We start from the raw sequence: 115,343 nt of genomic DNA, 5'->3' as shown, positions 1-115,343 counted from the left end.
CAGCTGCCGGAGCCGCTCAGGCAGCTCGCCGACTCCCTGTGGGCCGAGCACACCAACGACTACGACTACGCGGTGCCACAGGAGACGGTCGACGAGGAACAGGCCGCCGCACGCGCCCAGTTCACCTCGATCAAGTACCGCACGGTCCACCCGGTGGTCCGGGTGCATCCGCTGACCGGCGAGCGCGGCCTGTTCATCGGCGGGTTCGCCCAGCGCGTCGTGGGCCTGTCGCCGGCCGAGTCGCGCAAGATCCTCGACCTGCTCCAGTCGTACGTCACCCGGCCGGAGAACATCCTGCGTCACCGCTGGTCGGAGAACCAGCTGGTGCTGTTCGACAACCGCATCACCCAGCACTACGCGGTCGACAACTACGACGGCCGGCCCCGCCGACTGCACCGGGTGACGGTCGCGGGCGACATCCCGGTCGGCGTCGACGGCAAGGAGAGCTACTCGATCGAGGGCGACGCGACGCACTACACCCCCGTGGCGGCCTAGCCCGGGCCCTCACCCGGCGCGGCTGTTCCCCGGCCGCGCCCCGCCCAGATCCGTCGGCCCCCGCGTGGAGACACGTGGGGGCCGTCCTCTTGCCCGCGACCCCCTTCTTGTTGCTAGCCTGCACTTGCAAGTCAGATGCAACAAGAAGTTCGAGGGGACTCCGGCTTGTCCCGTCCGGATGTCCTGCCGGTCGCCCCCGAGGCGGCCGTGACGTCCTGCCTCGTGATCGTCTTCTCACCCTTCGCGGCGGCAGGCGGAGTGAGGGTGCGGCCCCGCGAGGACATGACTCGCGGGGCAAGCACCCGCGTGCGCCGCTCCCGTACGCCCGCGACGGGGGCTTCCCAAGGGACGGCGTTCCGGGCGACAGTGGCCCGCATGGGTCTTCCGAAAAGGCGTTGCCCCAACTGCGGGGACACCGAGCAGCACTTCCGGCGCCTGCACGACAGGGAGCAGGTCTTCGCCCTGAGCCAGGCCACGGTGCGGGTGCACCGGGCGGATCTCCACAAGTTCCGGCGCTGCACCCGCGAGGGCTGTGTGCGGGTGCAGTCCTACTTCAACTGGCGACTGGGCTTCGATCTGCCGGAGGAGTTCCGGGCGCCCGCGCGGCCGCCCGTCTGACCGGGGGCTTCCCCCTCCCGCGGGTCCGGCGATCGGCGGACGGCGGGTTCCACCGACACCTCTGTCCGGCGCCTGTTCACCAAGCTCGACGCCGCAGGCGGAGCCGTGGTGTCCCTACCCCGTCATGGCGTCCGCGGTGCCCCGCGAGCGGCGCTCGCGGGGCATTCCGCCGTCACAGGTTGCTGAAGTCCGGGCCCTTGGTGCGGGAGCGCTTGATCTCGTAGAAGCCGGGCACCGAGGCGACGGCGAGGGTGCCGTCCCAGAGGCGGGCGGCCTCCTCGCCCTTCGGCGCGGGGGTGACCACGGGACCGAAGAAGGCGATCTGCTCACCGTCGGGGCCGGGGACGGCGATGACGGGGGTGCCGACGTCCTGGCCGACCTTCTCGATGCCCTCCTTGTGGGAGGCGCGCAGCTGGGCGTCGAACTCGAAGTCCGACTGCTCGGCGTACTCGATCAGGGACGCGGGCAGACCGACGTCCTCGAGCGCGCCGGCGATGGCCTCCACGGTCGGGCCTTCGCCGTTGTTGTGGATGCGGGTGCCGAGCGCGGTGTAGAGGGGGCCGAGGACGTCGGCGCCGTGCAGCTGCCAGGCGGCGGTGACCACGCGCACCGGCTGCCAGGCCTTGACCGCGAGCATCTCGCGGTACTCCTCGGGCAGCTCGTCGATCTTGGGCTCGTTGAGGACGGCGAGGCTCATGATGTGCCAGCGGACCTCGATGTCACGGACCTTCTCCACTTCCAGCACCCACCGGGAGGTCATCCAGGCCCACGGGCACAGCGGGTCGAACCAGAAGTCGACGGGGGTCTTCTCCGACATGTCTCTCCTCGAGCAATCCTCATGAGATAAGCCTTTCTCCCTCGAACACCGCCGTCCCCGCCGCACATTCCCTGCTGCCCCGCGTCAGGGGCGCGTGGCAGGATCACTCCTGTCCGAAAGCCCGTGCTCAACACACTCAGGGAGTACCGCCGTGCCCGGTGAGAACCTGTCCCGCGACGAGGCCCGGGAGCGGGCCGCCCTGCTGTCCGTCGACGGGTACGACGTGTCCCTCGACATCCGGTCTGCGGTCGGCGACCGGACCGGGGACGAGCCCCGCACCTTCCGGTCGGTCACCACGATCCGCTTCCGTTGCAGCGAGCCCGGTGCGTCGAGCTTCGTGGACCTGATCGCGCCGAGCGTGACGTCCGTCTCCCTGAACGGCCGCGACCTCGACCCCGGCGAGGTCTTCGACGGCACCCGGATCCTGCTGGAGGACCTGGCCGCGGAGAACGAGCTGATCGTCGACGCCCGGTGTGCCTACTCCCGTACCGGCGAGGGCCTGCACCGCTTCGTCGACCCGGAGGACGGCGAGGTGTACCTCTACACCCAGTACGAGCCGGCCGACGCCCGCCGGGTCTTCGCGGGCTTCGAGCAGCCCGACCTCAAGGCCCCGTTCCGCTTCGAGGTGCGGGCGCCCGAGGAGTGGGTGGTGTGGAGCAACGGCGTCGGCGAGCGCGCCGACGGGGTGTGGCGCTTCGCGGAGACGAAGCCGATCTCGACGTACATCACCTGTGTGGTGGCCGGTCCGTACCACTACGTGACGGACACGTACACGCGCGACCTGGGTGACGGTACGACGCTGGAGATCCCCCTCGGCGCGATGTGCCGCAAGGGTCTGGCGCCCCACTTCGACTCCGCGGACGTCTTCCTCGTCACCAAGCAGGGCCTGGACTTCTTCCACGACCACTTCGACTACCCGTACCCGTTCGGCAAGTACGACCAGGCGTTCGTGCCCGAGTACAACCTCGGCGCGATGGAGAACCCGGGTCTGGTGACCTTCCGCGAGGAGTACATCTTCCGGGGCAAGGTGACGCAGGCGTCGTACGAGGCGCGGGCGAACGTCATCCTGCACGAGATGGCGCACATGTGGTTCGGCGACCTGGTCACCATGGTGTGGTGGGACGACCTGTGGCTGAAGGAGTCCTTCGCCGACTTCATGGGCACGTTCGCGAACGTCGGCGCGACCCGCTTCACCGACGCCTGGATCACCTTCGCCAACCGCCGCAAGGCGTGGGCCTACCGGGCGGACCAGCTCCCCTCCACCCACCCGATCACCGCCGACATCCGCGACCTCCAGGACGCGAAGCTGAACTTCGACGGCATCACGTACGCCAAGGGCGCCTCCGTCCTGAAGCAACTGGTGGCCTACGTCGGCCAGGACGCGTTCCTCGAGGGCGCGCGGCGCTACTTCAAGCGGCACGCGTACGGCAACACGCGCCTCGGCGACCTGCTGTCGGTGCTCGCCGAGACCAGCGGCCGTGACATGGCCGGCTGGTCCCGGTCCTGGCTCCAGACGGCGGGCGTGAACTCGCTGACCCCGCAGGTGCTGCTGGACCCGCAGGGCCGGATCGACGAGCTGGCCGTGCTCCAGGAGGCCGACGAGGCGTACCCGGAACTGCGCCCGCACCGGGTGGCCATCGGCCTGTACCGCCGCGAGGACGACCGTCTCGTGCGGTACGCGCGCGCCGAGGCGGACGTCGACGGTCCGCGTACGGTGGTGACGGAGCTGGCCGGCGCCGAGGCCCCGGAGCTGGTGCTGGTCAACGACGACGACCTGACGTACTGCAAGATCCGCTTCGACGAGACCTCGCTGGCCACCCTGCGGGAGCACCTCGGTTCCATGACCGACCCGCTGGCCCGGGCGCTGTGCTGGTCGGCCCTGTGGAACCTGACCCGGGACGCGCTGCTGCCCGCGCCCGACTTCGTGGACCTGGTGACGCGGTTCGGGCACCACGAGTCCGACATCGGCGTCCTGCAGATGCTGCACGCGTGGGCCGACTCGGCGCTGGTCCACTACGCGCCGCGGTCCTGGCGGCGGGCGGGCGAGGAGATGCTGGCCGACACCGCGCTGCGCAATCTGCGGGCCGCCGGGCCGGGCAGCGAGCACCAGCTGGCCTGGGCACGCTTCTTCGCGGCGGTGGCTTCCTCCGACGCCGACTTCGAGCTGCTCCGGGGCCTGCTGGACGGCACGGAGAAGATCGACGGCCTGGAGGTGGACCAGGAGCTGCGCTGGGTGTTCGTCGAGCCGCTGGTCGCGCACGGCTACGCCGACGAGAAGGCGCTGGCGGCCGAACTGGTCCGCGACGACACGGCGTCCGGCAAGCGGCATCAGGTGCGCTGTCTCGCGGCCCGTCCGTCGGCGGCGGTCAAGGCGCAGGCATGGGCCCAGCTGGTGGAGTCGGACTCGCTGTCCAACGCGCTGGTGGAGGCGACGATCGCGGGATTCGCCCAGCCCTCTCAGCGGGAGCTGCTCGTGCCGTACACGGAGAAGTACTTCGCGTCGATCGAGCGGATCTGGGCCGAGCGGTCGATCCAGATCGCGATGACCGTCGTCAAGGGCCTGTTCCCCGCGCTCCAGGACTCCCCTCGGACGCTGGAGGCGACGGACGCGTGGCTCACGGCGCACGAGTCCGCGGCCCCGGCGCTGCGCCGGCTGGTGCTGGAGGCGCGCGACGACCTGGCACGGTCGCTGCGGGCACAGGCGAACGGCGCGGAGGCCCAAACCGCCTAGAGCTTTGGCCATGAATTCCGCTGACGGTCACCGTTACGGAATTCAGGCAATCCGACCCGTAACCCCTGGCTCCCCTATTCGGGACCAGGGGTTTTCGGCGCCCCATCGGCATCCGAACACCCGTCCTTTAGGACGAGCTTGTCCGGATTTGTCGACGGGCGTGTAACAGCGGTTACGACCGGGTCCGGATGCGGAATCCCCGTTGCATGAACCACCACAACACCCCGCTCCCCCAGGTTCCCCCCGCGTCCCCTCGCCCCGTCCGCCACCTGTCGGACGTACAGCGCCGCGTCACCACCGCGGGCCGGCTCCGCTCGCAGGGCGTCGCCCCGGCCGAGGCGAACGAGCAGTGCCGTCCGGGCGGACCCTGGCAGCAGCTCCTCCCCGGCGTGTACCTGCTCCACCCGGGTCCGCCGACCAGCGAGGAGCGGCTGCACGCGGTGCTGATGTACGCGGGCCGCGACACGGCGACGCCGCCGCCCGGGGTGCCTGCCCAGCCGGGCGCCGGGGACCCGCACCGGCCGGTGTACAAGGAGGCGATGATCACCGGGCTGGCGGCCCTGAACCTGCACGGGCTCTCGTCCGCTCCGCCGCTGCCCTCCCTGGAGCACATCGACGTCCTGGTCCCGCGGCTGCGCCGGCTGCGCTCGACGGGCTGCGCCCACGTCGTCCGTACGGGCAGCCTGCCGGCGCCCGAGCAGGCCACCGGGGTGCCGGTGGCGCCCGTGCCCCGCGCGCTCGCCGACGCCGTGGCCCAGCTGACGGACGCGGGGACGGTACAGCGGCTGCTGTCGGAGGCGGTGCGCGGGGGCCACTGCGAACCGGCGGCGGTGGTCAGGGAGTTGAACAACGCCAAGCTGCTGAGCCGCCCGCACGTGGTGGACGCGGTGGACTCGCTGCTCGCGGAGGGACGGGCGTTCGCGGAGGACCGGCTGTACACGATGGTGTGCGAGTACGGCCTTCCCGACCCGGTCTGGAACGTGGACCTGCGTCTGCCGGGCGGCCCCCACCTGGGAGGTCTGGACGCGTACTGGCCGGAGCAGGCGGTCGCGGTCGAACTGGACACCCGGGCGCCGCGGCAGGACGAGGACGCGCTCTGGTCGGAGTACGCCCGCAAGCGCGAGCATCTGGAGCGGCTCGGCATCACGGTCGTGTACGTCACGCCGAAGAAGCTGCGGGACGCGATGGAACAGCAGGCGGCGGTGGTGCGCACGGCGTTGATGGCGTCGGGCGACAGGGACCCGGCCGCGTATGTCGTGGTGCTGCCCCGGTAGTGACGGACCGGGGCGGGAATCGGTGCCGCGGTGCCAGGAGGGGAGAGGAGGGGGCCGACGGGTGCGACCCGACGGCCCCCTCCTCATGCCGTCACGCCGTCACGCCGTCATGCCGTCATGCCGTACGCAGCGGGCAGCCGGTGCCGACACGGTCGGCGAGTTCGGCGCGCAGGGCGGCGAGTTCGGCCATGCGGGCGTCGACGATCCGGATCTTCTGCTCGAAGAGGGCGGAGAGGGCGGCCGCGGAGTCGGGGGCCTCGCGCAGTTCCTCGCCGTGCCGGGCGATCTCCGCGAGGGTGAACCCCAGCGTCTGCGCGGTACGGACGTAGGCCAGCCACTCCACCGTCTCCGGTGCGAAGTCGCGGTACCCGTTGGACAGTCGGCTCCCCTCGACCAGGCCGACCTTCTCGTAGAAGCGGATGGTGTCCCGGGTGGTGCCGGTACGGGCAGCCAGCTCGCCGATGCGCATGCGGGAAGCCTCCGTCAGGTAGCGGTCCGACGCTTGACCTTGGAGCGTAGTCCAGTGTTTAGCGTCGCCCCATGACCTCCGCCGCACCCACACCCGCGTCCTCGTCCGTACCCGCACACACACTCACACCCAGACCCGCATTCGCATCCGCCCGCCCCTGCGCCCAGGGCCCCTCGTATCTCCGTGTCGTGCGCGCGAGCGCCTGGTACGACCTCGTCGTCACGGCCGGTTTCGCGACGCCGTGGACGTACGCGCCGGTCCACGACCTGCTGTCGTCGTGGAGCGGGGCGTGGGGGCTGGGCACGTTCCCGCGGACCGACCCGGTTCAGACCCTGTTCGCGAACCTGATGGGGTCGGTCGTGATCGTCTGGGCCGTTCTGCGCCTGGTCAGGCCGCTGGCGGTGCACGGACTGCTCGACGGTGTCGCCCGCACCCTGTTCACGGCCTGGATGGCGTACGCGCTGGCCCAGGGCGCCCCGGGGGTGCTGTGGCTGTTCCTCGGCGTGGAAGCGGTCTGGGGCGTGGCGCAGGGGGTGCCGTGGCTGCGGAGGACGCCGAAGGGGTGACCCTCAGGGGCCGGTCGTCGGGGGTACCGTCGCCCGGCCGTCGACCGGCCGTTCACGCCACAGCTTCAGCGCGACGTCGACCAGCCGGACCCGGGTGAGGGCGGGGACCGCGTCCAGGTCGTGCCAGGCGGCCAGGTCGGTGGAGCCGTTCACCTCGTTGCGCAGGTCGCCTCCGACGACCCGGCCCTCGTAGACGACCCGTACCCCGTGGTGGTCCACGGGGCCGCGCAGCCCCCCGTGCCGGAAGGTGTGGTGGAAGGAGTCGATGCCGAGCAGACCGGTGACCTCGACGCGGTAGCCGGTCTCCTCGTCCAGTTCGCGCACGACGGTGTCGAGGGGATCCTCGCCGTGTTCCATGCCGCCGCCGGGCAGCACCCACTCGGACCCTAGGCCGTCGGCGGCCGGCGAGCGGGCGAGCAGGAGCTGTCCGTCACGGACGCAGACGGCATAGGCCGCCACCCTCGACTTCTTGCGCATGGAGGGACGTTAACCGTTCCGGTCCGGGTGCGCAGGGGGATATTCCGGCACGGACCGGAGTGGACCGGCGCTGATCGTCGCGGACCGGCGCACACCAGGCACCGGCCGCGTGACCCGGCCCCCTCTCATCGAAGGCAGAGGGCGGGTGCGCGCGCGTTAACCGGTCACGTACTCTTGAACGGTTAGTACGGAAGGAGCCCCGATGTCCGCCACGACCACCGCCCCCGATCCCCGCCCCCTCAGCGGCGAGCCCCTCGCACTCGACCTGCTCAACACGCGGTGGGTGCGGGAGGGCGCCGCGCAGGACCTGCTGCGGGACCCGGCGGGGCTCGCCGTGTGGTTCGCGGCGAACGGGCTGGACGGGCGGTTCACGGCCGACGCGGCGACCCTGCGGCACACCCTCCAGGCGCGTGACGCGCTCCAGGCAGCGGTGGACGGCCCGGCGAACGGCCCGAGGGACACCGTCGGTGTCGACACCGTGCTCGGACACGGCCGGATCCGGCCCACCCTCACCCCCGAAGGGCCCGGCGAGCGGCCCGAGTTCAGGGACGACGCCTGGGGACCCGGCTGGCTGGCCGCCCGGAACTACCTGGAACTGCTCTCGGCCGCCCCCGACCGGATCCGCGGCTGCGCGCACGAGGCCTGCGTCCTGCACTTCTTCGACACCTCGCGCAACGGCACCCGCCGCTGGTGCTCCATGGCGGCCTGCGGCAACCGCGCGAAGGCCTCCCGGCACTACGCCCGCGCCAAGGACGCCTGACCGAAACCCGCACAACCGGCGGACAGGTCGCACACAGGGGGCTCGTAGAGGGTTTTCCCCATACATCCATATCGATTCGGTCAACTCTCCCCAAACAGCTGTCCCTTAGGTAAAGCTTTGCGGTCATCCGGGATCGCATTCCGGACGACCGTGATCAGGCAGGAACGGCCTGGTCACGTGGTGCTCGTTCCTTTACCTACAAGGGATGCCGATGACCCTCACCCCCCAGCGTGAACCGATATCGGGCGCAAGACGTGTGGCCCGGATAGCCGTGGCCGCCGGCCTGGTGGCCGCCCTGTCCGCGGCCGGGCCGATACCCATGGCCTTCTCCGCAGACTCCGGCCAGACCCCCGCCGCGGCCGACCCGGGCGTGAAGTCCGCCCACGACAAGCTCGGCTCCGACGACGCCGACCTCCTCGCCGAGGCCAAGGCCGCCGGCGACAAGAACGTCACGCTGATGGTCGCGACCGCCCCCGGCCAGACCGAGCAGGTCGCCAAGGAGCTGGACGCGGTCAAGGGCGGCTCCGTGGGCCAGTCCTACGACAAGGTCGGCTACGTCCGCGCCACCGTCCCGACGGGCAAGGCCGACTCGGCGATCGCCGCCGCCGCCAAGCTGTCCTCGGTGCACGCCATCGACCTGCGGCAGGACATCGTCCTCGACGACCCGACGCCGAGCGCGGACACCGCGAAGGGCACCAAGTCCGCCGCGACGACGAAGACCTACGCCGCGCCGAACAAGAACACCCCCGCCGAGAACCCGTACAACCCGTCCTTCGAGACGGGCGCCGTCGACTTCGTGAAGAAGAACCCGAAGGCGGACGGCCGCGGTGTCACCATCGGCGTCCTCGACTCCGGCGTGGACCTGTCGCACCCCGCGCTCCAGAAGACCACCACCGGCGAGCGCAAGATCGTCGACTGGGTGACGTCGACCGACCCGATCATCGACGGCGACGCCTCCTGGCGCGCGATGACGACCTCCGTGTCCGGGCCCAGCTTCACCTTCGGCGGCCGGACCTGGACGGCGAAGGCCGGGGCCTACCAGGTCAACCTCTTCCGGGAGTCCGCCACCGCGGGCGGTGACGCCAAGGGCGACGTCAACCGCGACGGCGACACCACCGACGCGTGGGGCGTCCTGTACGACGCGGCCGCCGGCACCGTCACCGTGGACGTGAACAACAACGGCGACTTCACCGACGACACCGCGATGAAGCCGTACAAGGACGGCTACCAGATCGGGTACTTCGGCACCGACAACCCGGCGACCGACGTCGCCGAGCGGCAGCCGTTCGTCGTGCAGATCCGCAAGGACGTGCCGATGGACCCGTACGGCGGCGACTGGGTCGGCAAGACCGCCGACTTCGCCAACATCGGTCTCATCGCCAGCGAGCACGGCACGCACGTCGCCGGCATCACCGCCGCGAACGGCCTGTTCGGCGGCAAGATGAACGGCGCCGCGCCCGGCGCGAAGATCGTCTCCTCCCGCGCCTGCGTCTTCGGCCCGGGCTGCACCAACGTCGCCCTCACCGAGGGCATGATCGACCTGGTCGCCAACCGCGGTGTCGACATCGTCAACATGTCGATCGGCGGTCTGCCGGGTCTGAACGACGGCAACAACGCGCGCGCCGAGCTGTACACGCGCCTCATCGACACCTACGGCGTCCAGCTGGTCATCTCGGCCGGCAACGAGGGCCCCGGCGCCAACACCATCGGCGACCCCGGTCTGGCCGACAAGGTGATCTCGGTCGGCGCGGCCATCTCCAAGGAGACCTGGGCCGCCAACTACGGCTCGCAGGTGACGAAGAAGTACGCGCTGCTGCCCTTCTCCTCGCGCGGACCGCGTGAGGACGGCGGCTTCACGCCGACGCTCGTCGCCCCCGGCGCCGCGATCAACACCACGCAGACCTGGCTGGAGGGCGCCCCGGTCGCCGAGGCGGGCTACCCGCTGCCGGCCGGCTACTCCATGCTCCAGGGCACCTCGATGGCCTCCCCGCAGGCCGCGGGCGCCTCGGCGCTGCTGATCTCGGCCGCCAAGCAGGCCAAGGTCGCGCTCACCCCGGCGATCCTGCGCACGGCCCTGACCTCGACCGCCGACCACATCAAGGGTCTCCAGGCGTACGAGGAGGGCGCGGGCGCCATCAACATCGTGGACGCCTGGAAGTCCATCAAGAAGGGCGCGACCGCCCACGACTACGCCGTCAAGGCGCCGGTCGACACCGCGCTCGACTTCGCGCTCAAGACGCCGGGCTTCGGCACCGGCATCTACGACCGTGAGGGCGGCCTGAAGGCCGGCCAGAAGAAGACGTACGACGTCACCATCACCCGTACGTCCGGCGCCGACAAGGCGATCCGCCACGAGCTGCACCTCGAGAACAACGCGGCCGGCACCTTCAAGATCGTCAGCTCGGACGAGGTCAAGCTGCCGCTGAACAAGCCGGTGACGGTCAGGATCCAGGCCCAGCCGAAGGCCGCGGGCATCGCCAGCGCGATCCTGGAGGTCGACGACCCGAAGACCGAGGGCCTCGACAAGCAGATCCTCAACACGGTCGTCGTCTCGACGCCGGTGAACTACACGTTCCACGCGTCGAACACCGTGCAGCGCAACAGCTCGCAGTCCTACTTCCTGACCGTCCCCGAGGGCGCCAAGGCGTTCGAGGTCGCGATCAGCGGACTCGAGGACAAGAGCCAGACCCGCTTCATCTCGATCCACCCGTACGGTGTCGCGGTCGAGGACAGCTCCACGATCTACTGCTACAACAACTACCTCGACGGCAACGGCTGCAAGCCCGACGCCCGCTCGTACCAGAACCCGCAGCCCGGGGTCTGGGAGATCGAGGTCGAGTCGCGCCGCACCTCTCCGCTGCTCGACAACCCGTACAAGCTGGACGCCACCGTCTACGGCGCGGTCTTCGACCCGGAGACCGTGACCGTGCCCGAGGCGAAGGTCGGCACCCCGGCCCCCGTCTCCTGGAAGGTGACGAACAAGTTCGCCGCCATCGACGGCAAGCTGGCCGGCGGCCCGCTCGGCTCGTCCAAGGCGACCCGCCCGACCATCGCGAACGGCGCGACCGCGACCACCACGGTCGAGGTCCCGGCCGGCGCCAAGTCGCTGGACGTCTCCATCGGCAACGTCTCCGACGCCTCCGCCGACCTGGACCTGACGGTCTTCGACGCGGCCGGCAACCAGGTCGCCCAGCAGGCCGACGGCGACTCCGAGGAGGCGGTCTCCATCCCGTCGCCCGCCGCCGGCACGTACACCATCGAGGTCGCGGGCTACTCGGTCCCGGCCGGCACGACGGCGTACGACTACCTGGACGTGTTCTTCTCGTCCTCGCTCGGCACCGTCACCGTCGACGAGTCGACGCCGGTCAAGCTCGGCACGGGTGCCTCGGCGTCGGTCTCCGCGACCGTCACCGCCGCGGCCGCCGCGCCCGAGGGGCGGGCCTTCTTCGGCCAGGTCCAGCTGGTGAACGCGCGGGGCACCGTCGCGGGCATCGGCAACGTGGCCATCGAGAAGGTCACTCCGTAACCGGTAGCGGTTGAACGGCTCGACCGGAAGCGGTCGACAGGGGCGGGCGTCCACCAGGGCGCCCGCCCTTCGCCGTGTCACCGCGTGGCCCCGACCCGGGCCTGTCGTGCGCCCGCGGCCCGCCGCGTGATCCACCCGGCAGGCCCTATTCGCAGGTGATGCCCTCCGTCTCGGGCAGGGCGCGGTCGAGCGCCTCTCGTTCGGGGGCGATGTCGGCCTCGCCGACCGCCCAGACGTCGGGGGTGGTGGACCCCTTCGACAGGGCCACCAGGACGTGGTCGCCCTCGCGCAGCAGCGGGTCCATGTCCGCCTCCATCAGGAAGTCGACCTCGGGCCCGCTCCCGGCGGGCCGGTAGGCGCGGGTGACGTGCAGGGTGACCCGCTCCCGGGTGCCGCCCGCCACCCGCCCGACCGCGGTGACGTCCCCCTCGACGACGAGCCGGGCGCAGGCCAGGTAGCCGGGGTCGTCGAGAAGGCTCGCGCCACCGCCCGCCGACGCCTCGGCCTTCTCGTCGGACCCGGCGGCGCTGTCGGCGCTCTTGTCCGACTGAATGCCCGCCACCCCCTGGCCGACCTGGAGCACCACCCACCCGCCCCCGAGCACCAGCGCACCGGCCGCGGCCACGCCGGCGAACCGCAGGGCGAGGGGCCGGGCCCGGCGCGACGGGCGCGGCCGCCGTACCGGGGCGGGCGCGGGGGCCGGCGTCCGGTCGGGCACCGGCTCCGCCAGGACGTCCGCGAGGACGCCGAGCTGCTCGCGCAGGAGCGCCACGTCGGCGGTGGCCGAGCGGTGGGCGGCCAGAAAGGCGGGATCGGCGCGGGCGTCCTCGGACAGGCGGGAGAGGGGCACATCGAGGACGGCCGCCATCAACGCGTCCATACCGTCATCCCCCTCCTCCCCGACCGGCCCTTCGTGCCCGTGCCCGTGCTCGTACTCGTGCTCATGCCCGTACTCGTCGAGGCGCTCGTCCCCGCCGTGGCTCTCGTGGTCGTTCCGGCTCCCGTCGTGCGGTCCGTAGCCGGATCCGGGGCCGTGCCCGGGTCCTCGGGCGGTCACGTCACACCACCTCGTCTTCGTGCAGGCGGGCGCGCAGGGCCCGTACCGCCGTGTGCAGGCGGCTCTTGACCGTGCCCTCCGGGACGCCCAGTTCCCGGGCGATCGAGCGCACCGGCAGGTCGGCGTAGAAACGCAGGACGAGGACCTGGCGCTGGGCGTCGGGCAGGTCGTCCAGGCCCTGCGCGACGGCGAGGGAGAGCACCCTGGTGTCCTCGCCCGAGGGATGCTCGTGCTGGCGCAGCGAGGCCAGCCGCTCCCCCAGCCGCTCCTGGCGGCGCTTGGCGCGGTGCCAGTCCATGGCGAGGTTGGAGGCGACGACCGCCGCCCACGCGGAGACGTCGCGCGGCGTCTCGTACCCCTTCGCCGCGCGCTCCAGCAGCCGCAGGCGGACCTGCTGTACCCCGTCCGGCAGGTCCGCCTGCGGTACCCCGCCCAGTGCGAGCACCGCCCGCACCCGGCGTTCCTGCGCCGCGTCCAGCGGGTCGTCGCCCTGTCCGGCCCCGTCCCCCCGGGCGCGCCGGGCTTTTCTGCGCAGCACAGCACCCCTCCCTACCGCGTTTCCTCTACGACGCCGCGGGGCGCCGAAACGTTCGGCTCGACCGCGGAGAATCCTTCCGAGGCGTACGTCACACCTGCGGGCGTCCCAGTCCTCGGGCATGGTGGGCAAAGAATTGGACAGGTGGGCCGGGGTCGGCCGCATGATGGAAAAGTCCACAAAGAGCCGTGAACAGAGCAAGGAGTCGCCGTGAGGGTCGGAATCGTCGGAGCCACCGGTCAGGTCGGCACGGTCATGCGCAGGATCCTCAAGGAGCGCGACTTCCCCGTCACCGAGCTGCGTCTGTTCGCGTCGGCCCGCTCGGCGGGGACGGTCCTGGACGGCGTGACGGTGGAGGACGCGGCGACGGCCGACTACGCGAACCTCGACATCGTCCTGTTCTCCGCCGGTGGCGCGACCTCGCGGGTCTTGGCCGAGAAGGTCGCCGCGCAGGGCCCGGTCGTGATCGACAACTCGTCGGCGTGGCGCAAGGACCCCGAGGTCCCGCTGGTCGTCTCCGAGGTGAACCCGCACGCGATCGTGGACCGCCCCAAGGGCATCATCGCCAACCCGAACTGCACGACGATGGCCGCGATGCCGGTCCTCAAGCCGCTGCACGCCGAGGCGGGTCTGGAGGCGCTGGTCGTCGCCACCTACCAGGCGGTGTCCGGCTCGGGCCTCTCGGGCGTCGCGGAGCTGCACGGACAGGCGCAGAAGGTCGTGGCCGACGCGGACCGGCTGACCCACGACGGCGAGGCGGTCGACTACCCGGAGCCGCAGGTCTACAAGCGCCCCATCGCCTTCAACGTGATCCCGCTCGCGGGCTCGATCGTCGAGGACGGACTGAACGAGACCGACGAGGAGCAGAAGCTCCGCAACGAGTCCCGCAAGATCCTGGAGATCCCCGGGCTGAAGGTCTCCGGCACCTGTGTGCGCGTCCCGGTCTTCTCCGGTCACTCCCTCCAGGTCAACGCCCGTTTCGCGCGCCCGATCAGCGCCGCGCGCGCGACGGAGCTGCTGGGAGGCGCCCCGGGCGTGGCCCTCTCCGACATCCCGACCCCGCTCCAGGCGGCCGGCAAGGACCCGTCGTTCGTGGGCCGCATCCGCGAGGACGAGACCGTGGAGCACGGCCTCGCCCTCTTCATCTCCAACGACAACCTCCGCAAGGGCGCGGCCCTGAACGCGGTACAGATCGCGGAGCTCGTGGCGGCCGAGCTGAAGAGCTGACGCCGACGTCCGGGATTCCCGGGCGTCGGTGAGGTGAGGGGCGGGTGCGAGCTGCACCCGCCCCTCACCCCTGTCCGGACCCCTGTCCGGACCCCGGTCCGGACCCCTGTCCGGACGCGTCCACGGGAGCGTGACTGCGCCCGCGCACGTGACGGGGCCGGGCACGCCGGAGCAGGGCCGGTGGCCGGGCCGGGCCGGGCCATGCCGGATCGGGCCGGGCGGTCAGCCGCGGCGCACCTCGTACAGGAAGCAGCCGTACTCGACGGCCCGGACGTGGAGGAGCGCCACCTCGGGGTCGGCGAACGCCTCGGCGAAGGCCGCGTCGAACCCGTCGGGGTCCTCGACGAGCCGGCCGCCCAGGATGTGCCCGGCGGCGGAGTAGCGACGCACGGTGCGCCGGGCGCCGGGGAACGGCAGGCCGCCCCCGGTCGGACCCTGGCACGCGCGCGCGTGGACGAACACCGGGCCCTGTTCGTCGTACGCCCCCGGGTCGGCGCCGGTCGCGGCCGCCCAGCGGCGCAGGGGGGCGTAGGAGACCAGCGCGATCCGCTCGCCCGGCTCGCTGCGACGCAGACAGCAGCGCAGCGGGGCGCCGCCCTCCTCGTCGGTGAGCGGGACCGCCGGACGACCCGCGTCGTCGGCGACGCGCAGTTCCTCCAGGACGCCCGGCGGGACGGGCCGAGCGGCGTGGGTGACCGGAAGGGTGGTGGCCGGCTCGGTGGCCGGGCGGGTGACGGTGTGGGTGTCTGCCTGGGTCGTCATGTGTCGAGCCTCGCGCGCGGCGGCCGGACCCACCGGCGGATTCCGGACGTCGCGCTCCCGCCGCCGCGCCGGGCAGCGGGACGGACCGCCGCCTGCCCGGAAGGTCGTCGCCTCGGGCACGCGTCCCGTGGAAGGATGGCGCAACCGACACATATCCGAGGAGATGACCGCGTGCCTGGCACAAACCTGACTCGCGAAGAGGCGCAGCAGCGGGCGAAGCTGCTCACCGTTGACTCGTACGAGATCGATCTCGACCTCTCCGGCGCGCAGGAGGGAGGGACCTACCGGTCCGTCACGACGGTGCGTTTCGACGTCGCGGAGAGGGACGCGGAGTCCTTCATCGACCTGGTGGCGCCCACCGTCCACGAGGTCACACTGAACGGGGACACGCTCGACGCCGCGGGGCTCTTCAAGGACTCCAGGATCGCACTGCCGGGCCTGCTGGAGGGACGTAACGTCCTGCGGGTCGTCGCGGACTGCGCGTACACCAACACCGGCGAGGGTCTGCACCGGTTCGTCGACCCGGTCGACGAACAGGCCTACCTGTACACGCAGTTCGAGGTGCCGGACGCCCGCCGCGTCTTCGCGTCCTTCGAGCAGCCGGACCTGAAGGCCACCTTCCAGTTCACCGTGAAGGCCCCGGCCGGCTGGACCGTCGTCTCCAACTCCCCGACGCCCGAGCCCAAGGACGACGTCTGGGTCTTCGAGCCGACCCCGCGGATCTCCAGCTACATCACCGCGCTCATCGTCGGTCCGTACCACAGCGTCCACAGCGTGTACGAGAAGGACGGGCAGTCGGTACCCCTCGGCATCTACTGCCGCCCCTCCCTCGCCGAGTACCTCGACTCGGACGCGATCTTCGAGGTCACCCGGCAGGGCTTCGACTGGTTCCAGGAGAAGTTCGACTACGCGTACCCGTTCAAGAAGTACGACCAGCTGTTCGTGCCGGAGTTCAACGCGGGCGCGATGGAGAACGCGGGCGCGGTCACCATCCGGGACCAGTACGTGTTCCGGTCCAAGGTGACGGACGCGGCGTACGAGCTGCGCGCGGAGACGATTCTGCACGAGCTGGCCCACATGTGGTTCGGCGACCTGGTCACCATGGAGTGGTGGAACGACCTGTGGCTGAACGAGTCGTTCGCCACCTACACCTCCATCGCCTGCCAGGCGTACTACCCGCAGTCGCGCTGGCCGCACTCGTGGACCACGTTCGCCAACTCCATGAAGACCTGGGCGTACCGGCAGGACCAGCTGCCGTCCACCCACCCGATCATGGCCGAGATCCGCGACCTGGACGACGTCCTCGTCAACTTCGACGGCATCACCTACGCCAAGGGCGCGTCCGTCCTGAAGCAGCTCGTGGCGTACGTCGGCATGGACGAGTTCTTCGCGGGCGTGCAGGCCTACTTCAAGCGGCACGCGTTCGGCAACACACGCCTGTCCGACCTGCTCGGCGCGCTGGAGGAGACCTCCGGCCGTGACCTCGGCACCTGGTCGCAGAAGTGGCTCCAGACCGCCGGCATCAACATCCTCCGTCCCGAGATCGAGACGGACGCCGCCGGGGTCATCACGTCGTTCGCGATCCGCCAGGAGGCCCCGGCGCTCCCGGCCGGCGCCAAGGGCGACCCGATCCTGCGCCCGCACCGCATCGCCGTCGGTCTGTACGAACTCGACGACGACAGCGGCAAGCTGGTGCGTGACGAACGCGTGGAGCTGGACATCGACGGCGAGCTGACGGCCGTACCGCAGCTGGTCGGCAAGCGCCGTCCGGACGTCGTCCTGCTCAACGACGACGACCTGTCGTACGCCAAGGTCCGCCTCGACGAGCAGTCGCTCGCCTTCGTCACCGAACACCTCGGCGACTTCGAGTCCTCCCTGCCGCGCGCCCTGTGCTGGGCGTCCGCCTGGGACATGACCCGGGACGGCGAACTGCCCACGCGCGACTACCTGTCCCTGGTGCTGTCCGGCATCGGCAAGGAGTCCGACATCGGCGTGGTCCAGTCGCTGCACCGCCAGGTCAAGCTCGCCATCGACCTGTACGCCGCGCCCGCCACCCGCGAGGCCCTGCTGACCCGCTGGACGGACGCCACGCTGGCGCACCTGCGGTCCTCGGCGGCGGGCAGCGACCACCAGCTGGCCTGGGCGCGCGCCTTCGCGGCCACCGCTCGTACGCCGGAGCAGATCGACCTCCTGGAGTCGCTGCTCGACGGCGGCCAGACCATCGAGGGCCTGGCCGTCGACACCGAGCTGCGCTGGGCGTTCGTGCAGCGGCTGGTGGCCGTGGGGACCTTCGACGAGGCGGACATCGCCGCCGAGTACGAGCGGGACAAGACGGCCGCCGGCGAGCGGCACGCGGCGACCGCGCGGGCCGCCCGGCCGACCCCGGAGGCCAAGGCGGAGGCGTGGGCGTCTGTCGTGGACTCCGACGAGCTGCCGAACGCCGTGCAGGAGGCGGTCATCGGCGGCTTCGTCCAGACCGACCAGCGTGAGCTGCTCGCGCCGTACACCGACCGGTACTTCGAGGTCGTCAAGGGCATCTGGGACTCCCGTTCGCACGAGATCGCCCAGCAGATCGCGGTCGGCCTCTACCCGACGGTCCAGGTCTCGCGGGAGACCCTGGCCAAGACGGACGAGTGGCTGGCCTCGGCCGAGCCGAACGCGGCCCTGCGCCGCCTCGTCTCCGAGTCCCGCGCGGGCGTGGAGCGCGCGCTGAAGGCCCAGGCGGCCGACGCGCAGTAGCCCAGCGGTCCCGCACGCGACAGAGGGCGCCCGATGCCCCATCGGGCGCCCTTCGTCGTGCGGGGTGTGGGCGGGGCGTAGGCGGGTTCGCGGGGCGTGCGGGTTCGCGGGTGTGCGGGGCGCGGGTTCGCGGGTGCGGGTTCGCGGGTTCGGGTGCGCGGACCACGTCACGCTCACCGCCGGAGCGGCGGACACCGGCCCACCTCCGTCGCGTCTGGCGGGGCAGACTCTCTCCCACCTCTCGGCGTTCTCGGCTCACTTGATCCTCTCGGCCACCTCGGCCTTCTCGATCTCCTCGGCCTTCTCGCCTCCTTGAGCTCCTCGATCTGCTCGGGGCTTGCTTCCCGTGGGCCCGAAGGTGCGTACGGCCGTCCCGCCGGTCCTCAGCTGGCCCGCCACCGTCGCGCCGAACGCCAGCGCCATGCCCGCCAGTTGGACCGGCGTCAGCGCCTGACCGAGTGCGGCCCAGCCGACGACGGCCGCCGTCAGCGGGGAGAGCGGGCCCAGGAAGGTGACCTGGGTCGCGGTGAGCCGGCCGATGCCGCGGAACCAGAGCCAGTACGACACCGCCGTGTTCGCCAGGGCGAGGTAGAGGTAGCCGCCGAGCGCACGGCCGTCCAGGGCGGGCGGGGCGCCCTCGACGAGGAAGGCGAGCGGGGCGATGAGCAGGCCGCCCGCCGTGAGCTGCCAGCCGGCGAGAGCGAGCGGACCGACGCCGTCCGGGCGGCCCCACCGCTTCGTGAGCACCGTACCGGCCGACATCGAGGCGGTGGAGGCGAGCGCCGCGAGGACGCCGAGCGGGTCCAGCGCTCCTGCCGCCTTCAGCACCACCAGGCTGACGCCGAACGCGGCCACGATCCCGGCCACCACGGTCCGGGCGGCCGGCCGCTGTCCCAGCAGCAGCGCCGAGAGACCGACGACGAACAGCGGTCCGACCGAGCCGACGACCGCCGCCATGCCGCCGGGCAGCCGGTAGGCGGAGAGGAAGAGGAGCGGGAAGAAGGCGCCGATGTTCAGCGCGCCGAGTATCGCGGCCTTCCCCCACCAGACGCCACGCGGCAGGACCCGGCCGAGGGCGAGCAGCAGCAGCCCGGCGGGCAGAGCCCGCATCAGGCCGGTGAACAGCGGGCGGTCCGCGGGGAGGAACTCGGTGGTGACGGCGTAGGTGGTGCCCCAGGAGACCGGGGCGAGCGCGGTGAGCAGGACGGTGGTGGGCCTCTTCATGTAATTAGCTTAGCGCTAAGCGACTTAGCGTCAAGCTGCTTAGCGTAAGTTGGCTTAGCGGTGATCGGCTTACCGGCCGCCGGCTTGGCCGCGAGCCACTTTCTCGTGGGTGACCGGCATCGGGGGGATACTCGTCCCATGAGCAGCCCGCAGCCCCCGCGCAAGGACCCTGTCGACGCGATCGTCGAGCAGTGGGCGACGGTCCGGCCCGACCTCGACACCGGCGCCATGGAGGTCTTCGGCCGGATCTCCCGGCTCTCGCGCGCGATGGGCGACCGGATGGAGAAGGCGTACGCGGCTCTCGGCATCGGGCGCGGCGAGTTCGACGTGCTGGCCACGCTGCGCCGCTCCGGCGAGCCCTACACCCTCTCGCCCCGCCAGCTGTCGGCGACGCTCATGCTCACCACCGGCGGCATGACCGGCCGCCTCGACAAACTCGAACGGGCCGCGCTGCTGCGCCGCTCCCCCGACCCGCACGACCGCCGGGGCCTCCAGGTGACGCTGACCGAGAAGGGCCTCGAACTGGTCGACCGGGCCGTCGGCGCGGGCCTCGCCGCCCAGACCGAGGCCCTGACCGCCGCCCTGGACACCGAACGGGCCGGTCAACTGGCCGGGCTTCTGCGGGAGTTGCTGCTGACGACCGAGACACCGAGGAGCTGATCCGAGGGCCCTCGACGGGCCGGGGCGGTCGACGGGCCGGTGGCGGTCGACGGGCCGGTGGCGGGCCGAGGGCGGTCGACGAAGGGTCAGTCACCGAAGGGACGGTTGCCCATGGGTCCGTCGCCGGGAGGATCCGTCGCTGAGAGGATCCGTCGCCCGGGAGGATCAGTCGCCGAAAGGCCAGGTGTAGCCGAGCTCTTCGGCACGTGCGCGGGTGCCGCCGCTCACCCGGCTGTAGGTCTTCGGGTCCTCCTCCGCCAGTCGCCGCAGGACGGCGGCGGCCTGCGCCTCCGGCGGGGTGCCGTCGTCCGGGACGGTCCAGCGGAACACGAGCGGATCCCCTTCCGGGTGCCCCGCGCCGAGTCCCGGCTGGTACCAGAAGGTCACCTGGGCGGTGTCCGGGTCGTCGTGGCCGGTGCCGATCCAGCCCCGGCGCGCGTCCCACCGGCTCAGCAGCTCCGGCCGGTCGACCAGCCCCCCCTTGATCAGCCGGGCCACGGTACGGGCGGGCCAGCACCACGTCCGGTCCGCCTCCGCACGGGCGATCTCCGCGTCGTAGGCGGTGGCGTCGAACCGGAGGGCCGGGAGTTCGGACGCCGGCCCCCGGATGCCCGGCAGGGGCGGCCGCTGCCAGTCCTCCCACACGACCCGGTCGCCGTCACGCCGGATGGTGACGTGGAGCGCGCCGCAGCACCCTTCGCCGCACCAGGCCTCCGCCAGCCGCACCCGGCGAGGCTCCGGACCTGCCCGCAGCAGACCCTCGTCGAGAAGCAGCTCCGGGCTGTGCGCCGGGCCGTGCGGGAAGACCGCCGGGACCAGAGGCCGCCCGTCGACGAGGATGCGGGTCTCGACGGTCCCCCCGTCCACCGGGTCCCCGACCACGATCACGAGGCGCAGCCCGCTGTCGGGCCCGGCGGGGGCCGTGAACGGCCGCCGTCCGGTACGCCGGATCCAGCGGGCCCTGAGCCGCCGGGCCGCGTCGGCCTCCGAAGTCACCCCGCCCTCTCCTGAAGTCAGCTCGGTCGATTCGCCCGTGTCGGTCGGGTTCCCCACGGCGAGGTCGACCGGGGCGGTCCGGCAGGGCTCGGCCAGCAGTCGGTCGAGGGAGTCGAGGAGTGTCTCGCGGCAGCCGGAGGGCCAGTCCAGCAGCGCTCCGGGGCCGCTGCCCAGATCGAGGGCGAGCGAGAGGAGGGTGGCGTGCTCGTCGAGGGTCGGCGGCAGAAGAGCCGCCCGGGTGACAACGGTTTCGTACACGGCGCGTGCCTCGCGGTAGGTGGGAAGTTCGGTCGTGTCGCCGCTCGCGCATGCCATCCGGACCAGCAACCGGGCCGCCCGGGCGAGCAGGACCGGGTCGTCGGGATGCCCGGCGAGCAGGTGGGGCAACCGGACGGCTTCCGCGATACGGCGGGCCGTCGTGGCACCGAGGAAACGGGGTTCGGCACGGAAGGCCACCAGTTCCGAGCGGACGGCCCGCTCGTCCCCCGTCCCCAACGCACGGACGAGCGGCCGCAGTTCGCCGCGGCTGACGGAGGTCACGAGACTGAGGACGGCGGCGGACCGGCGGTCGAGGGCGTCGAGGGCCTGGACGGCCGGCCCGGTGAGCGGCCGGAGCAGGCCGAGGGTGGAGAGATACGGGACGTCCTCGGGTTCGCCGAGGCGGGTGAGAAGGGCGAGGCCCGCGATGACGACGGGCACGCTGCCGCCGGTCCGGGTCAGTCGTCTCGCCAGGGCACGGGCCGTGGCGTGCTCGTCGGCCGGCAGCGGCAGGGCGGCGACGGCCGAGTGGATCAGATGCCGGTGACGGCCCCTCACACCGAGTTCGGCGAAGCGGCGGTGCAGGACGGCCGGATCCTCCGGCAGCGGGGTCAACGCCTCCCGGATGACACCGGCCGCCGCCTTGCGGGACAACGGCGTCTGGTTGCCGGACGACGGCGTCTGTTTACCGGACGACGGCATCCGACCGCCGGACGACGGCGTATCCGCGGGTCCCGGCTCCGGGGTGAGATCGGTGCCGAGATCGGCGGGGAGGTCGAAGCCGCGGCAGGGCGGGAGCCCGTCCGGCGACTCCCTCCGCAGACGCAGTACGTGGTCGTACAAGGCGGGCGGCGGCAGCGGCGGCACAGCCGGGGCGCTCACCGAGCGGTGTGGAACTCGATTCGGTAGGTCATGCGCAGGAGCCTGTCAGCCCGGCCCGTGACCTGTCGACGCAATAACCGGCACCGCTGCCCGCGGGCGCCTTCCTGCGCTCCTCAGCCGACGTGCGTCGCGAGGGCGGCCTCGACGGCGGCCGGCTCGGCGGTGTCGGACGCCCAGGCCGCATAGCCGTCGGGACGTACCAGCAGTGCCGTACGGCGGTCGCTCGCCCAGTGCACCACGGCGAGCCGGTCCTGGTGGGCGGCGGTGTCCCGGCCGCCGTAAGCCGCCGGGGCGATCAGGACGAAACGGCCGCCGCGCAGCTTCTCGTAGAGGCGGCCGCCGTCGGCGAGGGCGACGTCCGGCACACGGGCGCCGATGAGCCGGTGGGCGCCACGGGGAGCGGGGTAGCGGTAGCCGATGCCCGTGAGTTGACCCACGGCCCTGCGGCGGGCCGGAGCCACCGCGCCGAGGAACCCGGTCAGCGCGGCGCGCAGCGCCAGGGTCCAGGGGCGCTTGGCCATGGCAAGGCGGACGATGCCACCGCTGCTGCGCAGGACGGACCTGCCGACGGGGTGCCGTTCGGCCTGGTAGGAGTCGAGGAGCCCGGCGGGCGCGTGACCGTTGACCACCTGGGCGAGCTTCCAGCTCAGGTTCGCCGCGTCCTGGAGACCGGTGTTCATGCCCTGCCCGCCGGCCGGGGTGTGCACATGCGCGGCGTCGCCGGCCAGGAACACGCGTCCGACGCGGTAGGCGGGCGCCTGCCGCTCGTCGCTGTGGAAGCGGGACATCCAACGGGCGTCGTACATCCCGAAGTCCCGGCCGAGGGCGAGCCGGGTGACCTCCTTGACCTCGTCGAGGTCGAGCGGCTCGTCGTCGGCGACGTCGCGGGCACGGTTCCAGCCGATCAGCCGGTAGTACCCGTCACCGAAGGGCGCGAGGAAGGCGAATGCGTCGCCGACCGCGTTGACGGTGAGCAGCGATTCGGGCTCCTCGGCCAGCCTGACGTCCGCGAGGACGACGGAACGGATGACCGACCGGCCCGGGAACGGGAGTCCGATCGCGTCCCGCACGACGCTGCGCATGCCGTCCGTACCCACGACATACGCGGCACGCAGTTCCTCACCCGCCGCCTCGCCCCGCGCCCCACCGTTCTCGGCTGTGGCAGCCGCGTCCGCGGCCACGGCGGCGGTCCGGATCCGCACGGTCACGCCGTCCGCGTCCTGGCTCAGACCGGTCACCTCGGTGTCGTACCGGAACTCCACGCCCGCCTTCACCGCGCGCTGCCGCAGCACTTTCTCCACCTCGTACTGCGGGATGACGAGGAGGTGGTTGAAGCGGGACGGGAGGTTGTCGAGGGCGACGGTGAGGCCGCCGAAGAGACGGAGCCGGTCCAGGGGCCGCCCTGCTTCCTCGACCGCGTCGGCGAGGCCGCGGGCATCGAGCTGCTCGAGGGTACGGGCGTGCAGCACGAAGGCGCGGGAGAGGTTGCTGATGTGATCAGCGCGCTTCTCGAGCAGGGTGACCCGGACTCCGGCGGTGGCGAGATCGCCGGCCAGCAGCAGACCGGTGGGCCCGGACCCGACGACGATCACGGGGCGCCGAGCGCTGTTGATCCTGCCGCGCTGACGACCGCTGGGATGGGTGTCCGTGGTGTCAATGGTGTCGGCGGCGTCAGCGATGCCGGTGGTGTCGGTGGTGTCACTGGCGTCGGTGGTGTCACCGATGCCGGTGGTGCCGGTTGCCGGTGGTGTCACCGATGCCGGTGGTGCCGGTGGTGTCACCGATGCCGGTGGTGCCGGTGGTGCCGGTGGTGCCGGTGGTGTCACCGATGCCGAAGGTGTCGGCGCTGTCACTGGCGGCGGTTTCGTTGACGCCAGCGGTTTCGCTGGTGCTAGTGGCGTCGCCGGCGCCGGAGGTCTGGGTGGCGTCGGCGGTTTCGCCGGCGCCCGTGACGTCGCAGGTGCTGAGGGTTTCGCTGGTGCCAGTGGTGCCGGTCATCTTGGCCTCCTGGATGCCAACGCTCATTGACCACCAACAACTGTTGGCCAACGAACGTTCGCCAACAGTTGTTGGTCAACGCTCGTTGGCGACGATAGAACCGTTGCGAGGCGGATGTCAACGCTCGTTGGCCTACAGCTGTTGACCCATGCCTGCTGACCCATGCCTGCTGACCTATGCCTCTTGACCTACGGCTGTTGACCTGTCGGCGCAGGGCTGAGCCAGTTGACCTACGGCTATTGACCTGTCGGCACCGAGTTGAGCCCGTTGGCCGACACCCGTTGACCTACGACTGTCGACAGCCCACCGTTGTTGACCTACCTGCGCGATCGACACTTACTGGCCTCCCGGCGCCGGGCTGAGCCTGTCGACCCACGCTCGTTGGCATACTCCCGTCGACCCACGACTGTTGACCCACCTGCGGCGACCGACACCTACGGGCCTACCGGTGCCGGACCAAGCTTGATGGACCACGCCTGTTGGCCCACCCCCGTTGGCCTACGCTCGTTGACCCGCCCCCGTTGGCCTACGCTTGTTGGCCCACCCCCATTGACCCGGCCCCCATAGGCCCACGCTTGTTGGCCCACCCTCGTTGGCCTACGCTTGTTGGCATGCCAGACAGCAAGCCCGCCGGCTCCCCCCGCCGCTCAGACGCCACCCGTACCGCCATCCTCGACGCCGCGCGCGAACGCTTCGCCGCCGACGGCTACGAGCGGGCCACCATCCGCGCCATCGCGCGGGACGCGAACATCGACCCGTCGATGGTGATGCGCTACTACGGCAGCAAGGAGGGTCTCTTCGCGGCGGCCGTCGCCGTCGACCTGAAGCTGCCCGACCTCACCGCGCTTCCCCGCGAGGAGGTCGGCCGGGCCCTCGTGACCCACTTCCTCGACATGTGGGAGGAGAACGAGGTGCTCACCGCACTGCTGCGGGTCGGTGTGACCAACCAGGCCGGGGCCGAGCGGATGCAGGGCATCTTCCGCGACCAGTTCCTGCCGGTCGCCCGCACGGTCTGCCCCGACCCCGAGCAGGTCCCGGCGCGGGCGGCGCTCTGCTCGACCCAGCTGCTCGGGCTCGCGCTCACCCGTTACGTCCTGCGCTTCCCGCCGGTCGTGACGTTGCCCAGGCAGGAGGTGCTGGCGTGGCTGGCGCCCACGGTGCAGCGGTATCTGACGGCGCCCCACCCGTAGAGCCCGGCCGGGCGGGGCCCCGGAAACGCGGCGAGGGCGTCGGCCTCTTCCCCGTACGGACATGCGCGTACAGGGAGGAGGCCGACGCCCTTGAGCCCGTATCCCGGGCCGGGAGTCAGGGGGCCGGCGAGCTAGGCCTTGGCCTTCGCCTGGCCCTTGACGGTGATGTTGGAGCTGGTGGGGTCTTGCCTGTCCTTCGACTTGTCCAGGACCCACACGAGGCCGGCGATCAGCGCGAACAGCGCGAGCGGGGCCACCACGTAGAGGCCCAGCGTCTCGCCGACGCTCAGACCCGGGCCGGGGTCGTCACCGTCGTCGCGGGTCAGCGCGAGCGCGGGGGACGACATGAGCAGCATCATCAGCGTCGTACCGGCAGCCAGGGCGCCGGCGCGCAGGGCGTTCTTCTTGTCCACGGTGCCCAAGTTAGCGAACGGTGTCCGGGAGCGCGCGCCCGGGGTGCCGTATGAGGCGCGGGGTGCCCGTACGGCCGTCCCGGCAACCGCCGCGCTCGAACCACCTGCGCGGCCCCGACCCGGCTCCGCGAGCTCCGCACACGCCTCCCCCGTGCACTCCCTCCCGCCAGGGCTGCCACTCGGACCGCCGCTCGGGCTGCCGCGCAGGCGCCCGCACGGCTGCCACACAGGCGCCCGCACGGGCGGCCGTTCAGGCTCCCCCGCACGCTTCCTCCGGGCCTGCCGCTCACCTGCCCGCCCGCACACGCTTGCGCCAGGCTTCCGCGCCCGCGCAGACACACGCGTCCGCCAAGCCTCCGCGCCCGCACCCGCTTCCGCTCAGCCTCCGCGCCCGCGCACGCATCCACTTCCGCTTCCGCTCAGCCTCCGCGCCCGCGCACGCATCCACTTCCGCTTCCGCTCAGCCTCCGCGCCCGCGCACGCATCCGCTTCCGCTTCCGCTCAGGGCTCCGTGGAGGGCGTACCGCCCGGGGGGCCGTGTTCCTCGCGCAGTACCTCGATCAGCGCCCGCAACCTCGGCGAGGCCGCCAACTCCTCCAGGGTCACCGGGCGGCCGGACGCGTCCGCGATCGGCAGCCGCCAGTTCGGATACTGGTCCCAGGTGCCGGGGAGGTTCTGCGGACGGCGGTCGCCGACGCCGTCCGGGAGCCAGACGCCGATCATGCGGGCGGGGGTGCGCAGCAGGAAGCGGTGGACGGCCTGGACCTCGGCCTCCTCCGACGAGAGGTCACTGCCGCCGCCGGTGCCGGCCAGCAGTCCGAGCCGGGTGAGCAGGGCCAGCCACTCCGCCGTGTCGTTGGCGGCCTCCGCGCGTTCCTCCTCCACCGGGCGGGTCGACAGGCCCAGCCGGTCCCGGAGTTCGACGTGGTCGCCGGTGAGCCGGGCGGCGGTGGACGGCAGGTCGTGCGTGGTGGCGGTGGCCAGGCAGTCGTCGCGCCAGCGGTCGGGGGACAGGGGGCGCCCGTCGCCTTCCCAGTCCCGTTCGAACCACAGGACGGACGTGCCGAGCACTCCTCGTTCGCGCAGCGTCTCGCGCACACCCGGCTCGACGGTGCCGAGGTCCTCGCCGATCACCACCGAACCTGCCCGGGAGGCCTCCAGCACCAGGACGGCGAGCATGGCCTCGGCGTCGTAGCGGACGTAGGCGCCCTCGGTCGGCGGCTCTCCCTGTGGCACCCACCAGAGGCGGAACAGACCCATGACGTGGTCGATGCGCAGGGCCCCGGCGTACCGGAAGAGGGCTCTGAGGAGCCGTCGGTAGGGGGCGTAGCCGGAGGCGGCCAGCCGGTCCGGGCGCCAGGGCGGCAGGCCCCAGTCCTGGCCACGCGCGTTGAAGGCGTCCGGCGGCGCGCCCACCGACATACCGGCGGCGAAGTACTCCTGCTGCGCCCACGCGTCGGCGCCCTCGGGGTGCACGCCGACCGCCAGGTCGTGCACGATCCCGACCGGCATGCCCGCCTCGCGCGCGGCGCGCTGGGCGGCGGTGAGCTGGGCGTCGGTGAGCCAGGCGAGCCGGGAGTGGAAGTCGACGCGGTCCATCAGCTCGCCGCGGGCGCGGGTGGTCTCGGCGGAGCGCGGGTCCCGGAGGCCGGCCGGCCACTGCCGCCACTGCGGGCCGTGCACCTCGGCGAGCGCGCACCAGGTGGCGTGGTCCTCCAGGGCCTGGCCCTGCTCGGCGAGGAAGTCGCAGTAGGCGGCGCGCCGGCCGGGCCCGAGCGGTACCCGGGCGACCAGCTCCAGCGCCTCGCGCTTGAGTTCCCACACGGCGTCCCGGTCGATCAACTCGCCCTTTTCCAGGACGGCTTCGCGCAGTCGCCCGGCGCGTTCGAGCAGCGCGGAACGCGGATCCTCGTCGTCTTGGACGTACGCGAACTCGGGGACGTCCTCGACCCGCAGATGTACCGGGTCCGGGAAGCGGCGCGACGAGGGCCGGTACGGGGAGGGGTCGGTCGGGTTGCCGGGGACGGCCGCGTGCAACGGGTTGACCTGCACGAACCCCGCGCCGAGCGCGCGTCCCGCCCAGGCGGTCAGCTCGCCGAGGTCACCGAGGTCGCCCATGCCCCAGGAGCGCCGCGAGAGGAGGGAGTACAGCTGGACGAGGAGTCCGTACGAACGTCCCGTGGGCGTGGGCAGGCGGGGCGGGGCCACGACGAGGTGGGCCCGGCCGGTCCGCCCGTCGGGCGCGGTGGCCGTCAGCCGGTGCACCCCGAACGGGAGTTGCTCGACGGAGTCGCGGCACTCGCCCTGCTCGGTGTCCACCCGCAGGGCGGTCCCCTCGGGAAGCGCGGCGAGCGCTTCGCAGGGGCTTCCACGCCAGCAGACCACCGTCGGCGGCAGCAGCCGCTCGCGCAGCTCCCGTTCCCGGGCGGCGAGTGCGGCACGTACGGCCTTCGGGGTGCCCGCGTCGACGCCGAGGGCGGCCAGGGCGCGGGTGACGGCACCGGCCGAGGCGGTCACCGTGCGGTCCGGGGAGGGCTGGTAGGAGGTGGCGACGCCGTGCAGCGTGGCGAGCCGGGCGAGCTCCTCTCCGGGGGGCACGGTCATCTAGGGCCTCGTGGAGTCGGAGTCCGCGACGGCGAGCGGTGGCTCGCTGGTCAGGGGCTCGGCGTCGGGCAGCGGAGGTTCGCTGGTAAGCGGGGTCTCGGCGCGGGTGCCCTCGGCGCTGAAGGCGCGGAGGCAGGGGTCCTCGAACCCGGCGGGGGTGACGGCGGAGTGCTCCGCCAGGCGTTTGGAGCGGGCCGGCGCGATCACGGTGGCCTCCTCATCAGTACGGCATCGGATACCCCAGCCCTACCCAGCGGACGCGGGGACAGACGTCCTCACGTCATTACACGCCGCCCTCCCCACCCGGGTCCCGCCCCGACACGGCGGACCGGCGCGCCGAAACGCCGACACCACCCTGTGCACGACCACGCACCACGACGCGCCCCCGCACACCGGCACGCGCCACCAGGCGCCGCCACGCACCCGCGCGCGCCGCAACGCGCGGCCAGGCTCCACCACCGCACGCCCCGTGCCGACGCGGTCGACCTCCCTCAGGTCACGCCGTCGCCCCTCCCTCGGATCGCGCGGTCGACCTCCCTCAGGTCACGCGGTCGACCTCCCTCAGATCGCGCCTCCGGCGCGCAGAGCGGCGTCCAGGTCGCGCATGAGCTCTCCCACGCGCCCGCCTCCGGGAGGCGCCGCCGGCAGCCGACCGAGCACCGCGACGACCGCCGGCGGCGCGTGCCGGCACGCCCACTCCAAGGTCCCTTCGGTGACGGGGCTGTCCACTGCGGCCGGGGCCCCCGGGGCGACCTGCCGGTTTCCCGAGGTCAGCTCCTCCGCCCGGGCCGCGTGGGCCGCCGCGCCGAGAACGTGCTTCACCTGGTGCGCGTCGGCCAGCGGATGCAGATACGCGGCGGCCGCCGCGTGGCTCGCCGCTCGTGCCGCGTCGGCCACGGCGGGTGAGGCGGTCCCGGCCTCCTGCGCCGCCCGGTACGCCGCCCACGCGCTCTGCCGCAGGGCGCCCGTACGCCGGCCGCCTCCGGCGAAGGCGTCCGCCGCTTCGACGGCGTGGCGAGGGCGGGGGTCCGAGGGAAGGCTCTGTTCGAAGACCGGCAGCGTTCTCCGTGCGCAGGCGGCCGCGTAGCCCGTGATCTCCCGCAGTTCCTGTTCGCTCAGCTCGATCTTGTCCGACTCTGTGGGCACGGCCCCATCCTGCCCTCACGCGTCACGGACGGACGATGGGCTCCGGGGGCGCTGGGGACCCCCGGAGCCGGTCACACCCGGCTCGCAGGCCGTTGTGACGCGGTACGAAGACGCGCCGTGCCCCTTTGCGAGGACGCGGGCGACGCCACAGGAAGACCCGGAGCGTCAGGCGGAGATGCCGTCGATCCGGGCCAGTGCGTCGTCGGCGCCGTAGGGCTGGAGGTACGGCAGCCAGCGCGGGTCCCTGTGCCCGGTGCCGATGATGCGCCAGGCGAGTCCGGAAGGAGGAGCGGGTTTGTGGCGCAGCCGCCAGCCGATCTCGACGAGGTGCCGGTCGGCCTTGACGTGGTTGCAGCGACGGCAGGACGCCACGACGTTGTCCCACACGTGTTTGCCCCCGCGACTGCGCGGGATGACGTGGTCGACGCTGGTTGCGACGCCACCGCAGTACATGCACCGGCCCCCGTCCCGGGCGAAGAGCGCCCGGCGGGTCAGAGGAACGGGCCCCCGGTAGGGAACCCGGACGAATCGCTTGAGCCGGACCACGCTGGGTGCGGGGACTGTGACGGTCGCGCTGTGCAGGAAGGCGCCGGATTCCTCGAGGGAGATCGCCTTGTTCTCCAGGACGAGGACGAGCGCGCGGCGGAGCGGTACGACGCCGAGCGGCTCGTACGACGCGTTGAGGACCAGGACATGCGGCACGGATGCCTCCTTGGGCGTCGGCGGCGCGTGGCTCGCGCCGGGACGATCTGTGGTCAGTCTCCCCTCTTGCCTGGTGGACGCGCCACCATGTCCCGGTAACGGGCCGGGAGTGTTTTCGACCACACCCTGTTGTCTCCCCAGGATCATGACCGGTTCAAGCGCAGGTGAGGACTGTCTCTCCTTCACGAATCACGCAGGACCACTCACAATGCCCCGTTAGTGTGGTGGTTCTGCCCGTCCGGTGACCTTTCCGTGACCTCGCAGCGCGTGTCGTCCTTGACCGCCGCACCGAATGGAGCAGAGCAGCACCTGGAGGTACCTGCCGTGTCCTTGCCCGCCGTCCTACCGGCCGTCGACGCGTCGCCGTCGCCGACTCCCTCGGAGTCGCCGACCGCGGTGACCGTCCCGTCCCTCGAGGACGCCCAGGAGAGCGCGACGAACGCGGCCAGCTGGGTCGAGCAGAACTGGTCGACCTGGCTGGCGATCGGTCTGCGCGTTCTGCTGATCCTGGTGATCGCGGTGGTGCTGAGAGTGGTGGTGCAACGGGCGATCACCAAGCTGATCGACCGGATGAACCGCACCGTCTCCTCGGTCGACGGCACGGCGCTGGGCGGGCTGCTGGTCAACAACGAGCGGCGGCGTCAGCGCTCGCAGGCGATCGGTTCGGTGCTGCGCTCGGTGGCGAGTTTCGTGATCCTCGGCACGGCCGCCCTGATGGTGCTCGGCACCTTCGAGATCAATCTGGCCCCGCTGCTGGCCTCGGCCGGTGTCGCGGGTGTGGCGATCGGTTTCGGGGCGCGCAACCTGGTCACGGACTTCCTCTCCGGGGTGTTCATGATCCTGGAGGACCAGTACGGCGTCGGTGACCAGATCGACGCGGGCGTGGCCACCGGCGAGGTCATAGAGGTGGGGCTGCGCGTGACGAAGCTGCGCGGTGCCAACGGTGAGATCTGGTACGTCCGCAACGGTGAGGTCAAGCGGATCGGCAACCTCTCGCAGGGCTGGGCGACGGCCGGCGTCGACGTGACCGTGAAGGCGTCCGAGGACCTCGACCTGGTCAAGGCCACGCTGGACGAGGTCGCCGAGAAGATGAGCAAGGAAGAGCCCTGGAACGAGCTCCTGTGGAGTCCGATCGAGGTACTCGGCCTGGACAGCGTCCTGCTCGACTCGATGGTCGTCCGCGTCTCCGCGAAGACGATGCCGGGCAAGGCCCTGACCGTCGAGCGGGAGCTGCGCTGGCGCGTCAAGCGTGCCTTCGACGCGGCCGACATCCGCATCGTGGGCGGCGCGACCGCTCCCGTCGCCGAGGACCCGGCCGACCCGACGGCCGGGGTCGCGGCCCCGTCGGTGTTCTCCAACGCGGACTCGCCCCAGGTGGCGGCGGCGACGCCGATCACCCAGCCGCGGTCGGCCACCCCGGCCGGCCCCACCAAGTAGGCCGTAGGCCGGAAGTTCGTACGCCTGAAGGTCGTACACCGGAAGTTCGTACGCCCGAAGGCCGGCTGTCGGAAGGCCGCATCCCGATGTTCCGGGGTGTGGCCTTCCGGCGTTTTCCGGGCCCCGCCGGACACGCCGTCCCCCTGGGCGAACCCGGCGTGAGCCCGGCGTGAGCGCGACCTGCGCCCGGCGTGAGTCCGAAGTAACGACTCGGTTGCCTCGGCGGTGTTTCCCCTTTCACTCCTTGACGTCCCCTTCGTGACGGGTCTACGTTCCTGCCAGCCGATAGGAAACTTTCCTAACAGTGACCGGATGTGGACTTGCGTCCGGCGGACTTGAGAAGCTGGGCAGTTCAGAAAGGCAGGTGTCCACCCCATGGCAGCAACCGCCGGTACGCCGGGCACCCCGCGCGTCCTGCGCGCCATGAACGACCGCGCCGCCCTCGACCTGCTGCTGGCGCACGGCCCCCTGTCCCGGACCCGCATCGGCAAGCTGACCGGCCTGTCGAAGCCGACCGCCTCACAACTGCTGGCCCGGCTGGAGGCGGCGGGACTGGTGCTCGCGACCGGCACCACCGAGGGGCGCCCCGGCCCCAACGCGCAGCTGTACGAGGTCAATCCGGCCGCCGCGTACGCCGCCGGGCTCGACGTCACCCCCGAGCGCGTGCTGGCCGCCGTCGCCGACGCCACCGGCCGGACCGTCGGCACGTTCGAGGTGCCCACACCCGGCCGGAAGACCGCCGACGCCGTCGTACGGCAGGTCACCGACGCCCTCGACGGCGCGGTGAAGACCGCGGGCCTCACCCGGGCCGAGGTCCGGCGGCTGGTCGTCGCCACCCCCGGCGCCTTCGACCCCACCACCGGTCGCCTGCGCTACGCCTCCCACCTGCCCGGCTGGCACTCCCCCGCGCTGCTCGACGATCTCGCCGCGGCCCTGCCCATGCCGGTCGAGTACGAGAACGACGTCAACCTCGCCGCCGTCGCCGAACAGCGCCTGGGCGCGGCGCGCGGCCACGAGGACTTCGTCCTGCTGTGGAACGAGGGCGGTCTCGGCGCCGCCCTCGTCCTCGGCGGCCGGCTGCACCGCGGCTGGACCGGCGGCGCCGGAGAGGTCGGCTTCCTGCCGGTCCCCGGCGCGCCCCTGGTCCGTCAGGTGACCAAGGCCAACAGCGGTGGCTTCCAGGAGCTGGCGGGCTCCCAGGCCGTGCCCCGGCTGGCCCGGGAGCTCGGTATCGGCGACATCCCGTCCGGGCCGTACGCCGACGCCGCCGCCGCGCTCGTCGAGCGGGCCGCCGCCGAGGACACCCCCGCGCACCGGCAACTGCTCCAGACGTACGCGACCCGGCTCGCGACCGGTCTCGCCTCGCTCGTCTCCGTACTCGACCCCGAACTCGTCGTCCTGAGCGGCGCCTCCCTGACCGCCGGCGGCGAGGTGCTGCGCGCCCTCGTCCAGGACGAGCTGGAGGAACTGGCCGCGTCCCGGCCGAAGTTGGTCATGGGCGACGTCACCGAACGGCCCGTGCTGCGCGGCGCGCTGGAGAGCGCGCTGGCGGCCACCCGCGACGAGGTCTTCGACACCTCGCGCTAGCCGACCACCACCCCCCTCCCCCGGCCCCTCACCTCACCCCGCTCCACCCTGCTCCACCGCACCGCACCTCGTCCCACCGCATTCCCCTCACCCTGCCCTGTCCCTGGAAGGCTCCGCCATGCCCACACGCATATCCGAAGTCGTCCGAAAGGCGGCTTTTGCCCTCACCGCCTCCACGGCCCTCCTGCTCGGCACGACCGCCTGTACCGGCCAGTCCGCGACCGGCTCCGACGACGACGCGGCGAAGGAGACGACCCTCACCTTCTGGCACGCCTGGAGCGCGCCGAACGAGGTGAAGGCCGTGAAGTCCCTGATCGCGGGCTTCGAGAAGGCGCACCCCAACATCCACGTGAACGTCGTCGGCAACATGACCGACGACAAGATCAACCAGGCGCTGCGCGCGGGCGGCACCAAGGCGCCCGACGTCATCTCGTCGTTCACCACCAACAACGTCGGCAAGTTCTGCTCGTCGGGCGCCCTCGTCGACCTCGACCCCTTCTTCGAGAAGGCGAAGATCGACCCGTCCACGACCTTCCCCAAGGCCATGAACGAGTACACCCAGTTCGACGGCAACCGCTGCGCCGTCCCGCTGCTCGGCGACGCGTACGGCCTCTACTACAACAAGACGGCGTTCGAGAAGGCGGGCATCACCACGCCCCCCAAGACCTGGTCCGAGTTCGAGGCCGACGCCAAGAAGCTGACGATCCCCCAGGGGAACACGTTCAAGCAGCTCGGCTTCATGCCGAACTACCACGGCTGGGAGACGACCACCGAGCACTACCTCGGCCAGTTCTCCCCGACGTACTTCGACACCGCCGGCAAGTCGACCATCGCCACCGACCCGGCCGTCGCCTCCGCCTTCACCCTCCAGAAGAAGCTCGTCGACGACCTCGGCGGCTTCAGGAAGCTGGAGACCTTCCGCTCCACGCTCGGCGACGAGTGGGGCCCCAAGCACCCCTTCCAGACCGGTCAGGTCGCCATGCAGCTCGACGGTGAATGGCGGCTGGGCATGGCGCTGGAGGCCGAGCCGGACTTCGAGATCGGCGTCGCCCCGCTGCCCGTCGCGGACGACCAGGTGGCCCAGTACGGCAAGGGGTACATCACCGGCACCATCGCCGGTGTCGCCGCCACCAGCAAGAAGCAGAACGCGGCCTGGGAGCTGGTGAAGTACATGACCACCGACACGGACGCGGTCGTCGCCTTCTCCAACGCCATCCACAACGTGCCGTCCACGCTGGCCGCGCTGAAGTCCCCGGACCTGAAGTACGACCCGCGGTTCAAGACGTTCCTGGACATCGCCGCGAACCCGAACTCGACCACCTCCCCCGCGTCGATCAACGGTGGCGTCTACCTCACCACCGTGCAGCAGCTCGGCTACGACTACGAGAGCGGCAAGGTGACCGACCTGAAGGCCGGCCTGAAGAAGGCGGCGGCGCAGATCGACACGGACATCGCGCAGGCGAAGTAGCGATGGCGGCCACCCACACCCTGAGGGCGAAGCACCGGCGCTCGGCACTGCGCACCCTCGCCTTCCTCTCGCCCTGGCTGATCGGTTTCGCGGTCTTCTTCGCGTACCCGATGATCTCGACGGTCTACTTCTCGTTCATGCACTACGACGGCTTCAAGCCGCCGACGTGGAGCGGCACGAAGAACTGGACGTACGTCTTCGAGCACTACCCCTTCTTCTGGCCGGCCCTGCGTAACACGCTCTGGCTCGTCGTGATCATGGTGACCCTGCGGGTCCTGTTCGGACTCGGCATCGGCATGCTCATCACGAAGATCAAGACCGGTACGGGTGTCTTCCGGACCCTCTTCTACCTGCCCTATCTCGCCCCGCCGGTGGCGGCCACCATGGCCTTCGCCTTCCTCCTCAACCCCGGCACCGGGCCGGTCAACTCCCTGCTGGAGAAGCTCGGCATCCCGGCGCCGGGCTGGTTCAACGACCCGAACTGGTCCAAGCCCGCCCTCACCCTGATGTTCCTGTGGGGGGTCGGCGACCTGATGGTCATCTTCATGGCCGCGCTGCTCGACGTTCCGAAGGAGCAGTACGAGGCCGCGGAACTGGACGGCGCCTCGGCGTGGCAGCGGTTCCGGTTCGTCACCCTGCCCAACATCTCGCCGATCATCATGTTCGCGGTCGTGACCGGCGTGATCGCGGCGATGCAGTGCTACACACAGCCGCTGGTGGCCGGAAAGGTCGCCTCGGGCGTGATCCAGGGCGCGGGCACCATGTTCGAGCCCGGCTACCCCGAGCACTCCACGCTCACCCTTCCCCAGCTCGTCTACAACCTCGGCTTCCAGCGCTTCGACTACGGCTCGGCCTGTGTCGTGGCCCTGGTCCTGTTCGCCCTGTCGATGGCGTTCACCGCGCTGTTGATGCGGCGCCGGGGCGGTCTCATCCAGGCAGGTGACTGACCCGATGACCCAAGTACTGGACCGTCCGGCGGAGTTGCGGACCCCCTCCTCTCCCGCCGAGCGCACCGCCCGCCGCCAGGCCCTGCTGGAATGGATCGCGGTCCACTCCCTCGGCCTGGCCGCGGCCCTCTTCTTCACCCTCCCCTTCGTGTTCGTGTTCCTGACGTCCCTGATGAGCGACTCCCAGGCGCTCAGCCGGGACCTGGTCCCGCACACCTGGGAGTGGGCCAACTACAAGAAGGTCTTCGACACCCCGGGCTTCCTCACCTGGTGGCGGAACACGCTGATCTACGCCGGCCTGGGCACGGTCCTCACCGTCGTCTCGTCCGTCCCGGTGGCGTACGCGCTGGCCAAGCTCCGCTTCCGGGGCCGGAATCTGACGCTCATGCTGGTGATCTCGATGATGATGCTGCCCCCGCAGGTGGTCGTCATCCCGATGTACCTGTTCTGGGCGAAGCAGCTGGACCTGTCGGGCACCCTGTGGCCGCTGATCATCCCGCTGGCGTTCGGGGACGCGTTCTCGATCTTCCTGCTGCGCCAGTTCCTGCTGACCATCCCGAACGAGTACCTGGACGCGGCGAAGGTGGACGGCTGCGGCGATCTGCGCACCCTGCTGAAGGTCGTGCTGCCGATGGCGAAGCCCGGCATCGCCGCCGTCGCCCTCTTCCAGTTCTTCGCCGCCTGGAACGACTACTTCGGTCCGCAGATCTACGCCTCCGAAAATCCGGACGCGTGGACCCTCTCCTACGCCCTGGAGTCGTTCAAGGGCGCGCACCACACCGACTGGAACCTCACCATGGCGGCCACCGTGCTGGTCATGGCCCCCGTGATCCTCGTGTTCTTCTTCGCCCAGAAGGCGTTCGTCGAAGGTGTCACCCTCACCGGAGTAAAGGGTTAACAAGCCATGAAACTCACCGTGGTCGGCGGCGGCTCGACCTACACACCCGAACTCGTCGACGGCTTCGCCCGCCTGCGGGACACCCTCCCCGTGGAGGAACTCGTCCTCGTCGACCCGGCGGCCGACCGCCTGGAACTCGTCGGGGGCCTGGCCCGCCGGATCTTCGCCCGGCAGGACCATCCGGGCCGCGTCGTGACGACGTCCGACCTGGACGCGGCCGTCGAGGGCGCCGACGCCGTGCTGCTCCAGCTCCGTGTCGGCGGCCAGGCGGCCCGCGAGCAGGACGAGACATGGCCGCTGGAGTGCGGCTGCGTCGGACAGGAGACGACGGGAGCCGGCGGCCTCGCGAAGGCGCTGCGGACCGTCCCGGTGGTCCTGGACATCGCCGAACGGGTCCGCCGGACCAACCCGCACGCCTGGATCATCGACTTCACCAACCCGGTCGGCATCGTCACCCGCGCCCTCCTCCAGGCCGGTCACAAGGCGGTCGGTCTGTGCAACGTGGCGATCGGCCTCCAGCGGAAGTTCGCCGCCCTGCTCGACGTCGCCCCGGCCGACATCCACCTGGACCACGTGGGCCTCAACCACCTCACCTGGGAGACCGGGGTGCGCCTGGGCGGCCCCGAGGGCGAGGACCTGCTGCCGGGCCTCCTGGCCGCGCACGCCGACACGATCGCCGCCGACCTGCGCCTGCCGCGCGTACTCCTGGACCGGCTGGGCACGGTCCCCTCCTACTACCTGCGGTATTTCTACGCGCACGACGAGGTCGTACGGGAGCTGCGCACGAAGCCGTCGAGGGCGTCCGAAGTGGCAGCCATGGAACGCCGGTTGCTGTCGCTGTACGCCGACCCGGCCCTGGACGAGAAGCCGGAGCTGCTGGCGAAGCGCGGCGGCGCCTACTACTCGGAGGCCGCGGTGGACCTGGCGGCGGCGCTGCTCACCGGCTCGGGCAGCCCCTACCAGGTGGTGAACACCCTCAACAACGGCACGCTGCCCTTCCTCCCGGACGACGCGGTGATCGAGGTCCAGGCGGCGGTGGGCCCCAAGGGTCCGTCCCCGCTCCCGGTGCCGCCCGTCGACCCGCTCTACGCGGGCCTGATGGCGAACGTGACGGCGTACGAGGACCTGGCCCTGCGAGCGGCCCTGCACGGCGGCCGCGACCGGGTCTTCAAGGCCCTGCTGTCGCACCCCCTGATCGCCCAGTACGAGTACGCCGAGCAGCTGACCGACCGACTCGTCGCACACAACCGGGAGCATCTCGCGTGGGCCTGACGGCAAGCGTGCTCGCCATCGACGCGGGCAACAGCAAGACGGACGTCGCGGTCGTGGCGGCCGACGGAGAGGTCCTCGCCACGGCCCGCGGTGACGGGTTCCGCCCGCCGGCCGTGGGCGTGACGGCGGCGGTGGACGCCCTGGCCGACACCGTCACGCGCGCGTACACGGCGGCCGGCGTCGACGCGGCGGTCCATGTCTCGGCCTGTCTGGCCAACGCGGACCTGCCGGTGGAGGAGGAGCAACTGGCGGCAGCTCTGCACGCGCGCGCGTGGGGCGCCTCCGTGGACGTCCGCAACGACACGTTCGCCATCCTGCGGGCGGGCGTCGCCGAGCCCCGCGGGGTGGCCGTCGTCTGCGGCGCCGGCATCAACTGCGTCGGCATGCGTCCCGACGGCCGCACCGCCCGCTTCCCCGCCCTCGGCCGCCTCTCCGGCGACTGGGGCGGCGGCTGGGGCCTGGCCGAGGAGGCGATATGGCATGCGGCGAGGGCAGAGGACGGCAGGGGCGGCCCGACGGTCCTCACCGACGCGCTCCCGTCCCACTTCGGACTGCCGTCCATGTACGCGCTGATCGAGGCCCTCCACCTGGAGCGGATCCCCCCGTCCCGCCGCCACGAACTGACCCCGGTGCTCTTCGGGACGGCACGCGACGGCGACGCGGTCGCGCGCACGATCGTCGACCGGCTGGCGCAGGAGGTGGTGTCGATGGCGACGGTCGCGCTGACCCGTCTGGACCTTCTGGAGGAGGAGACACCGGTACTTCTGGGGGGAGGCGTTCTCACGGCGGGCCACGAGCAGTTGGACGACGGGGTGCGGGAACTCCTGGCCGCACGGGCGCCGAAGGCGGTGCCGCGCGTCGTACGGGAACGCCCGGTCCTGGGGGCGGCGCTGCTGGGCCTGGACCGGCTGGGAGCCGACGCCGACGTGCAGCGAAGGGTGCGCGGACACTTCGACGCGGGGTGAGTGAGCGCAGGCGTCCCCCGGCACAACAGGAGCGCCCACGACGGAACCGAACACCCACCCGACGCGTTCTCATGGACAGGGGTGACTGCGATCTGATCAAGATCCAGTGAAGGCCGGTGCGCATGACCGGTCCCGCCAGCGATACTGGCGGCGGTAGATGACCATGGGGGAGGTCAAACGTGGCAAACCCGGCACCAGGCAGCACCGTGGCGCCACTCGCGCCGGCCGCGGCGCCACCGCCGACGCGCCGCACGGCGTTCGCCGAGGGCGTGGACAAGGCGCGCGCGGCGGCGACCACGGAGCCGGGCAGGCTCCGCGTCATCGGCGCATTCCTCGCCCTGCTCGTCCTCGCCTTCGGCGCCGTGACGGCCTGGCAGACGACCGACCGCGCGGCCGCCGCCGACGACGTCCTGCACAAGAGCCAGCCGCTCAGCGCGGCCGCGGCCGACATCTACCGTTCGCTGGCCGACGCCAACACGGCCGCCTCCAGCGGGTTCCTGGCGGGCGGTCAGGAGACGGCGGAGTCCCGGGAGCGCTACGAGACGGACATCGACGAGGCCGCCTCCAAGCTCGTCACCGCGGCCAACAACGCCGACCCCGATTCGCCCTCCACCGCGGTCATCACCAAGCTGAACACCCTGCTGCCCGAGTACAAGGGCCTGGTCGAGCGCGCGCGGACGTACAACCGGCAGGGCTTCCCCGTCGGCGGCGCCTATCTGCGGTACGCGAACCAGAAGATGCAGGGGGAGATGCTCCCCGCAGCCCAGGATCTCTACACGAAGGAGAACCAGCGCCTCGAGGACGACTACGGCGACGCGACCCCCTACCCATGGGCGGCGATCGCGCTGGGCGTCCTCGCGCTGGCCGGCCTCGCCTGGGCGCAGCACCGCAACTACCGCCGTACGAACCGAGTCCTCAACCACGGCCTGGTCGCGGCGACGGCGACCACCACGATCGTCCTGCTCTGGCTGGTCGTGGGCCACAGCGTGGCCCGCGCGGACCTCGACGACTCCTACGACCACGGCGTCCGCTCGCTGAACGTCCTGCACGACGCCCGCATCGCGTCGCTCAAGGCGCGCGGTAACGAGAACCTGACGCTGGTGGCGCGCGGCGCCGAGACCGTGAAGGTGACGGCCGACGGCGAGGAGGTGACGCTCGACAAGTACGACCACGACTTCAGCACCGAGATCACCACCCTCGGCAAGGGCCTCACCCTCGCGGCGAAGCTCGCCGACGACCAGGCGGGCGAGAAGCCGGTCGCCACGGCCGAGAGCAACATGGTCGAGTGGAAGAAGCGCCACACCGCGGCCCGCGAGCAGGACGACAACGGCAACTACGAGCAGGCGCTCGCCCTGGTGATCGGCGGCAAGGACGCCACCGGCGCCTGTTTCGACGGCGTCGACAAGAACCTCGCGAACGCGCTGGCGCACGAGCAGACCGAGTTCCGCCAGGCGGCGGGGGACGGTCTGGGCGCGATGACCGGGCTGCCGATCGGCGCCGCCGTGCTCGCCGTGCTGGGCGCCGCGGGCGCGGTCGTCGGCATCGGCCGCAGACTGTCGGAGTACAGGTGAACGGGCGCGGCCCGGTGAACGGCCGCGGATCGGTGACCCGGCGCCTGCCGGTGGGCAGGAGCGTCTCGGCGGGCGGGAGCGAACCGGCGGAAGGAGGCGTACCGGTGGAAGGGGGCGTGACGATGCGTGTGCGACGGCTACGGGCCGGTCTGAGGGGCTGGGGCGGAGTGGGCGCGATGGCGGCCCTGTGCGCCCTCGCGCTGGCCTTCGTCCTGCTGCTGCCGGCGACGACCCGGTCGCCCGGCGACGGAAGCACCGGCCGGGCCGGCCAAGGCGTCGCCACGGGCACCCAGGCGGCCGACGCCGACTGCACGGCCCCGGAGAAGCTGACGCCGGCGCCGTCGACCGCGGACGGCCCGACGATCGCCGCGATCAAGGCCCGGCAGGGCGAGAAGCGCAAGCTGATCGTCGGAGTCGACCAGAACAGCTACCGCTGGGGCTACCGCGACCCGAACAACACGGGCGCGGAGCTGGAGGGTTTCGACATCGACCTCGTCCACCGGATCGCCCAGGACATCCTCGGCGACCCGAACGCGGTCCAGTTCAAGGCCATCCCGACCAACCAGCGCATCCCGGCCATCAAGGAGGGCCGGGTCGACATGGTCGTACGCACCATGACGATCTCCTGCGCCCGCCTCGCCGATGTCGCCTTCTCCGCGCCCTACTTCAAGACGGGACAGCAGGTCCTCGCGCCCAAGTCCTCGACCATCAAGGGCTACGACGACACCCTGGCGAAGAAGAAGGTCTGCACGGCGACCGGTTCGACGGCCAACACCCAGCTGGTCGAGGACAAGAAGGCCGGCAAGATCGCCTCCAGTGTCGTGATCGCCACCCCCGTGCCCAACCAGCTCGACTGCCTGGTGCGGTTGCAGCTCGGCGAGGTCGACGCGGTGGTCACCGACGGCGCGCTCGCGGCCAGCCAGGCCGCCCAGGACCCCACGGTCGAACTGAAGGGCGCCCCGTTCACGACCGAGTACTACGGCGTGGCCATGGATAAGAAGGCCACGGATCTGGTACGCCGGGTCAATCAGATCCTGGTGGAGTACCGCGCGAACGGCTGGCAGGCGTCGTACGACACGTGGTTGTCGGCGACACTGGGCACCGACTCGACGAAGTCGAAGCCGCCCACGCCGCAGTACCTGAGCACGAGCTGACCGCCCGGCGGGCGGGACGGCGGGCCGGACGGCGGACAGAGCCGAGTAACCGACACAGCAGCGAGAGGTGATCGATGGGCGTCACGGGACCCCCCGGGCCGGTGATGGACCGGGACGAGGTCGACCGTGCGCTGGCGCGGCTCGGCGCGGAGCACGAGGCGATCGAGACCTCGCTCCTCGCCCTCCAGGACCACGCGGGCCGCAGGCTCCTCGAAGGCGCCGAACTCACCGGCGTCACCAAGGAGCGCTGGGCCTCCGCGGAGGCGTCGATCACGCTGCTGTGGACGTACTTCGACGCGTACACGGACGCGCTGCGCGGCGCCCGCGACATCCGCTCGCGCCGCCGCTGGTCCAGCCGCGAGGACCTGGCGGAGCTGACGGAACTGCTGCGCGGCGAGTCGGTCACGGTGGCGGGCTCCGCCGCCGGTACGGCCGCCACCGCCAACGCGCCGACGCTGCACGGCTCCGGCAGGCTCAGCCACAGCTTCTCCCTCACCACCCTCGTCGAGCGGATGAACGAGCTCTACGCGTCCTCGCTCGACATGGTGGTGACCGCCGACGCGGTGTGGTCGGCGCTGCCCGCCCGGATAGACCTACTGGCCGCGGAGCTCCAGCGCACCCGCCGGCTCGCCCACTCCGTCGGCGTCCGCCCGGGCGAGCACCCGGCGGGCGACGACCTCGAACGCATCACCCGCACCCTGACCGACCTGCGCGAGCAGGTGGTGTCGGACCCGCTCGCCTTCTGGGTACGCGCGCAGGGCAGTTCGGCGCCCGGCGGCGGCCGTCCGGACACCACGGTGTACGACCGTGAGGCACGCGCCCTGGAGGACGTACGCCGGGAGATCGACGCCGTGCTGACGGTCCGCCAGGACGCCGAGCAGCGGCTGCTGAAACTGCGGGACACCCTCAGCCGGGCCGACCGGACGCTCGCCGAGGCGCGCACCGCGCGCGGCGAGGTGCTCGCGAAGATCGCCGCGACGGAGGTGCCGGTGGTCAGCGGCCCGCCGACCGTGCTCCAGGAGCAGCTCGCGACGGCCGCCGAGTACCGCCGGCACGCCCAGTGGCACCGCCTGTCCCCGCTCCTGGAGTCCCTGGAGCAGAAGGCGGAGGACGAACTGCTGCGCGCCCGTGAGTCGTTGACCGCGGTCACCCAGCCGTTGGCGGTCCGCGCTGAACTGCGCGGCCGTCTCGACGCGTACAAGGCGAAGGTCGCCCGGCACGGGCTCGCCGAGGACCCGTTCCTCATCGAGCGTTACGACGCGGCGCGCCGCATGCTGTGGAGCGCACCCTGTGATCTGCGCGTCGCCGGACAAGCCGTCCTGCGCTACCAGCAGGCGGCCGCCGAACTGTTCACGGCACCGCGCGTGCCGGAGCAGGGTGGCCTCGAGGACCGTAGGGGGGAGCAGTAGCCATGAGTCAGGAAGGGCAGGCGTGCCAGCGGCCGGGCTGCGAGGGCGCGTACGAGGACGTGGGTGACGGCGAGCTGTACTGCGACACCTGCGGTCTGGCCCCCGTGGTGTCACCGACCGGCCTGGTCGGCTCACCGCCGACCGGGGTGACCCGGGGCGGCAAGGTCTCGGCGGGCAGCGCCAGTTCACGCGCGAGCGGACGCAGCGCCCGCAGTACGCGTACGTCGTCGCAGTCGTCGAAGTCGCGCCGTTCGGTGTCCGGGCGGCTGTCCCGGTCACTCTCGGGCAAGTCGACGGGCCGTTCGGTGTCGGTGCGCAGCTCCGGCTCGACCGCGAGCTCCTCCGGGCGGGCCAGGCTGGGCGTCGGCCTGGTCGCGGTGCCGCAGGTGCCGAAGCCCGACCCGCGCGCGATGGTGCAGGAAAATCCCGAGGTGCCCGAGCGCAAGCGGTTCTGCTCGCGCTCCGACTGCGGTGCCCCGGTGGGCCGTTCGCGCGGCGAGCGGGAGGGACGCACGGAGGGCTTCTGCACCAAGTGCGGCCACCCGTACTCCTTCGTGCCGAAGCTGAAGGCCGGCGACATCGTGCACGGCCAGTACGAGGTCGTGGGCGCGCTGGCGCACGGCGGGCTCGGCTGGGTCTATCTGGCCATCGACCTCCCGGTGTCCCGCCGGTGGGTCGTGCTGAAGGGCCTCCTGGACACGGGCGACCAGGACGCGATGGCCGCGGCCATCTCCGAGCGTCGCTTCCTCGCCGAGATCGAGCACGCCAACATCGTGCGGATCTACAACTTCGTCGAACACCTCGACCGTCGCACCGGCTCCCTCGACGGCTACATCGTCATGGAGTACGTCGGCGGCAAATCCCTGAAGGAGATCGCCAACGACCGCCGCACACCGCAGGGCAAGCGGGATCCGCTCCCCGTGGAACAGGCCTGCGCGTTCGGCATCGAGGCGCTGGAGGCGCTCGGCCATCTGCACAGCCGCAACCTGCTGTACTGCGACTTCAAGGTCGACAACGCGATCCAGACCGAGGACGAGCTCAAGCTGATCGACATGGGCGCGGTCAGGAGGATGGACGACGACGAGTCGGCCATCTACGGCACCGTCGGCTACCAGGGCCCGGAGGTCGCGGAGGTCGGCCCGTCGATCGCGTCCGACCTGTACACGGTGGGCCGGACGCTCGCCGTCCTGACCTTCGACTTCCAGGGCTACACGACCGTCTTCGTCGACTCGCTGCCCGACCCCGACAACATCGAGGTCTTCCGCCGGTATGAGTCGTTCTACCGGCTGCTGGTGCGCGCCACCGACCCCGACCCGGCCCGCAGGTTCGCCTCCGCGCAGGAGATGGCGGAGCAGCTGACGGGTGTGCTGCGCGAGGTCGTCTCGCTCCAGAGCGGCCGGGCCCGGCCCGCGGTGTCGACCCTGTTCGGGCCGGAGATCAAGGTCACGGACACGGAGCTGTTCCCGAAGCCGGCCGGTGAGGTGTCACGGCTGGGACCGCGGGTCACCGTCAAGTCCTCGCGTCTGCGCGGCGGTTCCGCCACCGCGCCGGCTCTGCCCGGCACGGCCCCCGCCCTCGCCGGCGCGGCGCCCGCGCCCGCCGGCGCCGGTCCCGCCCTCGTCGGTGGCTCCGGTCTGCCGGCTGCCGGCGGGGCGGCGTCGCCGGGCGTCGGGAGCACCGTCGCCGGGAGAGCTGTCGCCCCCGGTCTCGTGAAGACCGTCCCCGCACCCGCCGCCGCGCTCGCGCTGCCGGTTCCGCACGTCGACGCCACCGACCCCAACGCGGGTTTCCTCGCCGGTCTGCTGACGTCCGCGCCGTCCGAGCTGATCACGGCCCTCGCAGCCGCGCCGGCGCCGTCGGTCGAGACCCGGCTGCGGCAGATCCGCGCCTGGCTGGAGAACGGCGACCACCAGGCCGCCCTGATGTCCCTCCAGAAGCTGGAGGACGAACGGCCCGACGACTGGCGGGTGGTCTGGTACCGGGGCGTGGCCTCGCTGGTCACCGGCGACCACGAGGGCGCCGCGCTCGCCTTCGACGCGATCTACGACGCCTTCCCGGGGGAACCCTCGCCCAAGCTGGCGCTCGGCCTGTGCGCGGAGGTGCTGGGCCAGCTGGACAACGCCGCCGAGTACTACCGCCTGGTGTGGTCGACCGACCCGAGCTATGTGAGCTCCGCGTTCGGCCTGGCCCGCGTGCAGCTCGCGGCCGGGGACCGCCGGAGCGCCGTACGCACGCTGGAATCGGTACCGGAGTCCTCCATCCACTACACGGCGGCCCGGGTGGCCGCCGTGCGGGCCCGACTCCGGGAGCGGACCGCCCTCGCCTCCGACGTACCCTTCCTGGAGGACCTCACCGCCGCCGCGGCCCAGGTCGAGGCGCTGGACGCGTACGGTCTGGATCCGACGCGGCGCGAGCAGTTGTCCGCGGAGGTCCTCGGCTGTGCCCTCGACTGGATACTCTCCGGTGGCCAGGGCACGGGCCCGGCCGCCCGGGTGCTGCTCGGCAGCGAACTGGACGAGCGGGGGCTGCGCTTCGGCCTGGAGCGCTCGTACCGCACGCTGGCCCGGCTGGCGACCGGCGGCGAGGAAAGGATCGACCTGGTGGAACGTGCCAATCGTTACCGCCCCCGGACGTGGGTGTAGTTGATGTCCCAGATGCCCCGGCAGGCCGCCCTGCCGACGTGTCCGAGCTGCGCGGAGCCGCTCGAAGCGGGTGACCGTTTCTGCGGCGCGTGCGGATACGACCTGTCCGCCGTACCGTCGCGCCCGGACGACCATCCGACCCTCACGATGAGCGGCTCGGCCCAGCCGGCTCCCGCGCAAGCGTCGGCGGGGCCGACGCTGAGCGGCACGGCCGTGCCGGGTGGCGCCGCGAGCGGCGCAGGTGTGAGCGGTGCCGGTGTGAGCGGAGTCGCCACCGCGGCGCTGCCTCCGCAGGGCGCGCTGCCCACGCCCTCGGGTTCCGGCGTCCCGATGCCGTCGGGTTCCGGCGTGCCGGCGCCGTCGGGCTCCCGTGAGCCGATGCCGTCGGGTGCCGGTGAGCCGGTGCCGCCGGCGGGTTCCGGAGGACCGGTGCCGCCGGCCCCCGGCTCGCCGCATCCGTCGTCTCCCGCCGCACCGCCGGTCCCCGGCACCTCGGGTGACGCCGGAGAGACCGGAGACGCCGGTGTGTCCGGTGTCCGGTTCGACCGGCCGTCGGAGCCCGACGAGTACGCCCTTCAGGCGCCGGACCCCCGGGTGGCCGCCGCGGTGACCGAGACGGCCCAGGTGTGCGTGGCCTGCCGGGCGGGCCGCGTCGACGACGACGGGTACTGCGAGAACTGCGGACACGCGCAGCCGCGCGAACGCGACCACATGGAACTGGAGTCGGGGCCCCAGGCCGCCGTCAGCGACCGCGGTCTGCGCCACCACCGCAACGAGGACGCCTTCGGCCTCGGCCGCACCGCCCTGCCCGACGGCTCGCCCGCGCTCGTGGCGATCGTCTGCGACGGCGTGTCCTCGGCGACCCGTCCCGACGACGCCTCGCTCGCCGCGTCGAAGACGGCACGGGAGTCACTGCTGGCCTCCCTGCCGCAGGGCACCCACCCGCAGCAGGCCATGCACGAGGCGATCGTGGCCGCCTCGTACGCGGTCAACGCGCTGGCCGACGAGCCCGCCACGGCCCGCGAGCACGCCCCGCACCAGAACGCCCCGGCCTGCACCCTCGTCGGGTCGGTCGTCACGCCCGGGCTGCTCGTCGTCGGCTGGGTCGGCGACAGCCGCGCCTACTGGATCCCAACAGACCGCAGTTCACCGCCGGCCAGGCTCACCGAGGACGACTCCTGGGCCGCGCAGATGGTCGCCGCGCGCCTGATGAGCGAGGCGGAGGCCTACGCCGACGAGCGCGCCCACGCGATCACCGGCTGGCTCGGTGCCGACGCCTACGAACTGGAGCCGCACACCGCTTCCTTCAAGCCGGACCGGCCCGGTGTGGTGGTGGTGTGCACGGACGGCCTGTGGAACTACGCGGAGGCGGCCGAGGACATGGCCGAGGTCGTCCCGCCGGACGCCGCCGCCCGCCCGCTGCACAGCGCGCGCGTCCTGGTCGGTCACGCCCTGGACGGCGGGGGCCACGACAACGTAACAGTGGCCGTCGTGCCGTTCCCCGCACCCGCGCAGGGGGCAGGATCGGCCTGAGGGCCGCAACCGGAAACCACCGCAGAACACGGGGAACACCGGAAAAACGGGAAACACGGGGAAACACGGCGCAACACGGAAAGCACGGGGAAGCTCGCGTACGGACCGGTGGGGACCGGTCCGCATTCAGACATCGCCCCGCGAACGTGGGGTTTCCGAGGGGGATTTGAGTAGGCATGGCCAATTTCTCGAAGTCGAACGTGCCACAGTTCTCGGTGGACGTCTATCAGAACGAGTACCTGCCGGAGGGCGGCCGCGAGGTCAACGCGATCGTCACGGTCACCGCCACCGGCGGCGGCACGGTGGGCAGCGCGGCAGCCGCGCCGCACCTGTACTCGCCGAGCCAGGGGCCGTCCGCCGCCGTGGCGATCATGGTGGACTGTTCCGGCTCGATGGACTACCCGCCGACCAAGATGCGCAACGCCCGCGACGCCACCGCCGCCGCCATCGACACCCTGCGCGACGGCGTGCACTTCTCGGTGATCGGCGGCACCCACGTCGCCAAGGAGGTCTACCCGGGCGGCGGCCGGCTCGCGGTCGCCGACGCGACCACGCGCGAACAGGCCAAGCAGGCGCTGCGCCGGCTGAGCGCGGGCGGCGGGACGGCGATCGGCACCTGGCTGCGGCTGGCCGACCGGCTGCTGTCGACGGCCGACGTCGCCATCCGGCACGGCATCCTGCTGACCGACGGCCGCAACGAGCACGAGTCGCCGCAGGACCTCAAGGCCGCCCTCGACGACTGCGCCGGACGTTTCACCTGTGACGCCCGAGGCGTGGGCACCGACTGGGAAGTGAAAGAAGTCACAGGGATCGCCTCCGCCCTGCTCGGCACCGCCGACATCGTCGCCGACCCGGCCGGCCTCGCCGCCGACTTCACGCAGATGATGGAGACGGCGATGGGCAAGGAGGTCGCGGACGTCGCGCTGCGTCTGTGGACCCCGGTCGGCACCGCCATCAAGTTCGTCAAGCAGGTCGCGCCGACGGTCGAGGAGCTGACCGAACGCCGTACGGAGGCGGGCCCGCGCGCGGGCGACTACCCCACCGGTTCCTGGGGCGACGAGTCCCGCGACTACCACGTGTGCGTCGAGGTCCCGGCCGCCGGCGTGGGCCAGGAGATGCTCGCCGCCCGGGTCTCCCTGGTCATCCCGCAGCCTGAGGGCACCTCCCGCTCGAGCGGAGCCGAGAGTGGGGGAGGCACGGTCCGGAACCTCGGCGCGCAGGGTCTCGTACGGGCCGTGTGGACCGACGACATGGCCTCCTCCACGTCGATCAACCCCCAGGTCGCGCACTACACGGGGCAGGCCGAACTGGCACAGGTCATCCAGCAGGGGCTGGACCTTCGCAAAGCGGGCGATATGGATGGAGCAACGGCCAAACTGGGCCGGGCCGTTCAGCTCGCGAGCGTCTCCGGGAACGGTGATACTGCGAAACTGCTTGCGAAGGTGGTGGACGTCGTCGACGCCACGACAGGTACTGTGCGACTGAAGGCGAAGGTCGCGGACGCCGACGAGATGACGCTCGAGACCCGGTCCACAAAGACTGTTCGTGTAAAGAAGTGACCTGAACGCGCTTGAGGACACCGAACGAGAGAGGGGGACGCGCCGACATGCCGACCTGCCCGAACGGACACCAGTCGGGTTCCGACGACTGGTGCGAGGTCTGCGGTCACCGCATGGCCGGTGCCGTACCTCCGCCCCCTCCCCCGCCGCCCCCGACCGCCGGCGGCTACGGCTTCCCGCCGCCCCCGCCCGGCCAGGGCCAGGGCGGCCAGCCCGGTGGACGGCACCTGTCCTCCGTACCGGACCACGACCCCGAGCTCTGCCCGCAGTGCCGTACGCCCCGTGAGGGCGGCGCGCCGTTCTGCGAGGAGTGCCGGTGGAACTTCCTGACCAACACGGCCACCTCGTACACCCCGGCCGCGCCGCGCCCACCGGCGCCGGGCCCCGGCGCGGGTCCGGGCGGTCCGGGTCCGGGCGGCCCGGGTGGTCCTGGGGGTCCTGGGGGTCCTGGCGGGCGTTTCCAGCCGCCGCCCCCCTCCTACGGGGGCAGTGACTCGTTCGAGTACCAGAGCTCCCGCCCGTCCCAGATGAATCGTCCCGCCGAGCCGCTCCCGCCGTTCGGCGGCGACCCGACGGGCCCCGGCGGTCAGGGCAGGCCCGGTGGCCCGGGGGGTCAGGGCAGGCCCGGCGGTCCGGGCGGCACGGCCGGTGGGCCTCCTCCGGGTGCCTTCGGGCGGGACCCCGCCGGCCAGGGTGGCGACCCCTTCGGTCAGGGCGGCGACCCCTACGGGCGCGAGCCGTCCGGCCCCGGCGGCCGTCCTCCGGGCCCGCCCGGCGACCCCTTCGGCCGCGAGCCGTCGGGTCCGCCCTCGGACCCCTACCGACGTGAGCAGACCGGCCAGGCCTCCGATCCCTTCGGTCGTGAGCCCGGCGGCCCCGGCGGCCGTCCCCCGGGCCCGCCCGGACCCGGTCCCGGCGGTCCGTCCGGTTTCGGCGCCGACCCTTCGCGTCCGGTTCCCCCACCGCCCGGGCCCACGCCCGCGGCCGGTCCCGGCATACCCGGCCAGGGCGGCTTCGGCGGCGGCCAAGGCGATCCCAGGAACCAGCACGATCCCAGGAACCAGGGCGGCCCCGGGGCCCCGCAGGCCTTCCAGCCGTCCGGCCCGGGGGCCCAGCCCGGCTTCCCGCAGGAGACGGCCCGCCCCCAGCCCGGCGGCCGCCCCTTCGGCGGCGCCGACGACGACTGGGTGATCCCGCCGCCGTCGAACACCGGCCCCGGCCAGGGTGCGCCCGGCGGCCCCGGCCAGGGTCAGGGCGGCGGCTACGGCTACCCGCAGCCCGGCGCCACCCAGGCACCGCCCGGCCCCGGCTACCAGCAGCAGCCGGCCACCTGGTCGGTGACCATCGGCCCCGACCGCGCGTACTTCATGGCGATGATGCACCGCTCGGGCCCCGAGGCCGCGGGTCTCAACCTGCCCGCCTACTCGCCCGAGCAGCAGCGCACGCTCACCGGCAACCAGTTCACCATCGGCCGCCGCCGCCACTCCACCGGGGAGACCCCCGACCTGGACCTGTCGGTGCCGCCGGAGGACCCGGGCGTCTCGCACCAGCACGCGGTGCTGGTCCAGCAGCCGGACGGCACCTGGGCGGTCGTCGACCAGAACTCGACGAACGGCACCACGGTCAACGGCTCGGAAGAACCGATCCAGCCGTTCGTCCCGGTACCGCTCCAGGACGGCGACCAGGTGCACGTCGGCGCCTGGACGACGCTCACCATCCGCCGCGGTTAGGCCTCGACGAGGCCCGGACCCGACGAACCCGGCAGGGGCCACGCGTACGGCCCCTCCGGTTCGTCGAGCCACGCCCACGCCTGCTCGGCGCCGACCGTGATGCCGTACCGCTCCCGTCCCGGCATGCCCTCGCGCTCCCACAGGGCGGACGCCTCCTGGGGGTCGAGGGTGCCCCGGGTCAAGGCCAGCAGGAAGCGGAACAGCTCGCTCTCCCTGGCGCGGTGCGGCACCCCGGAGAGTGCCACCGGCTCCGGTTCCGGCCGGTCCGACCCGCGCAACGGCACGAAGTAGGCCGGGGTCTCCAGGAAGTGGCCCTCGGCGTGTCCGGCGTCGCGTACCGTCAGCGCGATCAGCCCGGTGGCCAGCGGCGCCAGGATCAGGGCTCCGGGGGCGCACTGGGCGAGCCAGTCACGCGGGATCGACGCCAGCGTGCAGGTGGCGATGATCCGGTCGAAGGGGGCGCGCTCGGGCACCCCGCGCGCCCCGTCCCCGGTGACGACGGTCGGCCGGTACCCGGCGTCGTCTAGGTGCCGACGGGCGGACTCGGTGATCTCCGGATCCAGATCGACGGTGGTGACGTTCGCGTCGCCGAGCCGATACGACAGCAGCGCCGCGTTGTAGCCGGTGCCCGCGCCGATCTCCAGGACCCGGTCGCCGTCCGCGACGCGCAGCTCGGCCAGCATCAGCGCCATCAGCGAGGGCTGGCTGCTGGAGGAGACCAGTACGCCGTCGCGCAGCCTGGTGGCCAGCGGCACGTCCTCGTACGCGCCCCGGACCCAGCGCTCACGGGCACGAGGGTCGGGGCTCCCGCCCCAGCGCCGTTCATAGCCCCCGACGCCGCTGACGTAGTAGTACGGCACGAAGAGGTGGCGCGGGACGGCGGCGAAGGCCTCCGCCCAGCGCGGATCGGCGCCGAAGGCCCCGCTCGCCTCGATCTCGCGCAGCAGCACGGCCCGCGCCGATGCGGCGAGCTCCGTCAGCTCCTGGTCGAGTGCGTCCGCGCTCATGACTCCACTGTGCGGTGCGCGGCCCCGGGAAGCGAGCGGCTGGCATCGGCGGAAAGCGGCGGGAGGCGGCCGCGAGGGCGGTCCTAAGCCTCAAGTCCTCCGTCTCCCGGTCTGAGACCATGGGAGGCGTGAAAGAGATTCGGCGCGGCACGCTTCAGGAGCAGACCTTCTACGAGCAGGTCGGTGGGGAGGAGACCTTCCGCCGGCTGGTCCACCGTTTCTACGAAGGAGTCGCCGAGGACCCGACCCTGCGGCCCATGTACCCGGAGGAGGACCTGGGTCCGGCCGAGGAGCGCTTCGCACTGTTCCTCATGCAGTACTGGGGCGGTCCGACGACCTACAGCGAGCACCGCGGGCACCCGCGTCTGCGCATGCGGCACGCCCCCTTCGTGGTGGACCGGGCCGCGCACGACGCCTGGTTGAAGCACATGCGGGTCGCGGTCGACGAGCTCGGTCTGTCCGAGGAGCACGAGCACACCCTGTGGAACTACCTGACGTACGCGGCGGCATCGATGGTCAACACCCCGGAGTAGGCCGCGACGGGGGCGGGCCGCAGGCCTGACGGGCGGAAACAGGGGGCGTGCAGGGGAGGGACCCGGGGGGCGCGCGGAAGGCCCGGCACCGGGGACGTGCGGCGGCCGGCCCGGCACCGCGGAGGTGCAGTGCGCGGCGCAAGGCCCGGCACCGCAAGCGAGGCGCGTCAGCGCACGCTGACGTCGAGCATCCCCAGTCGCCCCGCCCGCCGTACGGCGATCGACCCGTACGGGGTGCGCAGCCGCAGCCAGGCGCCGAAGGAGAGCAGTTTCAGCTCCCGCGGATCCGTGGCGGGCCGGAGGAACCCGAGCGACTGGGCCGCGTGCACGGCGCGCACGGGAAGTCCGGTGTCCCCGACCGTCCGGGACCAGATCTCCCGCCCGATCCGGTCGAGTTCGGCCCGGGTCCGCAGCTCGGCCGTCAACTCCTCGGTGCGTGACCGGAACTCGGCGACGGCCGCGCCGACCATCGCGCGCAGCACGTCCGGTGCGGGCAGCCCCGCCTCGGGCCGCCACCCACCGCGCGGCGGCAGCACACCGGCCCACGGCGGCCCGGTGACCGCCGCGGGAACGGCGGCCGTCGCGGCGCTCTCGTCGACGGCCTCCAACAACTCACCCGCCGACACCGTCACGTCCAGCGTGACGTCGAGGCCGTTCTCGTACGGCTTGGCCAGCCGGACCGCGCGGATCGCGAGCACCTCGAAGGAGGGCGGCCGGCCGAAGACGGCGAGCGCGGTGCCGGCCGCCTGGAGCCGTACCGCCGCTCCACGGTCGTAGCGGAGCAGCCGGGAGAGGAAGGCCGCGAGGTCCGCCGCCTCCCCCTCGTCGGCGAGGTGGAGCACCGTCATGCGGCGACGGCCTCCTCGTCGTCGTCCCGGTACTCGGCGAGGAACTCACGCTCCTCGGCGGTGAGCCGGCGCGGCCGCTGTGCCTCGAAGTCGAACGGCACGATCACCGTGGAGGCGGTGACGTAGACCTGGTCGCCGTCCTTCACCTCGTAAGTGATGGTGAAGGACGCGGCCCTGATCTGCGTGATCCACAGCTCGATGTCGACCGGGGTGTGCCGGTGGACGAGCTGCCGCTTGTAGTCGATCTCGTGGCGCGCCACCACGGACCCCTGCTTGAAGTCCTTCTCCGGGCGGAACAGGAAGTCGATACGGGCTTCCTCCAGGTAGCGGAGGAAGACCACGTTGTTGACGTGGCCGTACGCGTCCATGTCCGCCCAGCGCAGTGGGCAGCGGTAGAGGTGCCGCAAGATCGATCAGCCCCGGGTCAGCTTCTTGTAGGTGGCACGGTGCGGGCGCGCGGCGTCCGCACCCAGCCGCTCGATCTTGTTCTTCTCGTACGACTCGAAGTTGCCCTCGAACCAGAACCACTTGGACTCGCCCTCGTAGGCGAGGATGTGCGTGGCGACCCGGTCGAGGAACCACCGGTCGTGGGAGACGACCACGGCCGCACCCGGGAACTCCAGCAGCGCGTTCTCCAGGGAGGACAGCGTCTCGACGTCGAGGTCGTTCGTCGGCTCGTCGAGGAGGAGCAGGTTGCCGCCCTGCTTGAGGGTGAGCGCGAGGTTCAGACGGTTGCGCTCACCACCGGAGAGCACACCGGCCGGCTTCTGCTGGTCCGGGCCCTTGAAGCCGAACGCGGAGACATACGCGCGGGACGGCATCTCGACCTGCCCGACGTTGATGTAGTCGAGCTCGTCGGAAACCACGGCCCACAGCGACTTCTTCGGGTCGATGTTCTCGCGGCTCTGGTCGACGTACGAGATCTTGACGGTCTCGCCGACCTTGATGGACCCGGAGTCCGGCTCCTCGAGTCCCTGGATCATCTTGAAGAGGGTGGTCTTGCCGGCGCCGTTCGGGCCGATGATCCCGACGATGCCGTTACGCGGCAGCGTGAAGCTGAGATCGTCGATGAGCACCTTCTCGCCGAAGGCCTTGGAGAGGTTGTTGACCTCGACGACGATGGAGCCCAGGCGCGGGCCCGGCGGGATCTGGATCTCCTCGAAGTCCAACTTCCGCATCTTGTCGGCCTCGGCCGCCATCTCCTCGTACCGGGCCAGACGCGCCTTGGACTTGGCCTGACGCCCCTTGGCGTTGGACCGCACCCACTCCAGCTCCTCCTTCAGACGCTTCGCACGCTTGGCGTCCTTCTGGCCCTCGACCTTGAGGCGGCTCGCCTTGGTGTCGAGGTAGGTGGAGTAGTTGCCCTCGTAGGGGTGGGCGCGACCGCGGTCGAGCTCCAGGATCCACTCGGCGACGTTGTCCAGGAAGTACCGGTCGTGGGTGACGGCGACGACGGTGCCGGGGTACTTCGCGAGGTGCTGCTCCAGCCACTGCACGGACTCGGCGTCCAGGTGGTTGGTGGGCTCGTCGAGCAGCAGCAGGTCGGGGGCCTCGAGCAGCAGCTTGCACAGCGCGACGCGGCGGCGCTCACCACCGGAGAGGTTGGTGACGGGCCAGTCGCCGGGCGGGCAGCCCAGGGCGTCCATGGCCTGCTCCAGCTGGGTGTCCAGGTCCCACGCGTTGGCGTGGTCCAGGTCCTCCTGGAGCTTGCCCATCTCGTCCAGCAGCGCGTCGGAGTAGTCGGTCGCCATCAGCTCGGCGACCTCGTTGAAGCGCTTGAGCTTGCCCATGGTCTCGGCAGCGCCGTCCTGCACGTTCTCCAGAACGGTCTTGGACTCGTCGAGCGGCGGCTCCTGGAGCAGCATCCCGACGCTGTACCCGGGCGACAGGAACGCGTCACCGTTGGAGGGCTGCTCGAGCCCCGCCATGATCTTCAGAACGGTGGACTTACCGGCACCGTTCGGCCCGACCACACCGATCTTCGCGCCGGGCAGGAAGCTCAGCGTTACGTCGTCAAGGATGACCTTGTCGCCGTGTGCCTTGCGTGTCTTGCGCATGGTGTAGATGTACTCAGCCAAGAGAAACCGTCCGGCAGCTTGAAATCTGGCAGTGGGCAGATACACCCCATCTTGCCTGAGGTCCAGCCCTGGGTGTTAACCCGTTTGATCGGGGGCGACTGACCTGGGGGTTCGGGGTTGACGGCTACGGCTGGTCTGTCACTGCCGGTCGGACCGGACGGCGGCCCCACCGAGCCACAGACGACCCAGGCCCGGCTTGGCGTGGCCCGGCCCGGCGTGGCTTGGCCTCGGCCTGACCCGAGGATGCCGCTCCCCTCCGGTGCCGGCGCACTATCGTGCGACTGTGACGAGCGCGGTGAGGCGTCCCCTCCTCTTCCTCGACGTCGACGGTCCGCTCATCCCGTTCGGCGCGTCGGCCGATCACCCGCGGACCGCCCCTGCCGGCGCCTCGACGCCCGTCGCTCAGGGAAACCCGCTGCTGGAGCGGCTTGACCCCGGGGTCGGGGCGCGTCTCATGGCCTTGGGCTGTCGTCTCGTATGGGCCACGACCTGGATGGACAGGGCGAACGAGGTCGTCGCCCCGCGCATCGGACTGCCGAAGCTGCCGGTAGCGCAGTGGCCGGACGCTCATGCCGATACCGGCATCGATACCGATGCCGACACCGGTGCCGAGAAGCTCCCGCACGGCCTGCACTGGAAGACCCGTCACCTGGTGGAATGGGCCGGCGGTCGGCCGTTCATCTGGGTCGACGACGAGATCAGCTCCATGGACCGTCTCTGGGTCGCTGCCCAGCATCCCGGGCCGTCGTTGCTCCACCGCGTGGACCCGGCCCGGGGCCTCGATGACGCGGACTTCGCCGCGATCACCGATTGGCTCCGGACCGTCGCCCCGGAATGAGACGGCAGAGGCCGCCGGATTCCGAGTAGGGAGACGCTGACAGCTCCGATCGCGACGGGGCGCGTAGCGACGGCACGCGCCCTGTCTTCACCACTCGAGCCCGTTTCTGCTCCACAGCTCTCCCCAGCGCTCCCGTGCTCCCCTTCATCACTCTTCCGGGACCGTAACCAGCGCCTCGACAATTGCGCTTCATGCCGCCACTCGTCGCAGAGGCGGCGTCTGCTCCGTGCCGGGAATCGGCGTCGGGCAGCGTAGGCGAGAGGGCTGCCTGAGGGCCCTCGAGGAAAGAAGCGGCAGTCATGCCGCGGGGGGCAGCAATCTCAACATGTCCGACTACATGACCACCGCTGGACACCCGGACGCGGCGGCGCGGGCGTCGTCAGGTCCCTTGTCCACCGAGGAGAAGCGCCATCGCGGCCGATCCGACCGAGGTCACGGCCACGGAGGTCGACGCGCGCACGGCTCCCACCGGCGACGGCTGGTGGCGCAGGGAGCGAGCACGCTGCTGGAGACCGCAGTGATCCTCCCCGCCCGCAACGAGGAGGACGGCGTCCTGCTGGCGCTGGAATCACTGGCAGCGCAGACGACACCGCCCGACCTGATCGTGATAGTGGTCAACAACTCGTCCGACCGGACCGAGGAATTCGCCCGCGAGTTCGCCGATCGCCCCGCCGTGCCGCGCACCGTCGTCTTCAACCTGCCGGACAACCCGCACAAGAAGGCCGGCGCCCTCAACCACGGCATCGGCTGGCTGAGCCGCGTGCCCGGCGGACTCGCGGCCGCCGCGAAGTACCTGCTGGTCATGGACGCCGACACCAGTCTGCATCCGAGGTTTCTGGAGCGAGCGCGGAACGTCATGGTCTCGGACCGGCGCGTGGGCGGACTCAGCGCGACCTGCCTCGGTCGCACCGGTCTGTGGAAGAACCTCTGGCAGCGCTACCTGCTGGGCATGCAGATCATGGAATACGGCCGCTATGCCCGGGGCCGCTACCGCTTCGGCATCCACAGCATGTCGGGAGCCGGCTCCTTCTACCGCACCGAGGCACTGCTGAGCATCCTGCGCTGGCGCGGCGAGGTGTTCTGGGAGGACCACGCCAATCTCGTGGAGGACTACGAGACGACGCTCGCGCTGAAGGAAGCGGGCTGGAAGGTCACGGCCAACCAGCACTGCATCGCCTACACCGACCTCATGCCCACCTTGCGCGAACTGATCGGCCAGCGGGAACGCTGGGGACGCGGCACGGTCGACACCCTGCGCCGTCGCGGCTGGACGAAATACACGTGGTTCTCCATCACCAGCATGGTGCTCGGCTTCGCCGGATTCCTGTACACCCTGGGCTGGTTGGCCGCCTGGACGGGCGTGATCACGAGCGACGGCTTCGTCCTGGATCCGGCCTGGCTGTGCCTGGTCGCCTTCTGGATCGCGTACGCCGCCTTCCGCACCCACCACCTCGGCTGGAAGGGCGTCCTGGTCGACGTCCTGATGCTGCCGGGCCTGGTCTTCTCCACGGTGCGCGCCTACTGGTTCGTCACCTCGGTGGTGAAGTCGTACGCCACCGGGGTCTCTGCCTGGAAGTGAGCGGCTCGAACGGCCCGACCGGACCCACACACCCTCACCCCCGGAATCACCTGCCTCACCCCGCAGATGCGACCGACAGGTCGCCGAGAGGAAGAAGACCATGACCTACCTCAGCGGCACCGGCACCGGAATCGTCGCCGGAGCCGCCTCCCTGGCGGCCACGGGCACCTCGTCGACGACCCATCTGATCATCGCGGCCAGCCTTGCCTTGGTCCTGGGCGGCCTGACGACCTACGCCGCGGCCGCTCGCCGCCGACGCCGCGACGCCAACGCGGCCGGCCACTGAACCGTCGACCGGCAGGGTGCGCGCCGCAGAGTCAGGCGAATCCTCACGAGCCGCCCTCCGGCAGGTGGTCACGAGTCGCTCCTGACTGAACCGGGCCGCCTACCGCATCGAGGATCGCCTGGCCCTGCTGGTCCACAAGCCTGGTGAAGATCTGCTGCGCATAACCGAAGATGATGGCCCATCCAATGATTTGCGCCGACGAGTCGAGAGAGGTGAGACCCGGGACGAATGCTCCCCGCATCAGAAGCAGGCCCAGCACAGCGGTCAGCGCACCGGTAGGCAACTTCAGAAGCGCAAGGGCCACAGGAACGTTGTAGGGGGTCGAAGTTCCCCTGATCCGCCGCAGAGTCACTGCGGAGGCAACTGCGGCGGCCCCCATTCCCGCCAGTTCGACGACGGCATAGTCCCGCGACTTCGCCACGTCGGCATAGGCGTCATCCTTGTCTTCGGGGGCGACTTTTTCAGCTTTGGGAGCAGTCTCCTCAATCGGCTCATCACCGGTCGGGCAGACGATACCGACGTTGTCCATCGGCCCGAAGCAAAGAGGCACCACGGCGGGGAACGCCGCCGCCAGCGCAGCAATCGCGATCACGATGAATGTGAGCACGGCGAACACGCCATATACGATCCTCACGAAGCTGCGGACCCGGACATTCTCGCGGAGAAGCGCCTGCCGGGCGACACCCACCGTGTCGATGAGCAGCTCACGCTGAGCCGCGGTCAGGGTGCCCCCCATCTGCACAGACTGCTCGATCTCCTCGACTTGAGCCCTTCGCAGGTCAGTGGCGGCAAGATGCTCTCGGACGACGGACACCAAGCCGGGCAGCAACTTCTTCACCACTTCCAGCGGAGCCAGTCTCAGCATGAGTGAGTGCGCCGTATCGAGATGCGCCTGGGCCACCGCCAATTTCGCCCCAGGGACCTCCCGATCACGTGGGGCGTGATTGAGTACCCTTTCCGCCTTGTCCAACTCCTTGAGTGCCGTCTCCCTGATCAGCTCCTGCGCTTCGTGATCGCAGTCAGGATCGCGCCAGGTGGTGACGAGAACCCGCATCTCGGCGACTCGGGAGCGAAGCGTTTCACGGAATTCCGGACTTCCCCTCCCTCGCCTGTTTTTAGAGCGGCGCAGCTGGAAGAAGTGGCCGTTTCCCATGGATTCAACTGTAGCCACATTCGAGCGGAAGTCCGTCGGCACCTCCGGCATTACTCCACGTGGGCTCAATTGTTGAGCCAAAAGGAGTGGCCGAACACGGCCAGGTTTGCAAGCGCATCTCAGGTGACGGAACACGCACCTCATGGCAAATACCACGGGTCTATGTTGTATTCCGTCACGAGTGGGATACTTTTGAGCGACTGTGGGTTTCGGTGCGGGCCGGTGCACGCCTTCATGGCCTGGCCCGTCGGCGCAAGGAAGAGAAGACAGCTTCGGCCACCCGCCGAGGGCGGCATACACGGACCCGGCTCCCGAGCTCGGCCCGCATGACAGCTGCCCGTGTGGCCGGGACGCCGGGCCGCCGTCCCGGCTTTCCCCTTCGATGCGTCGTCCGTCGACGGACGCACCACGGGTGAGGTCGGGTCAGTGGCGGGGTGCGTTCTCCTTGCGGCCCACGAGCAGGAGGGCTGCTCCGCCGATGACCACCAGGCCGATGGCGGTGCCGGCGATGAGAGGCGTGGCGCTGGTGCCGCCCGTCGCGGCCAGGTTGGTGTCGGCGGTGGAGGTGCCGCCCACGGTGGCCGGGCTCGGTTCGCTGAGGGTCTGGGTGGTCAGGCCGGCGGCCTCGGCGGCCTGGGTCTCACAGTCCAGGACGCCGGTGAAGCGGCTTCCGACGCCTTGCGGACTGGTGATCGTGAAGGCGTAGGCCTGGTCCTCCTGGAGCGGGATCGTCACCGTCCGGGACTCACCGGCCGCGATGCTGTACCCGGTCTCCATCAGCTCGAAGGTGAAGACCTGGTCGCCCTGGTTGACGGCTGTGATGTCCACCCCGGTCTTCGCGCAGTTCTTCGCCGCGGACAGTGCCGGTACGGCGCCCTGGCTCGCCCAGGTCGCGCTCGTCGTCGCCGACACCGTCGACTCGCTGGAGCCGGCCAGGATCTGGGTCTGGCTGCGGCTCTCGGAGGTGAAGGCGCGACCGACCGGGACGGTGGTCGACGCCTGGACGGTCAGCTCGGCCGAGCCGTCGGCCGAGTCGGCGGGCACGTCGAAGAACAGCTGGCTGCCGTCCGTCGCGGACGTGACCACCTTGCCGTCCTTGCCGACGATCCGTACCCCGCTGGTGGCGGCGTCCAGCGGAGGCGCCACCATCACGCCGCTAGCGTTGGTGTGCACGGTCACCGGGCCCAGCAGTTCGCCGGGCCGACCGGAGACGGCAGGCGTCTCCAGGGTGAGCGACGCCTTGGGCTCCGTCACGGCGCGGGCGGCCTTCTGCAGGTAGTCCGCGAGCCGCTCGGCCTGCGGGTCGACGGCGTCGACGTCCGCGCCGTCCGAGTAGCGCCAGATGGCCACCTGGGTGCCGGTGGCCGCGTCCTGTTCGGTCAGGCCGCCGGCGACGCCGGCCTTGTCCGCGAGCGAGGCCAGGTCGTTCACCTGGGGGTAGGAGTGCTGAAGGATCCAACGGATGCGGCCCGCGTCCTTGTTGGCGCCCAGCGAGGTGCCGCTCCAGGGGGTCTCCTGGTACTTGGCGTCCTTCTGCGTGGGGTTGTAGAGGTCGACGCAGTAGGTCTGCAAGGTGCCGCCGCCCTCGACGGACATCTCGAACAGGCCGGCCGAGACCTCCTGGTCGCCGCCCTCGGCGTGGATCACCGCGTCGCCATAGGTCTTGAGGCCGCCTATCGTCGCGGTGGCACCGCCCTGACTCTGTGTCACCTCGACGGCGCCCGCCGTGCCCGCGCCGGCGAACACACCGACGGCGACGAGCCCGGACACCACCGCCGCCGCGGCGAGGCGGACAGCCCCTCGCCCGCGCATGAACGGCGCGGAGAACGAACAAAGCACGCAATTCCCCTTCGAGCAGGACCCGTTGAAGTGGGGGGTACGGGTCCCACCAGCAGAATCAGAAGCCCCATGAGCCACGTCCGGCATCCTAGAGACGTCGCGCACCGCACTTACGGGTCATCTCATCGGATCGTCGATCCGACTCGGAATCGTTATCCCCAAGATCGTCCCGAGGTCCGGCTTGTCGACAAGTCCACTTGGCTGCCTGGAGCGCATGCGTCGATAAGCCGCAGTTCGGTCGAGCCGGGCGTGGTACGGGTGTTGACACTCCGTCACTGCCCGGTCGCATGACATCGCCACCCGCACCACCCGCACCACACCGCCCCCGCTTCTACCCTCCCCGCCCCGCCCGCCCCTTTCAGCTCACGTCGCCGCCACCGCCACCGGCTCGCGACGCCGACGCTTCGGGGTGTCGGGCTCCGGCTCGGTGGCATCGGCAACCGGTGTCTCCCAGTCCGGCTCGGGCCGCGCCGGTGAGCCGACGGCCGTCGGCTCGGGTCGGCCCGACCGGCGGAAGGCGGAGGTGCCCCGGGAGATGTCGTGCCCGATCGCCACGGCGTCGATGTCCGCCGACGTCCGGTTCTGCTGTCCCTCGCGTGACTCCGTACGGACCCTCAGCCTGCCCTGCACCATCACCGGGTCGCCGACGTTGAGCGAGGCCGCGGCGTTGGCGGCCAGTTGCCGGTTGGCCCACACCGTGAAGAAGTTGGTGTGGCCGTCGGCCCAGGTGCCCTTCTCCCGGTCCCAGTAGCGCGAGGTCACCGCCAGCCGGAACCTCGCCGAAGCGCCCCCCGCAAGGTCCCGGAAGACCGGCTGCGTCGCCACGTTGCCGACCGCGCACACCATCGTCTCGTTCATCGTGAACCCCTCCTCGCCGGACGGTCGCCCCGCCCGGATACACGTACGGGCCCGTCCCGCACGGCTGCGTCCGCCGTGACGGCCGCGGCCCTTTCACCGCGTACCGTCACCGCCCTCACGGCGATCGCGTCCGTCGCGATCACCGCGGAGCCAGACTGCCTCCGTCGGACCGAGCCCGCCGAGCGCTGTGGACCATCCACCGCCTGTGGAAAACTCCGCCACCCGGACGAGTGATCCACCCCCCGACCTCCGTGGATCACCCCTGTGGATCACCTCATGCGCCGCCTCACCTCGCGGCGGTCCCCACCCCCGTGACCCGCCCGTACTGCTCGCGGACCTCCCGGTAACGCAGCAGTTCCGCGGCGACGGGATCCAGTACCCGGGCCCGGCCGCACCCGGCCGCCGCCTCCCGCAATCGGCGCTCCGCGTCCTGCCCGTACCGCCTGGCCGGTCCCCGTGCCGCCAGTCGGCAGCTCCACTCGACGAGCGGGCCGCCGATGATGCCCGTCACCATCAGCAGCACCGGAACCCCGAGGTTCGGCGCCATCACCCCGACGATCTGCCCCAGCAGCCACAGCCCGCCGGCCACCTGGAGCAACGTCATGCACGCCTGTGCCAGCACGGCCACCGGCCACCAGCCCGGCCGCGGCGGACGTCCCATGGGCAGCCCGGCCCGCGCCGTCAGCTGGTCCAGCGCCTCGGGCAACCCGTTGGCACCACGCACGGCCGCCTCCCGCACGGCCTGCGCCCACGGCGTGGGCAGCCCCGCCGAGGCCCGCTCGGACACCGTGCGCACCGCCTGCTCCACGCGCTGCCGGGCCGTGGCCTCCTCGTCGGCCTGGGCACGGGCCGGCAGCCGTCCCGTGGGAGGGTCGCGCCGGTCCTGCTGCCACCGCCACAGCCGCAGCCACGGCGTCCCGCACGCCCGGCCCGCGTTGCGCAGCCAGGCGCGTTCGGCGGCCTCGCCCGCGGCGGTGGCGCCCACGGCGTCCGCGAGGCTGTCCGCGAACTCGTCCCGCGCCTCCTCGCTGAGCCCGGTGCGCCGCCCGGTGGCGTAGACGGGCCGCAGCCTCCACGCGGCGGCATCCACATCGGCGGCAATCCGCCGTGCCGCGGCGCCGCGTTCCGTGACGAACTGACCGAGCACCTCCCGCAGTTCCCCGATGCCGTCACCGGTGAGCGCGGACAGGGCGAGCACGGTGGCACCCGGTTCGCCGTACTCGCCGAGGGCGACACCGTCCTCGTCGAGCAGCCGTCGCAGGTCGTCCAGGACCAGCTCGGCGGCCTCACCGGGCAGCCGGTCGACCTGGTTGAGGACGACGAACATGACCTCCGCGTGGCCTGCCATGGGCCGCAGATAGCGCTCATGCAGGACGGCGTCGGCGTACTTCTCTGGGTCGACGACCCAGATGACGGCGTCCACAAGCGCCAGCACACGGTCGACCTGCTCCCGGTGCTGCACGGCCGCCGAGTCGTGGTCGGGCAGGTCGATCAGGACGAGCCCGCGCAACTGCGCCTCCGCGTCCTGGCTCTGCACGGGACGCCTGCGCAGCCGGCCCGGGATGCCCAGCCGGTCGATGAGGGTCGACGCGCCGTCGCTCCAACTGCACGCGATGGGTGCGGAGGTGGTCGGACGGCGTACGCCCGTCTCCGAGATGTTCACTCCGGCGAGGGCGTTGAACAGCTGCGACTTGCCACTGCCGGTGGCGCCCGCGATGGCGACGACGGTGTGCTGACCGGAGAGCCTGCGCCGGGCCGCCGCCTCGTCGAGCACCCGGCCGGCCTCGGCGAGCGTCCGGCTGTCGAGCCGGGTGCGGGAGAGCCCCACGAGTTCACGCAGCGCCTCGAGCCGGGACCGCAGCGGCCCGTCGTACGTGAGCGGGGTCGACGGCAGGGCGTTCCCGCCACCGCCGATCCGGGTCTCCATGACGGCGGCCTGCTCGGCTGCGGAGGCCTCGCTCACCCGGCGGGCGATGAGCCCGTCGTCCCAGGCCTCGGCGTCCGCCCCCGGTTCGGTACCTGTGTCCATACCCGCATCCGTACCTGGGTCCGTGTCGCGTTCCGAACGGGTTTCCCTGCGGGAGGCCGCGTGTGGGCCGCCGCCGCCCCCGACGCCGCCGGGGGCCGTACGGGGGGAGGCGCCCCCGTCGGCGTCGGGGACGCGCGCGTGGCCAGCCGCGTCCTGGCCCTGACGGTCTCTCGTGGAGCCCTCCGCAGGCACCTTCGCAGGCACCTTCGCGGGCTTCTCCGCCGTTCCGCCGCCCTCCGCGTCCGCGCGGCCCTGCGCCTGCCCCCGCGGCCGCTCACCGGCCCCTGAGGCCTCCCCGGTGCACGGGCCGCCGTTCTCCGCCCGCTCCGGCTCCCTGCTGCCCCTACTGCCTCTGCCGTCCCTGGCGTCCCTGCCGTCCCTGCCGTCCCTGCCGTCCCTGCCACTCCGGCTGTCCCTGCTGTCGGGCGGACCGCTGCCAGGCTGACCGTTGTCGAGCTGGCGGTTGTTCGTGTGGTCGTTGTTCGTGTGGTCGTTGTTCGTGTGGTCGTTGTCCGTGTGGTCCTGGTCAGTGACGGCGGTCACCGGTCACCTCTCCTTCTGAAGTACGGACAGCGCGGCGATGAGTTCGGCCTGGGGCTCGGCGTGGACTTCGAGCCCGTCGAGGGGCGCGAGGCGACGCTCGCGTTCGGTTTGCAACAGGCGGTCGACGTGTTCGGTGAGCAGCCGTCCGGCACGGTCGCGCAGTCGCAGCGCCCCATGGGCGCCGATCCGTTCGGCGAGGCCCTCGCCGGCCGAGCGCGCCCGGCGGCCGCCCAGCAGGGCGGTGGCCACGAGGGCGGCGACCGTCTCCGGGTCGGGTGCGACACCGCGTTCGAGGCCGCGCACCTCGTCCTCGGCGTACTCCTCGAGCTCGCGCCGCCACCGCCGTACGGCAAGGCCGATCCGGTGCTCGGTGCTCTCCGGCGAGTCCTCGCGGTCCGTCAGCTCCGGTGCGTCCGAGGCCGGTTCGCGCCGCCAGGCGTCGTCGACACGCTCGTCGGCGGCGGTGACGGCACACAACAGGAGCGCGGCCAGGCTCTCCACCAAGGCCTCGAGGAGTTCACCGGCGGTGCAGTCCAGCGGGAAGGCTCGCCAGCGTTTGAGCGCGTCGCCGGCGAGCACGGCACCGCTCTGCAGACGGCCCCGCACGCGCGTGTACTCGGTGTCGTAGGCCGCGTCGACGGCCGAAGTGAGGCGCAGCGCGGCGGCGTACTGCGAGGCGGCGGCACCCGCCAGTTCGGGCATCCGGGCCTTGAGGGAATCGAGGACGCCCTGGGCCGTGCGGGCCAGGGCGTGGCGGCGGGAGCCGGGGTCCTGGGCATGGTGGACGAGCCAGTTCCGCAGCGGCGCCACGGCGGTGGCCGGGAGGAGCCCGCCGCCCCAGGCGGACTCGGGCAGCTCGGGCACCGTGAAGCGCGGTACGTCGCCCAGCCCGGCCTTGGTGAGCAGCGCGCCGTACTGCCGGGACACCTCGGAGACGACCTGGTGGGGCACACGGTCGAGGACCGTCACCAGCATGGCGTCGTACTCCTTGGCGGTCCGGAGCAGGTGCCAGGGCACGGCGTCGGCGTAGCGGGCGGCGGTCGTGACCATCACCCAGATGTCGGCGGCGCAGATCAGTTCGGCGGCGAGCACGCGGTTCTCCGCCACGAGGGAGTCGATGTCCGGTGCGTCCAGGAGGGCCAGGCCCGGCGGGAGGGTGTCGGCCGTCTCGATCCGCAGCACGTGTCTGCCGTCCTCGCCGGGCAGCAGCAGGTCTTCCGCGGACTCCCGATGGGGTGCCCACACGCGCGTGAGCCGCGGCAACACCCGCATGCCGCTGAACCAGTGATGGTCCTCCGGGTGGCACACGAGCACCGGAGTCCGTGTCGTCGGCCGCAACACGCCCGCCTCGCTGACACGCTGACCCACCAGGGAGTTGACGAGGGTCGACTTGCCGGCGCCGGTGGAACCGCCCACGACGACCAGCAGCGGCGCGTCGGGCTCCCTGAGCCGGGGCACCAGGTAGTCGTCGAGCTGGGCGAGCAGTTCGTCGCGGTTGGCACGCGCGCGTGGGGCCCCCGCCAGGGGAAGCGGGAAGCGTGCGGCGGCGACACGGTCGCGCAGGGCGGAAAGTGCGTCGAGCAGCTGAGGCCGTACGTCCAAGGTCACCACATGCGAAGAATGCCCAATTTTAGGGGATTTATGAAGCATATAGGCATGTCTGCGCGCCGATAGGACACAACGGACGGAAGGTACGACTGGGACAGAGGCACAGCGCAGGCATAACGAGTGCACAACACCCGTGGCCCGGGACGCCAAAAGCGATGCACGATTCGCACCTGCCTGCGATTATCAGGACCGCTTCACCGAACCTCCACATTGAGCCACGGAGGCGAAGCAACCGGGACAAGGAACCGGGAGCCCTATCCTTGTCCCCGGCAACGTCACGGATCAGCCCACACCCGGGCAGCACGTACGAGGCCACCACACCCGGCCCCCGTAGCTCAGTGGATAGAGCAGGCGCCTTCTAAGCGCTTGGCCGCAGGTTCGAGTCCTGCCGGGGGCGCAAGTCTCCGCCCTCCCATTGGGAGGGCATTTTTGCTGTTCAGAGCACGTTTCACGCAACACGGCGAAGCCGCGACCCCCCTCCCCCGACGATCACGGGGAGGGTCCGGGGCCGTCGGGCTGTCACCGGGTTTTCGCGGGGGGCCCTGTCGAATACGTGTCGAAATTCTCGGCAGGAGGCCTCAGCCTGCGTCGGCCGGCTCGGGGAGATCCCCCGCGGCCTCCCGGCGCTTTTTCAAGTCAGGCAGCTGCCCTTCGACACACCGTGCGTAGGTAGCCAGCGGTCCACAGACTGCCCGACTCGCCGGAAGCTTACGGGGCCATGATCACTCCCCACCAAAGCAGCTCCAGCCCAAAGCCGCTGCGCCGACCGCGCGCTACCGTGCAAGGGGGTGTTCATGAGCGACCGAGATCTGCTCGCATATGAGCCGATGTGGACCACGGAACGCGATCGTTGGGAGCTCCATCAGACGAGCCTGGGCTACCTGCCGATCTTGAAGGGTGATCCGCCAATGGCCGAACTCATCTGTGATGACGGCCTGGCAGACCAAGTGATCGCGAAAATGCTTGCTGCGGGCGTCGCAGTCGTAGCCCTGCCCGACTAGGCAGCGTGCCCCTGGCGTGCCCGATCGGGCGGGGAATCACGGGGAGCAACGGCTACTCACAGACAGCACACAGCACAACGGCCCCTGACCATTTCCCTGGTCAGGGGCCGTTCACCTGCGGTGGGTGTGGGATTTGAACCCACGGTTACATCGCTGCCACGACGGTTTTCAAGACCGTTCGCCGATCAGGAGTGGAACCCCCTGCCGTACTCCTCGGGCCCGACAGCGAAGTCGGCCGGACGATCACGGCGCAGCTCCTCGTACCGGACCGCGAACACCTCGATGGCTTCATGAATCGTGCAGTCCAACGCTTCGCGGATCGTCTTGAGCGCGGAGATGATCCGGTGATCGACGATGTCGCGATCTACGCTTGCAGGCAGTGTGGTCACGGGGCCCCCGAAGTCGCTGTACCGCAGCGGAGTACAGCAACCGCACAGACCACAGTCAACCGGATAAGACCTCTGACACACCAACGGCTGGTTAATCGACCGGCGTCGCACGATCCGGCCGGCGGGGCTTGCCCTGGTCGACGGCATAGGAGCGTGGCTGAGGCCGGTGGGGGTGCAGGAAGGCATACACCCGCCTGTCCGTCGGCGCCCCCGCGAGTTGTCGTCGGCTGGGACCGGGCGCGGCAGGATCTCGAATGTTGCAATCCGCCGGGTACGGCAGGGGTCCCGCCGACGCTGGTCAACGGGGCGCGAGGTGACGTGGGGTCAGCAGGCGTCGTACTTCCAGGCGCCGCCCTCAACCGTCCACGGTTGCCCCTGCTGGTCGAACTTCGGCAGCCCCTTCACCTTGTACGAGACGCGGCCCATGTCCCCTGAGACCGTCGCGTGCACGTCCGTCGCCGGATGGTCGGGGCCGTAGTCCTTCGCCGCCTGCGCCACGGTGGCCGCGTACGTAGTCGGGTCTGCCTTGGCGCGACAGCGCTTGGACAGGAAGGCGTACGCCCCCTCGCCGGCCCCTCCGAAGTAGAGGTTCACGTACGTGTCCGCGACGCGCTCCAGTTCGACGGCGCCGGGCGCCGCCGCGGTGGTGGTCGGCATCTCGGCGGCCGTGGTGGGGCTGCTCTTCGGGGTGTCGGCTTTGTCGTCGCTGGACGAGGTGCAGGCGGCGAGGGTGGCGAGCAGGGCGGTGGTGAGTGCGATGGTGGCGCGGGTGCGCATGTGTCCCCCATGAACGGTGTGCCGGAGGGGGCATGGTGCCACGCCGGGCACGGTTGGGGCCCCGCCGGGGGAATTCGACGGGGCCGTGGATCAGTCTGCGGCCGCTGTTCAGAAGCGGTGCGGTTCGCTCACCCCAGAAGGTGACCGCGGCTGGTTGCGACCCGGAGCACGTCCCGAAGGGTCCCGGTCAGTTCCCCCGTCAACCGGCGTAGGTCCTCCGGGTTCGCGTCCTGGTCGTCGAGCGTTTCCGAGGGGTGATCGGATACGGCCGGTCAGACGGGAATCCAGTCAGGCCACTGCGGGGGGACGTTGCTCGCGGGGCAGAGTCCGGAGTCGCCGGGATAGCCGTCCAGGGTCCCTCGGGTCGCGAAGAACCACCACGCCAGCGACACCGTGGCGACAACCACCAGCAGTGTCGGCAGTGAGACACGGACCGCCGTCGGCGCGCGGAGCACCAGGCGTCGGCTGACGGCCCACGCCACCAGCCCGACGAGAGCTTCGACGCCCACGACGAGAGGGAGCAGAAAGTTGAGTTCGAAGCGTCCGCCGGCGTCGTAACCCGCGTCGCAGTACGCGCGCGCCCAGACGGTCAGCGACCAGGCGACGCAGCCCACGGCAGCTCCGAACAATGCGGAGGCGGCCCAGGAGAGACGGGAGGTGGATCTCGGGTCGACTGTGTGCACGACATGGCACGACATCGAACGCACCACTCACGGTTCCGAGCCGGGGTCTTGAACACCGCTCGACCGCAGGTCAGTACAGCAACTTCCGACAAGAACGCCCGAGCTTCCCAAGCTCATGACCGATCGATGCCATTAGCCTGGTCCTGTGTCGCGGGAACAAGGGTCGGCCGGCGCCCTTCAGCTGAAGTGGGAACTCGTGGGCCATGGTTGGGCACGATGTCACCTGGCCGATGGCTCTCGGACGGCATCGGTGATCGCCAGTTACTGCACCGACGCGTTGGCAGACCTCGTGGCGGGAACGACCAAACTGTACGGCCAGCAGCCCTCGGCCCGGTTTTTCTTCGACACCGAGCCCCAGGAGCATCGTTGGGTGCTCCGCACGGCGGACGACGCGATCGACGCGACTATCTACCAGTTCCCCGATGTCGCCGTCAGCCCTGACCTTCCGGACTCCCACGGCACGGTGATCTGGCGGGCGACCTATCCGCGTCCCGTGTTCGCCCACGCCGTTTTGAACGCGGCCCACACCGTGCTCACGGAGCATGGCGAGGCCGGCTATCGCGCCAGGTGGGCGATGCATCCCTACCCCTCCGGACCGGTCCAGGACCTCCGCAGGCTGCACACGCTGGACGACGTCTGTGACCTGCCCCACGACCCGGCGTCCTTGTAGGCGGCCCGTGCCACCGTCTCGGTTTCCGCCTCATCCCAGCCCGTCCACGGGCGTTCAAGGCATCCTCGTACGGACGAGACTGTCAGAGCAGCGATTCGCCCGGCTCGACCCTCAGAGCAGGTCCGAGTGCCGTTCGGGCGCTGGTAGGCAGGTCAGGTGGCGGTCAGTGTGGTGTGGATGCGGCTGACGGCACGCAGGATCTCGTCTCGGTTCTTCGCTCGCCTGATCCATGCCGGAAGGCGGCCCACCAAGGTCATCTTCTGTCCCGTGTCGTACCAGGGTGCTCGTTCTCGCAGCGATGCCTGGACGAAACGACGGATCAGGTCGAGGTGTTCGAGGTTGTACGCCCACAACCACCCGTGCCGGGTCTCGGTCTGGAGCCACAACGGCATGCCGAAGTACGGATCCGTCGCCGGTTCCGCTGTGCCGCGAGGGAGCGAGACACTACGGCCGCTCCACTGTCGTGACAGTCCACAGCCCCGACAGACCAGACGCCGCGGCCGGAACAGAGTCCGGCTCCCGGGATCGGAGTCGTCGGGCGCGAGGACGACACGGGCGGCCTTCTCGCAGCCGGGGCACCGCACGATGATCAAACTGATGAAGTCGTACTCCGTGCTGCGTGGGTCCCGGAACCGACCGGAGAACAAGGCCATGTGGGGAGTATGCAACTGCCCGGCAGAACAGCGCATCCCCATTCGACCGCTGCCGCTCGGGCCCGCCGGTCACTCCGCCGGCGTCGGCGCCGCACGGAGGTTGCGGAACACGTTCGGAACCTGTTCCCCAACCCGCAGTCCGCAGCTCACGGCCCGCAGCTCACGGCCCGCAGCCCGCAGCCCGCAGTTCACCGGGGACAGGGAACTCCTCAGCCCGGTGGGGCAGGCACCACCGGAGTGGGCGGCCGACGTCGGGCGGGATGGAGGACGTGCGGCGCGGGCAGGGCCGCTGCCAGGCGCTGCTGCACGCCGTCGACCGGCACCCCACCACGGTGGTCCCCGTCAGCGGCGGCCGGCGGTCAGGATGACGAGGAACTGGCCGCCGCCCGGCTCGATGTCGGCGGTCACCGGCAGCCCTGGCACCAGTCGGGAGAACCGGTCCACCAGCCAGTCCGCCGCTTCCCGGGCGTCCTGCCTGGTCGGACAGCGGCCCACCATCTCGCGGCCCCCCTTGCGTTCCAGCCGCGCGGCAACGGTGATCAGCGGCGCGGGTTCGACCACGTAGAGGCGGTCCGGCCAGGCGATGACCACCTTGACCGCGCCCTTGCGGCTGTTGCACCCGCGGTGCGCGAGCCGCTCGGCGACCTTGGCCTTCCGGTCGGCGGTCCGGCTGTCAACGCTCGGCCCCTGCGGGTCGTTCACCGACTTGTCGGGGTCGACCGGTTCGTCGCACACCCAGCACAGCCAGCCGTCGCGCTCAGCCACATCATCAAGGAGACTCACCCGAGCAAACTAGCCTGCCCGGCCGCCACCCCGCCCACCAGGGCGCCTCGGCGCCCTCACGAGCCCTGGTGCGAGAAGCCGAGGGACCGGGAGTGAAGTGACGTGCGCTCATGGGTCGTACGCCGTCAGCATCTCTGAGCCGTCGTGCACGGCGACCCGTAGCGCCCCGTCGCCCCTCACCTCGCCCCTCACCTCGCCCCTCGCCTCGCCCCTCACCTCGCCCCTCCCCGCGGCCCGCCGCTCCCCCGCTGTGGCCCCGGCGACCGGCACCGCGACCGCCACCGCCGCGGGATGCACGCCGTCCACGAGCAGGTCCGCCATGCTCATGTGGGATCGGCCGGCGAGTCGGTCGGGCCAGGCGAGGACGGCGGGTGGGCGCTCGGGCTCGGACACCTCCAGTTCGCGCAGCGGTGCCCCCAGGCCCACGCCGAGCGCCTTGAGTACGGCCTCCTTGCGCGTCCAGGTGCGGAGGAAGGCGCGCCGCCGTTCGGTTGCCGGGCGGGCGTACAGCGCGGCGAGTTCCGCGTCGGACAGAGCGACACGGGCAGCGGAGTCGACGTCGAAGCCACCGTCATCGTCGACCTGGCCGTCACCGTCATCGAGGCACTCCTCGACGTCGAGACCCACTTCCCCGTCCCGGCAGACGGCGACACCGACGAGCGCTCCGCTGTGGGTGACGGAGAAGTCGTAGACCGGGAGGGGACTCGGATGGGGGCCCTGTCGGGTGTCCGGTCGCGTGCCCGGTCGGGTACCTGGAGGGTGTTCCGGCGGTAGGGCCAGGTGGACCTTGCCATGCGGGCCGCCGCAGCGTGGACACACGCGGCGCAGGGGGACGTCCTCCGGGGGCAGCCCGAGCAGGTCGCCGAGGACGAGGCGGCCGAGGGCACAGCCGACGAGGAACCGGCCCCTGCCCGCGGGGTCGACGGTCGACTCGTACCGGCCGCGTTCCACGGGGTCGAGGAGCGCTCGGAGACCCGGCCGGGCGTCCCCCAGACGGGCCCACCACACCTGCACCGGGTGTCCTGTCACAGCGCCTTGTCCTGGTTCGATGATCAGCCCGCGCCCTACACTCCTGCTCACAGCACACCACTACGAGGAAGCAGCCGCATGCGACTGCACACACAGGAGTGGGGAACGGGCGCGCGCGTCGCCGTCCTCGTCCACGGCATCATGTCCGACCACCGCACGTGGCACGAGCTGGTTCCGGTCCTGACCGGAAGGGGCTACCGGGTGCTCGCCGTGGATCTGCGCGGGCACGGCGCGAGCGCTCGCGGGGAGTACGCGCCCCGGCTCTTCGCCGAGGATCTCCTAGAGACGCTGCCGCCCGCCCCGGAAGTGGCACTGGGCCATTCGCTGGGCGCACTGGCCCTGGCCCTCGCGGTGGCGGATCTGCAACCGGCCCGCGCCGTCTACTCGGAACCGGCCTGGCAACTCGCCGGGGCCCACGGATCCCTGGACCCGGCCCTTTTCACGCTCTTCAAGCGCTCTTCCCGCGCTCTCGCCGCCCTCACCCGCCCACAGCACGACGGGGAACCGGACGAGCGACTCGAGAAGCGGGCCGCGGACGAACGACAGGCCCTCGACCTCTGGGACGAGAAGACGGCGCTCGCGCTCTCCTCCCACCGGCACGTCGACCACACGCCGGAGAAGGCTCTCGTGCCGTCCCTCGTCCAGACCTCCGATCCGAGCATGCTCGTCAGCGCGGAGATGCGGGCGGAACTGGTGCGGCGCGGATTCGAGGTGCGTACGGTGCCCGACGCACCGCACGCCATCCACCGGGACCGTTTCGACGCTTTCGTCGAGTCGTTGTCGGGGTGGTTGTGAGTCGACCGGGTCAGTGAACCGCGCGGAGCATGCGCGTCACGTTGATCCGCGTCGGCGAAAGGCCGAGCTCCACGCTCTGCATCATCCGCTCGCCGTTCAGTCGGCCGTAGGCGAGCAGGTCGACATTGGCCAGGCTGAATTCGGGCCAGGTGTGAATGCTCAGGTGCGACGCGGAAAGCAGGAGGATCGCGGTCACGGCGCCGTTCGGGAAAACGTGCGACGCCTCGCCGAGTACCGTGGCGTTTCCCTTTTCGGCGGCCGTGCGCAGCACCTTGAGGAGGCGCTCCTCGTCGGTCAGGATGCTGTGGTCGCTCACCCATACATCGACGGCATAAGAGCACAGATCGTCGACGTTTATACCCTCGGTGGCGAGGTTGGCGGAGTTGGTCATGGGGAACCGGGGGTGACGAAAACGCTGCCCCCGTCTCCTTTCACATAGATCTGCGCTGGTCCGCGCGGCCAAAGGGGAAGGTTGCGAGGCCGGTAAGCGGCGCTCGATGGAACCCAGCGTAGCATCCGGGGCGCTCCGGGGCTCGCGCGTGCACTGCCCCAAGGGGAGTAGCGGGGGCCCGACGCATTCACCCGAAAATCCACCGCACCCATTCTGGGAATCCTTTCCGGAACCTCCTCGGGAACCTCACGCGGACACTGAAAACAGCTGGCCGAGCAGCAGGCCGAGCGGCTGCACAAACACCAGACCGAACAACGGGCCGGACAGCTGACGGAACAGCCGACGGAACAGCGGCCGGAGCGGCTGACAGGACAGCAGGTAGGGCCGCAGGCAGGACGGCAGGCAGAGCAGCAAGGAAAGTCGTAAGGAAAGCAGTAGGCAAAACGGCGTGGAGAACAGTGGCGGAATGGCGGAATTCCAAGCGGGGCATCGCGTGCGACCGTGTATCGCCATGACCAAAGCCCTCGTCGCCCGCTCGAATTCCGCGTCGTTTCCCCGCTTTTCCCCACCCTCCGAGCGGGTCCGGGGGTCTGCGTACCAGCCCGTATACTCGATAGTCCCGGAATCCACCAATCAGCTTGCCTGGAGCAGCATTGTGACGAACGCGCGTCGGAACCCTCGGAGCAGCAGTGCGGATTCCGTGCTCACGGAAGTCGCCGAAGCCGTACGGCTCCAGGAGGGCCCGCCCGGGGTGCGGTCGGTCCTGCGCGCGTTGCGCCGTCTGGCGCCCGCCTCCACGAAGGACCTGAGCCGCGCGACCGGCCTGCCCGTCCCGATCGTGGCCGCACTGGGGAACGAGCTGCGCCGACGGGGATTCGTCACCACACAGCGGCCGTCCCGGCTGACCGAGGCCGGTCTGGACCTCGTCGCCCAGCTCGGCATGGACCTGTCCCTCGACGCCACCTGCACCACCTGTGACGGGCGTGAGCTCGTGATCCCCGATGTTCTGGACGAAGCCGTACGACGGTTGCGTGCCCTCATGGAGTCGGGTCCGGCCGCCGACATGGCCATCGACCAGTCGCACTGCACGGCCGAGACCAAGGTGCGCCGGGTGCTCGCGCTGCTCACGGCGGGCGCGCTGCCGGGCGGCTCCCTGCTGCTGATCGGCGACGACGACCTGGTGTCCCTCGCCGTCGCCGTGGTGGGCGAGGTGCTCGGCGGCCCGATCGTCGAGCGGGTGACCGTCGTGGACATCTCCCCGGAGATCCTCGACTACATCCAGAAGGTGTCGGCCGGCCTCGGCACCCGCGTCGAGACCGTCCGGCACGACCTGCGTCTGCCGCTGCCCGCCGAGCTCCACGAGCAGCACGACGTGGCCATGACGGACCCGCCGTACACGCCCGAAGGCGCCCGTCTCTTCCTGTCCCGTGCCGTGGAGGGGCTGCGGCCGGGCCCCGCGCACAGCGTCTTCTTCTCCTTCGGCGGCAAGAGCCCGGACGAGATGCTGGAGGTGCAGCGGGAGATCATGGGGCTCGGCCTGGTCACGAACGGTTTCGTCCGCAACTTCAACGAGTACGAGGGCAGCGGCATCCTGGGCGGTGTCGGTTTCTTCCAGCACCTGCTCACGACCACCTCGACGGCCCCCTCCCACGAGGGCGAGTTCAGCGGTCCCCTCTACACCGGCGACAAGCGGACCCGGCAGCGCGAGTACACGTGCGTGGCGTGCGACGCCCGGCTCCGCGTCGGGCCCGGCGCCCGCTGGACCGCGGTCGCCGCCCTGCGCGAGGAGGGCTGCCCCCACTGCGGCAAGGGCCCCTTCCGCCCCGGCCGCCTGGTCCCGGCGGAGACTCCGGCGCCCCCGGCCGAGCAGCCCCCTGTCCCGTCCCGGCAGGAAGTCCCGCCCCGGCGAGTCGCCCCGTCCCCGCAGACCGCCGAGAGCCCGGCCACGGTCCGGAGCCCCGCCGCTCCCGCACCGGCGCCGGTCCCGGCCGCTCCCGTCGGACGCACCGTCGGCTGGCGCCCGCCGGCCGACGAGGAACGTGCCGCCCTCGCCGAGCGGGCGCGGCCGTACGTCACCCGCCGGGCCGACGAGCGCGATCTGCCCGCCATCGGACGGTTCGAGGCCGAGATCGCGCGTGTCTCCTTCGGCGAGGACGCCATCGACGATCCCGCGCGGTGGGCGTCCCGCCTCGGCCGTGCCATGGAGAAGTCGAAGGAGGGCATGATCGTCGCCGACGGTCCGGGCGAGGAGCCCGTCGGCTGGTGCTGGGTGAGCATCAACCAGAACGCGATGACCGGCGACCGCTACGCCAACTTCCGCTCCCTGGCGGTGTCCCCGGTGGACAACCGCAGCGACGTCGCCGAACTGCTGCTCACCGCCGGTCTGGAGTTCTGCCTGGCCAACGGCATCACCGAGGTCGTCGGCCGGGTGCACGTGGGCAATGTCCCGATGCGCACGGTGTACCGCAAGTTCGGCTTCGACCCCACCAGCCTGTCGATGAAGCTGTTCCTCCCGGAGGGGGACGCCACCCGATGAGCGACACGCACAGCACAGACGGCACGGACGACACGGACGGCTCGAAGAGCACGAACGGCACGGACGGGTTCGATCCCGACGGCGTCAAGTGCGTCGTGTGGGACCTCGACGGCACACTGTGGGACGAGATCGCCGTCGAGTCGGCCACCGACGACCTGCCCACGCCCCGCCCCGCGGCGCTCGCCGCGATCGACGCCCTGGCGGCGCGCGGGGTGCTCAGCAGCATCGCGAGCCGCAGCGCGCCTTCGGTGCTCGACCGGCTGGACGCCGTGCCGGAGGTGCGGGCGCGTTTCCTGGCCCCGCAGGTGTCCTGGCAGGACAAGAGCGAGTCGCTGCGCCGGATCGCGAAGGACCTCGGCATCGCGGTGGACGCGCTGGTCCTGGTGGACGACTCCCCGTACGAGCGCGCCGAGGTCGAGGCCCTCCTGCCGGACGTACGCACCCTCGCGCCCGAGGACGTGCCCGCGCTGCTGGCCGCGTTCGAGGGCCGGGAGGTCACCGCCGAGTCCCGCGAACGCGTGCGCCGCTACCGCACGGAGGAGACCCGCAGGGCCGAGGGCGAACGCTTCGAGGGCTCACGCGAGGAGTTCCTGCGCCGGTGCGACATGCGCCTCACCGTCGGGGCGGCCACGGCCGACGAGATCCCGCGCGCGCTGGAGCTCGCCGCCCGCACCCACCGGCTGAACTCCTCCGGGCTCACCCCGGACCGCCTGCGCGAGCTGGCCTCCTCGGAGGGACACGAGCTGTTCACCGCCCGCATGACGGACCGTTTCGGCGAGTACGGCATCATCGGCGCCGCCCTCGTCGAGCACACGCACCGCACCGACCGCAATGCCTCCGCCACTTCCGCCGGCCCCGCCGCTTCCCCCACTCCCGCCGTCTGGTCCGTCCCGCTGCTCGCGCTCTCCTGCCGGGTCGCCGGCCGGGGCGCGGCGGCGGCCTTCCTGTTCCGGCTGATGGAGCGGGCCCGCGAGGCCGGCGCCGAGGAGTTCCGGGTGACCCTGCGCCCGACCGACGCCAACCTGGAGATGCGCATCCTGCTCCGCCAGGCGGGCCTGCGCCGTATGGATGACACCGCCACCGCCACCGGGGCTGCCACGGCCGCGGATTCGGCGGTCCTGGGCAGGACGCTCCAGGGCGATCTGCCCGGGTCGCCCGCGTGGCTGCACGTATCCGACCGAGAGGACACCGAAGCGTGACGGACACCCGAGAGCGGGCCGCGGTGGAACGGGAACTCCGTTCGCTGATCGCCGAGGCGGCCCGGCTGGACGAGGCAAGGGTCGCCGAACTCCCCGCCGACACCGACCTGTTCGGCCCGGAGATCGGACTCACCTCGCTGGCCGGCGTGACCCTCCTGGGCACGGTCGACAAGCGGTACGGCGTCGACGTGGCCGCACTGGACCTGAGCCTGGACAGCCTCCAGTCCATCGCCACCCTGACGGACTTCGTCGCGGCCCACCTCCAGTCGCACTAGCCACCCGGCTGTAGGGCCGTCCTGTTCAAAAAGGGTGATCCGTCCGAACGCACCGTGACTCGCTCACGGTGTCGGCGTTGAACGGGAAGTGCGGCGGCGCCCCCTGCCACCGCACGAACCGATTCCCTAAGGAGAACGTGATGTCTCGTCTCGCGAAGGTGGCCGCTGTTGCCCTCGGCACCAGCGCCGTGGTGGTCAGCGGAGCCGGCCTGGCCATGGCGGACGCGGGTGCGCAGGCCGCGGCCGTGGGTTCGCCTGGTGTCCTGTCGGGCAACGTCGTCCAGGTTCCGATCAACATCCCGGTCAACGTCTGCGGCAACAGCATCAGCGTCATCGGCCTGCTGAACCCGGCCTTCGGCAACACCTGCGCCAACGTCAGCGACCACGACAAGGGTGGCGACAAGCACGGTGACAAGCACCACGACGACAAGCACGGCGGCGGCTACGGCGGCTGAGTCTCGTCCGTACACCCCGTAACACCCCGGTCGTACCTGGCGTACGTACCACCAGGAGAGCCCCGGCACCTCGAGCGCCGGGGCTCTCCCCCGTCCAGGACCCGCTCACGCGTAGCGGTAGATGCGGGACGCGTCCTCCAGCTGGTCCGGGGTCACGTCCCACGGGGGCAGCTTCTCCCGCCGGGCGACGACCCGGCGGTACTGGCTGCTGGTGGGACCCGGCGGTTCGGCGGGCAGGTAGCGGTGTTCGCGATGTCTGCCCTGCCAGCGGGTCCACAGCAGGTCGACGAAGGCGTGGTGCAGCCAGAAGACAGGGTCGTTGACCGACGCGCCGCCGAGCATGACCCCGCCGACCCACCGGTGCACCCGGTTGTGGTTGCGCCAGGCGGCGCTGCCCGAGCCGGAGCCCCACCCCTCCAGCTTGTTGCGGAAGCCCCGGGTGACCGTCGAGTCCCAGGGCGCGGTGTCGTAGACGGGGTCCTGGAGCGCCCGGTCCAGGTCGCCGCGGGTGGGCAGGCCGATCGGGGCGGCGGCGCGGCCCAGATCCCGGGTGAGGAACTCCCCGTCGGTCACGTTCTCCCTGATGGTCCAGTCGCCGGTGGCGTAGGCGAACGGCCCGGTCATGACCTGGTGGTCCGAGCGCCGTCCGTTGCCGCCGAGGAGATCCTTGGTCCAGGGCGCGGCGGTCGCGCTGCGGTCGCGCGTCCAGTCCCAGTAGGGCACCGTCACCGAGGAGTCGACCCGGCGCAGGGCCTGCTCCAGGTCCAGCAGGAATTTGCGGTGCCAGGGCAGGAAGGAGGGAGCCATGTGGGCCGTCCGCAGGCCTCCGTCGCCGTCGGACACGTAGTAGTCGATGTGCGTCCGGACGAACTCGTCGTATTCGCCTCTTCGTTTGATCTCCAGCAGCGCCTTCACGAAGCGCCGTCGTTCGGCGCTGGTGAGTGTGCTGACGTCCTTACGGGTGTAGGCCATGGTGTCCCCCCATGTGCGGGTGATGGTGTGCCGGATTCGTCTCGCGCAGTCGCTCCCCCGGGCCGAGTCCGTCCACGGCGGCACGGACCGCCTCCAGGGGAGTGGCGTACGAGCTGTAGTGGTCGACCATGCTCAGCCAGGTGCCGTCGGCGCGGCGCATGAGGTGCAGGGGGCGGCCGTCGACCGTGATGTCCCACCGGACGTCCGCCGCGGCCGCGTGTCCTGTCGCGGCCGCGAGTCCCGGCGAGCCCGCGTGTCCCGTCGCGGCCAGGACGCCGTGGATGTGCCGGCCCCGGTAGGTCTCGTCGAAGGAGTCCGTGGGACCGCCGTCCGCCGGGCGCGAGGGCCGCGAGGCGGTGACGACGGGGACGATCGCGAGGGCCGCGGCGGCGCCGAGCAGCCCGCGCAGCAGGTCCCGGCGCCGCGCGCCGCGCGCCGCGCCGGGTCTGCCCGTGATCACCTGCACTGTGGTCACGGATGTTCCGTCGACGCTGACGACCATGGTGTGCTCCTCGTCCGGCGCACCGGACCGGTTCGCTGATCCGATCCGGTCCGGCTGTCCCTGGCGGGTCTCTGTTGCGGTGCTCGGTCACGGGTTCTGTCGCGGGTCTCCGTCGCGCGGTTCAGTCGCCGTTTCCGTAGCGGTTTTCCGTAGCGGTTTTCCGTAGCGGTTTCCACGGGGGTAACCGCCCGGCGGGCCTCCTGGTCACCGCCCGGCGCCCGATCGTTCTCCGGGGGCCGCGGATCCGGACACGGCGACGGGCCCGGACGACGGCGTCCGGGCCCGTGGTGCGTGGCGGTTCGTCCGCCGGCAGGGCTAGGGCGTGTCCTAGAGCCCCTCGCCCACGCCGAGGTCCGCGGCGGGCACCGCCTGGAGGACCGGGGTGAGTACTCCGGCCTGGGGCATCTGGAGGTCCGGCAGGCCGAAGCGGTCGGGGTTGGGCGCGGTCAGCGGGGCGTCCAGGGTCAGGCCCGGGCTCAGCGTGCGCAGGTCGGAGGCGGGGGCGTCGAGGCCGAGGTGGTTGAAGTCGCTCCCCAGGATCTCCGGCAGGGGCGCGCGCAGCCCCAGGCCGGGCAGGCCCGCGGCGACGGGCAGCTGCGGAACGACCCGCTCCGGGATGAGCCGGCCCTCGACGAAACGCGGGCCCTCGGGCGCGCCCGGCGTCGGCAGGGGGATCTCGCCGCCGATCGTGGGCAGTTCCACGTTGAGGGACTTCTCGACGCCGTCGAGCGGTACGGGAACGGGCACCGTGCCGATCGCGGCGGCGGGGGTCACTGCGGCGGCGGCACCGGCGGCGGCCGCCACACACGTGATGACTGCGGCGAGGGTTCCTCGGGTGGTCGACTTCATCTGGGGTACGGGACCTTTCGGAGGAGTGCAGGGGGGCGTTGCGTCCGTACCGGGTAACGAGCCGGAAATCGGCATCAGTTCACAATTCCCCCGAATAACGCAATCGTGCTGAAGTCATACAGCACGATGGCCACATCGGTACGGCGGACGGATGGTCAGCTCGTCCAGAAGTCCCACCACCGGGTCAGGATCAGCATGCCGATCACCCCGATGTGCAGCAGCGGCAGCACCCAGGTGAACTCGGTGAGGAAGGTGCGCACTCCGGCCGGGGCCGGCAGAAACGCGTGGCGTACGTCGAACGAGACGGCGTACCAGAACATGAGGATCGTGGCGATCCATGCCAGACAGCACCACAGACACAGCGCGTTGATCCGGTACAGGGACTCGAACTGCAACCAGGACACGAACCCGACGCCGAAGAGACAGCCGCCGGTGAAGGTCAGCCAGTACCAGCGGGGGAAGGCGGCCCCCGCCAGCAGGCTCACCCCGACGCACACGACGATCCCGTAGGCGACCAGGCCCAGCATCGGATTGGGGAACCCGAACACCGAGGCCTGGTCGCTCGTCATGACGCTGCCGCAGGAGACGACCGGGTTCAGGCTGCACCCGGGGGTGAAGCCGGGATCCTCCAGCAGCTTGAACTTGTCGAGGGTGATGACCCAGGCGGCCAGCAGCCCGGCCGCACCCGTGAGGACGAGCAGCAGGGCGTACGCGCGGCCGCTCCCCGCGGGCGCCGGGTGCGGCCGCCGCATCAGCCGCGCAGCTTGCGGGCCGGCAGGACGATGTGTCCCGCGGCCGTCAGGGTCTCGGGGGCGCCCGCGAACGCGGCCAGCTCCTCGGGCGTGACGGCCCGGCCGGGCGTGGCCTCCGGCCAGGCGCGGGTGGTGAGGACGAGGTAGGCGTAGCCGCGCTGCTCGACGGCCGCGAGCCACTCCCGCGGCGGCACGCACTGGGCGTTCAGGCTCGGCATGTTGAGGACGGCCGCGCCCGACTCTACGAGCAGGGTGAACGGCAGGCTGGGCCGCTCGGTGCCGTCGACGACGTCGCCGCCGATCGGCATGCCGTTGTCGGTGAGCAGACGCGCGACGGCGAGGGCGGTGCCCTCGGGGCCTTCCTCGGTGTCACCGAGGGAGTAGGCGAGGAGGTAGGGCATGTCGCTGCCGTCGGGGGCCTCACCGCTCCACGGCATCACGACGAGGGTGCCCAGGTCGGCCACACGGAAAGGGCGGGTTGCGCTTGGGGTTGAGGTCACCGCGCGACCCTATCGGCGGATCTGGGGGCGTTCGGGCGTGTTCTCACCCGACCGGGGGACGCCGGTCCGTTGCTCCACACGAACGAGGGACGCGCCGCTCGACCCGGCTCGAACAGCACCGAGGGCCGGTCCCGTCGGTGACGGGACCGGCCCTTCGGGAAAGACGTCTCAGCCTTGCAGCGGCAGCCCGCCGAGGAGAGCGTTGTGGTTGTTGAGGGCACCCGTCGCGCCCTTGACGGTGCTGAGTACGGAGTCCTTGTTCTCGGTGTCGAGCGCGTCCGACTGGTGCTGGACCGGCATCGCGTCCTCCAGGTTGATGGGCCCCCTGGCGAGGGTGTCCACGGCACCGTTGAGGCTGGTGGGCGTGAGGTCGGCGGGGGTCGCGAACGCGGGCGCGGCGGCACCGGCGAGGACGATGGATCCGGCAACGACAGCGGCAGCCTTCAGGGACTTCATCGGATTCCTTTCTTCGGCGACTCGGCGGCCCGGCGACCGCGCTTCTGGGCGCGTCGGCGAATCGAGTCACCAGCGAAATTCTGACGTCGTGCCTAACGAGCCCCGCCGAGTGCGGAAACCGTGTGCGCAAAAATTTCCGCACCCCGGCGGAGTGCCGGGGTGCGGAAATCGGGGAGCGACCGACCGTCAGGCGGTGGGCAGGGCGGGCACGGCGGGGAGTGCCGGAGCCGCCGCCGGGGCCTCGGCGGGCAGGGCGGGCAGGGTCAGACCGGCCCCGGCCAGCGTCGCGCCGAGCAGGTCGAGCAGGCCGGACACCACGCCGGTGACCGCCGGGACGACCTGGCTGACGTCGAGGGACGTGGCGGCCGCGAGGAGAGCGGCGACCGCCTTGTCCAGCGCGGCGACGGCGTCGGACACCGGGTCGGCGGCGGCCTTCGCCTTGGCGTCGTCACCGCCCTTGCTGAGCACGGGCTTGGCGGGCAGCGCGGCGGCCGGGTCGGCGGGCTTGGCCGGGACCACGGCAGCCGGGTCGGCCGGCACCGCGGGCTTCGCCGGCAACACGACGGCCGGGTCGGCGGGGACCGCGGGCTTCTCCGGCAGCACGACGGCCGGGTCGGCCGGCACGGCCGGCTTCTCCGGGACCGCGGCAGCGGGGTCGGCCGGCTTGGCCGGCGTCTCCGCCTCCGGGTCGGCCGGCTTGGCCGGCGTCTCCGCCTCCGGGTCGGCCGGAGTCGCCGGAGTGGCCGGGGTCGCCGGGGTCGCTGCCGTGATCTTGGCGACGGCGGCCTTGACGGCGTCGCCGAGCTCGGTCGCCTGGTCGGCGGTGAGTTGACCGTCTTCGGCCTTGAGGACGGTGTTGAGGAGGTTGGCTACCGGGGTGAGGACAGTGCCGAGCTCGCCGAGGCCCTTGGCCTGGGCGAGCAGCGCGTCGGTGCCGGCTACGGGCGCATGCGGCGCCGCGGCCTTGCGCTCACGGGCAGCGGCACCGTCGGCCGCCATGGCGGCGGGGGCGGCGATGCCGAGGACGAGGGTGGCGCAAAGTGCGGTGGAAGCGATACGCCGTACGGGCAGACCACGCATGGGAAATCCTTTCGATTGCGTCGGGCCTTGTCCCCACCGTGCAAAGCCCCGTCGCTCTCCGCAACAGATCGACTGCGGTGCGTGATCGCCGTTCGCTCTGCGTGCTCGCATCACCCCTGGTGAGAGGCCTGTCAAGGTCCGTCGAGCGTGTCGGGCGCTCGTCCCCCCATTCGGGGCAGCGCCTCCGGCGGCACACACGGCAACGCGAACGGCCGCCCTCCTGGCAGGAGGGCGGCCGTTCGACGAATGACGTGTCGTGACCTCGAAGGGTGAGGAGACGTCAGTCGTTGATGCAGGTGTTGCCGAACGCCGGGTTCAGCAGGCCGATCACGTTGATCGTGTTGCCGCAGACGTTGACCGGGATGTGCACCGGAACCTGGACGACATTGCCGGACAGCACGCCCGGGGAGTGCTCGGCGACGCCGTTCGCGCCACTGTCGGCGGCGGCGAGGCCGGAGGCGCCGACGACGGCCGCGGCGGCAACGGAGGTAAGGGCAAGGCCCTTCGCGATACGCGACATGGAGAGGTGCTCCTTGAGGTTTGGACACAAACACCCGGGCGGGGATGCCCGGCGCTGAAGTCAACGCGCGGGACCCGCAGGGGTTGTGCCGCCAAATGAGTGATGTCACCGAAGCCCGACTTCACCATTCCGACACACTTGTCCCGTTTCTACGGATTAATCCGGACAGCAGTTAGAGTTGCGCCCCATCCGACGCACGCCTATAGCAAGCAAATCGCACGAAAGGGCACCGCCGGTCATGCGCAATTCCCTGGGTCCGCTGCTACGCCGCGCGACCATCGGCGTTCTCACCCTCACCGCTCTCTGGGCACCCGGCGGCGCCCGGGCGGCCGACGCGCCGCCCGCCGCGGAGGCACGGCAACTCGGCTTCACGCAGCGCTACCACGCGACGCAGCACGGAGGAATCGTCCGCGCGGCCAACGCGTCCATCAGCTGCCGCGCCACCACCACGCCCACGGGCAGCGCGTCGCCCGCCTGCCCTGCGGTGCGCCGGGGCGGGGCGGCCGTCAACAACGCCTTCGACATGTTCTACGTCGACGTGGACCGCGACCCGAACACCTACAACTCCTCCCGCGCCGAGGTCCGGCTCCCGCAGGGCGCGCGGGTGTCGTACGCGCGGCTGTACTGGGGCGGCAACCTGCGCGTGGGCGAGCAGAAGCCTCCGAAGGACAACGGGCGGGTGCTGATCGCCGAGCCCGGCGGGGAGTACAAGGCGGTGCTCGCGGACACGATTGTCGGCCACCGGGTGGCCCAGGGCGCCGACGCCTTCCAGGCCTCCGCGGACGTCACGAAGCTGGTGCGCGCGAGCGGTCAGGGGCTGTACACGGTCGCGCAGATCAACGTGGCCATGGGCCGTTCCGCGGCCGGGGCGTGGGGCGGCTGGACGCTGGTCGTGGCGTACGAGAACCCGGCGGAGCCGTTGCGCGACCTGTCCCTCTGGGACGGCTTCGACACCCTCGACTCGCCCGCGGGCAAGGAGATCCGGCTGGGCGGGCTCGCCGTTCCACCGGGGGCGGGCGGCCGGGCCGGGCTCGTCGCGTACGACGGCGACCGCGGCCGAACGGGTGATTCGCTCATGTTCTCGACCGGTGGCCGACCGGCCGTCGCGCTCACGGACCCGGTCAACCCGTCCGACGATGTGTTGAACTCCACGATCAGCGAACCGGGGGAGGCTCCGGCGGCGCGTGTACCGGCGTACGTCAACACCCTCGGCTACGACTCCGATGTGTTCGATCTGAGCGGTGGTTTGCGGCGCGGCGGTGACCAGCTGGCCGTCCGGCTCGTTTCCCACCGGGACGCGGCGTGGGCCGGGGCGCTCTTCGTCGCCGTCGACACACGGAAGAAGCAGTAGGCGCGTTCCCGCCCGTCCCGAGCGCCACCGTGAGCGAGGAAACCGCGCCATGCACCAGCCAGAACCCGACGCCAGACTCCGGGTCCTGCATCTCACCCAGCCCGTGGACGGCGGGGTCGCCCGGGTCGTGACGGATCTGACGCGGGCCCAGCTCGCGGCCGGCCTGCACGTCACCGTGGCCTGTCCGGCCGGCCGGCTCGCCGGGGACCTGCGGTCCCTGGGCGCCGAGGTGCGGCTCTGGGTGGCGAGCCGGTCACCGGGGCCCTCGCTGCCCGGTGAGGTACGACGGCTCGGACGCCTGCTCGACGACGTACGCCCCGACCTGGTGCACGCGCACAGCGCGAAGGCGGGTCTCGCCGGACGGCTCGCGGTGCGCGGGCGGATCCCCACCGTGTTCCAGCCGCACGCCTGGTCCTTCGAGGCGGTCGGCGGGACCACCGCCGCCCTGGCGCTCCTGTGGGAGCGCTTCGGCGCCCGTTGGACGGACCGGCTGGTGTGTGTGAGCGAGGCGGAGCGCGCCACCGGGCTGCGCGCCCGCATCGGCGGGCCGGTCAGCGTCGTCCCCAACGGCATCGACCCGGAACGCTTCCACCCCGCCTCCGTCGACACCGTACGGGCCGCCCTCCTGCCCGGGCTCGATCCGGCCGCGCCGCTCGTGGTGTGCGTGGGTCGGCTGTGCCGGCAGAAGGCGCAGGACGTCCTGCTGACGGCGTGGACGGACATCACGCGGAAGGTGCCCGGCGCCCGGCTGGTCCTGGTCGGCGATGGCCCGGACGGCGAGCGGCTCCGCTCCCTGGCGCCGGAGTCGGTGCTGTTCGCCGGTGCCGTCGCCGATGCCGTGCCCTGGTACCAGGCCGCCGACCTGGTCGTGCTGCCCTCGCGCTGGGAGGGCATGGCGCTGGCCCCGCTGGAGGCGCTGGCCTGCGGGCGGCCCGTGGTGGTGACCGACGTGGACGGCGCCCGGGAGAGCCTGCCGGCCGCGCTCGCGCCCCGCTGTCTCGTGCCCGCCGAGAACCCGGCGGCGCTGGCCGGTGCCGTCTCCGCACTGCTGCTCGACCCGCTGCTGCGCGAGTCGCTCGGCCACCAGGGACGCCGTCACGTCCTGACCACGCACGACGTGCGGCGCACGGCCGAGGCGGTCGCGGGCGTGTACCGCGACCTGCTCACGCCCACCCAAGGGGCGCGCGTCGCGCCCACCGAGCGCAGGGAGTCCATCCACTCGTGACTGCGGAAAGCACCGTCCCCTCTCCCGGCGCGCAGCCCGGGTACTCTCCCGTCTCGGTCATTCCGCGACGGGAGAGCGGAGCGGGATTCCGGTTCCCCACCCGGCGGCCCCCGGCGCGGCCCGCGTCGCCGCTGCCGCTGCTGTTCACCGACGGCCTCGCCACCCTCGTGGGTGCGCTGGCACTGACCGGGGCGCAGCGCCGGCCGCTGCTGGTGGCCCTGCTGGTGGCGGCGACCATATTGCTGCGCCCGCAGCGACCGCGTCCGGTGGTGGGCGTGCTGGACGAACTGCCCACCGTCTGCGGCCGGATCGCGGTGGCCTGGTTGGCGCTGGGCACCTGCGTCGCGGCGTGGAACCCGGCCCACGCGCTGTCGACCCGCACCCTGCTCCTCGGGTTCGCGGCGCAGGCGGCGGCCTGTTGCGCGGGCCGCGCGCTGGTGCACCTGCGGCACCGCCGGGCGCTGCTGCGCCGGCCGCACGCCGCGCTCGTCATCGGCCCCGCCGCGACCGCCCAGCGGGTGGCCGCCGCCGTGCTGCGGCACCCCAGGTCCGGGGTCCAGCCGGTGGGCATCGTGGCCGAGCGGCCGGACGGTGCCGACGGACTGCCCGTGCTCACCACGGGTCAGGAGGTGCAGCGGGCTCTCATCCAGAACGGCGTCCGGGACGTCCTGTGCGTCCACCCCGCCGTGCGCACCGTGCAGGGCCCGTTGCTGCGGGCACTCGCCGAGTCGGGGTGCACGGTGTGGGAGGTCGACGCGGACACCCCGTCGTACGCGAGCCGGGAACAGCTCGCCGGGTTCTCCTGCCGTCGTCTCGACCTGGGCACCCGGCACCGGGGCAGCCTCGGCAAGCGGCTGCTGGACATCGCGGTCTCCGGGGCCCTGCTCCTGCTGCTGAGCCCGCTGCTGCTGGTGTGCGCTGCGGTGCTGCGGCTGACCGACGGGCCGGGGGTCGTCTTCCGGCAGGAGCGCATCGGCAAGGACGGCCGGCCCTTCACGCTGCTGAAGTTCCGCACCCACCGCCCGGTCGACGAGCACGAGGCCGCGACCCGGTGGAGCGTGGCCGGCGAGCGGGAGATGAGCCGCTTCTGCCGCGTCCTGCGCCAGACCTCGCTGGACGAGCTGCTCCAGCTGTGGAACGTGCTGTGCGGTGACATGAGCCTGGTCGGGCCGCGTCCCGAACGCCCGTACTTCGTAGGCCAGTTCAGCCAGACCTATCCCGGTTACGCGGCCCGCCACCGGATGCAGACCGGCATCACCGGCCTCGCCCAGGTGCAGGGACTGCGCGGCGACACCTCGATCGAGGACCGGGCCCGCTTCGACAACGCCTACATCGACAACTGGTCGCTGTGGCAGGACGTCTGCATCCTGCTGCGCACCGCGGCCGCCCTCGTGCGACCGACCGGGAGCTGAACCGCCGATGACCCTCGCCCTGCCCCTGCCCCGCGCCCGGACACTGTCACCGGTCCTGCCCGTGGTCGCCGTGGTCGCCCTGCTCGGCCTGCCGATCGGCCCCGGCGGCGAGGGCGGCGCAGGACCGGCCGACGCGCTGTCCGCGCTGGTCGTGCTGTTCTGCGCGGTCCGGCTGCTGCGGCAGCGGCGGCGCCCGCTGTCCCGTACGGCCGCCCTGGTCCTCGGGCTGCCGGTGGTCGGGCTCGCCCTCGCCGCGATGGGCGCGTCCTCGCCGGGGGCGGGACTCTCCGGCCTGGGCCGCTATCTCCAGATCTTCGTGCTGGTCCCGGCGGCCGTCGTCCTGCTCGTCCGCGACCGGGCCGACTTCCGGGTGCTGGCCTGGTCGTTCGTCGGGCTCGCGGGGTGGCAGGGGGCGGTCGGCGTCCACCAGTTCGTCACCGGGTCGGGCGCCTCCTACCAGGGCGAGAACATCCGGGCGGTCGGCACCTTCGGGCCGCAGGACGTGATGGGCATGGCGACCGTGGTGGCGTTCGGCATGATCTGCGCCGTCGGGTTGGCGCTCGGCCGGACCCCGGTACGGCAGCGGGTGATCGCCGCGTGCTCGGCGCTCGCCCTGCTGGTGCCGCTCGCGCTCTCCTTCAGCCGGGGCGCGTGGATCGCGACCGTGCTGACCTGCGCGGTCCAGCTGGCGCTCGCCGGGCCTCGGCGGGCGCTCAAGGTGGGTGCGGTGGCGGCCGCGGCCGGCGTCGTCCTGGTGGGCGGCTTCGGGGTCGGCTCGGCGATGCTCCAGGAGCGTGTCAACAGCATCACGCAGGTCAGGGACGCTCCCGACCAGTCCGTCACCGACCGGTACACGATGTGGGCGGCCGCGGTCGGGATGTGGCGCGACGAGCCGCTGACCGGCGTCGGGCTGAAGGGCTTCCCCGAACACCGCGACGGCCACGCCTCGCTCGCGCTGTCCTCCGGCAGCGACACCGACGGCGCGGGCTCCGGGTTCGTCAAGCAGCCGCTGCTCTCCCCGCACAACATGTACCTGCTGATCCTCGGCGAGCAGGGTCTGATCGGGCTGCTCGCCCTCGGGGGCTGCTGGCTGGCGATGCTGATGTGCGGGCTGCGCGGATGGTTCCGGGTCCGCCGCTCCGGCCCCGGTCTCGACTGTGCGCTCGTCGCCTGCGGCCTGCTGATCTGGCAGCTCGTGGACTTCACGTACGCCGACATCGGCGGTCCGTCGACCGTGCTGACCGCCGTCGTCTTCGGCGCCGTGGCCTGGTGGGCGCTGGTCGGCGCCGGTGGCCGCGAGGAGGCGCTCACCCGATGACGGTCACCCCTCCCCGGACGCCTCGCACGGATGGTCCGGCCTCCGTGCCGCCGGCGCGGTCCGCCGCCCGGTCCGGGGAGACGGCCGACGGCGCCGCCGGAACGACCGCCGCGAACGAGGTCCACGAGAGCGAGGCCCACGGCACGGAGGGCGGCGGCGAGGAGGGCGGCGGCACGGAGCACGGCGGTCTTCCCCCGGTCTCCCGTCGGTTCCTCGCCAAGGCCACGCTCGTCACCGCCGTCCTCTCCGTCGCCGGGGCCCTGCTCGGGCTGGTCCGGGACCAGGCGCTGGCCCGGCTGTTCGGCGCGGGCAGCGACACCGACGCCTTCCTCGTGGCGTGGACCGTGCCCGAGTTCGCGGCCACGCTGCTCATCGAGGACGGACTGGCGTTCGCCCTGATCCCGGCGTTCAGCATGGCGCTCGCCCGCCGTGCCCAGGGCGCCCCCGGCGACCCGGTCCGCGCCCTGGTCGCCGGCACACTGCCCCGCCTGTCGCTGGCCTTCGTCGCGGTGGGCGCCCTGTTCGCCGGACTGGCACCCCAGTTGGTCGAGGTCCTCGCCCCGGGCCTGCCCGACCCCGCGCTCGCCGTCGACTGCACCCGGCTCACCGCCACCTGCGTGGTGAGCTTCGGGCTCGCCGGGTACTGCAGCGCCGCCCTGCGCGCCCACCGGCGGTACGGAGCTCCGGCGGCGATCTACGTCGCCTACAACGTCGGCATCGTCACCGGGATGCTGGTGCTCGGAGGGCGCTGGGGGGTGCGCTCGGCGGCGGCCGGGGTCGCGGTCGGCGGGCTGCTGATGGTCCTCGTGCAACTGCCCTCCCTGCTCGGCCAGCTGAGGCGGCGGGGGGTGGCCGAGGAGGCCGCCGTGCAGGAGGAGCCCCGTCCCCTCGACACCCTGCTCCTCGCGACCGTGCTCCTGTTCGCGCTGTGCCGGCAGTCCCAGGTCCTCATCGAGCGCTTCCTCGCCTCGCAGCTGCCCGCCGGGGCGATCTCGCATCTGAACTACGCGCAGAAGGTCGCGCAGATGCCGATGATCCTGTCGGTGATGGTGTGCACGGTCACCTTCCCGGTGGTGGCGCGGGCGCTGGCCGAGGGGGACACCGAGCGGGCCCGCACCCGGGTCGAACGGGATCTGGCACTGGCGGCGTGTGTCGTGCTGCTGGGCGCGGCCGCCGTGCTGGCCTGCGCGCCGCAGATCATCGAAGTGCTCTTCCAGCGGGGCGCGTTCACCGCGAAGGACACGGCGGCGACGGCGGGCGTGATGCGGGTGTACGCGCTCGGGCTGCTCGGCCAGACCCTGGTGGGCGTGCTGGTCCGCTCGTACTTCTCGGCGGGGCGCGGCTCCTGGTACCCGGTCGGCGCGATGGCCTCCGGGATCGTCGTGACCTCCTGGATCGGCGCGCTGAGCGTCGGTTCCTGGGGTGTGTACGGGATCGCCGCCGCCAACGCGATCGGCATCACCGTCACCGCCCTCGTCCTGCTGGCCGGAATGGGTCCGCGCAGCGTTCCGGTCGATGTCCGGCGCGTACTGCGCGAACTGGGCCGGCCGGTGCGGGCGGCCCTGGTGGCCACTCTGGCGGGGGCCTTCGCCGCCGGGCGGTTCACCGATCCCCTGTCCGGCCTGGCCGCCGGGGGGCTCACCGTGACCGTCGTCTTCCTGCTGCTGGGCCGTGCCCTGGGATCCCAGGGCATCGCCTCGGCGCTCCGTTCCGTACGTTCCGCGACCCGAAGGTTCTCCCATGTCCGCTCCTGACCACAGCAGACGCACTCCCGTCCCGTGGGTGGCCATGTACCACTCCGTGGGGGACTGCTCCGAGGATCCGTACCGCATCACCGTCACCCCCGAGCGGCTGGAGAAGCAGCTGATGTGGCTGCGCCGGCGCGGGCTGCGCGGCGTCTCCATGGCGAAGCTGCTCGCCGCCCGCGCCCGGGGCGAGGGCCGCAACCTCGTCGGTCTCACCTTCGACGACGGCTACGCCGACTTCCTCACCGAGGCGCTGCCCGTGCTGCGCCGCCACCGCTGCACGGCCACCCTGTTCGTGCTGCCCGGCCGGCTCGGCGGCGACAACGCCTGGGACCCGCTGGGCCCGCGCAAGCCGCTGCTGACCGCCGACGGCATCTGCCGCGCGGCCTACGAGGGCGTCGAGATCGGCTCGCACGGCCTCACGCACGTCGACCTGACCCAGGCCGACGACCTCACCCTGAAGAAGGAGACGGTCGAGAGCCGGGCCGCCCTCACCGCGTTGCTGGGCACCGAGGTCGACGGCTTCTGCTACCCGTACGGGACGATCGACCAGCGCGCCATGGACGCCGTACGCGAGGCCGGTTACACCTACGCCTGCGCGATCGACCCCGGGTCGCTGAACGGGCTCCACGCCCTTCCCCGCGTGCACATCGGCCAGGACGACAACTTCGTCCGGATGCACCTGAAGTACCGCCTGCACCGGCTGCGCCGTCGGCCCGTCGAGGGGCTGCGGTGAAAGCGCTGCACATCATCACGGGGCTCGGCGTCGGCGGTGCCGAGCAGCAACTGCGGTTGCTGCTGCGGCACCTGCCGGTCGAGTGCGAGGTGGTGACGCTGACGAACCCGGGGACGGTGGCCGACGGGCTGGCCGAGGACGGGGTCCGGGTCGTCCACCTCGGCATGGCCGGCAACCGCGACCTGACCGCGCTGCCGCGCCTGGTCCGGATCATCCGCTCGGGCGGCTACGACCTCGTCCACACCCACCTCTACCGGGCCTGCGTCTACGGCCGGCTGGCCGCGCGGCTCGCCGGGGTCCGCGCGGTCGTCGCCACCGAGCACTCCCTGGGCGACTCGCAGATGGAGGGGCGGAAGCTGACCTCCGGGGTCCGCGCGCTCTACCTCGCCAGCGAGCGGCTGGGCCGCACCACCGTCGCCGTCTCCCCCACGGTCGCCGACCGCCTGCGCGGCTGGGGGGTGCCCGCCCCCCGCATCGAGGTCGTCCCCAACGGCATCGACCTGGCCCGCTTCCGCTTCGACCCGGACGCCCGCCGGCACACCCGCCGCCGTCTCGGCCTGCCCGAGGACGCCTATGTCGTCGGCGGCGTCGGACGGCTCACCGCGGGCAAACGCTTCGACGTCCTCATCCACGCCCTCGCCCGGCTTCCGGCCGACCACTGGCTGCTGCTGGTCGGTGGTGGTCCGGAGGAGAACGTGCTGCGCCGCACCGCCCACGAGGCGGGGGTCGCCGACCGTGTCCTGTTCACCGGGGAGCGCCCCTGTGTCCCCGACGGCACCCCCGGCCCCGATCTGCCCTCCCTCACCTCGGCCATGGACCTGTTCGCCTCCCCCTCCCCGGAGGAGACCTTCGGGCTGGCCGTCGTCGAGGCGCTGGCCTGCGGCCTGCCCGTGCTCTACGCCTCCTGCCCCGCGATCGAGCGGCTGCCCGCCGGGGCCACGGACGCCCGCCGGGTGACCGGCGGCACGGAGGCGTTCGTCCGCGCGCTGGCCGAGGCGCGGGCGCGGACCCCCGGACCGCGCACCGCCGCCGAGGCCGCCCACCACTACGACATCACCCGCAGCGCCGCCCAGCTCATGGACGTGTACGCGGCCACCGTTGCCGGACCACCCCTGCTCTCCCCCGCCAACCCGACACCCCAGGGAGTCAGTTCCCCATGACCGAGAACCCCCGCCGCCCCGCCGCCCTGCGCCGCGCCAAGGCGCTCCCGCCCTGGTCCCTGCTCGCGGTCGGCGCCGTCGCCGGCGGACTGCTCGGTGGCGCGTACGGCGTCCTCGAGCCGCCCACGTACACGGCCACCGCGTATGTGGTCGCCGTGCCCACCGAGAAGTCCGACCCGGCGTCCGCGCTCGGCTTCGCGCAGGCCTACGGCCGGGTCGCCACGCAGCTGGCGGTGCTCGGGGACGCGCAGGTGTGGGCCGGCGTGCCGGTGAAGACGCTCCAGCAGAGCGTGCGGACGGCGACCTCGCCGGACGCCCCGATGGTGTCGATCACGGCGACCTCGCCCCGGGCCGACCTGGCCGCCGACATGGCCAACGCGGTCTCCCGCTCGCTGACCCAGCACGCCAAGAGCTCCAAGGCCGCCACCAACGTGGAGCTCCAGCAGTTCGCCCGCGCGGTCCGGCCGACCGGCCCCTCCTCGGTGTCGCCGACGGTGACGGGCCTGGTGGGGGCGAGCGCCGGCGGCCTGCTCGGCGGGCTGCTGCTGCTGGTGCGTCCGAAGCGAGGACGGGAGGACGAGGCCGCGCGCCCCGCCGCCGTCCCCGGCCCGGCCCTCGCCGCCGACGCCCACGGAGCGCTGTGAAGCCGACGTTCACGACCGAACTCGTCACCGACGAGCAGGTCTTCGCCGCCATGGCCCCCGCCTGGGGCCGGCTGTACCAGCGGTGCGCGAGCGCCACCCCGTTCCAGAGCCACGCCTGGCTCCACTCGTGGTGGCTGTCGTACGGCAGACGCGGCCGGCTGCGTCTGCTGCTGGTCCGCGACGGCGGTGAACTCGTCGCCGTGGCCCCGCTGATGGCCGTACGCCGACCGCTGCCGTCGCTCGTGCCGCTCGGCGGGGCGATCTCCGACTACGGGGACGTCCTCGTCGACGACGAACAGGGCGAGCATGCCGTCGCCGCGCTCACGGAGGGGCTCGCGGCGGCCGCCCGCACCGCACTGATCGACTTCCGCGAGGTGCGGCCGGGCGGCGCGGTGGAGCAGGTGTACGAGCGCTGGCGCGGCCCCCGGCGACGGGTGAGCGACTCGGTGTGCCTGGAGCTGCCCGCGGTGCCCATGGACGAGTTGGTGGCCCGGCTGCCGTCGGCGAAGGCCCAGCGGGTGCGCGCCAAGCTGCGCAAGCTGACCGCGCTGGGCGTCGAGCGTCAGGTCGTGTGCGCGGAGGAGGTCGATGCGGCGCTGCGCCGGCTGCTGGAACTGCACCAGTTGCAGTGGCAGGGGCGCAAGGTGACGGGCGAGCACCTGCGCGAGCGGTTCTGCGAGCACCTGGTGCGGTCGGTCGGTCCGATGGTGCGCTCCGGGGACGCGGTGGTCACCGAGTTCCGGCTCGACGACGACGTGGTGGCCGTCGATCTGACCCTGCTGTCGCGACGGCTGGCAGGCGGGTACCTCTACGGCGCCCATCCCCGGCTGCGCGAACGCAAGGCGGACGTGGCGGTGATGCTGCTCGACGCGTGCGCCGAGCACTCCCGCAGCGGGGGCCGGGCCGCGCTCAGCCTGCTGCGCGGCAACGAGCCCTACAAGCACCACTGGCGGCCCGAACCGGTCGTCAACCAGCGGCTGCTGCTGGCCCGCCGGCGTACCGCGCCGCTGCTGTCGGCGGTCGTGTGCGACGTGGCCGCGCGACGGCGGGGCAAGGAGTTGCTGCTCCGGCTGGAGCAGCGGAGGGAGCGTGACGGTGGCGGCAGGTCCTGACGCGGGCCTGCCGCCACCGCACCGCGGATCAGTCGTCGTCCGACAACCAGTCCAACCGGAAGCACAGCTTGCCGCCGATCCAGTACTCGACCCAGTCGCCGAGGTCCATCGGTGTGCAGGGCACCGTGGGTTCGGGGGAGGGCTCGGTCGTGGGATCCGTCGAGGGTGCCGGGGGCGACGGCTCCACGGACGGTTCCACGGAGGGGTCGACGGACGGCGCCGGACTCGTCGGCGGCGTGGTCGGCTCGTCGGTACGGCCGGAGAGCAGCGAACGGTAGACGGCCGACGACTGCGGGTTCTGCCGGCACTGCCACACACCGTGCGGGCAGTAGTCGGTCACCGTGTTGTACAGCGGTTTGTGCTCGTCCATCCAGGCGAGCATGCGCCGCATGTATTCGGCGTTGTCACCGTTGCGGAAGAGTCCCCATTCGGGATAGGAAATGGGCTTGCCATGGCTTTTGGCGAAGTCCACGTGTGCCTGGAGCCCGTAGGGTTCTTTCACCTGCTCGTCGAAGGACAGGCCGGTCGGCTGGTCGTAGGAGTCCATTCCGAGGATGTCGACCGTGTCGTCCCCCGGATAGCACTCGGTCCACGGAACGGCGTCCTTGCCGCGGGTCGGCGTGAAGTCGAACCTGAATTTCTGGCCCGGCACCGAGCGCATGGTGGAGACGATCCTGTTCCAGTACTTCTTCCAGGCCTCCGGGTCCGGTCCGCACCGATGGGTGTACGTGATGCCGTTCATCTCCCAGCCGAGCACGATCACCGTGTCCGGCACCTTCAGTGCGACCAGCCGTTCCGCGAGAGCCCTGAAGTGGTGATCGAACTCCCCGGCCGCACCCTGCCGCAGCAGCCCGCGCACCTCGTCGTCGGACACCCCCTCCTCGTTGCGCTCCATCATGGGCACGTTGAGGACGAGCATGCGGTCGTCCTTCTCCAGCCTCCAGTCCGCCCACACGTCGAGGAAGCCTGGCGGGCCCTCGATGTTGTGCCACCGGTCGCCCGGCAGGTAGGTGTGGCCGACGCGCAGCTCGGCGCCGTCCAGCCACTCGCTGAGCTCGGCGATCCTGGCCACGCCCCGGGCGCCGTAGTCGAGGTAGGCGCCGAAGGCGGGGGTGACCTTCGCGGGCTGGGCGGACGGGACGGGCGGGGCGGACGGCGTGACCGTCTCCGCCGGGGTCACGGGCGCCTCGGGGACCACCGGCGTCTCGGGGGTCACGGGTGCCGCCGGTGTCGCACTCGGGACGGCCACGGCCGGGTCGGGCGGGACGGTCACGGCCGGGTCGGGCGGGAGGGGTGCGGGGAGGGTCGCCGCGGCCGTCGGGACGGTGGGGGTGGGAGCGGGAGGATCGGCTACCCGCACCACCCCCGCGCCCGCGGCGAATCCAGGTCCGGACGCCAGCGCGGCCGATGCCGCGACCGCTGCCGCGACGACGGCCAGCCGGCGGGACCGCGCGCGTCGCTGCTGTGGGGCCATGCCTGCTCCTTTCTCCACTCTCACGTAACACGCAGGGGTCGCGCGTTACTGACACTCAGTCATATGAAAGTCACACGAAAAGGAACTGCGCCACCGTCGTTACGGCTTTCGAGTAAATCGATCGCCCATACCGGTGAACTGAACCGAAGGACCCGGAAAAAAATGCCCGAGTCGCTGCTCGACACCCGCGTCCCCGCCGTTCTGCTGCGGATCGACCGGAATCCCTTTCACCACGGAACGCTGGGTGCCGTGCGCTCGCTCGGCAGAGCCGGAATCGACGTGCACGTGGTCGCCGACTCCACGGGAAGCCCCGTACGCAAGTCCCGATTCGTACGCCAGTTGCATCCCCCGCCGCCGCCCGGCGCCACCCTCGCCGACATCGCCGCCACCCTGCTGCGGGTGGCCGCACGCATCGAACGGCCCGCCGTACTGATCCCGATGGACGACGCCGGCGCGGTCGCGGTGAGCCGCCTGCGCGAGGAACTGGCGCCCGCCTACCTGCTGCCGCAACAGCCGTGCGCGGTGCCCGAACGCGTCGCCGACAAGGCGGAACTGACCCGGCTGTGCGCGGCGGCGGACGTGCCGCACCCGCTCACCGTGATCCCGGACAGCGCGGCGCAGGCGGCCTCCGCCGCCTGGCGGCTCGGTCTGCCCGTGGTCGCCAAGTGGAGCCGGCCCTGGCTGCTGCCCGCCGGTTCGGGGCTGCGCAGCACCCTCGTGGTGCGCTCCACCCAGGAGGCGCGCGACCTGTACCTGCGCACCGAGGAGGCCGGCAGCCAACTGCTGCTCCAGGCCTTCCTGCCGTCGGGCCCGGACCGCGACTGGTTCTTCCACGGGTACGTCGACCGCGCCGGCGCGGTCGGCGGCGGTGGACCGGGCCGCAAGCTGTGTGCCTGGCCACGCGGCGCGGGGCTCACGGCGGTGGGCGAGTGGACCGAGAACCCGCAGGTGCGGACGCTGGCCCAGCGGCTCACCGACGAACTCGGCTACCGGGGCATCTTCGACCTCGACTTCCGCCGCTGCGGCGCGACGGGCGACTACCACCTGCTCGACTTCAACCCGCGCCCCGGCGCCCAGTTCCGGCTCTTCAGCGACGGCGCCGGACTCGACGTCGTCCGCGCCCAGCATCTCGACCTGACACACCGTCCGCTGCCCGCGGGGATGCCGCTGCCGGGCCGGGCGTTCGTGGTGGAGAACTACGCCCCGCTGGCCGCGCTGCGACCGGCGCGCCGTGGCCGTGAGCTGGCCTGGCACGCGGGCGACGACACCGCTCCCGGCCGGGCCATGTGGGGCCTGTGGGGCGCCCACGTCGCCCGTCGGCTGCTCGACCGGCTGCGCCGGGCCGGTGCCTCGGGCGCGGCCGGGGTCCGGCCCCGCGTGGTCCGCCAGGCGACGCCGCCCACGCCGTCCCTGACCGACCTCACCGAACCGCCCCCCGGCGCACCGGCCCCGGCCGCGACCGCCCCGGCCGCACCGACCGACGACGAGAAAGCGAGCAGTTGCTGATGTACGACCTGCTGGTGGTGGGCGCGGGCCCGTACGGCCTGTCCATCGCGGCGCACGCCGCGGCCGCCGGGCTGAACCTGCGTGTCTTCGGCCGGCCGATGGCCTCCTGGCGCGACAACATGCCGGGCGGGATGTTCCTGAAGTCCGAGCCGTGGGCCTCCAACCTCTCCGACCCGTCGGCCCGCTGGCGGCTCGACGCGTACTGCGCGACCCAGGGCGTCACGGCCCGGCACGGGGAGCCGATCCCGGTGGAGATGTTCGCCCGGTACGGGCTGTGGTTCGCCCGCAACGCCGTCCCCGAGGTCGACGAACGCACGGTGACCCGGATCGTGTCCCGCCCGGGCGGCTTCGAGGCGGTCACCGCGGACGGCGAGACCGTGCACACGCGGACGGTGGCCCTGGCTGTCGGCGTCATGCCCTTCGTCGAGATCCCGGCCGCCCTGCGCGGGCTCTCCCCCGACCTGGTCTCGCACAGCAGCCACCACGGCGACCTCGACCGCTTCCGGGGCCGGGACGTCACGGTGATCGGCGGCGGCCAGGCCGCCCTGGAGACGGCCGCCCTGCTTGCCGAACAGGGCTGCCAGGTACGGGTGTTGGCCCGCGCCGACCGGCTGCGATGGAACGACGTGCCGCCACCGTGGGAGCGCCCGCGATGGCAGGCGGCGCGCTCCCCGCAGAGCGGGCTCGGCTGCGGCTGGCGCAACTGGTTCTACGCCGAACGCCCCGGCTTCTACCGCCGGCTCCCGGAACCGACCCGGGCACGCATCGCGGCGACGGCGCTCGGCCCGGCCGGCGCCTGGTGGCTACGGGACCGGGTGGAGGGCTCCGTCCGGGTATGTCTCGACCACGAGGTGACGGCGGCGCGAGCGGTCCCGGGCGGGGTACGGCTCGAGGTGGCCGGAGCGGACTCCTTCGACACCGAGCACGTGATCGCGGCCACCGGCTTCAAGGCGACCCGTGACCGGCTCGGACTGCTCTCCGGCGAACTGCGCGGGGCGCTGGCCACGGTGTCCGACGGCTCCCCCGAGGTGGGCCGCGACTTCGAGTCGTCGCACCCCGGCCTGTTCCTGGCCGGTCTGGTGACGGCGGCCGGCTTCGGTCCGGCGATGCGCTTCGTGTACGGCGCGACGTTCACGGCGGGCACCCTAGTCCGGGGCGTGCGGCGCCGGCTGCACACGGACGTGCCGAGCGGGGCGATCCCGGCACCGGGCCGGCACGGCGCGGCGGAGACCGTACGGCGCTGAGCCGGACGGGGTGTGGGTACCGGACGCGAGGGCATCCGGTACCCGGTGCCTCACCGACGGGACGCGGCTCGTCCTCGCCGGTACAGGACGACGCCGCCCGCGATGAGCGCCGCGCTGACGCCGGAGGCGGCCAGCAGAGCGTCGCGGTCGCCGCCGGTGTGCGGCAGCTGCGGCGGCGAGCTGTGCTCACCACCGCCTTCCGGAGGCGTGGAGTGCTCACCGTGCGGCGGCTGACCGCCTCCCCCACCACCGTGCGGCGGAGGGGTGGAGTGCCCGCCGTGCGGAGGCGGGGTCGAGTGGCCGCCGTGCGGAGGTGGAGTCGTGTGACCACCACCGGGCGGGGTGCTGCCGCCGCCGTGCGGAGGCGGCGTCGTGTGACCGCCGCCCGGCGGAGTCGAGTGGCCCCCTCCGGGAGGCGGAGTCGTATGACCACCGCCGGGCGGGGTGCTGCCACCACCGTGCGGAGGCGGCGTCGTGTGACCGCCGCCCGGCGGAGTCGAGTGACCCCCTCCGGGAGGCGGGGTCGAGTGACCGCCACCGCCGCAGGTGTCGCCGTAGCCTCCGCAGTCGTCACCGGGACCGTGGCTCTCGTGTCCGGAGTCGCCGTAACCGGAGTCGCCGTAACCGGAATCCTCGTGGTGGGGCCTGCCGTAGCCGGAATCCTCGTCCTGGGAGTCGCCGTAGCCGGAGTTCCCGTAGCCGGAATCCTCGTCGCGGGACTCGCCGTAGCCGGCGTCGCCGTCGCGGGGCTCACCCTCGGCGTGCGGTACGCCCTGTGAGCGATGCCCGTGCGCGTCCGAGAGGTTGGCACAGGAGTTACCGAACGCCGGGTCGAGCGCGGCGACGACGTCGACCGAGTTGCCGCAGGCGTTGACCGGGACGTGCACCGGGGCCTGGACGGCATTGCCCGACAGGACCCCGGGCGAACCCTTGGCGGCTCCTTCGGCTGTCGCGTCGGCGAGGGCGGTGCCGCCCGCGCACAGGGACAGGATGCCCGTCGCGGCGGCGGCCGCGACCATTCCCCTGCTCAGGGTCTGTCGCAATCTCGTTGTCTTCCTGCTCGGAGAAGTGGGAAAAGCCGGCCCTGGACCACAGGAATGTCGTCCAGGACCGGCCTCGATCCAGCGGTACGGCTGGTGTGTCGTGTCGTCAGTCGTTGACGCAGACGTTGCCGCCGGCCGGGTTCAACGCGGCGATGATGTTGATGGAGTTGCCGCACACGTTGATCGGGATGTGGATCGGAACCTGGATGACGTTGCCCGACAGGACACCCGGGGAGCCGATGGCAGCCCCGTTCGCACCCGCGTCGGCGAAGGCGGGGGCAGCCCCGCCGAGGGCCAGGATCAGACCCGCGACAACAGCAGCGCTCTTCTTCATGACTTTCCCTTCTCTGCGGTCATGCCCAGATGACGGTCGAAACCGAGCGAGCGCAACTGGAACGGCTCGCACCATGACCCGCAAGCTGCAAACGAGAGATAGACGGCCGAAGAAACTAAGAAACGCGGGTCGTACGGGAATTCACTCGAACGCCTTCCGGCAATTCACACGAACGGCGCACCGAAGCGGAAACGATTCCTCTTGATGGCAAGTAAAAATGACAGGACGTCAGTGGGAAGAAATGCCACGGCCGGACGGCCCGCCGGGAACGGAACGGGCCGCCCGGCGGGCGGTGCCGGGGACGTCAGTGGTTGGCGACGCCGTTGCCCGAGAGCGCGGAGATGTCGTCCAGGATGTGCGACAGCGGCTCGTCGCCCTTGGCCTGGGTGCTGTTCTCGGCGCACTGCTGGTTCTGCGGGGCGGACAGGACCGGAATGTCCTGGACACCGATGTTGGCGATGATGGCGAGGACGGACTGCACGTCGGCCTTGGCCGGCAGGCCCACGCAGAGCTTGTTGGCCGTGCCCTGGACCAGGGTGGCCTGGGGGCTCATGTCGCCCTTGGTCACCGAGTTGCCGAACGCCTCGTGCGCGCCGTTGCCGCTGGCCGAGGTGGTGCCGGCGTCGTCCCCGATGGCAAGCGCCTGAGGGGCGACCGCCGCGGACATACCGACGACGGAAGCGGCGACCGCCGCCGCGGCCATTGCCTTCTTGAGCATTTCGCTATTCCTTTCCCTGTCCTGACTCCTGGCCAGGACCATGTGCCTGCCACCGAACCAACCGGAAGCGCCGGATTTGGTTGCGGTCAGTCACCCGATCGGTTTTTCCGTCCCGGCGCCCGGAGTTCACCTCAATAGGCCATCGGAGTGAACCGGAGCAACCAAACAGGTCAGGTGAAGTTAATCCGAACGCTCCGGTGGACGGGGCTTCTCACCGAAGGGACTCACCAGTGATCAAGAAGGTTCTGGCCACAGCCGCGGTCGCGGCTTCCGTCGTCGGCGTCTCCGCCGCCGCGGCAGCTCCGGCGCTTGCCATCGGCAACGACAGCGGCACGACCTCCGCCAGCGGCAACGGTGCCAGCCAGTCGTTCGGCAACTCGGCCACCTTCGGCAACATGAGCCCCCAGATGGCGCTCATCCAGGGCTCCTTCAACAAGCCCTGCATCGGCCTGCCGGCGAAGCTCAACGCCCAGTCGATCCTCGCCCTGGTCAACGTCGGCGTCCAGGACATCCCGATCCTGTCCGCCCCGCAGAACCAGCAGTGTGTCGAGAACAGCACCCAGGCCAAGGGCGACGAGCCGCTGTCGCACATCCTGGACGACATCTCCGCGCTCTCGGGCAACGGTGCCGCCAACCACTGAGTCCGACGTGGTGAACGGGTTCATTTCCTGAGCCCTCGGGTGGATTATCCGCCCGGACAGCGGGCCGCCGGATCATCGGCGGCCCGCTGTTCTAGCGTGCGGCGCGTGACGATGAAGAGAAACCTTTGGCCACGCCGCCTGGCGATTCCCGGAATCGTCCTGGCCGCCACGGGCGCACTGCTCGGCAGTTCCGCCCTCCCCTCACTCCCCGGATTCCCCGGCCGGGGACATGCCCCGCGCGCGCTGAACATCCTGCTGATGGGAACCGACGAACGGGACACGCTCACCGCCCACCAGAAGAAGAAGTTCCACGCCGGCGGACAGCCCTGCGGCTGCTCGGACGTCCTGATGCTGATCCACGTCTCGGCCCACCGGGACCGCGTCAGCGTGATCGGCATGCCCCGCGACTCCTACGCGGAGATCCCGCCGTACCGGGAGAAGCCCGGGGCCAGGGAACGCCCGCCGCACCCCGCGAAGCTCAACGCGGCCTACCAGGAGGGCGGTCCGGAACTCATGATCCGGACCGTGGAGTCGATGGCCAAGCTGAACATCGACCGGTTCCTCCAGGTGGACTTCCGGCGCTTCATGAACAGCGTGGACGAGATCGGCGGCGTCGAGGTGTGCACCCCGCGACGGCTGAAGGACCCCGCGACCAGGCTCGACCTCAAGCCGGGCAAGCACCGGCTCGGCGGCGGGCAGGCGTTGCAGTACGTCCGTTCGCGCCATGTCGACAACAGCGCCGACCTCGGCAGGATCCAGCGTCAGCAGCGGTTCCTCGTCCAGGCGTGGCGGGAGGTGCGGGAACGCAAGCTGCTCACCCACCCGAAACGCATGACGCAACTGGCGGAGATGCTGCTCGGGTCCGGCCGGCAGGGCTTCCAGGCCGGCGAGCTCATCGAACTGGCGGCCGCGCTGCACCGGCTGCCGGACTCGGCGACGGAGTTCACGACCGTGCCGATCGCCGGGTTCGCCCCGGCCCGCCTGGGTATCGGCGCGGCACTGGCCTGGGACCGGAAGGAGACGGACGCGCTCTTCGCGACGGTGCGCGACGACCGGCCGCTGCTCGGCGGGGGTCCGGAGGCCAAGCCGAAGGACCCGCCGGACATTCTCGGCAAGGCGGAGCCGGTGCGAGGGAGCGCGTACGCGTGCCACTGAGGGGCGCACGGTTGTCGTGCGCGATGCGCTGGGCCGATCGGGGCACAGCGCGCAACCCCTGGCGGGTACGGGGCGTTGTTGATCACGCAGCTCCTCCCCCGGAGCCCGCGTTTTCGAAGGGAACGAACATGAAGAAGCTGTGGGCGACCGCGGCCCTCGCCGCCTCCGTCGCAGGTCTCGCCGGGCTGAGCGCCCCGCAGGCCCTCGCCATCGGTGACGACAGCGGCACCACGTCCGCCAGCGGTAACGGCGCCTCGTCGGAGTTCGGCAACTCCGCCACCTTCGGCGACATGAGCCCGCAGCTCTCGCTGGTCCAGGGTTCGCTGAACAAGCCGTGCATCGGCCTGCCGGCGAAGCTCAACGCCCAGTCGCTCATCGCCCTGGTCAACGTCGGCGTCCAGGACATCCCGATCCTGTCCGCCCCGCAGAACCAGCAGTGTGTCGAGAACAGCACCCAGGCCAAGGGCGACGAGCCGCTGTCGCACATCCTGGACGACATCTCGGTCCTGGCCGGCAACGGCGCGGGCAACGGCTGAGGCGCAGCCCGACGTACCGCGACGGCGGGTCACCGGTTCTCCGGTGGCCCGCCGTTCCCGTGTGTCACCCCGCGTGTCGGTCGAGACGGCTCGCGTCGGCGATGACGTCGGCGAGGCCCCGGACGTCCTTGTCCTCGGTCTCGTCCGCCAACGCATCGGCGGTGTCGCGGAGTTCGCCCAGAGTGGGGGCGTCCGGCAGCGGTGTCTCCGGGTCGCGCAGGGCGTCGGCGAAGTAGGCGGCCGTCGTGGTGACCTGGAAGCGGACGGGTGCGTCGGTGAGCCGGTCGTACAGGGCGCCGGTCTCCAGCCGGCCGGACGTCTCGTGCGGGGCGCGGGTCCCGGGGTCGAGCCAGCGGACGGTGGCCGTGGCGAGGTGGCCGTCGGCGCCCGCCTTGACGCGCACCGCGTAGACGGCGGTGACGGTGTGGCCGGGACCGACCTCGCCGCCGTCGACACGGTCGTCACGGAAGTCGTCGTCGGCGACCCGGCGGTCGTCGTAGCCGACGAGACGGAACTCGGCGACGGTCGCGGGGTCGAAGGCGACCTGGGCCTTGGCGTCACGGGCGGTCAGGTCGATGTTGCGCGGGAGGTCGGTGGAAAAGACCTCGCGGGCTTCTTCCTCGGTCGAGACGTAGGTGGTGTGGCCGTCGCCCTTGTCGGCGAGGCGTTCCATCAGGGCGTCGCCGTACTCGCTGCCGACGCCGACGCCGAAGAGGGTGATGCCGTGTTCGCGGCGGGCGGTGGAGACGCTTTCGAGGAGGGAGTCCGCGTCCGTGTCACCGGTGTTGGCGAGGGCGTCGGAGACCAGGACGACCCGGTTCGTGGCGCCCGCGCGCAGGCCCTCGACGGCGGTGGCGTAGCCGGTCTCGACACCGGCGCCCAGGTTGGTGGAGTCGGTGGGCTCCAGGCTGTCGACGGCGTCGTGGACGCGGCCGCGGTGGTCGCCGAGGCGGGTCATCGGCAGGACGGTCTCGGCCTCGCCGCTGAAGGTGACGAGGGCGACGGAGTCGTCGTCGCGCAGGCGGTCGGTCATCGTGCCGAGCGAGGATTTGGCCAGGTCCAGGCGGCCGGGTTCGCCCATCGACCCGGACACGTCGATGACGAAGGTGAGGGCGGCCGGCGGACGTTCGGTCCGGGACGCGGCCGTGCGGGTGGCGAGGCCCACGCGGACCAGGGACCAGTCGTCGTCGCCGGTGCGGGCGCCGTCGACGGTGACCGAGAAGCCGTTGCCGTCGGGGCGTTCGTAGTCCTGGCGGAAGCTGTTGACGAACTCCTCGGGGCGGATCGTCGAGGAGGCCGGGAGCTGTCCCGCGGTGAGGGTGCGGCGGGCGTAGCCGTACGAGGCGGTGTCGACGTCGAGGGCGAAGGTGGAGAGATGGCCGGCGGCCTCCCTGCCGTCCTCACCCTTCTCGTCCGCGCGGGGTGCGCCCGGCGCGGGGAAGGCCTCGCTGCCACTGGCCGCTCCGTCCGAGGCCTTCCCGCCGGAGTCGCCGTCGCCGCCCGCGCCACAGCCGGTGAGCAGCAGTGCGGCGGCCGCCGCGGTGGCGAACAGGCGTGGTGTCCGGTGCGGCCGGTGTGTGCGGTAGGTCTTCATGTGCCGTGCCCCCTGTGTCCGTCGACGTCTGTGACTGTGACGGGCCGGGGGGCCGGAACGTGCGACACGGGGTGTTGCGGATCCGTCTCGAACCGGGCACGGGAGCGGGCCTCCGAGACCGGTGGGTGACCCTCCGGTGACCTAGGACACGATGTCCTTGCGGGCGAAACCCCGGAAGGCCAGGGCGAACAGGACCAGGGCGTAGGTCACGGAGACGGCGGTGCCCTGGATCATGCCGGACCACTCGGGGGTGGGCTGGACGGCGTCGGCCCAGGCGAACTGCCAGTGCGCGGGCAGGAAGTCGCGCCAGTCGCCGAGGGCGGTGACGGCGTCCAGGACGTTGCCGACGATGGTCAGGCCCACCGCGCCGCCGACCGCGCCGAGCGGGGCGTCGGTCTTCGTCGAGAGCCAGAACGCGAGCCCGGCGGTGACCAGTTGGGAGACGAAGACGTATCCGACCACGATCACGAGCCGCTGGGCGGCGGTGCCCGGGTCGAGCGCGCCGCCGGTGGGCAGCTCCAGGGGGCCCCAGCCGTAGGCCGCGGAGCCGACGGCGAGGGCGACGACCGGCAGCAGCACCATGGCGGCCAGGCTGAGACCGAGGCCGACGACGAGCTTGGACCACAGCAGGCGGGTCCGGGGCACGGGTGCCGCGAGCAGGTAGCGCAGCGAGGACCAGCCGGCCTCCGAGGCGACCGTGTCCCCGCAGAACAGGGCGACCGGGATGACCAGCAGGAAGCCCGCGGACACGAACAGGTTGACGGCGGCGAAGTTGGCGCCGGACGCCGTCGCCGTGTCCATCAGGGTGACCTGGTCGTTGCGGCCGCCCGGCTCGCCGCCGATTGCGAACGCGATGAGCAGGACGAACGGCAGGACGGCGAGGATGCCGCCCATGACCAGCGTGCGGCGGCGCTTGAGCTGGCGGATCAGCTCGACGCGCAGCGGCAGGGTGCGGCCCGCCTGGTAGCCGGAGGCGACCTCGGTGAGCGTGCTCATGCGGAACCTCCGATCAGGGTGAGGAAGGCGTCCTCCAGGCGGCGGTGCGGGCCGACGGCCTGTACGGGCACGTCGAGCCTGACGAGTTCGGCGACCAGGCGCCGGGCGCTGCCGTCGGCGTCCAGGCGGATCAGCAGGCCCTCGTCGGCAGGGGCCACGGAGGCGACGCCCGGCAGTGCGGCGATCTTCTCGACGAGCGGCTCCTCCACGGGGGTGGCGGTGCCCACGAGGAGGGTGTCGCCGGAGCCGACGATCTCGGCGACCGGGCCCGCCTGGACCAGCCGGCCCCGGTCCATGACCACGAGGTGCGTGCAGGACTGCTCGACCTCGGACAGGAGGTGGCTGGAGACGATGACCGTGCGGCCGGCCGCCGCGTAACGGATCATCACCTCGCGCATCTCGCGGATCTGCGGCGGGTCGAGGCCGTTGGTCGGCTCGTCGAGGATGAGCAGGTCCGGCAGGCCCAGCATGGCCTGGGCGATGGCGAGGCGCTGGCGCATGCCCTGGGAGTAGGTGCGCACCGCGCGGGCGAGGGCCTCACCGAGGCCGGCGATCTCCAGGGCCTCCTCGAGGTGGGCGTCCCCGGCGGGGCGGCCGGTGGCCTGCCAGTACAGCTCCAGGTTCTCGCGGCCGGACAGGTGCGGGAGGAAGCCGGCACCCTCGACGAACGAGCCGACGCGGGAGAGGACGGGCGCGCCCGGGCGGATGGCGTGGCCGAACACCCGGATCTCGCCGCCGTCGGGGCCGATCAGGCCCATCAGCATGCGCAGGGTCGTCGTCTTGCCCGCGCCGTTGGGGCCGAGGAGCCCGAGGACCTGGCCCTTCTCGACGCGGAAGGACAGGTCGCGGACGCTGTAGCGGTCGCCGTTCGCGTACTTCTTGCTCAGGTCGGTGATCTGGAGCGGGACCTCGGCGAGCGCGGGGTCGGGGGCGGGGCCCGCGGTGCGGCGGCGGGCCGTGAGCAGCAGGGCGAGCGCGATCGCCGCGCCCGCGAGGGGCAGCCACCACACCCAGGACGGGAGCGGGGCGGCCGCGGTCGTCACGGCGGGGGCGGTCGGGACCGACAGGTCGCCCTTGAGAGAGACGGTGTACGTCGCCGGGGTCATCGGGGAGGCGTAGCCGAGGTCGGTGGAGGCGAGGACCAGGCGCAGCCGGTGGCCCTCCTCGACCTTGTGGTCGATCGCCGGGAGCGTGATCGTGACGTCCTGGCCGGCCTTGGCGCCGTCGACGCGGACCGGGGTGACGAGCTGGGAGGGCAGCACCTGGCTGCCGGAGCCGCCGACGTCGTAGACCTTGGCGAAGAGGACGGCGGTGTCGGAGGTCGACTTCACATGGACGGTGACCGTCGGGGAGCCGGTGACGCGCAGATCGCCGGTGACCGGGGCGGAGTCGAAGGTGGCGTACTGGCCGGGGAAGTCGAGGGAGACGCCGACGCCGAGGGAGGAGAGCTGGGAGAGGCCTCCGCCACCGAGTCCGGGCAGGGCCGAGACGGCGGGCGGGCTGGCGCCGGGCGGGTTGGCGAAGGACTGCTCCTCGCGGCGGCCGGTCAGGGGGAACGAGCGCTCGCCGGCCTCCAGGCCGGGGTAGCTGTCCGCGCTCGCGCCCCTGAGCTGGGCGGCGCCGTCGGTGGAGTCGACGCCTCCGGTGCGGGTGACGCGGAAGGCGGGGCCGGTGTCGGCGGCCTTGTCGTCCTTGAGGTAGCGGTCGAACCAGGCACGCACGCGTGTCTGGACGCGATCCCCCTCCAGGTCGCCGCCGTCGTGGCCGCCCGAGAGCCAGTCGACGTCGACGGGGGCGCCGTTGGCGCGGATCGCCTTCTCGGCCGCGTCGGACTGGGCGAGGGTGAAGAGGGAGTCGGTCTGGCCCTGGAGGAGCAGGGTGGGGACCTTGATGCGGTCGGCGACCGCGGACGGCGAGCGCTGTTCGAGGAGCGCGCGGGCGGCCGGGTCGGGGGTGCCGGACTCGGCGACGCGGTCGTACATGGCGGCCAGCGCGGGTTCGAAGCGGGCGGAGCCGCCGCCCGTGTTGAAGAAGATGCCGGCCCACAGCTTCTTGAACACGCCGTCGGGGAACAGGGCGTCCGCGAGGTTCCAGTAGGTGATCGCGGGGGCGATCGCGTCGACGCGGTCGTCGTAGCCCGCGGCGAGCAGGGAGATCGCGCCGCCGTAGGAGGCGCCGGCCACGCCCACCCGGGGGTCGCCGGCCTTGTCGAGCCGCACCTGGGGCTGCTCGGCGAGCCAGTCGATCAGCCGGGAGACGTCGGCGACCTCGCCCTTCGGGTCGTTCAGCCCGATCTTGCCGGTGGACTTGCCGAAGCCGCGCGCCGACCAGGTGAGTACCGCGTATCCGTCGGCGGCCAGCTTCTCGGCCTGCCCGCGTACGTCGTCCTTGCTGCCGCCGAAGCCGTGGCCGAGGAGGACGGCGGGGCGGCGGCCGGCTGCGCCGGAGGTGAAGTAGGAGGTGTCCAGGCGTACGCCGTCCACCGCCATGACCCGGTCGGCGCGGTGCACCGCGGGCGTGTCGTCGTCGGAGGCGACGGCCGTCCAGGTACCGGCACCGGCGAGTACGACCACGGCGGCCACGGCGGAGACGATCCGTCGCGGCCGCCGTGGTCCTCGCAGACCGGGCAGTCGAAGATCCATGCTTCAACGGTACGGGGTCAACCTGTCGTGGAGTTGTCGACCGTGGACCGAACTCGGCACCCTCCCGGGGGCGTACGGAGAGGGGCCCGCGTACACCGGGCGCGGTATGTGTCAGGCCTTCGCGTCGTCCGGGATCGACACCAGCCAGCGGGTGTCGCGGCGGGGGCGGAGGTAGAGGGCCCAGTAGAGGGTGGCGGCGGCGGTGATGCCGCCGGTCCACAGGAGATAGGACGTCTCCTGCCGGGTGAGGATGTAGCCGAGGACGACGATCAGCGCAATCGGCAGCGCGGGCTACAGGGGCTGGCGCCAGGCCTGGGCGTGCCGGTGGTGACCGCGCCGGGAGAGCAGGGCGGCGACCGCGACGAGCAGGTACATGCCGGTCACGGAGACCCCGGTGACGCCGTACAGGGTGTCCAGGTTCACGAAGCAGAGCAGCGCGCCGGGGATGCCGACGGCGAGGGTGGCGACCCAGGGGGAGCCGAACCGGCCGAGCTTGGCGAAGACCGTGTTGACGGGCTGGGGCCAGGCCTTGTCGCGGGCGGAGGCGAACAGGACGCGGGAGTTCTGGATGACCATCACGATGCCGGCGTTGATGATCGCGAGCGCCACGCAGAGGCTGACGAAGGTGCCGACGGCCGAGTTGGACCAGGCGGTGACCATGCCGCTGAGATCGCCGCCGGTGAGCTCGGTGAGGTCGGAGGCGCCGAAGGTGATGGCGACGACCGGGACCAGGATGATCACGGTGGAGATGGCGAGGGTGGCGAGCACCGTGCGGGCGACGTTGCGGCGCGGGTTCTCCAGCTCCTCGGAGAGGTAGACGGCGGTCGAGAAGCCCTGGGTGACGAAGAGGGCGATGGCGAGGCCGGAGACGACGAGCATGGCGGTGACGGTGTCGGTGTGGCCGTCGGCGCCGGCGACCTGCATCGAGACGAGGCTGCTCGCGCCGCGGTGGCCGTGGGCGAAGCCCAGCACCGCGACGACGGCCGCCGCGATGACCTCCAGGACCAGGAAGACGCCGGTGATCCAGGCGTTGGCGCGCAGGTCGAGCAGGCCGGCGAGGGTGGCGAGCAGCATGACGGCCGCGCCCGCGAACGAGGGGTCGAGATGGACGACCGGGGCCAGGTAGTCGGCCGTGCCCATCGCGATCACCGGCGGGACGATCATGACGACGAGCAGGGAGAGGACGAAGACCAGCCAGCCGGCGAGCCGCCCGGCCAGCGTCGACACCATGGCGTACTCGCCGCCCGCGCTGGGGATGAGGGTGCCCAGCTCCGAGTAGCAGAACGCGACGGCGATACAGAGCAGTGAGCCGATCGCGATCGTGAGGGCGGTCGCGGTGCCGAGCGAGCCGAAGAGGTCCGGCACGACGACGAAGAGGGTGGAGGCGGGGGTGACGCAGGAGAGGGTGAGGAGGGTGCCGCCGACGACTCCGATGGAGCGCTTGAGCTTTTGGGGACTGTCGGGCTCCTGAGGGAGGGCGGTCTCGACAGGGCGGAGCGTGTCGGTCATGCGGCCATTCCGATCGACTCGTGCGGCGGGGTGAGGGCGGGAGCGCTATCGCCTCCGGCGGCATTGGTCGTACGTCGTTCGTCCGCTCCCGGCGGCTGCATGGAATCCCGACGGAAACCGATGCGTCAATAGGTGTTCACCTACGGAATCCGTTGCGAAGTGCGGCTCGGAATCACGGATATGGCAGTTTCGGCGGACGGTTCCGCATGCTTGGGGCGTGCGGGAACCGCAGGGCGGCCGGCAAAAAAGTGGGGCGACGTTCGGTATACGGACGTGTCACTGTGTCCCGTCAGGGTTCGGGGATCACAGACGAAGCACAGGGGTGGGGACTCATGAAGCCGAAGTACGCGGCGGCCTGGACGGCGGTCACAGCGGCGGCGCTGATCACGACGGCCGGGTGTGGCAACCAGACCGCCGAGGGGACGGCCAAGGCCGTGGACGCCACCGACGCGATCATGGCGGCGCTCGGCAGGGCGACCGACCGGACCGAGCAGGTGGGCTCGGCGCAGGTCAGGATGAGCACGTCCATGGGCGCCGGCGCCCCGGTCGCCATGGAGGGCACCTACTCCTGGGGCGAGGGGTTCGCCTTCGACGTCCTGATGGACACCGCGGCCGCGCAGATGCAGCAGCTGCAGGACGATCCGCAGATGCGCATGCTCTTCGTGGACGGCGCGTACTACTACGACGTCGACCCGCAGGCCGCGGGCCCGCTCGAGGGCAAGGAGTGGATGAAGATCGACGGCTCGGCCGTCTTCGGCCGCCAGGGCGCGCAGGCGCTCAGCGGCAGCGGCGGCGGCAGCCCGTCGGCGTCCATGAAGGGCCTGAAGTACGCCGACGACGTCGAGGACCTGGGTTCGGAGACGGTGAACGGCAAGACCGCGACCCACTACCGGGCCGTCGTCGACCAGAAGAGCATGGGCAAGTACAAGGAGGCCTACGGCAACCAGGACAGCCTCTTCGGCTCGCTCACCGGCGGCGCGACCTCGATCACCATGGATGTCTGGGTCGGGGCCAAGGACCTGCCGGTCCGCATGATCCAGGAGATCGGCACCATGAAGGTGACCATGGACTTCGAGAAGTTCGGCGAGACGGCCCCGGTCGAGGCCCCGCCGGCCGCGCAGACCGGCGACCTCACCGAGGCGATCAAGGACGCCGGCGCCGCACTGTGACACGAACGCGCCCTGCCCCCTCGCGTGGGGACAGGGCGCGTGCGGGCCTCAGTGGTTGCGGGGGAAGCCCAGGTCCACGCCGCCCGGGCCGTCGGCCGGGTCGGGCCAGCGGGTGGTGACGACCTTGCCGCGGGTGTAGAAGTGGGTGCCGTCGTTGCCGTAGATGTGGTGGTCGCCGAAGAGCGAGTCCTTCCAGCCGCCGAAGCTGTGGTAGCCGACGGGGACCGGGATCGGGACGTTCACGCCGACCATGCCGGCCTCGACCTCGAGCTGGAAGCGGCGGGCCGCACCGCCGTCCCGGGTGAAGATCGCCGTGCCGTTGCCGAACGGGGACGCGTTGATGAGGGCCAGGCCCTCCTCGTAGGTGTCCACCCGCAGGACGGTCAGCACCGGGCCGAAGATCTCGTCCCGGTAGGCCTTCGCGGTGGTGGGGACCTTGTCCAGCAGCGAGATGCCGATCCAGTGACCGTCCTCGAAGCCCTCGACGGTGAAGCCGGAGCCGTCCAGGACGACCTCGGCGCCCTCGGCCGCCGCGCCCGTGACGTAGGACGCCACCTTGTCGCGGTGGACCTTCGTGATGAGCGGGCCCATCTCGGAGGTGGGGTCGTTGCCCGGGCCGATCTTGATCTTCTCGGCGCGCTCGCGGATCTTCTCCACCAGCTCGTCGCCGATCGCGCCGACGGCCACGACCGCGGAGATCGCCATGCAGCGCTCGCCCGCCGAGCCGTAGGCCGCCGACACGGCCGCGTCCGCCGCCGCGTCGAGGTCGGCGTCCGGCAGCACCAGCATGTGGTTCTTGGCCCCGCCCAGGGCCTGGACGCGCTTGCCGTTCGCCGAGGCGGTGGTGTGGATGTAGCGGGCGATCGGGGTCGAGCCGACGAAGGACACGGCCTTGACGTCCGGGTGCTCCAGCAGCCTGTCCACGGCCACCTTGTCACCGTTGACGACGTTGAAGACGCCGTCCGGCAGGCCCGCCTCGGCGAGCAGCTCGGCGATCCTGAGGGACGCCGACGGGTCCTTCTCCGACGGCTTGAGGACGAAGGTGTTGCCGGTCGCGATGGCGATCGGGAACATCCACATCGGCACCATCGCCGGGAAGTTGAACGGCGTGATGCCCGCGACGACACCCAGCGGCTGCCGGATGGACGACACGTCCACGCGGCTGGCCACCTCGGTCGACAGCTCGCCCTTCAGCTGCACGGTGATCCCGCACGCCAGGTCCACGATCTCCAGACCGCGCGCGACCTCGCCCAGCGCGTCGCTGTGCACCTTGCCGTGCTCGGCGGTGATCAGCTCGGCGATCTCGTCCCGGTGCGCGTCCAGCAGCGCACGGAACTTGAACAGGATCGTGGTCCGCTTGGCGAGGGACGAGGTGCCCCAGCCGGCGTAGGCGTCCTTTGCGGCGGCGACCGCGGCGTCGACCTCGTCGACGGAGGCGAACGCGACCTTCGTGGTGACGGCGCCGGTCGCCGGGTCGGTGACCGGCCCGTACGTGCCCGACTCGCCTTCGACGGTCTTGCCGCCGATCCAGTGGTTGACGATCTTCGTCATGACCGAGTACTCCTTCACAGATGGCGGCGTCGGGTGGAGACGTGCCGTTCGTACAGCTCACGTGCCTTCACCGCGGACGGTCGGGTCGCGGTCTCGGCCACAGGTACATCCCACCAGGCCTGCGCCGGCGGCGGGCCCGACACAGTGTCGGCCGTTTCCGTCTCGACGTAGACACAAGTGGGAGTGTCGGCGCGGCGCGCCTCGGCGAGGGCCTCGCGCAGTTCGCGGACGGTCTTCGCGCGCAGCACCCGCATGCCGAGGCTGGCCACGTTGGCGGCCAGGTCGACGGGCAGCGGGGCCCCGGTGAAGGTGCCGTCGTCCGCGGTGTAGCGGTACGCGGTGCCGAACCGCTCGCCGCCCACCGACTCCGACAGACCGCCGATCGACGCGTAGCCGTGGTTCTGCACGAGCAGGATCTTGATCGCGATCCCCTCCTGCACGGCCGTCACGATCTCCGTCGGCATCATCAGGTACGTGCCGTCGCCGACCAGTGCCCAGACGTTGCGTTCGGGAGCGGCCAGCTTCACCCCGATGGCGGCCGGGATCTCGTAGCCCATGCAGGAGTAGCCGTACTCCAGGTGGTACTGGTCCCGCGAGCGTGCCCGCCACAGTTTGTGCAGGTCACCGGGGAGTGAGCCGGCCGCGTTGATGATCACGTCCGATTCGTCGGCGAGGGCGTCGAGGGCGCCGAGCACCTGCGGCTGCGTCGGCCGTACGTCCGGCTCCTCGGCCTCGTAGCAGGCGTCGACGCGCTGCTCCCAGCGCTCCTTGTCCTCGGAGTACTCGGTGACGTAGGCGTCGGAGACCCGGTGGCCGTGCGTCCCGAGGGCCGCGGTCAGCTCGCCGAGGCCGCTGCGGGCGTCCGCGACGAGCGGCAGACCGGCGAGCTTGTGGCCGTCGTAGGACGCGATGTTGAGGTTGAGGAAGCGGACGCCGTCGGCCGCGAACAGGGTGTTCGAGGCGGTGGTGAAGTCCGTGTAGCGGGTGCCCACGCCGATCACCAGGTCCGCCGTGCGGGCGAGTTCGTCCGCCGTCGCCGTGCCGGTGTGGCCCACGCCGCCCACGTCCTGGGGGTGGTCGTAGCGCAGCGAGCCCTTGCCGGCCTGGGTGGAGGCGACCGGGATGCCGGTGGCCCCGGCGAACTCGGCGAGCGCCTCCTCCGCGCGGCTGTGGTGGACCCCGCCGCCGGCGACGATCAGCGGGCGGCGGGCCGCCCGGATCGCGCGGACCGCCTCCGCGAGTTCGGCCGGGTCGGCGCCCGGACGGCGTACCGCCCAGGTGCGCTCGGCGAAGAACGCGTCGGGCCAGTCGTAGGCCTCGGCCTGGACGTCCTGGGGCAACGCGAGGGTGACCGCGCCCGTCTCCACCGGGTCGGTGAGGACGCGCATCGCCTGGAGGGCCGCCGGGATCAGGGCCTCGGGGCGGGTGACGCGGTCGAAGTACCTCGACACCGGACGCAGGGCGTCGTTGACGGACACGTCACCCGCGTGCGGGACCTCGAGCTGCTGGAGCACCGGGTCGGCGACGCGGGTCGCGAAGGTGTCGCCGGGCAGCAGGAGGACCGGGAGGTGGTTGACGGTCGCCAGGGCGGCGCCGGTGACCAGGTTGGTCGCGCCGGGGCCGATCGACGTCGTCACCGCGTGGGTGGACAGGCGGTTCGACTGGCGGGCGTAGCCGACGGCCGCGTGGACCATCGACTGCTCGTTGCGGCCCTGGTGGAACGGCATGTCGTCGCCGTACTCGACCAGCGCCTGGCCGAGGCCGGCCACGTTGCCGTGGCCGAAGATGCCCCAGGTCGCGCCGATCAGCCGCTGCCGTACGCCGTCGCGCTCCGTGTACTGGGCGGCGAGGAAGCGGACGAGTGCCTGGGCGACCGTCAGCCTCGTCGTCGAGGTCTGCGCCGTCATCGGTAACCCCCTGTGCTCTCTACGTGGTCCGGGTGGAAGCAGATCCGCCACTCCCGTGTCTCGCCCGGTCCCGCCATGACGTTCAGGTAGTACATGGCGTGGCCGGGCTGGGCGATGGCCGGGCCGTGCCAGCCGTCGGGGACGAGCACGGCGTCGCCGGAGCGGACCTCCGCGAGGACGTCGGATCCGCCTTCGCGTGAAGGGGATACGCGCTGGTAGCCGAAACCGTTCGGGCCGTCGATCTCGAAGTAGTAGATCTCCTCGAGTTCGGCCTCCTCGCCCGGCCGGTGCTCGTCGTGCTTGTGCGGCGGGTACGAGGACCAGTTGCCGCCGGGGGTGATCACCTCGACGGCGATCAGCTTGTCGCAGTCGAAGGCGTCGGCGGAGGCGAAGTTGCGCACCAGACGGGCGCAGTTGCCGCTGCCGCGCTCTTCGACGGGGACCTCCGGCGCGGGGCCGTAGCGGGCGGGGAGTTGTCGCTCGCACTTCGCTCCTGCCAGGGCGAAGCGGCCTCCCGCGCCGGAGGCGATCTGGACCCGGGCGTCACGGGGAACGTACGCGAAGTCGGTTACCGACGCGAAAACGCTCTCCCTGCCCAGGAGTTGGAACTCTTCATCGGCTGTTCGCACGGTACATCCGCCTGCCAGCGGAAGGACGATCCACTCACTGTCACCGGTGGTGAAGTGGTGCGTGCCGCCCGGCTCCAGCTCGACGATCCGCAGGCCGCAGTAGCCCCAGCCGGCCCGCTCGGGATCGATGTCGAGGGTGTAGCCGGCGCCGGTGGTGGTGCCGTGCGGGATGTACAGGTCGTGGTGCGGCTCGGTGTTCGTCATGCGGCCCTCACAGCAGTCCTACGGCGGTGTCCACGGCGGCGGCGACATCCCCGTCCGGCGGGTAGAGCAGCGAACGGCCGACCACCAGGCCGCGGACGGTGGGGAGCTGGAGCGCGCCGCGCCACTTCTCGTACGCGCCGTCCTGGTCGTCGCCGACCTCGCCGCCCAGCAGGACGGCGGGCAGCGTGGACGTCTGCATGACCTCGGCCATGTCGTCGGGGTTGTCGGTGACCGGGAGCTTCAGCCAGGTGTAGGCCGAGGTGCCGCCGAGGCCCGAGGCGATGGCGATCGACCTGGTGACGGCCTCGGCGGAGAGGTCGTTGCGGACCTTGCCGTCGGGGGTGCGGCGGCTGATGAACGGCTCGACGAACAGGGGGAGCCTGCGCGCCGCCATGTCGTCGATGGCGCGGGCCGTGGACTCCAGGGTGGTGAGCGAGCCCGGGTCGTCGTGGTCGATGCGCACCAGCAGCTTGCCCGCGTCGAAGCCGAACCGCTCGATGTCCTCGGGGCGGTGACCGGTGAAGCGGTCGTCGAGCTCGAAGACCGACCCCTGCAGGCCGCCGCGGTTCAGCGAGCCCATGACGACCTTGTGGTCGAGGGCGCCCAGGAGGAGCAGGTCGTCCAGGATGTCGGCGGTCGCGAGGACGCCGTCGACGCCGGGCCGGGACAGGGCCAGACACAGGCGCTCGAGCAGACCGGCCCGGTTGGCCATGGCCAGCTTGTCGCCGCCCACGCCGAGTGCGCCCCGGGCGGGGTGGTCGGCGGCGACGATCATCAGCCGGCCGGAGTCGCCCAGCAGCGGTCTGCGCGGGCGGCGGGCGGCCGCCTCGGCGATCGCCTCGGGATGCCGTGCGCGCAGGCGGACGAGTTCGGAGATGTCGACGCTCGTCACAGGACGGCCCCCGCCGTGATCGCGGCTTCCACTTCGTCCGGTGTCGGCATCGCGGAGGAGCACTCCAGCCGGGAGGCGACGATGGCGCCCGCGGCGTTGGCGTGACGCATGGTCTTCTCCAGGTCCCAGCCC

The 115,343-nt window shown here is 71.8% G+C and carries 103 protein-coding genes, 1 tRNA gene and 1 pseudogene (2 of these 105 only partly in view); 52 read left to right on the top strand and 53 right to left on the bottom strand.

Going from position 1 to position 115,343, the window contains the following annotated elements; translation table 11 throughout:
• Together OG440_RS24440 and OG440_RS24435 are read left to right on the top strand one after the other, a co-directional pair.
• A protein-coding gene (locus tag OG440_RS24440) for a TauD/TfdA dioxygenase family protein (RefSeq protein ID WP_406008922.1) crosses the window boundary here: on the top strand, positions 1–495 show its 3' portion. Its footprint begins 399 nt before the window's first position; the window shows 495 of its 894 coding nt (coding positions 400–894); its start codon lies beyond the left edge, outside the window; the stop codon is at positions 493–495.
• Positions 496–870: 375 nt separating this feature from the next.
• Complete coding sequence (locus OG440_RS24435; RefSeq protein WP_406008921.1) at positions 871–1,113, top strand: hypothetical protein; 243 nt, start codon at positions 871–873, stop codon at positions 1,111–1,113.
• A 172-nt stretch (positions 1,114–1,285) separates the two neighbouring features.
• On the opposite strand, the gene OG440_RS24430 is transcribed toward OG440_RS24435, so the two are convergent.
• A complete protein-coding gene (locus tag OG440_RS24430; protein ID WP_355701371.1) occupies positions 1,286–1,930 on the bottom strand; it encodes a DsbA family protein in 645 nt (214 codons plus the stop codon).
• 151 nt (positions 1,931–2,081) lie between these two features.
• On the opposite strand from OG440_RS24430, the gene pepN (OG440_RS24425) reads away from it, so the two are divergent.
• Together pepN (OG440_RS24425) and OG440_RS24420 are read left to right on the top strand one after the other, a co-directional pair.
• On the top strand, positions 2,082–4,661 hold the full coding sequence (gene pepN, locus OG440_RS24425) for an aminopeptidase N (protein WP_406008920.1): 2,580 nt from the start codon (positions 2,082–2,084) through the stop codon (positions 4,659–4,661).
• Between the two features lie 206 nt (positions 4,662–4,867).
• Complete coding sequence (locus OG440_RS24420) at positions 4,868–5,935, top strand: hypothetical protein (protein WP_406008919.1); 1,068 nt, start codon at positions 4,868–4,870, stop codon at positions 5,933–5,935.
• Between the two features lie 115 nt (positions 5,936–6,050).
• On the opposite strand, the gene OG440_RS24415 is transcribed toward OG440_RS24420, so the two are convergent.
• Positions 6,051–6,404: a MerR family transcriptional regulator gene (locus OG440_RS24415; RefSeq protein WP_406008918.1), complete on the bottom strand. Its 354-nt coding sequence runs from the start codon at positions 6,402–6,404 to the stop codon at positions 6,051–6,053.
• Between the two features lie 188 nt (positions 6,405–6,592).
• On the opposite strand from OG440_RS24415, the gene OG440_RS24410 reads away from it, so the two are divergent.
• Entirely contained in the window at positions 6,593–6,970 is a 378-nt protein-coding gene (locus OG440_RS24410) for a hypothetical protein (protein WP_406008917.1), read from the top strand.
• Positions 6,971–6,973: 3 nt separating this feature from the next.
• Here the strand turns inward: OG440_RS24410 and OG440_RS24405 are convergent, their stop codons facing one another.
• Positions 6,974–7,447 carry an NUDIX hydrolase gene (locus tag OG440_RS24405; RefSeq protein WP_406008916.1) on the bottom strand — a complete coding sequence of 158 codons (474 nt, stop codon included), beginning with the start codon at positions 7,445–7,447 and terminating at the stop codon, positions 6,974–6,976.
• Between the two features lie 202 nt (positions 7,448–7,649).
• Here OG440_RS24405 and OG440_RS24400 point away from each other — a divergent pair, with 202 nt between their 5' ends.
• Positions 7,650–8,207: a CGNR zinc finger domain-containing protein gene (locus OG440_RS24400; RefSeq protein ID WP_406008915.1), complete on the top strand. Its 558-nt coding sequence runs from the start codon at positions 7,650–7,652 to the stop codon at positions 8,205–8,207.
• A gap of 211 nt (positions 8,208–8,418) precedes the next feature.
• The gene (locus OG440_RS24395) at positions 8,419–11,733 is read left to right on the top strand and encodes a S8 family serine peptidase (protein ID WP_406008914.1); all 3,315 of its coding nucleotides are present in this window, start codon (positions 8,419–8,421) and stop codon (positions 11,731–11,733) included.
• A gap of 145 nt (positions 11,734–11,878) precedes the next feature.
• Here OG440_RS24395 and OG440_RS24390 read toward each other — a convergent pair whose 3' ends face one another.
• On the bottom strand, positions 11,879–12,790 hold the full coding sequence (locus OG440_RS24390; RefSeq protein WP_406008913.1) for a hypothetical protein: 912 nt from the start codon (positions 12,788–12,790) through the stop codon (positions 11,879–11,881).
• A 1-nt stretch (position 12,791) separates the two neighbouring features.
• On the bottom strand, positions 12,792–13,328 hold the full coding sequence (locus tag OG440_RS24385) for a sigma-70 family RNA polymerase sigma factor (protein ID WP_406008912.1): 537 nt from the start codon (positions 13,326–13,328) through the stop codon (positions 12,792–12,794).
• Positions 13,329–13,535: 207 nt separating this feature from the next.
• Between OG440_RS24385 and OG440_RS24380 the strand changes: the two genes are divergently transcribed.
• Entirely contained in the window at positions 13,536–14,552 is a 1,017-nt protein-coding gene (locus OG440_RS24380) for an aspartate-semialdehyde dehydrogenase (RefSeq protein WP_406008911.1), read from the top strand.
• A gap of 222 nt (positions 14,553–14,774) precedes the next feature.
• Here OG440_RS24380 and OG440_RS24375 read toward each other — a convergent pair whose 3' ends face one another.
• Complete coding sequence (locus OG440_RS24375; protein ID WP_406008910.1) at positions 14,775–15,314, bottom strand: DUF1203 domain-containing protein; 540 nt, start codon at positions 15,312–15,314, stop codon at positions 14,775–14,777.
• A gap of 171 nt (positions 15,315–15,485) precedes the next feature.
• Between OG440_RS24375 and pepN (OG440_RS24370) the strand changes: the two genes are divergently transcribed.
• A complete protein-coding gene (gene pepN, locus OG440_RS24370; protein ID WP_406008909.1) occupies positions 15,486–18,053 on the top strand; it encodes an aminopeptidase N in 2,568 nt (855 codons plus the stop codon).
• A 255-nt stretch (positions 18,054–18,308) separates the two neighbouring features.
• Here the strand turns inward: pepN (OG440_RS24370) and OG440_RS24365 are convergent, their stop codons facing one another.
• The gene (locus OG440_RS24365; protein WP_406008908.1) at positions 18,309–19,277 is read right to left on the bottom strand and encodes an EamA family transporter; all 969 of its coding nucleotides are present in this window, start codon (positions 19,275–19,277) and stop codon (positions 18,309–18,311) included.
• Between the two features lie 138 nt (positions 19,278–19,415).
• On the opposite strand from OG440_RS24365, the gene OG440_RS24360 reads away from it, so the two are divergent.
• Positions 19,416–19,937: a MarR family winged helix-turn-helix transcriptional regulator gene (locus tag OG440_RS24360; protein ID WP_406008907.1), complete on the top strand. Its 522-nt coding sequence runs from the start codon at positions 19,416–19,418 to the stop codon at positions 19,935–19,937.
• Between the two features lie 165 nt (positions 19,938–20,102).
• On the opposite strand, the gene OG440_RS24355 is transcribed toward OG440_RS24360, so the two are convergent.
• The 3 genes from OG440_RS24355 to OG440_RS24345 all read right to left on the bottom strand — a co-directional run bounded on the left by OG440_RS24355 (position 20,103) and on the right by OG440_RS24345 (position 24,071).
• Complete coding sequence (locus OG440_RS24355) at positions 20,103–22,073, bottom strand: hypothetical protein (RefSeq protein ID WP_406008906.1); 1,971 nt, start codon at positions 22,071–22,073, stop codon at positions 20,103–20,105.
• Between the two features lie 113 nt (positions 22,074–22,186).
• A complete protein-coding gene (locus OG440_RS24350) occupies positions 22,187–23,686 on the bottom strand; it encodes an FAD-dependent monooxygenase (RefSeq protein ID WP_406011444.1) in 1,500 nt (499 codons plus the stop codon).
• Positions 23,687–23,789: 103 nt separating this feature from the next.
• Positions 23,790–24,071 (bottom strand): hypothetical protein, encoded by a 282-nt coding sequence (locus OG440_RS24345; RefSeq protein WP_406008905.1) that lies wholly within the window; start codon positions 24,069–24,071, stop codon positions 23,790–23,792.
• A gap of 611 nt (positions 24,072–24,682) precedes the next feature.
• On the opposite strand from OG440_RS24345, the gene OG440_RS24340 reads away from it, so the two are divergent.
• Positions 24,683–25,261, top strand: coding sequence for a TetR family transcriptional regulator (locus OG440_RS24340; RefSeq protein ID WP_406008904.1), 579 nt, complete (start codon positions 24,683–24,685; stop codon positions 25,259–25,261).
• Between the two features lie 131 nt (positions 25,262–25,392).
• Here OG440_RS24340 and OG440_RS24335 read toward each other — a convergent pair whose 3' ends face one another.
• From OG440_RS24335 to OG440_RS24315, 5 genes are all read right to left on the bottom strand, one after another.
• A complete protein-coding gene (locus OG440_RS24335; protein WP_406008903.1) occupies positions 25,393–25,674 on the bottom strand; it encodes a hypothetical protein in 282 nt (93 codons plus the stop codon).
• 501 nt (positions 25,675–26,175) lie between these two features.
• Positions 26,176–28,278, bottom strand: a complete 2,103-nt coding sequence (malQ, locus tag OG440_RS24330) for a 4-alpha-glucanotransferase (RefSeq protein WP_406008902.1) — start codon at positions 28,276–28,278, stop codon at positions 26,176–26,178.
• Positions 28,279–28,485, bottom strand: coding sequence for a hypothetical protein (locus OG440_RS24325; RefSeq protein ID WP_406008901.1), 207 nt, complete (start codon positions 28,483–28,485; stop codon positions 28,279–28,281).
• Positions 28,486–28,839: 354 nt separating this feature from the next.
• Positions 28,840–29,424 carry a putative immunity protein gene (locus OG440_RS24320; RefSeq protein ID WP_406008900.1) on the bottom strand — a complete coding sequence of 195 codons (585 nt, stop codon included), beginning with the start codon at positions 29,422–29,424 and terminating at the stop codon, positions 28,840–28,842.
• 165 nt (positions 29,425–29,589) lie between these two features.
• Positions 29,590–30,126: an HNH endonuclease gene (locus OG440_RS24315; RefSeq protein ID WP_057600138.1), complete on the bottom strand. Its 537-nt coding sequence runs from the start codon at positions 30,124–30,126 to the stop codon at positions 29,590–29,592.
• A 324-nt stretch (positions 30,127–30,450) separates the two neighbouring features.
• Here OG440_RS24315 and OG440_RS24310 point away from each other — a divergent pair, with 324 nt between their 5' ends.
• The 14 genes from OG440_RS24310 (at position 30,451) to OG440_RS24245 (ending at position 50,298) form a co-directional block, all read left to right on the top strand.
• Complete coding sequence (locus tag OG440_RS24310) at positions 30,451–31,563, top strand: mechanosensitive ion channel family protein (RefSeq protein ID WP_406008899.1); 1,113 nt, start codon at positions 30,451–30,453, stop codon at positions 31,561–31,563.
• 375 nt (positions 31,564–31,938) lie between these two features.
• On the top strand, positions 31,939–33,150 hold the full coding sequence (locus OG440_RS24305; protein ID WP_406008898.1) for an ROK family transcriptional regulator: 1,212 nt from the start codon (positions 31,939–31,941) through the stop codon (positions 33,148–33,150).
• A 118-nt stretch (positions 33,151–33,268) separates the two neighbouring features.
• Positions 33,269–34,618, top strand: coding sequence for an ABC transporter substrate-binding protein (locus OG440_RS24300; protein WP_406008897.1), 1,350 nt, complete (start codon positions 33,269–33,271; stop codon positions 34,616–34,618).
• A gap of 2 nt (positions 34,619–34,620) precedes the next feature.
• Positions 34,621–35,565 (top strand): carbohydrate ABC transporter permease, encoded by a 945-nt coding sequence (locus OG440_RS24295; protein ID WP_406008896.1) that lies wholly within the window; start codon positions 34,621–34,623, stop codon positions 35,563–35,565.
• A gap of 4 nt (positions 35,566–35,569) precedes the next feature.
• On the top strand, positions 35,570–36,463 hold the full coding sequence (locus OG440_RS24290; protein WP_406008895.1) for a carbohydrate ABC transporter permease: 894 nt from the start codon (positions 35,570–35,572) through the stop codon (positions 36,461–36,463).
• Between the two features lie 6 nt (positions 36,464–36,469).
• Entirely contained in the window at positions 36,470–37,735 is a 1,266-nt protein-coding gene (locus OG440_RS24285) for a 6-phospho-beta-glucosidase (RefSeq protein ID WP_406008894.1), read from the top strand.
• Positions 37,726–38,700 carry an N-acetylglucosamine kinase gene (locus OG440_RS24280; protein WP_406008893.1) on the top strand — a complete coding sequence of 325 codons (975 nt, stop codon included), beginning with the start codon at positions 37,726–37,728 and terminating at the stop codon, positions 38,698–38,700. The genes OG440_RS24285 and OG440_RS24280 overlap by 10 nt, the downstream gene beginning before the upstream one ends.
• A 179-nt stretch (positions 38,701–38,879) precedes the next feature.
• The gene (locus tag OG440_RS24275; RefSeq protein ID WP_406008892.1) at positions 38,880–40,271 is read left to right on the top strand and encodes a hypothetical protein; all 1,392 of its coding nucleotides are present in this window, start codon (positions 38,880–38,882) and stop codon (positions 40,269–40,271) included.
• 122 nt (positions 40,272–40,393) lie between these two features.
• Positions 40,394–41,425 carry a glutamate ABC transporter substrate-binding protein gene (locus OG440_RS24270; RefSeq protein WP_406011443.1) on the top strand — a complete coding sequence of 344 codons (1,032 nt, stop codon included), beginning with the start codon at positions 40,394–40,396 and terminating at the stop codon, positions 41,423–41,425.
• Positions 41,426–41,499: 74 nt separating this feature from the next.
• On the top strand, positions 41,500–42,834 hold the full coding sequence (locus tag OG440_RS24265) for a hypothetical protein (protein ID WP_406008891.1): 1,335 nt from the start codon (positions 41,500–41,502) through the stop codon (positions 42,832–42,834).
• Between the two features lie 2 nt (positions 42,835–42,836).
• On the top strand, positions 42,837–45,476 hold the full coding sequence (locus OG440_RS24260; protein WP_406008890.1) for a tetratricopeptide repeat protein: 2,640 nt from the start codon (positions 42,837–42,839) through the stop codon (positions 45,474–45,476).
• A gap of 3 nt (positions 45,477–45,479) precedes the next feature.
• Complete coding sequence (locus OG440_RS24255) at positions 45,480–47,009, top strand: protein phosphatase 2C domain-containing protein (protein ID WP_406008889.1); 1,530 nt, start codon at positions 45,480–45,482, stop codon at positions 47,007–47,009.
• A 176-nt stretch (positions 47,010–47,185) separates the two neighbouring features.
• The gene (locus OG440_RS24250; RefSeq protein WP_406008888.1) at positions 47,186–48,568 is read left to right on the top strand and encodes a vWA domain-containing protein; all 1,383 of its coding nucleotides are present in this window, start codon (positions 47,186–47,188) and stop codon (positions 48,566–48,568) included.
• Positions 48,569–48,615: 47 nt separating this feature from the next.
• Positions 48,616–50,298 (top strand): FHA domain-containing protein, encoded by a 1,683-nt coding sequence (locus OG440_RS24245; RefSeq protein WP_406008887.1) that lies wholly within the window; start codon positions 48,616–48,618, stop codon positions 50,296–50,298.
• Here OG440_RS24245 and OG440_RS24240 read toward each other — a convergent pair.
• Positions 50,295–51,305, bottom strand: a complete 1,011-nt coding sequence (locus tag OG440_RS24240; protein WP_406008886.1) for a methyltransferase domain-containing protein — start codon at positions 51,303–51,305, stop codon at positions 50,295–50,297. The two genes, OG440_RS24245 and OG440_RS24240, sit on opposite strands and share 4 nt — an antisense overlap.
• A gap of 119 nt (positions 51,306–51,424) precedes the next feature.
• Between OG440_RS24240 and OG440_RS24235 the strand changes: the two genes are divergently transcribed.
• Positions 51,425–51,838, top strand: a complete 414-nt coding sequence (locus tag OG440_RS24235) for a globin (RefSeq protein ID WP_406008885.1) — start codon at positions 51,425–51,427, stop codon at positions 51,836–51,838.
• Positions 51,839–52,005: 167 nt separating this feature from the next.
• On the opposite strand, the gene OG440_RS24230 is transcribed toward OG440_RS24235, so the two are convergent.
• The 3 genes from OG440_RS24230 to ettA are packed head-to-tail and all read right to left on the bottom strand — an operon-like array spanning position 52,006 to position 54,764.
• On the bottom strand, positions 52,006–52,686 hold the full coding sequence (locus tag OG440_RS24230) for a hypothetical protein (RefSeq protein WP_406008884.1): 681 nt from the start codon (positions 52,684–52,686) through the stop codon (positions 52,006–52,008).
• Positions 52,683–53,093, bottom strand: a complete 411-nt coding sequence (locus OG440_RS24225) for an acyl-CoA thioesterase (RefSeq protein ID WP_406008883.1) — start codon at positions 53,091–53,093, stop codon at positions 52,683–52,685. Before OG440_RS24225 ends, OG440_RS24230 begins: the two co-directional genes overlap by 4 nt.
• A gap of 6 nt (positions 53,094–53,099) precedes the next feature.
• Positions 53,100–54,764 (bottom strand): energy-dependent translational throttle protein EttA, encoded by a 1,665-nt coding sequence (gene ettA / locus OG440_RS24220; RefSeq protein ID WP_406008882.1) that lies wholly within the window; start codon positions 54,762–54,764, stop codon positions 53,100–53,102.
• Positions 54,765–55,047: 283 nt separating this feature from the next.
• On the opposite strand from ettA, the gene OG440_RS24215 reads away from it, so the two are divergent.
• The 3 genes from OG440_RS24215 to OG440_RS24205 all read left to right on the top strand — a co-directional run bounded on the left by OG440_RS24215 (position 55,048) and on the right by OG440_RS24205 (position 57,467).
• Positions 55,048–55,602, top strand: coding sequence for an HAD domain-containing protein (locus tag OG440_RS24215; RefSeq protein WP_406011442.1), 555 nt, complete (start codon positions 55,048–55,050; stop codon positions 55,600–55,602).
• A gap of 337 nt (positions 55,603–55,939) precedes the next feature.
• Positions 55,940–57,181 carry a glycosyltransferase gene (locus OG440_RS24210; RefSeq protein ID WP_406008881.1) on the top strand — a complete coding sequence of 414 codons (1,242 nt, stop codon included), beginning with the start codon at positions 55,940–55,942 and terminating at the stop codon, positions 57,179–57,181.
• Positions 57,182–57,281: 100 nt separating this feature from the next.
• The gene (locus tag OG440_RS24205; RefSeq protein ID WP_406008880.1) at positions 57,282–57,467 is read left to right on the top strand and encodes a hypothetical protein; all 186 of its coding nucleotides are present in this window, start codon (positions 57,282–57,284) and stop codon (positions 57,465–57,467) included.
• Between the two features lie 43 nt (positions 57,468–57,510).
• On the opposite strand, the gene OG440_RS24200 is transcribed toward OG440_RS24205, so the two are convergent.
• The 5 genes from OG440_RS24200 to OG440_RS24180 all read right to left on the bottom strand — a co-directional run bounded on the left by OG440_RS24200 (position 57,511) and on the right by OG440_RS24180 (position 65,500).
• On the bottom strand, positions 57,511–58,620 hold the full coding sequence (locus OG440_RS24200) for a hypothetical protein (RefSeq protein WP_406008879.1): 1,110 nt from the start codon (positions 58,618–58,620) through the stop codon (positions 57,511–57,513).
• A 423-nt stretch (positions 58,621–59,043) separates the two neighbouring features.
• Complete coding sequence (locus tag OG440_RS24195) at positions 59,044–60,432, bottom strand: TQXA domain-containing protein (protein WP_406011441.1); 1,389 nt, start codon at positions 60,430–60,432, stop codon at positions 59,044–59,046.
• Positions 60,433–60,822: 390 nt separating this feature from the next.
• Positions 60,823–61,317, bottom strand: a complete 495-nt coding sequence (locus OG440_RS24190) for a single-stranded DNA-binding protein (protein ID WP_406008878.1) — start codon at positions 61,315–61,317, stop codon at positions 60,823–60,825.
• A 286-nt stretch (positions 61,318–61,603) separates the two neighbouring features.
• Complete coding sequence (locus OG440_RS24185; RefSeq protein WP_406008877.1) at positions 61,604–63,346, bottom strand: YfjP family GTPase; 1,743 nt, start codon at positions 63,344–63,346, stop codon at positions 61,604–61,606.
• Positions 63,347–63,892: 546 nt separating this feature from the next.
• Complete coding sequence (locus OG440_RS24180) at positions 63,893–65,500, bottom strand: dynamin family protein (protein WP_406008876.1); 1,608 nt, start codon at positions 65,498–65,500, stop codon at positions 63,893–63,895.
• 321 nt (positions 65,501–65,821) lie between these two features.
• Here OG440_RS24180 and OG440_RS24175 point away from each other — a divergent pair.
• Together OG440_RS24175 and OG440_RS24170 are read left to right on the top strand one after the other, a co-directional pair.
• Positions 65,822–65,894, top strand: a tRNA-Arg gene (locus OG440_RS24175).
• A 397-nt stretch (positions 65,895–66,291) separates the two neighbouring features.
• On the top strand, positions 66,292–66,498 hold the full coding sequence (locus tag OG440_RS24170; protein ID WP_326604935.1) for a hypothetical protein: 207 nt from the start codon (positions 66,292–66,294) through the stop codon (positions 66,496–66,498).
• A gap of 185 nt (positions 66,499–66,683) precedes the next feature.
• Here OG440_RS24170 and OG440_RS24165 read toward each other — a convergent pair whose 3' ends face one another.
• The 3 genes from OG440_RS24165 to OG440_RS24155 form a co-directional block, all read right to left on the bottom strand.
• Entirely contained in the window at positions 66,684–66,887 is a 204-nt protein-coding gene (locus tag OG440_RS24165; protein ID WP_406008875.1) for a hypothetical protein, read from the bottom strand.
• 324 nt (positions 66,888–67,211) lie between these two features.
• Entirely contained in the window at positions 67,212–67,664 is a 453-nt protein-coding gene (locus tag OG440_RS24160; protein ID WP_406008874.1) for a hypothetical protein, read from the bottom strand.
• Between the two features lie 272 nt (positions 67,665–67,936).
• On the bottom strand, positions 67,937–68,278 hold the full coding sequence (locus OG440_RS24155; protein ID WP_406008873.1) for a hypothetical protein: 342 nt from the start codon (positions 68,276–68,278) through the stop codon (positions 67,937–67,939).
• A 319-nt stretch (positions 68,279–68,597) separates the two neighbouring features.
• Between OG440_RS24155 and OG440_RS24150 the strand changes: the two genes are divergently transcribed.
• Positions 68,598–69,017, top strand: coding sequence for a hypothetical protein (locus OG440_RS24150; protein WP_406008872.1), 420 nt, complete (start codon positions 68,598–68,600; stop codon positions 69,015–69,017).
• Positions 69,018–69,169: 152 nt separating this feature from the next.
• Here the strand turns inward: OG440_RS24150 and OG440_RS24145 are convergent, their stop codons facing one another.
• The 3 genes from OG440_RS24145 to OG440_RS24135 form a co-directional block, all read right to left on the bottom strand.
• Entirely contained in the window at positions 69,170–69,670 is a 501-nt protein-coding gene (locus tag OG440_RS24145) for a hypothetical protein (RefSeq protein ID WP_406008871.1), read from the bottom strand.
• Positions 69,671–70,012: 342 nt separating this feature from the next.
• Positions 70,013–70,453: a hypothetical protein gene (locus OG440_RS24140; RefSeq protein WP_406008870.1), complete on the bottom strand. Its 441-nt coding sequence runs from the start codon at positions 70,451–70,453 to the stop codon at positions 70,013–70,015.
• A gap of 108 nt (positions 70,454–70,561) precedes the next feature.
• Positions 70,562–71,482, bottom strand: coding sequence for a 4'-phosphopantetheinyl transferase family protein (locus tag OG440_RS24135; RefSeq protein WP_406008869.1), 921 nt, complete (start codon positions 71,480–71,482; stop codon positions 70,562–70,564).
• 78 nt (positions 71,483–71,560) lie between these two features.
• On the opposite strand from OG440_RS24135, the gene OG440_RS24130 reads away from it, so the two are divergent.
• A complete protein-coding gene (locus OG440_RS24130) occupies positions 71,561–72,277 on the top strand; it encodes an alpha/beta fold hydrolase (protein WP_406008868.1) in 717 nt (238 codons plus the stop codon).
• Positions 72,278–72,287: 10 nt separating this feature from the next.
• Here the strand turns inward: OG440_RS24130 and OG440_RS24125 are convergent, their stop codons facing one another.
• Both OG440_RS24125 and OG440_RS24120 read right to left on the bottom strand, forming a co-directional pair.
• A complete protein-coding gene (locus OG440_RS24125) occupies positions 72,288–72,668 on the bottom strand; it encodes an S-adenosylmethionine decarboxylase family protein (RefSeq protein ID WP_256918927.1) in 381 nt (126 codons plus the stop codon).
• 246 nt (positions 72,669–72,914) lie between these two features.
• Positions 72,915–73,082, bottom strand: a complete 168-nt coding sequence (locus OG440_RS24120; RefSeq protein ID WP_406008867.1) for a hypothetical protein — start codon at positions 73,080–73,082, stop codon at positions 72,915–72,917.
• 286 nt (positions 73,083–73,368) lie between these two features.
• On the opposite strand from OG440_RS24120, the gene OG440_RS24115 reads away from it, so the two are divergent.
• The 4 genes from OG440_RS24115 (at position 73,369) to OG440_RS24100 (ending at position 77,133) form a co-directional block, all read left to right on the top strand.
• Positions 73,369–75,204, top strand: a complete 1,836-nt coding sequence (locus OG440_RS24115) for a GNAT family N-acetyltransferase (RefSeq protein WP_406008866.1) — start codon at positions 73,369–73,371, stop codon at positions 75,202–75,204.
• Complete coding sequence (locus OG440_RS24110; RefSeq protein ID WP_406008865.1) at positions 75,201–76,403, top strand: HAD-IIIC family phosphatase; 1,203 nt, start codon at positions 75,201–75,203, stop codon at positions 76,401–76,403. Before OG440_RS24115 ends, OG440_RS24110 begins: the two co-directional genes overlap by 4 nt.
• A complete protein-coding gene (locus OG440_RS24105) occupies positions 76,400–76,678 on the top strand; it encodes an acyl carrier protein (protein ID WP_406008864.1) in 279 nt (92 codons plus the stop codon). The genes OG440_RS24110 and OG440_RS24105 overlap by 4 nt, the downstream gene beginning before the upstream one ends.
• A 140-nt stretch (positions 76,679–76,818) precedes the next feature.
• Positions 76,819–77,133 carry a chaplin gene (locus tag OG440_RS24100; RefSeq protein ID WP_406008863.1) on the top strand — a complete coding sequence of 105 codons (315 nt, stop codon included), beginning with the start codon at positions 76,819–76,821 and terminating at the stop codon, positions 77,131–77,133.
• A 105-nt stretch (positions 77,134–77,238) separates the two neighbouring features.
• Here OG440_RS24100 and OG440_RS24095 read toward each other — a convergent pair whose 3' ends face one another.
• From OG440_RS24095 to chpG, 8 genes are all read right to left on the bottom strand, one after another.
• Positions 77,239–78,105, bottom strand: a complete 867-nt coding sequence (locus OG440_RS24095; protein WP_406008862.1) for a tyrosinase family protein — start codon at positions 78,103–78,105, stop codon at positions 77,239–77,241.
• A complete protein-coding gene (locus OG440_RS24090; protein ID WP_406008861.1) occupies positions 78,089–78,607 on the bottom strand; it encodes a tyrosinase family oxidase copper chaperone in 519 nt (172 codons plus the stop codon). Before OG440_RS24090 ends, OG440_RS24095 begins: the two co-directional genes overlap by 17 nt.
• Positions 78,608–78,934: 327 nt before the next feature.
• Positions 78,935–79,456 carry a hypothetical protein gene (locus OG440_RS24085; RefSeq protein WP_406008860.1) on the bottom strand — a complete coding sequence of 174 codons (522 nt, stop codon included), beginning with the start codon at positions 79,454–79,456 and terminating at the stop codon, positions 78,935–78,937.
• A gap of 155 nt (positions 79,457–79,611) precedes the next feature.
• A complete protein-coding gene (locus OG440_RS24080) occupies positions 79,612–80,208 on the bottom strand; it encodes a vitamin K epoxide reductase family protein (RefSeq protein WP_406008859.1) in 597 nt (198 codons plus the stop codon).
• Positions 80,208–80,708 (bottom strand): DUF5949 family protein, encoded by a 501-nt coding sequence (locus OG440_RS24075; RefSeq protein ID WP_406008858.1) that lies wholly within the window; start codon positions 80,706–80,708, stop codon positions 80,208–80,210. The genes OG440_RS24080 and OG440_RS24075 overlap by 1 nt, the downstream gene beginning before the upstream one ends.
• 168 nt (positions 80,709–80,876) lie before the next feature.
• Positions 80,877–81,164 (bottom strand): hypothetical protein, encoded by a 288-nt coding sequence (locus tag OG440_RS24070; RefSeq protein WP_406008857.1) that lies wholly within the window; start codon positions 81,162–81,164, stop codon positions 80,877–80,879.
• A gap of 186 nt (positions 81,165–81,350) precedes the next feature.
• Positions 81,351–82,244 carry a hypothetical protein gene (locus OG440_RS24065; RefSeq protein WP_406008856.1) on the bottom strand — a complete coding sequence of 298 codons (894 nt, stop codon included), beginning with the start codon at positions 82,242–82,244 and terminating at the stop codon, positions 81,351–81,353.
• Between the two features lie 280 nt (positions 82,245–82,524).
• Complete coding sequence (chpG, locus tag OG440_RS24060) at positions 82,525–82,764, bottom strand: chaplin ChpG (protein WP_328481780.1); 240 nt, start codon at positions 82,762–82,764, stop codon at positions 82,525–82,527.
• Positions 82,765–83,002: 238 nt separating this feature from the next.
• On the opposite strand from chpG, the gene OG440_RS24055 reads away from it, so the two are divergent.
• The 9 genes from OG440_RS24055 to OG440_RS24015 are packed head-to-tail and all read left to right on the top strand — an operon-like array spanning position 83,003 to position 93,467.
• On the top strand, positions 83,003–84,115 hold the full coding sequence (locus OG440_RS24055) for a DUF3344 domain-containing protein (protein ID WP_406008855.1): 1,113 nt from the start codon (positions 83,003–83,005) through the stop codon (positions 84,113–84,115).
• 49 nt (positions 84,116–84,164) lie between these two features.
• Complete coding sequence (locus tag OG440_RS24050; protein ID WP_406008854.1) at positions 84,165–85,340, top strand: glycosyltransferase; 1,176 nt, start codon at positions 84,165–84,167, stop codon at positions 85,338–85,340.
• Complete coding sequence (locus OG440_RS24045) at positions 85,337–86,752, top strand: exopolysaccharide biosynthesis polyprenyl glycosylphosphotransferase (protein WP_406008853.1); 1,416 nt, start codon at positions 85,337–85,339, stop codon at positions 86,750–86,752. The genes OG440_RS24050 and OG440_RS24045 overlap by 4 nt, the downstream gene beginning before the upstream one ends.
• Before the next feature lie 7 nt (positions 86,753–86,759).
• Positions 86,760–88,070: an O-antigen ligase family protein gene (locus tag OG440_RS24040; protein WP_406008852.1), complete on the top strand. Its 1,311-nt coding sequence runs from the start codon at positions 86,760–86,762 to the stop codon at positions 88,068–88,070.
• On the top strand, positions 88,067–89,824 hold the full coding sequence (murJ, locus tag OG440_RS24035) for a murein biosynthesis integral membrane protein MurJ (RefSeq protein WP_406008851.1): 1,758 nt from the start codon (positions 88,067–88,069) through the stop codon (positions 89,822–89,824). The genes OG440_RS24040 and murJ overlap by 4 nt, the downstream gene beginning before the upstream one ends.
• Positions 89,811–90,551 carry a polysaccharide deacetylase family protein gene (locus tag OG440_RS24030; RefSeq protein WP_406008850.1) on the top strand — a complete coding sequence of 247 codons (741 nt, stop codon included), beginning with the start codon at positions 89,811–89,813 and terminating at the stop codon, positions 90,549–90,551. The genes murJ and OG440_RS24030 overlap by 14 nt, the downstream gene beginning before the upstream one ends.
• The gene (locus tag OG440_RS24025; protein WP_406008849.1) at positions 90,548–91,711 is read left to right on the top strand and encodes a glycosyltransferase; all 1,164 of its coding nucleotides are present in this window, start codon (positions 90,548–90,550) and stop codon (positions 91,709–91,711) included. Before OG440_RS24030 ends, OG440_RS24025 begins: the two co-directional genes overlap by 4 nt.
• Positions 91,708–92,355 (top strand): lipopolysaccharide biosynthesis protein, encoded by a 648-nt coding sequence (locus OG440_RS24020; protein ID WP_406008848.1) that lies wholly within the window; start codon positions 91,708–91,710, stop codon positions 92,353–92,355. The genes OG440_RS24025 and OG440_RS24020 overlap by 4 nt, the downstream gene beginning before the upstream one ends.
• Before the next feature lie 50 nt (positions 92,356–92,405).
• Positions 92,406–93,467: a GNAT family N-acetyltransferase gene (locus OG440_RS24015; RefSeq protein ID WP_406011440.1), complete on the top strand. Its 1,062-nt coding sequence runs from the start codon at positions 92,406–92,408 to the stop codon at positions 93,465–93,467.
• 28 nt (positions 93,468–93,495) lie between these two features.
• Here the strand turns inward: OG440_RS24015 and OG440_RS24010 are convergent, their stop codons facing one another.
• On the bottom strand, positions 93,496–94,941 hold the full coding sequence (locus tag OG440_RS24010) for a glycosyl hydrolase (RefSeq protein ID WP_406008847.1): 1,446 nt from the start codon (positions 94,939–94,941) through the stop codon (positions 93,496–93,498).
• A 162-nt stretch (positions 94,942–95,103) separates the two neighbouring features.
• On the opposite strand from OG440_RS24010, the gene OG440_RS24005 reads away from it, so the two are divergent.
• Entirely contained in the window at positions 95,104–96,447 is a 1,344-nt protein-coding gene (locus OG440_RS24005) for an ATP-grasp domain-containing protein (protein ID WP_406008846.1), read from the top strand.
• Positions 96,447–97,691, top strand: a complete 1,245-nt coding sequence (locus tag OG440_RS24000; protein WP_406008845.1) for an FAD-dependent oxidoreductase — start codon at positions 96,447–96,449, stop codon at positions 97,689–97,691. Before OG440_RS24005 ends, OG440_RS24000 begins: the two co-directional genes overlap by 1 nt.
• A gap of 50 nt (positions 97,692–97,741) precedes the next feature.
• Here the strand turns inward: OG440_RS24000 and OG440_RS23995 are convergent, their stop codons facing one another.
• The 3 genes from OG440_RS23995 to OG440_RS23985 form a co-directional block, all read right to left on the bottom strand.
• Complete coding sequence (locus OG440_RS23995) at positions 97,742–98,734, bottom strand: chaplin (RefSeq protein ID WP_406008844.1); 993 nt, start codon at positions 98,732–98,734, stop codon at positions 97,742–97,744.
• A gap of 106 nt (positions 98,735–98,840) precedes the next feature.
• The gene (locus OG440_RS23990; protein ID WP_406008843.1) at positions 98,841–99,068 is read right to left on the bottom strand and encodes a chaplin; all 228 of its coding nucleotides are present in this window, start codon (positions 99,066–99,068) and stop codon (positions 98,841–98,843) included.
• Positions 99,069–99,372: 304 nt separating this feature from the next.
• Complete coding sequence (locus OG440_RS23985) at positions 99,373–99,786, bottom strand: rodlin (protein ID WP_406008842.1); 414 nt, start codon at positions 99,784–99,786, stop codon at positions 99,373–99,375.
• 230 nt (positions 99,787–100,016) lie between these two features.
• On the opposite strand from OG440_RS23985, the gene OG440_RS23980 reads away from it, so the two are divergent.
• From OG440_RS23980 to OG440_RS23970, 3 genes are all read left to right on the top strand, one after another.
• Complete coding sequence (locus tag OG440_RS23980; protein ID WP_093778734.1) at positions 100,017–100,427, top strand: rodlin; 411 nt, start codon at positions 100,017–100,019, stop codon at positions 100,425–100,427.
• A 111-nt stretch (positions 100,428–100,538) separates the two neighbouring features.
• The gene (locus OG440_RS23975) at positions 100,539–101,582 is read left to right on the top strand and encodes an LCP family protein (RefSeq protein WP_406011439.1); all 1,044 of its coding nucleotides are present in this window, start codon (positions 100,539–100,541) and stop codon (positions 101,580–101,582) included.
• A gap of 128 nt (positions 101,583–101,710) precedes the next feature.
• Positions 101,711–102,118, top strand: coding sequence for a rodlin (locus OG440_RS23970; RefSeq protein WP_406008841.1), 408 nt, complete (start codon positions 101,711–101,713; stop codon positions 102,116–102,118).
• A gap of 64 nt (positions 102,119–102,182) precedes the next feature.
• Here OG440_RS23970 and OG440_RS23965 read toward each other — a convergent pair whose 3' ends face one another.
• From OG440_RS23965 to OG440_RS23950, 4 genes and pseudogenes are all read right to left on the bottom strand, one after another.
• Complete coding sequence (locus OG440_RS23965) at positions 102,183–103,712, bottom strand: von Willebrand factor type A domain-containing protein (RefSeq protein WP_406008840.1); 1,530 nt, start codon at positions 103,710–103,712, stop codon at positions 102,183–102,185.
• Positions 103,713–103,853: 141 nt separating this feature from the next.
• Positions 103,854–104,708, bottom strand: a complete 855-nt coding sequence (locus OG440_RS23960) for an ABC transporter permease (protein WP_406008839.1) — start codon at positions 104,706–104,708, stop codon at positions 103,854–103,856.
• On the bottom strand, positions 104,705–107,350 hold the full coding sequence (locus tag OG440_RS23955; protein WP_406008838.1) for an alpha/beta fold hydrolase: 2,646 nt from the start codon (positions 107,348–107,350) through the stop codon (positions 104,705–104,707). The genes OG440_RS23960 and OG440_RS23955 overlap by 4 nt, the downstream gene beginning before the upstream one ends.
• 111 nt (positions 107,351–107,461) lie before the next feature.
• Positions 107,462–108,859: pseudogene (locus OG440_RS23950) on the bottom strand (APC family permease).
• 332 nt (positions 108,860–109,191) lie between these two features.
• Between OG440_RS23950 and OG440_RS23945 the strand changes: the two are divergent.
• On the top strand, positions 109,192–110,028 hold the full coding sequence (locus tag OG440_RS23945; RefSeq protein WP_406008837.1) for a hypothetical protein: 837 nt from the start codon (positions 109,192–109,194) through the stop codon (positions 110,026–110,028).
• Positions 110,029–110,076: 48 nt separating this feature from the next.
• Here OG440_RS23945 and mmsA read toward each other — a convergent pair whose 3' ends face one another.
• The 5 genes in view from mmsA to iolC are tightly spaced (at most 14 nt apart) and all read right to left on the bottom strand, a layout consistent with a single transcriptional unit that may run on beyond the window.
• Entirely contained in the window at positions 110,077–111,579 is a 1,503-nt protein-coding gene (gene mmsA / locus OG440_RS23940) for a CoA-acylating methylmalonate-semialdehyde dehydrogenase (RefSeq protein ID WP_406008836.1), read from the bottom strand.
• 14 nt (positions 111,580–111,593) lie between these two features.
• A complete protein-coding gene (iolD, locus tag OG440_RS23935) occupies positions 111,594–113,486 on the bottom strand; it encodes a 3D-(3,5/4)-trihydroxycyclohexane-1,2-dione acylhydrolase (decyclizing) (protein ID WP_406008835.1) in 1,893 nt (630 codons plus the stop codon).
• Positions 113,483–114,319, bottom strand: a complete 837-nt coding sequence (gene iolB, locus OG440_RS23930; protein ID WP_406008834.1) for a 5-deoxy-glucuronate isomerase — start codon at positions 114,317–114,319, stop codon at positions 113,483–113,485. Before iolB ends, iolD begins: the two co-directional genes overlap by 4 nt.
• 7 nt (positions 114,320–114,326) lie before the next feature.
• On the bottom strand, positions 114,327–115,211 hold the full coding sequence (locus tag OG440_RS23925; RefSeq protein WP_406008833.1) for a deoxyribose-phosphate aldolase: 885 nt from the start codon (positions 115,209–115,211) through the stop codon (positions 114,327–114,329).
• A protein-coding gene (gene iolC / locus OG440_RS23920) for a 5-dehydro-2-deoxygluconokinase (RefSeq protein ID WP_406008832.1) crosses the window boundary here: on the bottom strand, positions 115,208–115,343 show its 3' portion. Its footprint extends 815 nt past the window's final position; 136 of the gene's 951 nt are visible here — the last part of the coding sequence; its start codon lies off the right edge, out of view; it ends in the stop codon at positions 115,208–115,210. Before iolC ends, OG440_RS23925 begins: the two co-directional genes overlap by 4 nt.

The sequence above is a fragment of the Streptomyces sp. NBC_00637 genome, assembly GCF_045161545.1.
Taxonomy (GTDB): Bacteria; Actinomycetota; Actinomycetes; order Streptomycetales; family Streptomycetaceae; genus Streptomyces.
This window is presented reverse-complemented; position numbering and strand designations above follow the sequence as displayed.

Coding starts and splice junctions, on each gene's coding strand:
- OG440_RS24285 (WP_406008894.1), top strand. CDS start 36,470: ATGAAACTCACCGTGGTCGGCGGCGGCTCGACCTACACACCCGAACTC.
- OG440_RS24290 (WP_406008895.1), top strand. CDS start 35,570: ATGACCCAAGTACTGGACCGTCCGGCGGAGTTGCGGACCCCCTCCTCT.
- OG440_RS24050 (WP_406008854.1), top strand. CDS start 84,165: ATGCACCAGCCAGAACCCGACGCCAGACTCCGGGTCCTGCATCTCACC.
- OG440_RS24170 (WP_326604935.1), top strand. CDS start 66,292: ATGAGCGACCGAGATCTGCTCGCATATGAGCCGATGTGGACCACGGAA.
- mmsA (WP_406008836.1), bottom strand. CDS start 111,579: ATGACGAAGATCGTCAACCACTGGATCGGCGGCAAGACCGTCGAAGGC.
- OG440_RS24100 (WP_406008863.1), top strand. CDS start 76,819: ATGTCTCGTCTCGCGAAGGTGGCCGCTGTTGCCCTCGGCACCAGCGCC.
- OG440_RS24005 (WP_406008846.1), top strand. CDS start 95,104: ATGCCCGAGTCGCTGCTCGACACCCGCGTCCCCGCCGTTCTGCTGCGG.
- OG440_RS24420 (WP_406008919.1), top strand. CDS start 4,868: ATGAACCACCACAACACCCCGCTCCCCCAGGTTCCCCCCGCGTCCCCT.
- OG440_RS23965 (WP_406008840.1), bottom strand. CDS start 103,712: ATGAAGACCTACCGCACACACCGGCCGCACCGGACACCACGCCTGTTC.
- OG440_RS23945 (WP_406008837.1), top strand. CDS start 109,192: ATGAAGCCGAAGTACGCGGCGGCCTGGACGGCGGTCACAGCGGCGGCG.
- OG440_RS24160 (WP_406008874.1), bottom strand. CDS start 67,664: ATGCGCACCCGCGCCACCATCGCACTCACCACCGCCCTGCTCGCCACC.
- OG440_RS24205 (WP_406008880.1), top strand. CDS start 57,282: ATGACCTACCTCAGCGGCACCGGCACCGGAATCGTCGCCGGAGCCGCC.
- OG440_RS23985 (WP_406008842.1), bottom strand. CDS start 99,786: ATGCTCAAGAAGGCAATGGCCGCGGCGGCGGTCGCCGCTTCCGTCGTC.
- OG440_RS23970 (WP_406008841.1), top strand. CDS start 101,711: ATGAAGAAGCTGTGGGCGACCGCGGCCCTCGCCGCCTCCGTCGCAGGT.
- OG440_RS24395 (WP_406008914.1), top strand. CDS start 8,419: ATGACCCTCACCCCCCAGCGTGAACCGATATCGGGCGCAAGACGTGTG.
- OG440_RS24435 (WP_406008921.1), top strand. CDS start 871: ATGGGTCTTCCGAAAAGGCGTTGCCCCAACTGCGGGGACACCGAGCAG.
- iolD (WP_406008835.1), bottom strand. CDS start 113,486: ATGACGGCGCAGACCTCGACGACGAGGCTGACGGTCGCCCAGGCACTC.
- OG440_RS24240 (WP_406008886.1), bottom strand. CDS start 51,305: ATGAGCGCGGACGCACTCGACCAGGAGCTGACGGAGCTCGCCGCATCG.
- OG440_RS24020 (WP_406008848.1), top strand. CDS start 91,708: ATGACCGAGAACCCCCGCCGCCCCGCCGCCCTGCGCCGCGCCAAGGCG.
- OG440_RS24415 (WP_406008918.1), bottom strand. CDS start 6,404: ATGCGCATCGGCGAGCTGGCTGCCCGTACCGGCACCACCCGGGACACC.
- OG440_RS24000 (WP_406008845.1), top strand. CDS start 96,447: ATGTACGACCTGCTGGTGGTGGGCGCGGGCCCGTACGGCCTGTCCATC.
- OG440_RS24365 (WP_406008908.1), bottom strand. CDS start 19,277: ATGAAGAGGCCCACCACCGTCCTGCTCACCGCGCTCGCCCCGGTCTCC.
- murJ (WP_406008851.1), top strand. CDS start 88,067: ATGACGGTCACCCCTCCCCGGACGCCTCGCACGGATGGTCCGGCCTCC.
- OG440_RS24080 (WP_406008859.1), bottom strand. CDS start 80,208: ATGCGGCGGCCGCACCCGGCGCCCGCGGGGAGCGGCCGCGCGTACGCC.
- OG440_RS24265 (WP_406008891.1), top strand. CDS start 41,500: ATGGGCGTCACGGGACCCCCCGGGCCGGTGATGGACCGGGACGAGGTC.
- OG440_RS24260 (WP_406008890.1), top strand. CDS start 42,837: ATGAGTCAGGAAGGGCAGGCGTGCCAGCGGCCGGGCTGCGAGGGCGCG.
- OG440_RS24345 (WP_406008905.1), bottom strand. CDS start 24,071: ATGACCGGCACCACTGGCACCAGCGAAACCCTCAGCACCTGCGACGTC.
- iolB (WP_406008834.1), bottom strand. CDS start 114,319: ATGACGAACACCGAGCCGCACCACGACCTGTACATCCCGCACGGCACC.
- OG440_RS24015 (WP_406011440.1), top strand. CDS start 92,406: ATGGCCCCCGCCTGGGGCCGGCTGTACCAGCGGTGCGCGAGCGCCACC.
- OG440_RS23955 (WP_406008838.1), bottom strand. CDS start 107,350: ATGGATCTTCGACTGCCCGGTCTGCGAGGACCACGGCGGCCGCGACGG.
- OG440_RS24010 (WP_406008847.1), bottom strand. CDS start 94,941: ATGGCCCCACAGCAGCGACGCGCGCGGTCCCGCCGGCTGGCCGTCGTC.
- OG440_RS24085 (WP_406008860.1), bottom strand. CDS start 79,456: ATGAAGTCGACCACCCGAGGAACCCTCGCCGCAGTCATCACGTGTGTG.
- OG440_RS24145 (WP_406008871.1), bottom strand. CDS start 69,670: ATGGCCTTGTTCTCCGGTCGGTTCCGGGACCCACGCAGCACGGAGTAC.
- OG440_RS24360 (WP_406008907.1), top strand. CDS start 19,416: ATGAGCAGCCCGCAGCCCCCGCGCAAGGACCCTGTCGACGCGATCGTC.
- OG440_RS24190 (WP_406008878.1), bottom strand. CDS start 61,317: ATGAACGAGACGATGGTGTGCGCGGTCGGCAACGTGGCGACGCAGCCG.
- OG440_RS24055 (WP_406008855.1), top strand. CDS start 83,003: ATGCGCAATTCCCTGGGTCCGCTGCTACGCCGCGCGACCATCGGCGTT.
- OG440_RS24400 (WP_406008915.1), top strand. CDS start 7,650: ATGTCCGCCACGACCACCGCCCCCGATCCCCGCCCCCTCAGCGGCGAG.
- OG440_RS24340 (WP_406008904.1), top strand. CDS start 24,683: ATGCCAGACAGCAAGCCCGCCGGCTCCCCCCGCCGCTCAGACGCCACC.
- OG440_RS24090 (WP_406008861.1), bottom strand. CDS start 78,607: ATGGTCGTCAGCGTCGACGGAACATCCGTGACCACAGTGCAGGTGATC.
- OG440_RS24250 (WP_406008888.1), top strand. CDS start 47,186: ATGGCCAATTTCTCGAAGTCGAACGTGCCACAGTTCTCGGTGGACGTC.
- OG440_RS24130 (WP_406008868.1), top strand. CDS start 71,561: ATGCGACTGCACACACAGGAGTGGGGAACGGGCGCGCGCGTCGCCGTC.
- OG440_RS24375 (WP_406008910.1), bottom strand. CDS start 15,314: ATGACGACCCAGGCAGACACCCACACCGTCACCCGCCCGGCCACCGAG.
- OG440_RS24245 (WP_406008887.1), top strand. CDS start 48,616: ATGCCGACCTGCCCGAACGGACACCAGTCGGGTTCCGACGACTGGTGC.
- OG440_RS24405 (WP_406008916.1), bottom strand. CDS start 7,447: ATGCGCAAGAAGTCGAGGGTGGCGGCCTATGCCGTCTGCGTCCGTGAC.
- OG440_RS23990 (WP_406008843.1), bottom strand. CDS start 99,068: ATGAAGAAGAGCGCTGCTGTTGTCGCGGGTCTGATCCTGGCCCTCGGC.
- chpG (WP_328481780.1), bottom strand. CDS start 82,764: ATGTCGCGTATCGCGAAGGGCCTTGCCCTTACCTCCGTTGCCGCCGCG.
- OG440_RS24270 (WP_406011443.1), top strand. CDS start 40,394: ATGCGTGTGCGACGGCTACGGGCCGGTCTGAGGGGCTGGGGCGGAGTG.
- OG440_RS24040 (WP_406008852.1), top strand. CDS start 86,760: ATGACCCTCGCCCTGCCCCTGCCCCGCGCCCGGACACTGTCACCGGTC.
- OG440_RS24125 (WP_256918927.1), bottom strand. CDS start 72,668: ATGACCAACTCCGCCAACCTCGCCACCGAGGGTATAAACGTCGACGAT.
- OG440_RS24430 (WP_355701371.1), bottom strand. CDS start 1,930: ATGTCGGAGAAGACCCCCGTCGACTTCTGGTTCGACCCGCTGTGCCCG.
- OG440_RS24185 (WP_406008877.1), bottom strand. CDS start 63,346: ATGGACACAGGTACCGAACCGGGGGCGGACGCCGAGGCCTGGGACGAC.
- OG440_RS23975 (WP_406011439.1), top strand. CDS start 100,539: ATGAAGAGAAACCTTTGGCCACGCCGCCTGGCGATTCCCGGAATCGTC.
- OG440_RS24065 (WP_406008856.1), bottom strand. CDS start 82,244: ATGCGTGGTCTGCCCGTACGGCGTATCGCTTCCACCGCACTTTGCGCC.
- OG440_RS24305 (WP_406008898.1), top strand. CDS start 31,939: ATGGCAGCAACCGCCGGTACGCCGGGCACCCCGCGCGTCCTGCGCGCC.
- OG440_RS24255 (WP_406008889.1), top strand. CDS start 45,480: ATGTCCCAGATGCCCCGGCAGGCCGCCCTGCCGACGTGTCCGAGCTGC.
- OG440_RS24210 (WP_406008881.1), top strand. CDS start 55,940: ATGACCACCGCTGGACACCCGGACGCGGCGGCGCGGGCGTCGTCAGGT.
- OG440_RS24070 (WP_406008857.1), bottom strand. CDS start 81,164: ATGAAGTCCCTGAAGGCTGCCGCTGTCGTTGCCGGATCCATCGTCCTC.
- OG440_RS24030 (WP_406008850.1), top strand. CDS start 89,811: ATGTCCGCTCCTGACCACAGCAGACGCACTCCCGTCCCGTGGGTGGCC.
- OG440_RS24195 (WP_406011441.1), bottom strand. CDS start 60,432: ATGCGCGGGCGAGGGGCTGTCCGCCTCGCCGCGGCGGCGGTGGTGTCC.
- OG440_RS24295 (WP_406008896.1), top strand. CDS start 34,621: ATGGCGGCCACCCACACCCTGAGGGCGAAGCACCGGCGCTCGGCACTG.
- OG440_RS24110 (WP_406008865.1), top strand. CDS start 75,201: ATGAGCGACACGCACAGCACAGACGGCACGGACGACACGGACGGCTCG.
- OG440_RS24300 (WP_406008897.1), top strand. CDS start 33,269: ATGCCCACACGCATATCCGAAGTCGTCCGAAAGGCGGCTTTTGCCCTC.
- OG440_RS24095 (WP_406008862.1), bottom strand. CDS start 78,105: ATGGCCTACACCCGTAAGGACGTCAGCACACTCACCAGCGCCGAACGA.
- OG440_RS24235 (WP_406008885.1), top strand. CDS start 51,425: ATGGGAGGCGTGAAAGAGATTCGGCGCGGCACGCTTCAGGAGCAGACC.
- malQ (WP_406008902.1), bottom strand. CDS start 28,278: ATGACCGTGCCCCCCGGAGAGGAGCTCGCCCGGCTCGCCACGCTGCAC.
- OG440_RS23960 (WP_406008839.1), bottom strand. CDS start 104,708: ATGAGCACGCTCACCGAGGTCGCCTCCGGCTACCAGGCGGGCCGCACC.
- OG440_RS24230 (WP_406008884.1), bottom strand. CDS start 52,686: ATGACGGTGCTCCACCTCGCCGACGAGGGGGAGGCGGCGGACCTCGCG.
- OG440_RS24200 (WP_406008879.1), bottom strand. CDS start 58,620: ATGGGAAACGGCCACTTCTTCCAGCTGCGCCGCTCTAAAAACAGGCGA.